General features: G+C 60.7%; 103 protein-coding genes and 7 pseudogenes (2 of these 110 cut by a window edge). 51 read left to right on the top strand and 59 right to left on the bottom strand.

All coding sequences use genetic code 11. The features are described 5' to 3' along the window. A protein-coding gene (locus tag HHL24_RS06620) for a DHA2 family efflux MFS transporter permease subunit (RefSeq protein WP_169484693.1) crosses the window boundary here: on the top strand, positions 1 to 698 show its 3' end. 877 nt of this gene lie to the left of the window's left edge; 698 of the gene's 1575 nt are visible here — the last part of the coding sequence; the start codon falls outside the window, past its left edge; the stop codon is at positions 696 to 698. A gap of 85 nt (positions 699 to 783) precedes the next feature. On the opposite strand, the gene HHL24_RS06615 is transcribed toward HHL24_RS06620, so the two are convergent. Beyond that, complete coding sequence (locus HHL24_RS06615) at positions 784 to 1536, bottom strand: AraC family transcriptional regulator (protein ID WP_169484692.1); 753 nt, start codon at positions 1534 to 1536, stop codon at positions 784 to 786. 146 nt (positions 1537 to 1682) lie between these two features. On the opposite strand from HHL24_RS06615, the gene HHL24_RS06610 reads away from it, so the two are divergent. Next, positions 1683 to 2597 carry a glutaminase gene (locus HHL24_RS06610; RefSeq protein WP_169484691.1) on the top strand — a complete coding sequence of 305 codons (915 nt, stop codon included), beginning with the start codon at positions 1683 to 1685 and terminating at the stop codon, positions 2595 to 2597. 247 nt (positions 2598 to 2844) lie between these two features. Here the strand turns inward: HHL24_RS06610 and HHL24_RS06605 are convergent, their stop codons facing one another. Continuing rightward, the gene (locus tag HHL24_RS06605) at positions 2845 to 3876 is read right to left on the bottom strand and encodes an NAD(P)H-quinone oxidoreductase (protein WP_169484690.1); all 1032 of its coding nucleotides are present in this window, start codon (positions 3874 to 3876) and stop codon (positions 2845 to 2847) included. A gap of 152 nt (positions 3877 to 4028) precedes the next feature. Between HHL24_RS06605 and HHL24_RS06600 the strand changes: the two genes are divergently transcribed. After that, positions 4029 to 4913 (top strand): LysR family transcriptional regulator, encoded by an 885-nt coding sequence (locus HHL24_RS06600; protein ID WP_169484689.1) that lies wholly within the window; start codon positions 4029 to 4031, stop codon positions 4911 to 4913. Between the two features lie 154 nt (positions 4914 to 5067). On the opposite strand, the gene HHL24_RS06595 is transcribed toward HHL24_RS06600, so the two are convergent. Further along, positions 5068 to 5952 (bottom strand): LysR family transcriptional regulator, encoded by an 885-nt coding sequence (locus HHL24_RS06595; RefSeq protein ID WP_169484688.1) that lies wholly within the window; start codon positions 5950 to 5952, stop codon positions 5068 to 5070. A 300-nt stretch (positions 5953 to 6252) separates the two neighbouring features. Here HHL24_RS06595 and HHL24_RS06590 point away from each other — a divergent pair, with 300 nt between their 5' ends. From HHL24_RS06590 to HHL24_RS06560, 7 genes are all read left to right on the top strand, one after another. Continuing rightward, entirely contained in the window at positions 6253 to 7092 is an 840-nt protein-coding gene (locus HHL24_RS06590) for a transporter substrate-binding domain-containing protein (protein WP_407947483.1), read from the top strand. Positions 7093 to 7312: 220 nt separating this feature from the next. Next, positions 7313 to 8041 carry an amino acid ABC transporter permease gene (locus HHL24_RS06585; RefSeq protein WP_169484686.1) on the top strand — a complete coding sequence of 243 codons (729 nt, stop codon included), beginning with the start codon at positions 7313 to 7315 and terminating at the stop codon, positions 8039 to 8041. A 9-nt stretch (positions 8042 to 8050) separates the two neighbouring features. Then, the gene (locus tag HHL24_RS06580) at positions 8051 to 8734 is read left to right on the top strand and encodes an ABC transporter permease subunit (protein WP_169484685.1); all 684 of its coding nucleotides are present in this window, start codon (positions 8051 to 8053) and stop codon (positions 8732 to 8734) included. Further along, positions 8731 to 9465 (top strand): amino acid ABC transporter ATP-binding protein, encoded by a 735-nt coding sequence (locus HHL24_RS06575; RefSeq protein WP_169484684.1) that lies wholly within the window; start codon positions 8731 to 8733, stop codon positions 9463 to 9465. The genes HHL24_RS06580 and HHL24_RS06575 overlap by 4 nt, the downstream gene beginning before the upstream one ends. Before the next feature lie 142 nt (positions 9466 to 9607). After that, complete coding sequence (locus HHL24_RS06570; protein WP_407947482.1) at positions 9608 to 10849, top strand: pyridoxal phosphate-dependent aminotransferase; 1242 nt, start codon at positions 9608 to 9610, stop codon at positions 10847 to 10849. A 101-nt stretch (positions 10850 to 10950) separates the two neighbouring features. Then, positions 10951 to 11736 carry an SDR family oxidoreductase gene (locus HHL24_RS06565; RefSeq protein WP_169484683.1) on the top strand — a complete coding sequence of 262 codons (786 nt, stop codon included), beginning with the start codon at positions 10951 to 10953 and terminating at the stop codon, positions 11734 to 11736. A gap of 21 nt (positions 11737 to 11757) precedes the next feature. After that, complete coding sequence (locus HHL24_RS06560; RefSeq protein ID WP_206002738.1) at positions 11758 to 12456, top strand: RraA family protein; 699 nt, start codon at positions 11758 to 11760, stop codon at positions 12454 to 12456. A gap of 388 nt (positions 12457 to 12844) precedes the next feature. Here HHL24_RS06560 and HHL24_RS45305 read toward each other — a convergent pair. Then, positions 12845 to 12991 (bottom strand): annotated as a pseudogene (locus HHL24_RS45305) (IS110 family transposase); the annotation flags it as partial. Between the two features lie 1596 nt (positions 12992 to 14587). Here HHL24_RS45305 and HHL24_RS06555 point away from each other — a divergent pair. Further along, positions 14588 to 15142 (top strand): arsenate reductase/protein-tyrosine-phosphatase family protein, encoded by a 555-nt coding sequence (locus HHL24_RS06555; RefSeq protein WP_169484682.1) that lies wholly within the window; start codon positions 14588 to 14590, stop codon positions 15140 to 15142. A gap of 453 nt (positions 15143 to 15595) precedes the next feature. On the opposite strand, the gene HHL24_RS06550 is transcribed toward HHL24_RS06555, so the two are convergent. Both HHL24_RS06550 and HHL24_RS06545 read right to left on the bottom strand, forming a co-directional pair. Further along, on the bottom strand, positions 15596 to 16465 hold the full coding sequence (locus HHL24_RS06550) for an NmrA family NAD(P)-binding protein (protein WP_169484681.1): 870 nt from the start codon (positions 16463 to 16465) through the stop codon (positions 15596 to 15598). A gap of 334 nt (positions 16466 to 16799) precedes the next feature. Further along, a complete protein-coding gene (locus HHL24_RS06545; protein ID WP_169484680.1) occupies positions 16800 to 17072 on the bottom strand; it encodes a DUF4148 domain-containing protein in 273 nt (90 codons plus the stop codon). Between the two features lie 864 nt (positions 17073 to 17936). Between HHL24_RS06545 and HHL24_RS06540 the strand changes: the two genes are divergently transcribed. Beyond that, on the top strand, positions 17937 to 19634 hold the full coding sequence (locus tag HHL24_RS06540; protein ID WP_169484679.1) for an adenylate/guanylate cyclase domain-containing protein: 1698 nt from the start codon (positions 17937 to 17939) through the stop codon (positions 19632 to 19634). Between the two features lie 6 nt (positions 19635 to 19640). On the opposite strand, the gene HHL24_RS06535 is transcribed toward HHL24_RS06540, so the two are convergent. Then, the gene (locus HHL24_RS06535) at positions 19641 to 19913 is read right to left on the bottom strand and encodes an anti-sigma factor family protein (protein WP_230417353.1); all 273 of its coding nucleotides are present in this window, start codon (positions 19911 to 19913) and stop codon (positions 19641 to 19643) included. 656 nt (positions 19914 to 20569) lie between these two features. Here HHL24_RS06535 and HHL24_RS06530 point away from each other — a divergent pair. The 3 genes and pseudogenes from HHL24_RS06530 to HHL24_RS06520 all read left to right on the top strand — a co-directional run. Then, entirely contained in the window at positions 20570 to 20815 is a 246-nt protein-coding gene (locus HHL24_RS06530; protein ID WP_169484678.1) for a DUF4148 domain-containing protein, read from the top strand. A gap of 139 nt (positions 20816 to 20954) precedes the next feature. Next, a complete protein-coding gene (locus HHL24_RS06525; RefSeq protein WP_169484677.1) occupies positions 20955 to 21275 on the top strand; it encodes a DUF4148 domain-containing protein in 321 nt (106 codons plus the stop codon). Between the two features lie 124 nt (positions 21276 to 21399). Beyond that, positions 21400 to 21696 (top strand): annotated as a pseudogene (locus tag HHL24_RS06520) (DUF1269 domain-containing protein); the annotation flags it as partial. Here HHL24_RS06520 and HHL24_RS44760 read toward each other — a convergent pair. Further along, positions 21685 to 21822, bottom strand: a pseudogene (locus HHL24_RS44760) (metallophosphoesterase); the annotation flags it as partial. The pseudogenes HHL24_RS06520 and HHL24_RS44760 sit on opposite strands and share 12 nt — an antisense overlap. A 449-nt stretch (positions 21823 to 22271) precedes the next feature. Between HHL24_RS44760 and HHL24_RS06510 the strand changes: the two are divergent. Beyond that, positions 22272 to 22535: a hypothetical protein gene (locus HHL24_RS06510; protein ID WP_169484676.1), complete on the top strand. Its 264-nt coding sequence runs from the start codon at positions 22272 to 22274 to the stop codon at positions 22533 to 22535. Between the two features lie 119 nt (positions 22536 to 22654). Here the strand turns inward: HHL24_RS06510 and HHL24_RS06505 are convergent, their stop codons facing one another. After that, complete coding sequence (locus HHL24_RS06505; protein WP_169484675.1) at positions 22655 to 22885, bottom strand: hypothetical protein; 231 nt, start codon at positions 22883 to 22885, stop codon at positions 22655 to 22657. Positions 22886 to 23015: 130 nt separating this feature from the next. Then, positions 23016 to 23333 (bottom strand): DUF4148 domain-containing protein, encoded by a 318-nt coding sequence (locus HHL24_RS06500; protein ID WP_169484674.1) that lies wholly within the window; start codon positions 23331 to 23333, stop codon positions 23016 to 23018. A gap of 619 nt (positions 23334 to 23952) precedes the next feature. Here HHL24_RS06500 and HHL24_RS06495 point away from each other — a divergent pair. Together HHL24_RS06495 and HHL24_RS06490 are read left to right on the top strand one after the other, a co-directional pair. After that, entirely contained in the window at positions 23953 to 24216 is a 264-nt protein-coding gene (locus HHL24_RS06495; protein WP_169484673.1) for a DUF4148 domain-containing protein, read from the top strand. Positions 24217 to 24224: 8 nt separating this feature from the next. Further along, positions 24225 to 24974, top strand: coding sequence for a hypothetical protein (locus HHL24_RS06490; RefSeq protein WP_206002737.1), 750 nt, complete (start codon positions 24225 to 24227; stop codon positions 24972 to 24974). 261 nt (positions 24975 to 25235) lie between these two features. Here the strand turns inward: HHL24_RS06490 and HHL24_RS45300 are convergent. Next, positions 25236 to 25374: pseudogene (locus HHL24_RS45300) on the bottom strand (transposase); the annotation flags it as partial. 286 nt (positions 25375 to 25660) lie between these two features. Here HHL24_RS45300 and HHL24_RS06485 point away from each other — a divergent pair. The 5 genes and pseudogenes from HHL24_RS06485 to HHL24_RS06465 all read left to right on the top strand — a co-directional run bounded on the left by HHL24_RS06485 (position 25661) and on the right by HHL24_RS06465 (position 31526). Beyond that, on the top strand, positions 25661 to 26506 hold the full coding sequence (locus tag HHL24_RS06485; RefSeq protein ID WP_169484671.1) for an SDR family NAD(P)-dependent oxidoreductase: 846 nt from the start codon (positions 25661 to 25663) through the stop codon (positions 26504 to 26506). Between the two features lie 218 nt (positions 26507 to 26724). Then, positions 26725 to 27547: pseudogene (locus HHL24_RS06480) on the top strand (SDR family NAD(P)-dependent oxidoreductase). Positions 27548 to 27551: 4 nt separating this feature from the next. After that, positions 27552 to 27845: a Rossmann-fold NAD(P)-binding domain-containing protein gene (locus HHL24_RS06475; RefSeq protein WP_169484670.1), complete on the top strand. Its 294-nt coding sequence runs from the start codon at positions 27552 to 27554 to the stop codon at positions 27843 to 27845. A 47-nt stretch (positions 27846 to 27892) separates the two neighbouring features. Next, positions 27893 to 28918 carry an MDR family NADP-dependent oxidoreductase gene (locus tag HHL24_RS06470; RefSeq protein ID WP_169484669.1) on the top strand — a complete coding sequence of 342 codons (1026 nt, stop codon included), beginning with the start codon at positions 27893 to 27895 and terminating at the stop codon, positions 28916 to 28918. Between the two features lie 469 nt (positions 28919 to 29387). Then, on the top strand, positions 29388 to 31526 hold the full coding sequence (locus tag HHL24_RS06465; RefSeq protein ID WP_169484668.1) for a sigma 54-interacting transcriptional regulator: 2139 nt from the start codon (positions 29388 to 29390) through the stop codon (positions 31524 to 31526). Between the two features lie 521 nt (positions 31527 to 32047). Here the strand turns inward: HHL24_RS06465 and HHL24_RS06460 are convergent. The 6 genes from HHL24_RS06460 to HHL24_RS06435 form a co-directional block, all read right to left on the bottom strand. After that, positions 32048 to 33217, bottom strand: a complete 1170-nt coding sequence (locus tag HHL24_RS06460) for a porin (RefSeq protein WP_169484667.1) — start codon at positions 33215 to 33217, stop codon at positions 32048 to 32050. A 399-nt stretch (positions 33218 to 33616) separates the two neighbouring features. Next, positions 33617 to 35053 carry an amidase gene (locus HHL24_RS06455; RefSeq protein WP_169484666.1) on the bottom strand — a complete coding sequence of 479 codons (1437 nt, stop codon included), beginning with the start codon at positions 35051 to 35053 and terminating at the stop codon, positions 33617 to 33619. A gap of 155 nt (positions 35054 to 35208) precedes the next feature. After that, positions 35209 to 36246, bottom strand: coding sequence for an extracellular solute-binding protein (locus HHL24_RS06450; protein ID WP_169484665.1), 1038 nt, complete (start codon positions 36244 to 36246; stop codon positions 35209 to 35211). Between the two features lie 50 nt (positions 36247 to 36296). Continuing rightward, a complete protein-coding gene (locus HHL24_RS06445) occupies positions 36297 to 37112 on the bottom strand; it encodes an ABC transporter permease (RefSeq protein ID WP_169484664.1) in 816 nt (271 codons plus the stop codon). Next, a complete protein-coding gene (locus tag HHL24_RS06440; RefSeq protein ID WP_169484663.1) occupies positions 37109 to 38062 on the bottom strand; it encodes an ABC transporter permease in 954 nt (317 codons plus the stop codon). The genes HHL24_RS06445 and HHL24_RS06440 overlap by 4 nt, the downstream gene beginning before the upstream one ends. A gap of 1 nt (position 38063) precedes the next feature. Beyond that, the gene (locus HHL24_RS06435) at positions 38064 to 39284 is read right to left on the bottom strand and encodes an ABC transporter ATP-binding protein (protein WP_206002736.1); all 1221 of its coding nucleotides are present in this window, start codon (positions 39282 to 39284) and stop codon (positions 38064 to 38066) included. Between the two features lie 140 nt (positions 39285 to 39424). On the opposite strand from HHL24_RS06435, the gene HHL24_RS06430 reads away from it, so the two are divergent. After that, positions 39425 to 41014 (top strand): IclR family transcriptional regulator, encoded by a 1590-nt coding sequence (locus tag HHL24_RS06430; RefSeq protein WP_169484662.1) that lies wholly within the window; start codon positions 39425 to 39427, stop codon positions 41012 to 41014. Between the two features lie 505 nt (positions 41015 to 41519). Here the strand turns inward: HHL24_RS06430 and HHL24_RS45010 are convergent. Continuing rightward, positions 41520 to 41834 (bottom strand): hypothetical protein, encoded by a 315-nt coding sequence (locus HHL24_RS45010; protein WP_407947484.1) that lies wholly within the window; start codon positions 41832 to 41834, stop codon positions 41520 to 41522. On the opposite strand from HHL24_RS45010, the gene HHL24_RS45005 reads away from it, so the two are divergent. The 4 genes from HHL24_RS45005 to HHL24_RS06410 all read left to right on the top strand — a co-directional run bounded on the left by HHL24_RS45005 (position 41724) and on the right by HHL24_RS06410 (position 45630). Beyond that, positions 41724 to 41981, top strand: coding sequence for a hypothetical protein (locus HHL24_RS45005; protein WP_407947480.1), 258 nt, complete (start codon positions 41724 to 41726; stop codon positions 41979 to 41981). The two genes, HHL24_RS45010 and HHL24_RS45005, sit on opposite strands and share 111 nt — an antisense overlap. A 760-nt stretch (positions 41982 to 42741) precedes the next feature. Continuing rightward, on the top strand, positions 42742 to 43389 hold the full coding sequence (locus HHL24_RS45000; protein WP_407947479.1) for a PadR family transcriptional regulator: 648 nt from the start codon (positions 42742 to 42744) through the stop codon (positions 43387 to 43389). A gap of 82 nt (positions 43390 to 43471) precedes the next feature. Beyond that, entirely contained in the window at positions 43472 to 44296 is an 825-nt protein-coding gene (locus HHL24_RS06415; protein WP_169484659.1) for a siderophore-interacting protein, read from the top strand. Between the two features lie 77 nt (positions 44297 to 44373). Next, entirely contained in the window at positions 44374 to 45630 is a 1257-nt protein-coding gene (locus HHL24_RS06410; protein ID WP_169484658.1) for an MFS transporter, read from the top strand. Between the two features lie 316 nt (positions 45631 to 45946). Here HHL24_RS06410 and HHL24_RS06405 read toward each other — a convergent pair whose 3' ends face one another. The 6 genes from HHL24_RS06405 to HHL24_RS06380 form a co-directional block, all read right to left on the bottom strand. Further along, positions 45947 to 47086, bottom strand: coding sequence for an enoyl-CoA hydratase/isomerase family protein (locus HHL24_RS06405; RefSeq protein ID WP_169484657.1), 1140 nt, complete (start codon positions 47084 to 47086; stop codon positions 45947 to 45949). Further along, positions 47083 to 47919 carry an enoyl-CoA hydratase gene (locus tag HHL24_RS06400; RefSeq protein ID WP_169484656.1) on the bottom strand — a complete coding sequence of 279 codons (837 nt, stop codon included), beginning with the start codon at positions 47917 to 47919 and terminating at the stop codon, positions 47083 to 47085. The genes HHL24_RS06405 and HHL24_RS06400 overlap by 4 nt, the downstream gene beginning before the upstream one ends. Then, positions 47916 to 48821, bottom strand: coding sequence for a 3-hydroxyisobutyrate dehydrogenase (gene mmsB, locus HHL24_RS06395; protein WP_169484655.1), 906 nt, complete (start codon positions 48819 to 48821; stop codon positions 47916 to 47918). Before mmsB ends, HHL24_RS06400 begins: the two co-directional genes overlap by 4 nt. A 125-nt stretch (positions 48822 to 48946) precedes the next feature. Continuing rightward, the gene (locus HHL24_RS06390) at positions 48947 to 50464 is read right to left on the bottom strand and encodes a CoA-acylating methylmalonate-semialdehyde dehydrogenase (protein WP_169484654.1); all 1518 of its coding nucleotides are present in this window, start codon (positions 50462 to 50464) and stop codon (positions 48947 to 48949) included. A gap of 59 nt (positions 50465 to 50523) precedes the next feature. After that, on the bottom strand, positions 50524 to 52215 hold the full coding sequence (locus tag HHL24_RS06385; protein ID WP_169484653.1) for an AMP-binding protein: 1692 nt from the start codon (positions 52213 to 52215) through the stop codon (positions 50524 to 50526). 340 nt (positions 52216 to 52555) lie between these two features. Then, positions 52556 to 53689, bottom strand: coding sequence for an acyl-CoA dehydrogenase (locus HHL24_RS06380; RefSeq protein ID WP_169484652.1), 1134 nt, complete (start codon positions 53687 to 53689; stop codon positions 52556 to 52558). Positions 53690 to 53986: 297 nt separating this feature from the next. Between HHL24_RS06380 and HHL24_RS06375 the strand changes: the two genes are divergently transcribed. From HHL24_RS06375 to HHL24_RS06355, 5 genes are all read left to right on the top strand, one after another. Beyond that, a complete protein-coding gene (locus tag HHL24_RS06375; RefSeq protein WP_169484651.1) occupies positions 53987 to 55033 on the top strand; it encodes an AraC family transcriptional regulator in 1047 nt (348 codons plus the stop codon). A gap of 82 nt (positions 55034 to 55115) precedes the next feature. Further along, on the top strand, positions 55116 to 56759 hold the full coding sequence (locus HHL24_RS06370) for an NfeD family protein (protein ID WP_169484650.1): 1644 nt from the start codon (positions 55116 to 55118) through the stop codon (positions 56757 to 56759). Next, positions 56756 to 57529 (top strand): slipin family protein, encoded by a 774-nt coding sequence (locus HHL24_RS06365; RefSeq protein ID WP_169484649.1) that lies wholly within the window; start codon positions 56756 to 56758, stop codon positions 57527 to 57529. The genes HHL24_RS06370 and HHL24_RS06365 overlap by 4 nt, the downstream gene beginning before the upstream one ends. Positions 57530 to 57668: 139 nt before the next feature. Further along, the gene (locus HHL24_RS06360) at positions 57669 to 57926 is read left to right on the top strand and encodes a DUF4148 domain-containing protein (RefSeq protein ID WP_169484648.1); all 258 of its coding nucleotides are present in this window, start codon (positions 57669 to 57671) and stop codon (positions 57924 to 57926) included. Positions 57927 to 58440: 514 nt separating this feature from the next. After that, entirely contained in the window at positions 58441 to 59742 is a 1302-nt protein-coding gene (locus HHL24_RS06355) for an NCS2 family permease (protein WP_169484647.1), read from the top strand. Positions 59743 to 60183: 441 nt separating this feature from the next. Here HHL24_RS06355 and HHL24_RS06350 read toward each other — a convergent pair whose 3' ends face one another. Next, complete coding sequence (locus tag HHL24_RS06350) at positions 60184 to 60474, bottom strand: DUF1488 family protein (RefSeq protein WP_169484646.1); 291 nt, start codon at positions 60472 to 60474, stop codon at positions 60184 to 60186. 418 nt (positions 60475 to 60892) lie between these two features. On the opposite strand from HHL24_RS06350, the gene HHL24_RS06345 reads away from it, so the two are divergent. Continuing rightward, positions 60893 to 62881 (top strand): sigma-54-dependent Fis family transcriptional regulator, encoded by a 1989-nt coding sequence (locus HHL24_RS06345; RefSeq protein WP_169484645.1) that lies wholly within the window; start codon positions 60893 to 60895, stop codon positions 62879 to 62881. 130 nt (positions 62882 to 63011) lie between these two features. Here HHL24_RS06345 and HHL24_RS06340 read toward each other — a convergent pair whose 3' ends face one another. Further along, positions 63012 to 65033 carry a PIG-L family deacetylase gene (locus HHL24_RS06340; protein ID WP_169484644.1) on the bottom strand — a complete coding sequence of 674 codons (2022 nt, stop codon included), beginning with the start codon at positions 65031 to 65033 and terminating at the stop codon, positions 63012 to 63014. A 133-nt stretch (positions 65034 to 65166) separates the two neighbouring features. Between HHL24_RS06340 and HHL24_RS06335 the strand changes: the two genes are divergently transcribed. Further along, on the top strand, positions 65167 to 65481 hold the full coding sequence (locus tag HHL24_RS06335) for a 2Fe-2S iron-sulfur cluster-binding protein (protein ID WP_169484643.1): 315 nt from the start codon (positions 65167 to 65169) through the stop codon (positions 65479 to 65481). A gap of 14 nt (positions 65482 to 65495) precedes the next feature. Here the strand turns inward: HHL24_RS06335 and HHL24_RS06330 are convergent, their stop codons facing one another. From HHL24_RS06330 to HHL24_RS06310, 5 genes are all read right to left on the bottom strand, one after another. Then, complete coding sequence (locus HHL24_RS06330; RefSeq protein ID WP_012427516.1) at positions 65496 to 65690, bottom strand: YqaE/Pmp3 family membrane protein; 195 nt, start codon at positions 65688 to 65690, stop codon at positions 65496 to 65498. Between the two features lie 80 nt (positions 65691 to 65770). After that, positions 65771 to 65965, bottom strand: coding sequence for a DUF1653 domain-containing protein (locus HHL24_RS06325; protein WP_169484642.1), 195 nt, complete (start codon positions 65963 to 65965; stop codon positions 65771 to 65773). 191 nt (positions 65966 to 66156) lie between these two features. Next, a complete protein-coding gene (locus tag HHL24_RS06320) occupies positions 66157 to 67503 on the bottom strand; it encodes a glutamine synthetase family protein (RefSeq protein WP_169484641.1) in 1347 nt (448 codons plus the stop codon). Positions 67504 to 67705: 202 nt separating this feature from the next. Then, positions 67706 to 68263 (bottom strand): helix-turn-helix domain-containing protein, encoded by a 558-nt coding sequence (locus HHL24_RS06315; RefSeq protein WP_169484640.1) that lies wholly within the window; start codon positions 68261 to 68263, stop codon positions 67706 to 67708. A gap of 15 nt (positions 68264 to 68278) precedes the next feature. Then, positions 68279 to 69568, bottom strand: coding sequence for an NAD(P)/FAD-dependent oxidoreductase (locus HHL24_RS06310; RefSeq protein WP_169484639.1), 1290 nt, complete (start codon positions 69566 to 69568; stop codon positions 68279 to 68281). Positions 69569 to 69962: 394 nt separating this feature from the next. Here HHL24_RS06310 and HHL24_RS06305 point away from each other — a divergent pair, with 394 nt between their 5' ends. Further along, positions 69963 to 70367: an OsmC family protein gene (locus tag HHL24_RS06305; protein ID WP_169484711.1), complete on the top strand. Its 405-nt coding sequence runs from the start codon at positions 69963 to 69965 to the stop codon at positions 70365 to 70367. A gap of 92 nt (positions 70368 to 70459) precedes the next feature. Here HHL24_RS06305 and HHL24_RS06300 read toward each other — a convergent pair whose 3' ends face one another. Continuing rightward, positions 70460 to 71104 (bottom strand): helix-turn-helix transcriptional regulator, encoded by a 645-nt coding sequence (locus HHL24_RS06300; protein ID WP_169484638.1) that lies wholly within the window; start codon positions 71102 to 71104, stop codon positions 70460 to 70462. A 350-nt stretch (positions 71105 to 71454) separates the two neighbouring features. Between HHL24_RS06300 and HHL24_RS06295 the strand changes: the two genes are divergently transcribed. The 3 genes from HHL24_RS06295 to infA all read left to right on the top strand — a co-directional run bounded on the left by HHL24_RS06295 (position 71455) and on the right by infA (position 72917). Beyond that, on the top strand, positions 71455 to 71673 hold the full coding sequence (locus HHL24_RS06295; protein WP_028194708.1) for a hypothetical protein: 219 nt from the start codon (positions 71455 to 71457) through the stop codon (positions 71671 to 71673). Positions 71674 to 72230: 557 nt separating this feature from the next. Further along, a complete protein-coding gene (locus HHL24_RS06290; RefSeq protein ID WP_093635985.1) occupies positions 72231 to 72512 on the top strand; it encodes a hypothetical protein in 282 nt (93 codons plus the stop codon). Between the two features lie 132 nt (positions 72513 to 72644). After that, the gene (gene infA / locus HHL24_RS06285) at positions 72645 to 72917 is read left to right on the top strand and encodes a translation initiation factor IF-1 (protein ID WP_012427521.1); all 273 of its coding nucleotides are present in this window, start codon (positions 72645 to 72647) and stop codon (positions 72915 to 72917) included. A 334-nt stretch (positions 72918 to 73251) separates the two neighbouring features. On the opposite strand, the gene HHL24_RS06280 is transcribed toward infA, so the two are convergent. Continuing rightward, on the bottom strand, positions 73252 to 73995 hold the full coding sequence (locus HHL24_RS06280; RefSeq protein WP_169484637.1) for a GntR family transcriptional regulator: 744 nt from the start codon (positions 73993 to 73995) through the stop codon (positions 73252 to 73254). Positions 73996 to 74254: 259 nt separating this feature from the next. On the opposite strand from HHL24_RS06280, the gene HHL24_RS06275 reads away from it, so the two are divergent. From HHL24_RS06275 to HHL24_RS06265, 3 genes are all read left to right on the top strand, one after another. Next, entirely contained in the window at positions 74255 to 75496 is a 1242-nt protein-coding gene (locus HHL24_RS06275) for a cyanate transporter (protein ID WP_169484636.1), read from the top strand. Between the two features lie 209 nt (positions 75497 to 75705). Further along, a complete protein-coding gene (locus HHL24_RS06270; RefSeq protein ID WP_169484635.1) occupies positions 75706 to 76281 on the top strand; it encodes an ANTAR domain-containing response regulator in 576 nt (191 codons plus the stop codon). A gap of 10 nt (positions 76282 to 76291) precedes the next feature. Then, positions 76292 to 77443 (top strand): CmpA/NrtA family ABC transporter substrate-binding protein, encoded by a 1152-nt coding sequence (locus tag HHL24_RS06265; protein WP_169484634.1) that lies wholly within the window; start codon positions 76292 to 76294, stop codon positions 77441 to 77443. Between the two features lie 313 nt (positions 77444 to 77756). Here HHL24_RS06265 and HHL24_RS06260 read toward each other — a convergent pair whose 3' ends face one another. From HHL24_RS06260 to HHL24_RS06250, 3 genes and pseudogenes are all read right to left on the bottom strand, one after another. Beyond that, positions 77757 to 78197 carry an ester cyclase gene (locus HHL24_RS06260; protein ID WP_169484633.1) on the bottom strand — a complete coding sequence of 147 codons (441 nt, stop codon included), beginning with the start codon at positions 78195 to 78197 and terminating at the stop codon, positions 77757 to 77759. Between the two features lie 157 nt (positions 78198 to 78354). After that, positions 78355 to 78612: pseudogene (locus HHL24_RS44995) on the bottom strand (DUF1269 domain-containing protein); the annotation flags it as partial. Positions 78613 to 78921: 309 nt separating this feature from the next. Beyond that, a pseudogene (locus HHL24_RS06250) lies at positions 78922 to 79824 on the bottom strand (LysR family transcriptional regulator); the annotation flags it as partial. A gap of 653 nt (positions 79825 to 80477) precedes the next feature. On the opposite strand from HHL24_RS06250, the gene HHL24_RS06245 reads away from it, so the two are divergent. Next, complete coding sequence (locus tag HHL24_RS06245; RefSeq protein WP_169484632.1) at positions 80478 to 81536, top strand: Dyp-type peroxidase; 1059 nt, start codon at positions 80478 to 80480, stop codon at positions 81534 to 81536. Beyond that, complete coding sequence (locus HHL24_RS06240; RefSeq protein ID WP_169484631.1) at positions 81529 to 82332, top strand: family 1 encapsulin nanocompartment shell protein; 804 nt, start codon at positions 81529 to 81531, stop codon at positions 82330 to 82332. Before HHL24_RS06245 ends, HHL24_RS06240 begins: the two co-directional genes overlap by 8 nt. 178 nt (positions 82333 to 82510) lie before the next feature. Here HHL24_RS06240 and HHL24_RS06235 read toward each other — a convergent pair whose 3' ends face one another. Next, positions 82511 to 83500 carry a LysR family transcriptional regulator gene (locus HHL24_RS06235; protein WP_169484630.1) on the bottom strand — a complete coding sequence of 330 codons (990 nt, stop codon included), beginning with the start codon at positions 83498 to 83500 and terminating at the stop codon, positions 82511 to 82513. 273 nt (positions 83501 to 83773) lie between these two features. On the opposite strand from HHL24_RS06235, the gene HHL24_RS06230 reads away from it, so the two are divergent. Continuing rightward, positions 83774 to 85201, top strand: a complete 1428-nt coding sequence (locus HHL24_RS06230) for an aminotransferase-like domain-containing protein (RefSeq protein ID WP_169484629.1) — start codon at positions 83774 to 83776, stop codon at positions 85199 to 85201. Positions 85202 to 85302: 101 nt separating this feature from the next. Here the strand turns inward: HHL24_RS06230 and HHL24_RS06225 are convergent, their stop codons facing one another. The 11 genes from HHL24_RS06225 to HHL24_RS06175 all read right to left on the bottom strand — a co-directional run bounded on the left by HHL24_RS06225 (position 85303) and on the right by HHL24_RS06175 (position 98053). After that, on the bottom strand, positions 85303 to 85560 hold the full coding sequence (locus HHL24_RS06225; RefSeq protein ID WP_169484628.1) for a MoaD/ThiS family protein: 258 nt from the start codon (positions 85558 to 85560) through the stop codon (positions 85303 to 85305). A 42-nt stretch (positions 85561 to 85602) separates the two neighbouring features. Then, the gene (locus tag HHL24_RS06220) at positions 85603 to 86154 is read right to left on the bottom strand and encodes a molybdenum cofactor biosynthesis protein MoaE (protein WP_169484627.1); all 552 of its coding nucleotides are present in this window, start codon (positions 86152 to 86154) and stop codon (positions 85603 to 85605) included. Positions 86155 to 86199: 45 nt separating this feature from the next. Further along, positions 86200 to 87303: a GTP 3',8-cyclase MoaA gene (gene moaA / locus HHL24_RS06215; RefSeq protein ID WP_169484626.1), complete on the bottom strand. Its 1104-nt coding sequence runs from the start codon at positions 87301 to 87303 to the stop codon at positions 86200 to 86202. 249 nt (positions 87304 to 87552) lie between these two features. Further along, complete coding sequence (locus tag HHL24_RS06210) at positions 87553 to 88464, bottom strand: bestrophin family protein (RefSeq protein WP_169484625.1); 912 nt, start codon at positions 88462 to 88464, stop codon at positions 87553 to 87555. Between the two features lie 37 nt (positions 88465 to 88501). Then, the gene (gene cydB / locus HHL24_RS06205; protein ID WP_169484624.1) at positions 88502 to 89509 is read right to left on the bottom strand and encodes a cytochrome d ubiquinol oxidase subunit II; all 1008 of its coding nucleotides are present in this window, start codon (positions 89507 to 89509) and stop codon (positions 88502 to 88504) included. Positions 89510 to 89513: 4 nt separating this feature from the next. Continuing rightward, on the bottom strand, positions 89514 to 90902 hold the full coding sequence (locus HHL24_RS06200; RefSeq protein ID WP_169484623.1) for a cytochrome ubiquinol oxidase subunit I: 1389 nt from the start codon (positions 90900 to 90902) through the stop codon (positions 89514 to 89516). 200 nt (positions 90903 to 91102) lie between these two features. Beyond that, positions 91103 to 93376 carry an FdhF/YdeP family oxidoreductase gene (locus tag HHL24_RS06195; RefSeq protein WP_169484622.1) on the bottom strand — a complete coding sequence of 758 codons (2274 nt, stop codon included), beginning with the start codon at positions 93374 to 93376 and terminating at the stop codon, positions 91103 to 91105. Positions 93377 to 93618: 242 nt separating this feature from the next. Beyond that, a complete protein-coding gene (locus HHL24_RS06190; RefSeq protein WP_169484621.1) occupies positions 93619 to 96417 on the bottom strand; it encodes an ATP-dependent Clp protease ATP-binding subunit in 2799 nt (932 codons plus the stop codon). A 489-nt stretch (positions 96418 to 96906) separates the two neighbouring features. Then, positions 96907 to 97287 carry a TraR/DksA family transcriptional regulator gene (locus HHL24_RS06185; protein ID WP_169484620.1) on the bottom strand — a complete coding sequence of 127 codons (381 nt, stop codon included), beginning with the start codon at positions 97285 to 97287 and terminating at the stop codon, positions 96907 to 96909. Positions 97288 to 97574: 287 nt separating this feature from the next. Next, positions 97575 to 97772 (bottom strand): hypothetical protein, encoded by a 198-nt coding sequence (locus tag HHL24_RS06180; protein WP_169484619.1) that lies wholly within the window; start codon positions 97770 to 97772, stop codon positions 97575 to 97577. Positions 97773 to 97801: 29 nt separating this feature from the next. Then, a complete protein-coding gene (locus HHL24_RS06175; RefSeq protein WP_169484618.1) occupies positions 97802 to 98053 on the bottom strand; it encodes a hypothetical protein in 252 nt (83 codons plus the stop codon). 249 nt (positions 98054 to 98302) lie between these two features. Between HHL24_RS06175 and HHL24_RS06170 the strand changes: the two genes are divergently transcribed. Next, entirely contained in the window at positions 98303 to 98617 is a 315-nt protein-coding gene (locus HHL24_RS06170) for a DUF6566 family protein (RefSeq protein ID WP_169484617.1), read from the top strand. A gap of 85 nt (positions 98618 to 98702) precedes the next feature. On the opposite strand, the gene HHL24_RS06165 is transcribed toward HHL24_RS06170, so the two are convergent. From HHL24_RS06165 to rhaM, 7 genes are all read right to left on the bottom strand, one after another. After that, positions 98703 to 99050: a host attachment protein gene (locus HHL24_RS06165; RefSeq protein WP_230417351.1), complete on the bottom strand. Its 348-nt coding sequence runs from the start codon at positions 99048 to 99050 to the stop codon at positions 98703 to 98705. Between the two features lie 470 nt (positions 99051 to 99520). Continuing rightward, positions 99521 to 100528: a rhamnose ABC transporter substrate-binding protein gene (rhaS, locus tag HHL24_RS06160; RefSeq protein WP_169484616.1), complete on the bottom strand. Its 1008-nt coding sequence runs from the start codon at positions 100526 to 100528 to the stop codon at positions 99521 to 99523. 87 nt (positions 100529 to 100615) lie between these two features. After that, entirely contained in the window at positions 100616 to 101632 is a 1017-nt protein-coding gene (locus tag HHL24_RS06155) for an ABC transporter permease (protein WP_169484615.1), read from the bottom strand. Further along, positions 101625 to 102683, bottom strand: coding sequence for an ABC transporter permease (locus tag HHL24_RS06150; protein WP_169484614.1), 1059 nt, complete (start codon positions 102681 to 102683; stop codon positions 101625 to 101627). Before HHL24_RS06150 ends, HHL24_RS06155 begins: the two co-directional genes overlap by 8 nt. Next, the gene (locus HHL24_RS06145; RefSeq protein ID WP_169484613.1) at positions 102680 to 104209 is read right to left on the bottom strand and encodes a sugar ABC transporter ATP-binding protein; all 1530 of its coding nucleotides are present in this window, start codon (positions 104207 to 104209) and stop codon (positions 102680 to 102682) included. The genes HHL24_RS06150 and HHL24_RS06145 overlap by 4 nt, the downstream gene beginning before the upstream one ends. A gap of 53 nt (positions 104210 to 104262) precedes the next feature. Then, positions 104263 to 105156 carry an amidohydrolase family protein gene (locus HHL24_RS06140; RefSeq protein WP_169484612.1) on the bottom strand — a complete coding sequence of 298 codons (894 nt, stop codon included), beginning with the start codon at positions 105154 to 105156 and terminating at the stop codon, positions 104263 to 104265. A gap of 41 nt (positions 105157 to 105197) precedes the next feature. After that, positions 105198 to 105521 (bottom strand): L-rhamnose mutarotase, encoded by a 324-nt coding sequence (gene rhaM, locus HHL24_RS06135; RefSeq protein ID WP_169484611.1) that lies wholly within the window; start codon positions 105519 to 105521, stop codon positions 105198 to 105200. Positions 105522 to 105658: 137 nt separating this feature from the next. On the opposite strand from rhaM, the gene HHL24_RS06130 reads away from it, so the two are divergent. After that, positions 105659 to 106657 (top strand): LysR family transcriptional regulator, encoded by a 999-nt coding sequence (locus HHL24_RS06130; RefSeq protein ID WP_169484610.1) that lies wholly within the window; start codon positions 105659 to 105661, stop codon positions 106655 to 106657. Between the two features lie 29 nt (positions 106658 to 106686). On the opposite strand, the gene HHL24_RS06125 is transcribed toward HHL24_RS06130, so the two are convergent. From HHL24_RS06125 to HHL24_RS06110, 4 genes are all read right to left on the bottom strand, one after another. Continuing rightward, positions 106687 to 107469 (bottom strand): SDR family NAD(P)-dependent oxidoreductase, encoded by a 783-nt coding sequence (locus tag HHL24_RS06125; protein ID WP_169484609.1) that lies wholly within the window; start codon positions 107467 to 107469, stop codon positions 106687 to 106689. A gap of 75 nt (positions 107470 to 107544) precedes the next feature. Beyond that, a complete protein-coding gene (gene rhmD / locus HHL24_RS06120; RefSeq protein ID WP_169484608.1) occupies positions 107545 to 108723 on the bottom strand; it encodes an L-rhamnonate dehydratase in 1179 nt (392 codons plus the stop codon). Between the two features lie 48 nt (positions 108724 to 108771). Beyond that, positions 108772 to 110100: an MFS transporter gene (locus HHL24_RS06115; protein WP_169484607.1), complete on the bottom strand. Its 1329-nt coding sequence runs from the start codon at positions 110098 to 110100 to the stop codon at positions 108772 to 108774. Between the two features lie 126 nt (positions 110101 to 110226). Then, positions 110227 to 110979: an SDR family NAD(P)-dependent oxidoreductase gene (locus tag HHL24_RS06110; RefSeq protein WP_169484606.1), complete on the bottom strand. Its 753-nt coding sequence runs from the start codon at positions 110977 to 110979 to the stop codon at positions 110227 to 110229. A gap of 434 nt (positions 110980 to 111413) precedes the next feature. Here HHL24_RS06110 and HHL24_RS06105 point away from each other — a divergent pair, with 434 nt between their 5' ends. The 4 genes from HHL24_RS06105 to HHL24_RS43590 all read left to right on the top strand — a co-directional run. After that, positions 111414 to 113123 (top strand): hybrid sensor histidine kinase/response regulator, encoded by a 1710-nt coding sequence (locus HHL24_RS06105; RefSeq protein ID WP_169484605.1) that lies wholly within the window; start codon positions 111414 to 111416, stop codon positions 113121 to 113123. 157 nt (positions 113124 to 113280) lie between these two features. Then, entirely contained in the window at positions 113281 to 113577 is a 297-nt protein-coding gene (locus HHL24_RS06100; protein WP_169484604.1) for a CsbD family protein, read from the top strand. A 103-nt stretch (positions 113578 to 113680) separates the two neighbouring features. Continuing rightward, entirely contained in the window at positions 113681 to 114055 is a 375-nt protein-coding gene (locus HHL24_RS06095; RefSeq protein WP_169484603.1) for a phage holin family protein, read from the top strand. Beyond that, on the top strand, positions 114052 to 114396 hold the 5' portion of the coding sequence (locus HHL24_RS43590) for a hypothetical protein (RefSeq protein WP_206002733.1). Its footprint extends 54 nt past the window's final position; 345 of the gene's 399 nt are visible here — the first part of the coding sequence; its start codon is at positions 114052 to 114054; the stop codon falls past the right edge of the window. The genes HHL24_RS06095 and HHL24_RS43590 overlap by 4 nt, the downstream gene beginning before the upstream one ends.

Raw genomic sequence — 114396 nt, 5'->3', positions numbered from 1 at the left:
ACGGCGTGTTCTTCGGCAACCTGGTGCTGCTGCCGCAATGGATGCAGGAGTATCTGAACTACCGCTCCGTGGATGCCGGTCTGGTTACCGCGCCGCTCGGCGTCTTCGCGGTGCTGCTCGCGCCGGTGATGGGCCGCGTGTTGCCGCGCTCGGATGCACGCATCATTGCGACCCTCGCGTTTATCGGCTTTGCGATCGTGTTTTATATGCGCTCGAAGTACGTGATCGAGATCGACACGTGGCACCTCGTGATCCCCACTCTGCTTCAAGGCATTCCGATGGCGCTGTTCTTTGTGCCGCTGACTGCGATCATTCTGTCCGGTCAGCCGCCGAACAAAATTCCGGCAGCCGCAGGTCTGTCGAATTTCGCGCGGGTGTTTTGCGGTGCGGTAGGCACGTCGATCGCCGGCAACGAGTGGAATAACCGCACGGTCCTGCACCATGAACGACTCACCGAGCAGGCCACCATCAACAACCCGTTATTCAACCAGCAGATCGATTCGACCCAGTCGCTGCTGCATCTGAATCCGCAATCGGCGCATGCGCTGTTCGATTTCACAGTGAACACCCAGGCCGCGATGATGGGCCTGAACGACATCTTCTATGTGTCGGCGATCATTTTCATTCTGATCATTCCGCTGATCTGGATTACGAAGCCGGCCAAGGGCGGCGGAGCGGGTGCGGCGGGCGCGCACTGATCGCGACGCCTTTGGTCCTGGCGACGCCAGACGATGACGACGGGTCCCAGCGATTCCAGTGGCTGAAGACGTAAGCGGTGCGGAGTCAGCGGAAATAGCGCGCGGGCGTGTCGCCGAATGCGTCGCGGAACACCGCGATAAACGACGATACGTCGCTATAGCCGACCTCGAGCGCCACCTGCGTGACGCTTGCGCCCGCGCCGAGTCGCTCGAGCGCAACCAGCAGCCGCAGTTGCTGCCGCCACTGGCCGAAAGTCTGCCCGGTCTCCTTGACGAAGAGACGTGCCGCCGTGCGAGCAGTCACACCAGCAGCCGTGGCTAGATCGTCGAGTACCGCAGGTTCCGCCGGGTTGGCGTTCAGCAACTCGGCAATCCGCTGAATGCGCGGATCGCGCGGCCAGTTCAGCGCCAGCGGCGCGGCGGGCAACCCGGACAGGCGGTCCAGCAAGACTTGCAGAAGGCGTTCGGCGGGTTCGTCGAACGGTTGGTCGTGCGGGAGATCGGCCGCGGCGCTCAGCAACGCCGCCGCCAATGGGTTGAGCACCAACGCGCCGCTTTGAGTGGGCAGCGGCGCGGCGTCCGCGTCGGCATACAGCGAATAGAGACGCACCGGCTCGCCTGCGGTCAGGCAATGCAGGGTGTTTGCCGTGAGCCAGAGCGCGTGACCTGGTGGCACGACCCATCGTCCGGATTCGGTGCGCACAGTCAGCACGCCGACGCTCACATAGATCAGCCGCGCGCGACGGTAGGCGCGCCACGACTCATCTATCGCTTCGTGGCGCTCATCAACCACGAATACCGAACGCTCGACGCCGTCCGGATCGAAGGCTTCCCTCATGAATGTCCGTTTTGCCCGGTTGTCGATAGAAAGGCAGCAAGATTAACATAGTCGATGCGAAACGCTGCTCGAACCCGGCAGCGCCTCCGCACGAACAATTCGCGCCAGGTTGCCAGTAGAATCGCGGCTTCAACGGTCCGAGCCCCATGAACTACGCATCCATCCTCGAACAGATTCATCGCGATCTTCAGCCTTATCTGGGCACCGGCAAGGTGGCCGATTACATCCCCGAACTCGCGAATGTCCCCGCCGACAGTTTCGGCATGGCAATCGTCACGGCCTCGGGCGAAGTGTTCCGCACAGGCGCCGCCGACACGCGCTTTTCCATTCAGAGTATTTCCAAGCTGTTCGCCTGCACCATGGCGTTCCGGCTGCTCGGCGACGAACTCTGGCAGCGCGTGGGGCGCGAGCCGTCCGGCAACGCCTTCAATTCGCTGGTCCAGCTCGAAGCCGAACACGGCAAGCCGCGCAATCCGTTCATCAACGCGGGCGCGCTCGTCGTCACCGACGTGTTATGCCGGCGTTTTGTGCAAGCGGAAACTGCGCTGGTTGAATTCATGCGGCGGCTGACGGGTGAAACCAGCATCGACTACGATTCGCGCGTCGCGCTGTCAGAGTTGCAGCACGCCCACCGCAATCGCGCGATGGCGCATTTCATGGCTAGCTTCGGCAACATGGAAATGCCGCCGGAAGTGGTGGTCGACGCTTATTGCCGACAATGCGCAATTTCGATGAGCTGCGTCGAGCTAGCGAAGGCAGCGCTGTTTCTGACCAATCATGGGGTGGTGCCCGCCACTGGCGAGCGGATTCTCGACACGAGTTCCGCCAAACGGCTTTCCGCGCTGATGCTGACCTGCGGCACTTATGACGCGGCGGGCGATTTCGTCTATCGGGTAGGCTTGCCGGCCAAAAGCGGCGTGGGAGGCGGGATCGTTGCGGTGCTGCCGGGCGAGATGGCAGTGTGCGTGTGGTCGCCGGGGCTGGACAGCAATGGCAATTCGCTGGCTGGGGTGCTCGCGCTCGAATGGTTGACGACCTATACGGGGCGGTCGATTTTTTGACGCCGCCGGTGCGGAGAACTTCGCGCTTTGTTTCTATCGAGCAGAAGCGTGGCTGATGCCGAAATTTTCATCCGGCACGAGTCGGCCCGTCTGAGTCATTCAGGCGCGATCAACCTCCGTCCGCTTTCGAACCGACTTCGGCCGATCGTAAGACAGACCGTGACCTTTAGAAGTAACGCTTTTTCTTGACGTCCATCACGAAAGCGGCAAGAGGCTTGCCACCTCCGCTTTGGCGGCAAGCCAGGCTTCAGCCAATGAGTTCGGCACCTGTCGTAAGGACAATCTTTCCAAAGTGTGTGCCCGAATCGATCAGCTCGTGAGCGCCGCGAGCGTCGGCAAGCGCAAAGGTCTTGTAGACAACCGGCTTGATCTGGCCGCTCTCGATGAGCGGCCAGACCTGCCGCTCGAGTTCATTGATGATGGTCGCCTTGTCCGCGGATGTGCGCGATCGCAATGTCGAGCCCATATGCGTCAGACGTTTCGTCAACATCGGCACGAGGTTAAGATCCTTCGCCGGCCCCATGATCACGCCCACCTGGAGGATCCGTCCGTCCATGGCCGCGGCGTCATAGTTTCTAGCCACGTAGTCGCCGGCAATGATGTCCAGGATCACGTCGACGCCTCTTCCATCGGTAGACCGCTTCGTTTCGGCGACGAAATCTTCCTCGCGGTAATTTATCGCGAGGTCTGCGCCTAGCGCCAGGCTGGCCTCCCGATGCGCCTGCGAGCCAACTGTCGTGATGATTTTCGCAGCGCCGAATGCCTTCGCCAGCATGGTCGCCGTGGTACCGATACCTGACGCGCCGCCATGGATCAACACCGATTCGCCGGCAACCAGTTTGCCGCGCTGGAACAGGTTCAGCCATACCGTCATAAACGTTTCAGGCATGGCCCCCGCTTCCACCAACGTCAGGCCTTTGGGGATATGCATCACGTTATCGGCATGCGCGACCGCATATTCTGCGTAGCCACCGCCGGGAATCAATGCACACACCAGTTCGCCGATCTGGAATTGGGACACGTCGGCGCCTACGGCAACCACTTGACCTGCCACTTCCAGCCCTGGAATGTCAGAAGCGCCGGGGGGCGGATCATACAGCCCTTTGCGCTGGAAAACGTCTGGCCCGTTCACGGCAGCCGCGTGGATGCGAATCAGAACCTGATCGGCGGCCGGCGTCGGCACCGGGCGCGTAGTTGGCACGAGGACCTCAGGACCGCCGGGCTGTTTAATCTCAATGGCCGTCATGGACGACGGCACGCGATAAGTTGAAGCAGACATGGATACCACTCCTTCTATGGATGAGGCTCGATTGATCCGGGCGGATCATTGAACGAGGAACTCTTGCGTTCAGTATAGGCATCGACATTGATGAATATGTGCAGCATTATTCACGTGGTTGGATGCAAATTTGCATCATGGAGGGCGGCACGATGAACTGGGATGACGCGCGAGTGTTTCTCGCGGTGGAGCGCGAAAAAACGCTCCGTGGAGCGGCCAGGACGCTCAATCTCGACCAGGCGACGGTCGGCAGACGAATTGCGGCACTAGAGCACGCGCTACGTGCAACGCTCTTTCTACGCACCTCTGAGGGTTACGCGTTGACCGCCGCAGGCGAGGCCGCGCTGAGATCAGCGGAGAAGATGGAACACTCCGCACACGAACTCGTCAGACGAACTCAAGGCACGGATACGCGGCTTGCGGGGGACGTCAGAGTCACCAGCACCGACTCGATCGCGCTCGAATTCCTGCTTCCCGCCATCGAACGCCTGCATGCCGCGCATCCCGAAGTGCGCGTCCTGCTGGACACGTCGACACGCATGCTAAATCTGGCAAAGCGTGAAGCGGATATCGCGGTCCGGTCAGTCAGGCCGGACAATCCCGATCTTGTCGCGCGGCGCCTGGCTCGCTGGCCCATGGCGCTCTTTGCATCGAATGCTTATCTCGAGCAGCACGGCAAGCCCGCCGCTGGCTCCGCATTCGCGGGCCACGATCTTGTCGTCTATCAGGGAACCTGGACCGGTAATCGATCACCAACTCTTGCTGGCGAACCGATACACGCGGGGCGCATCGTATCGACCTTCAATACCAGCCTCATGCTGCGTACCGCGGTAAAGGCCGGCCTCGGCATCGGTGAGCTTCCGATACATCTGGCTGAACACGACGGCCTCGTGCAGATATGGCCGGAACCCGCGCGTGGGGCGGCCTACGAAATCTGGCTCGTCACGCATCAAGACCTTCGGCATACCGCGCGCATCGCAGCAATGATTGAAGGCATCGTCTCCGCGTTCGAAGATCACACAACCCACACAAAATAGTCACGCACGACTTATCTGCGGTTACTGCGTGTCGAGTTACAAATAGTCTTCGGCAGCGTGCCACCGGTCCCGGCCACTGAGATTCAACGATTTGGCCTCTACAATCGGGAGCTACTCGGTGAGTGCGTGTACTGCACCGCAATCTAATATCCCTCTAGTTGGCAGGCGCGCCAGCTTGCGCTTGCGCAGCTTCGAGAATCCGCAACGCCAACAGATTGGCAGCTGGCTGGCGGCTATGTGCAGGACGCTCGACCAAGCCAACTTCCCTGAAGAAGGTGGCTTCGCCAAGACTCAAAGCAACAACCTCATCCGGAAGCGACAACGCAGATGTAGACGGAAGTAGCGCCACTCCTGCACCACGCCGAACGAGTTGAACGATCCCTTGGAGTTCATCAAGCTCGATTGCCTCCTTCACAGAAATTTTCGAGCGACGCAGAAATTGATCGACCAGCCTGCCGTCGAAAGCGTTTCGATCGTAGCGGATGAACGGCTCCGATTCCAGCAATGCTCGCCACGTGAAGCGTTGATGCGTCTTGGGTGCCAGCAGGAAGAAGGGCTCAGATAACAGCACTCTCCACTGTAGATCTGCAGGGAGAGTGAACCGCGGTTTGATTATCACCGCCATGTCGACCTCCCCAGAATCCACCTGTCCCAGCAGATTCAGTGAAACTCCTGGAACCAGCCTCACACGGCATTCCGGATTCTCAGATCGGAAGATTGCAAGTGCGTCCGCAAGGAAAGACGCCTGCGCCGAGGAGATGGCACCGACCCGGATCAGGCCGGCACGGGAGCTTGCCGCGCTACGGCCAAGCTTTGAATAGGCCGCCATGATCTCGTCCGCTACGGCAAGAGCCTCGTAGCCAGCCGAATTTAGCACGGCATGCCGGCCGCTCCGATCAAACAGTGCGAGCCCTAGCTCCTCCTCAAGCCTGTGGATTTGCGCACTAACAGCCGATTGAGTGAGTCCGATATTGGCGCCAGCGCTAGCGAACGATCCGTAGCGCACCACGGCCAAGAAGGTCTGAAGTTCCCGAAGCATTGCGACTCATCAAAAAAAATGTTCACAAGGGCAAAAACATATCGTTTTCGGTGCTTTATTTTTCGCCATAGACTACCTCTAACGATCCATCTTGAGAAGTGAAGAACTGCACCTCGTCACTTTCTAGGTGTGAACCCTATATGACCAACGAACCGTGTTGCGGCCTGGGCGCCCCACCTTCCCGCGCACTTCAGAACACAGCTTTTCATGTCGAGACCAATCTAAAGAGGAGTATTAACCATGCTTAAGAGCTTTAAGGTATTCTCAGGGATCGCTTTGCTGGCAATCGCTTGCAGTGCCATGGCTGACGATCTGGGTCCCACCCTCCAGAAGATCAAGGACACGGGAATCATTTCGCTTGGCGTGAGATATGACTCTCCTCCGTTTAACTACAACCTCGGTGGTAATCAACAGGCTGGATATTCCTACGACATCAGCACGAAGATCGTCGACGCCGTCAAGCAGCAACTGAATATGCCGACGTTGCAAGTGAAGGAGCTAAGCGTCACTTCCCAGAACCGGATCCCGCTGCTGATGAACGGCACAATTGATCTCGAGTGCGGCACGACGACCAACAACCTGGAGCGCGAGAAGCAGGTGGGATTTTCAACCACCATCTTCATCATTGGCACTCGCCTTCTTGTAAAGAAAGACAGTGGCATCAAGGATTGGTCGGACCTGAAGGACCACAACGTGGTTGCTGCAGCGGGATCGACCGGGGAGCGCCTGCTGCGAGACATGAACGACAAGAAAAAACTGGGAATGAACATCATCGGTGCCAAAGACGTCGGGGAGGCATTCTTGATGTTGGAATCTGGCCGCGCGGCCGGCTACATGGACGACGACGCAATCTTGTACGCTGAGCGCGCAAAAGCGAGATCGCCCCAGGACTGGATGATAGTCGCCAAGCCTTTCACCCGGGAAGCTTACGGCTGCATGCTCCGAAAGGATGACGCGCCGTTCAAGAAGTTGGTGGACAACGTCATTTCCAGAATGATGACGGATGGTTCGATCAATAAGCTCTACACAAAATGGTTTATGCAGCCGATCCCGCCAAGAGGATTCAACGTTGATTTCCCGATGTCTGCCGATATGAAAACGCTTATCGCCAACCCGAACGATAAGGCGCTTGACGAGTAGGCAGTGTGCCTCTATCGAATATTGACGAGCGGACGGCAGTCGCTTTCCGGTATGGCAAAGACCGGTACGCACAAACTCGTTACACAATCGGCGCGCAGGCGTGTGGCCATATCCAGTGACCACACGAGGCGCAAGATCCACGCTTTACATTTGGCGAACGCCGAAAGACCGCGAACTAGCCTGAAGAGCTGCGCGGTCGGGACGCGGTCATGCGGATACCATGCCTTACCTCTTCCATTGGGGCGTATTTCTTGAAAGAGCCTCGGCCAGCGAGACGTACCTTGATTGGATAGTATCCGGGCTGAAGGTCACCATCGCAGTCGGGTCGACTTCCTGGATCATCGCCCTTTGCATTGGCTCCGTTCTCGGTGTGATGCGCACACTACCAAACAAATTGGCATCCGGGTTCGCCAGCGCGTACGTTGAACTCTTTAGAAACGTTCCACTGCTGGTGCAGTTGTTTATCTGGTATTTCGTCGTTCCAGAGTTGCTGCCATGGGGAACAGCAATCAAACAGATGAACCCTGTCACCCAGCAATTCCTGGCCGGCGTCATCTGTTTGGGAACATTCACGGCCGCCCGGATTTGCGAGCTGGTCCGCTCCGGGATTGGCAGTCTTTCGCGTGGCCAGGGAAACGCAAGCCTCGCTCTGGGCCTGACATCTCTACAAACATACCGGCACGTCGTGCTACCAATGGCGTTCCGTATTATTGTGCCTCCACTCACAACGGAGTTCGTCAACATCTTTCAGAATTCTGCGGCGGCCTCAACCATCGGCCTTCTGGATCTGGCCGGCCAGGGACGCCAGTTAGTCGACTACACGGCCCGTCCTTATGAGTCGTTTATCGCGGTAACGCTGTTGTACTGCCTCCTGAACGTGGCCGTCATGATGCTAATGCGCTGGATCGAACGACGCGTTCGAGTTCCCGGTTATATCAGCTCAAAATAAGAGATCAATATGGCCTACGCATTCGATTTCAGCCTGATCAATCTCGCCAACCTGAAAGTGCTTGGCGAAGGCATGGTGGTATCCCTCGAGATTACATTGACGGGCGCAATCGTCGGCATTGTCTGGGGCGCCATTCTCGCGATGATGCGTCTATCCTCGATTCGGCCGTTGAGCTGGTTTTCGGAGGGGTACGTAACCGTATGCCGCTCCATTCCACTGGTGATGGTATTGCTGTGGTTCTTTTTGATCGTCCCGCAGTTGCTACAGAAGGTATTAGGCCTGTCGGCCGCATCGGATCTACGGATGACGTCCTCGCTAATCGCGTTCTCGCTGTTCGAGGCCGCGTATTGCTCAGAGATCATCCGCGCGGGTATCCAGGGTGTTCCACGTGGCCAACTATTCGCCGCACAGGCGCTGGGAATGCATTATGGACAGGTCATGCTGTTGGTCATCCTGCCGCAGGCCTTTCGCAATATGGTTCCGCTGCTTTTGATGCAAGGCATCATCCTCTTCCAGGACTCATCTCTCGTCTACGTCAGTGCACTAGCAGACTTCTTCGGCCGAGCCTACGACATCGGTGAGCGCGACGGACGCACAGTCGACATGCTGCTGTTCGCCGGGGTCGTCTATTTCGTAATCTGTTTCTTCGCTTCCCAGTTAGTAAGGCGTCTCCAGAAAAGGGCTTCCATATGATCGAGATAAACAACGTATCCAAGCATTACGGGGCTTTCCAGGTACTAACCGATTGCACCACCCAGGTCGCCAAGGGTGAGGTGGTCGTGGTATGCGGCCCGTCTGGATCGGGCAAATCCACGCTAATCAAGACCATCAATGGCCTGGAGCCAATACAGAAAGGCGACATCCTGGTGAACGGAACGCCCGTATGCAACCCGAAGACGAATCTATCCAGGCTTCGGTCAAAGGTAGGCATGGTGTTCCAGCACTTCGAGCTGTTCCCACACCTGACGATCACCGGGAACCTGACGCTCGGGCAGATCAAGGTGCTGGGCCGCGGAAAGGACGAAGCGACCGAGAAGGGCCTGAAGCTGCTCGACCGCGTTGGCCTCAAGACGCAGGCGAACAAGTACCCCGGTCAGCTATCGGGCGGCCAGCAGCAGCGCGTAGCAATTGCCCGCGCGCTCTCAATGGACCCGATCGCCATGCTGTTCGACGAGCCGACGTCGGCGCTTGATCCCGAGATGATCAACGAGGTGCTCGATGTGATGGTCGAGCTTGCGCGCGAAGGGATGACGATGATGTGTGTGACGCACGAGATGGGCTTCGCGAAGAAGGTTGCACATCGCGTGATCTTCATGGACCAGGGAAGGATACTGGAAGACACTCCGAAGGATGAATTCTTCGGCAACGTTGAGCAGCGAACCGATCGTGCGAAACAGTTCCTTTCGAGAATTCTCCACCACTAACCTGTTTTCGACGAAGGTTTCACGCTGCCGCGGTGATCTGATGACGGTTGAAGATTTGCGTTGATCATTCAACCCATCAAAATATTTGGTGAGTGGCAGGGATATATATTGATTTTCCTCTGAGAGACTTGCCACTACCATGATGATCACGCAGCAGGTTAATTTAGGAAAACGAATGTTATCGCCCATGCTATCCCAACTTCTCGGTGCGGTGAAACCTTCACCGACACTCTCCATTACCAAACGTGCAGCCGACATGCGTCGAAAAGGTATCGACGTTGTCAGCCTTTCTCAGGGAGAGTCGGACTTCCCCACGCCGGACCATATCTGTGATGCAGCGAAACGCGCAATCGACTCTGGAGTCACGCGCTACACCGACGTTGATGGCACCCCCGAGTTGAAGGAAGCTATCGTTCGAAAATTCTGGCGTGACAACAGCCTTTCGTACGATGTCAGCGAAATCAGCGTTGGCACGGGTGGCAAGCAGGTTATTTTCAACGCGCTATTCGCTTCACTCAATCCTGGCGACGAGGTCATTCTCCCCGCGCCATATTACGTCTCGTACCCCGACATGGTCCGGTTGATCGGCGCTGTGCCTGTCGAAGTCCAGTGCGGCGAAGCGCAGGGGTTCAAGATCACCGCAGAGCAGCTTCGCGAAACCATTACGCCTCGCACCAAGTGGTTGATCCTCAACTCCCCAAGCAACCCCACTGGGGCGGGATATTCGCGCGCAGAACTGAGCGCCCTGGCAGCTGAGCTCCTCAGGCATCCGCACGTTATGGTGATGACGGACGACATTTACGAACACATTCGTTATGACGGATGGCAGTTCTCGACCATTGCCTCCGACGCGCCAGAGTTGCGGGAGCGAATTCTTACCGTCAATGGCATGTCAAAGGCTTACTCCATGACCGGATGGCGTATCGGATTCGCCGGTGGCCCAAAGTCGCTAATCGAGGCGATGGCAACCGTCCAGTCGCAAAGCACCAGCAATCCCTGCTCCGTCTCTCAAGCTGCCGCGCAAGCCGCATTGGACAGCCCGATGGATTTCATCAAGGAACGCAATGACGCGTTCCAACGCAGGCGTGACACCGCGTTAGAAAAGTTGAACGCGATCGACGGCATTCGCTGCAGACGTCCGGAGGGCGCGTTCTATCTCTTTCCGTCTTGCGAAGGCCTGATCGGCAGGGCAACGCCAGAAGGCAAGATCCTGCAAAACGACGTTGACCTTTGTGACTACCTGTTCGACTACGCGCGCGTTGCAGTGGTGCCTGGAATCGCGTTCGGCACGGGTGGTCATTTCCGGATTTCGTTTGCTACGTCAGACGAGCGTTTAGCGTTGGGGTGCGATCGAATCAGTCAGGCTTGCGAACTGCTGAGATGAAAATCTGGCGGGTTTGCATCTGCATATAGCTGGAATCTGCACAAGCATGTTTGCCTGAACATCAGGCACCTCCGTATCTATTGAACACTAGTGAGTTCTCCATGGACCTGGGTATCAAGAATCGCGTTGCACTTGTCATGTCAGCTGGCGGCGGACTGGGCTCAGCCATTGCTCTCGCGCTCGCTCGCGAAGGTGCGACCGTTGCAGTATCGGACCAGAACAGTAAAGCGCTGGAAGACACCGTGTCACGCATTCGCGGGGCCGGAGGGAGCGCCCACGGCTTCCAGGCCGACCTCGCCGACCTGGAGAACATTTCGGCCATGGTCGCAGATGTCAGGAGCACGGTGGGCGACCCAGACATCCTCATCAACAATTCCGGCGGACCGCCCCCCTCGCTGGCGGCAGGCGTAGCACCGCAGCAGTGGCGAAACCAGTTTGACTCGATGGTTCTGTCATTGATGCATCTCACGGACCTGCTGTTGCCGGCGATGAAACAGAGAGGCTGGGGCCGCATCATCACGAGCACCTCTTCGGGCGTAGTCGCACCGATACCCAACCTTGGCATATCCAATGCATTACGTCTGGCTCTGGTGGGCTGGTCGAAGACGCTGGCCAATGAAGTCGCTGCCGATGGCATCTGCGTCAACGTCGTTCTGCCAGGACGAATCGCTACCGACCGCATCCGTTCACTGGACGAGGCGCGTGCAAGTCGTGAAGGCAAGACCTACGAGGAAGTCGTAGCCGCAAGCACTTCGTCGATACCGGCAAGGCGCTATGGCAAACCCGAAGAATATGCCGACACAGTGGCCTTCCTCGCCAGCGATCGCGCTGCTTTCATTACGGGCTCAGTCGTACGCGTCGACGGCGGCATGATCCCCAGCATTTAATCAATATTTTTCAAGGAACAGATGATGGACACAATTCCAGCAGTGCGAAGCGCCGAGGATCGCGAGGCTATTCGCCAACGCCTCCTGTTAGTGGACACTTCTAACGTCGCAGACGTGCTTGACACGCTCGGTATGTTTAACCAAGGTCTCTCGTCAGTCCTTACCCCATATCCCGCCTCCAGCGGCAAGCTGGCAGGCTGGGCATACACAATTCGCGGCCAGATGTCACCGTATGAACTCGGAGGCGACCCGGACAAGATGAAAGCCTGCGCAGGGGTCTCGACAGGCGATGTCACGGTCTGGAGCGGCGACGGGGAAGGTGTCTGCTATTTTGGTGAGCTCATCGCCATTGGCATGAAAGAGCGCGGCTGCGTAGGTTCGCTAGTCGACGGCGGCATCCGCGACATTCGCTGGATCGCCGACCAGGATTTTCCGGTGTTCGCGCGTTACCGCACTCCGGTGCAATCGATTGCGCGTTGGAAGGTCAATGGGTGGCAAGTACCCGTAAGCGTGCGTGGCGCCACTTCACAGTGGGTTACGGTGCGCCCCGGCGACTTCGTGCTCGGCGACGAAGATGGTGTCCTGGTTATTCCAACCGAAGTGGTCGATACGGTGCTGGTTGAAGCAGAACGCCTGACGGAGAAGGAACGGCTGATCCGTGTCGATTTGCAACAAGGCCTTAGTCTGGCTGAGGCGCTGGCGAAGTACGGGCATGTCTGATCACGTGGTCCTGGCCGGTTAAATTGGCGAAGTTTTCAGGAATGGCCGATAAGAGCCGAGCTGCGGTCGTTCAGCTCGACTCTACGACGGTCGCTTAATGGTCCGTGTCAATCCCATGTTTGATTCTGTGTTTCGCATATGCATCTAAATTCCCTGAGGACGGCGTAGCAGTAAGGGCGACGGTGGATCATGCTGATATCCGCGGGTTGGCTACCGCATTAGAGTGTTCCGTCTCATGAGCCTGCCGCAGTCTTAACGCGCAAATCGGCTGATATCCGTTGCGGGGTTGTTACGCGGGTTACTCGAGTACCGGGCTACGCCGTCTTCAGGAAACTTGTCGAACGCTGGGTCGTTTGTTGCGATGTCAATTCGCTAGGCTGCCTACGTGCTAACGGGGTATCGCGAGCGGCATTGCCAGTTGACTGATGTCCCAGATGAAACCGGACAGATCACGGGCGATAGCGACGACCGCAATATTCGCGTTCTTGCCACACGCGGAGAACATCCAGTCCCACGTACACCGTGCTATCGTTTTCCATGCTGGCCTCCGTGCCGGAAATCGCCGGGTGTGGCGCTGTCCACACCATGCGGCTCTGGCAGAAATGCTAACCCGCGATTGATCCCTCACGGCGGGCCAGCCACTGCCTCACGGAAAGTCATAGTGTCTTAAACGAACCCGGTCTAATGCCGAACTACAGTAGCCGCCCCCTGACAGATGCCCCCTTAGTCAGCAATCGAACGAATGATCCTCGCCGGATTTCCACCAGCCGCTTCCTGGGTGGACCAGACGTCTGAATGTCCGAGTGCCGGTGCGGGCGTATGACACTTCATGGCCGACACGTGTCCGTTGGAAGCAGTCGTTATGACGCCGTCTCGGCTGGTCGTCACTCACCGAAGAGGATGTGCATGAACTATCATCGGCATGTTGCTGCGGTGCCAACTTGCGCACGCGCTCCTTATAGCTAGATGCCAATTCATCGATTGTATGGGGCCACCCTGCCCCCGCCCTCCTGAGCCACGCCCGCGAAGCAACGGGCAGCACTTATGCCTTTAGAGTAGGATGCCGAATCCCATTTACCTTTTGTGAATCAGCGTATCCGTCCCCCCTTCCCGCCTGAATGGCCCTTTCCGCCTCGTCGCGACGTCGCTGGTCGCACCTTCGGCTACCTTCTCGCGCTTCAATATCGCGGCGCCGATGTGTGGCTCTGGAGGTGCCGTTGCGGCGGCCACGTGACTGCCGAGTTGGAGGCGGTAGAAGGCGGCAGAACGCGTGACTGTGGCTGCCGTGAGCAGCGTCGTGTGTGGCGGTCCCGCCCAGGCTCACCTGCGCTGCGGGGCGGTGAGGTGTTTGGCCAGCTGACGACCGATCGGTACGCTGGCGACGGTTTGTGGGTTTGCCGGTGCGACTGCGGTGGTCAGGCAACAGTGAGCGCCGGGCGCCTGCGACTGGGCAAGGCGCGTTCGTGCGGCCACTGCTTCGGCGTTTCGACAGACTGACTGGCACAGTCTGTTCGGTTTGGTCGTGGCATGCGCGGCGTGTTTGTCCGACGCTCCACACGATGTGTGGCGGCTCGGAAGCGTGAACGACGTTCTTTGGAAGCTGTCGTCGGTGTCCAGGCATTGACCCGGCATGTCAACTCTATCTCGACGTTCCCAATACGACCCGCTGCGGCCTCTCAACTTTCTCCGTAGCGGTCATCCGCCACGCGATGCCCCAGTGGGAAGGTTTCGGCATTGGAACGTACAGCTTCGTTGATGCCAGCGCGACGGAATCTAGCCTGGCGCGATCCCGCGCAACGTGTTGTCTGCGCAGCCACGATATAAAGCCATCGAGGTATTCCGTGGATGCTCCGCTGGCGGGTAACGCCATCAGTCCAAATGGGACTCGGCGCGTAATGCTGTGTCCACGACCGATACCTTCACTAATTCCTGTGCCGGTGGCACAGCCAACGAGGTGAATCCCGTCGTTGACCTGTCGCATCCCGACGCACCCGAGCCCGCTTGCAGCAATGCGACATCGTCTTGCAAAAACCGACTGTTTATTGTTTTCCGTCGCGCGCATTCGGCATGATTTCCCGCACGCGTCGGTCCGAAGCCGCGGCGACAACTACCCCAAATCGGCGGAGATATCATGAAGAAGAACCTTACCCTCAAGACGCTTATCCTGGTCAGTTGCCTGGGTGTCCAGTGCGCGACGTCTGCGTTTGCAGACGAACCGAAGAAGGTCGCTTTCGTCGACACGGGCAATACCGGCCGCAGCGTGATGGCTGAAGCGATCGCCAACCAGCTGATCGAGCGGCGTCATGCCCATGTCGCGGTGATTTCGCGCGCCGTCGACGAAGATCCGTACGACGTGAAGCCCGAGGAAAACGGCGTGATCCTGATGAAGCGGCGCGGCATCGACACGTCCGCACATCGCTCCATACAACTGAGCGCGAACGACGTCAAGCATTCCGACGTGATCCTGACGATGACGGAGAAGCACAAGGACAAGGTGCTCGCGCTTTATCCGTCAGCCGCCGGCAAGGTGTTCACGCTTGCCGAATATGCGACCGAGCAGCACCAAGACGTGCCCGACGCCTGGGGCAAGCCGATCGACTTCTACGAATCGGTGATCGCGCAGCTCGACGCGTTCATCCCGACCGCGCTCGACAAGGTCGCGACGGCCGCACCCGCGAAGCCTTAAAGCGCCCACGCCTGGGCAGTCAGCGCAGGCGGCGCGGCGAACAGCGCCTCGACCTAGGAGTCACCTCAGGCCGCCAACGCAACTGCGCTCACCGCTCGCGTGAGCGGCATCCGGATGACGGCGACGTGCGAACGTTTTGTCTGGAAGTCCGTCCCGAAGTCCTCAAGTGGCCAAACGCTGCGTCAGACGGGTCTCGGGCGGCGACATTCGCCGAAGCCCTGAAATCCTACCTGGTCGACGACATGCCCGGATGAAAATCGTATGATCCGGCGCAACGTAGTTTATTTTGACTGAGCGCAAGCGTGTTGGCGCTGGATTGGTTGGCTACTTATCCCGGGCGGTCGATTTTTTGATTTTGGATGGTGAGTGGGCGGGCGATGGCTGCGGGCTTGCCGGCACCCCCAGTTAAGAGCAACCCGCCCAAGCACAGCCCCGGGACGGAGCCGTTAAGGCTCAGCCCACACGCGCGACCAACTCCGCCAGCACCGTCTGATAGGCGGTGCTGCCGACCACCCGCTCGTTCATGTCGTCTTCGAAATCGATCCACCCTGAATTGAAGCCGTCGATCATCTCGATGCGAGGTGCGGGCCATGCGGTGCCTTGCGACTGAAACAGCGCCTCCCACTGATCGTGCGGCACAGCCTGACTCTTCACCGAACGTCCAAGCACGCCGCCGAGCATCGCGGCGATTTCATCTTGCGTATAGCGCTGCGGCCCTTCGATCTCGATCACACGACGCCCCTGCCACGGCTTAGCAAGCGTTTCGGCGATCACGCGGCCGATATCCGCGGTTGCGATCATCGGATATGCACGATCGAGCGGTTGCAAGAAGCTCGGCATCACACCCGTCTCGCGCGCCAGCGCGATATCCCATAACGAGTTCTCCATAAACCACGCGGGCCGCAAAATCGCCGTCGGAATTGGCAGGTCCGCGAGTGCTTCTTCCAGAATATGCACTTGCGTGATGAGACCGAGACCCGACTCGCGCTGTCCGCCGATCGACGAGAGCGCCGCGACGCGCTCGGGCCCCGCCTTCATTAGTGCCTCTTTCAGCACCGCAACCGCTGCGTGCGCGTTCGGATAACCCGGCTGCGGCGCGAAGTTCGGCGCCACCATTACAAAGACGCCCGCCGTGCCGCTGAACGCCGCGGCAAGCGCGTCCGCATCTTCGAAGGACGCAATCGCCACTTCCGCGCCCCACTCCCTCCACTCGGCCGCCTTGGTTTTGTCGCGTAAAACAGCGCGCACAGCATGCCCCGCGCCTAATGAGGCACGTGCCGCCGCACCGCCCACCTGCCCTGTCACACCGGTAATTGCATACATGCTCGTCGCTCCTTGAATACGGTCAATGCCGCGTTGAGCAATATTCTCGGCGCCCATCCGCTATTTCGCGAGAGCATTAATGTCATTTGTTTAATGATGTTATGGCCTTTATAGACCGCAGCCGGTCACCTGCGAGGTATGGGAACACACCACAGTCTGCGGGACCGCCGGCCAGCAGGGCCTGCAAGGCCTGCAAGGCCTGCAAGGCCTGCAAGGCCAATAATAAAAAGGGACGCATGAAAATCATGCCGCGCCGCATCAAATAGGGACGCACCACTGCGGGTGGTCGTCCTCGACGCTGCGCCAGCCGTTTCTCGCGAACAGCTATCTGCTGCTAGCTTCCTCCGCCATAAAGCAGCGCGTTCAAGCGTGCCATCGTGCCATCCTGCTCCGCCCGGATCATTTCCTGACGAACCTCCTCCCGGGTCTTGCCGGAAGAAACCGTGTTGCCCTTCATTGGCGACACCGGTTGTGCCGATGAGGGATTCGCTTGCGACACGGTGGCCGCATTTTCGTAGGTGCCGGCCGGGACGTCCATGTCGCCAGCGTACGCGTGTGCAGCACCCAGTGCGAGGGTAGCAGCCGCAATCAGACTAAGGCTTTTCATAAAAAGCTCCAATTCGCAGTTTACTTTGCAATCCAAAATATCAGGTCGTAGGGCCGTCGCTTCTGGAACGTCCCGTCGAACGAGTCGCAGAAGATCTTCTCGATCGTTTCAAACCGTCCGGCGTGTACTCGTTAAACCGCAACATTGTCGGTTCTATTCCCGATCAGCAACTTTAAGTGCTCACTTCTTCCAGAGCGTTCGCTCTGCACATATGGCTCTGCCCCGCGGTCTGCCCGAGCGATTCCTCTGAGCCGAACCGTCCTGCACAAGCGGCCGCGCGGCCATTACTTTTGCGCGCTTGCGGGAGGCCTCTGCTTCGCGTCGCCTTTAGCACGGGATCGTCGTCATGACCGGTGCCCGGCTTGCGCGGAGCATCGCCCTGGCAGGTCTCGCAGCCGGTTGAATCCAGGAATAACCGGGCCCACCCGACGGTCTTGCAAGCAGGAAGACACGAAGGAGGTGATCGAAATGGACATCATCGACATGGCCCGTGCATCGGGAATGACAGCCATCCTGGACGCGCGAGGGCGAACGCTTTTCGGCTCATGAAATACTGCTGATCGCGCACCTCAATCCGATTGAGCGCCGCGGACCGGCACGATCCTCGGCGGAAATCCTGAACCGTATAAACTGGATGTTGTTCAACTCGTCGCCAATGCGTGGGTCGCGCGCTCTCAGTTCCGTCAGTCGCCTGATCGGCAATAGTAATATTTCTGAAGGCACGCCTCGAAAGATCCCGCTCCACAACCTTGGCGACAGGGCGATTGATGCATGACTAAACACGCATTGCAACCACATCGAACCGAGCCCCGCCGGTCGATCTCTCAACGAAATGCCTTTGATCGGGCGGGTGGAGAGCAGAGCATGTTGCGCTTCCCCAATATTCAGAAATGGCGACCGGCGGGCGTGCGATCGGTTCGGCTGACCACCGGACTGGTGCTGTTCACCTATGTAGGGGCACACCTCCTTAATCACTCGCTGGGGAATATCTCGCTCGCGTGGCTGGAGCGTGGCCTGCTTGTACAGAAGTTTATCTGGCAGGGATGGCTTGGAACAGGCGTGCTGTACAGCGCGCTCGTGACGCATTTCTTCCTGGGTCTGTGGGCTCTGTATGAGCGGCGCTCGGTACATTGGAATCGGGGTGAGGCGACGCAGCTCGTCCTCGGTCTATGCATTCCGCCCCTGCTAGCCAACCATCTCGCCAATACGCGGGTCGCATTTGCCGCGTTCGGCCTGAACAAGGGGTACGCGCAGTTGTTGTACTCGTTCTGGATCGCCTCGCCGTTCTTCGGCCGGGCGCAGCTGTTACTGCTGGTGATCGCCTGGTCGCATGGGTGCTTTGGCGTCTGGTTCTGGTTGCGATTGAAGCCATGGTTTGGCGCGTGGCGGAGCGTGCTGCTGAGCGTCGCCGTGCTGCTCCCGGTGCTCGCTCTGCTGGGCTTCCTGCAAGGCGGACGGGAAGTGGTCGCGCTTGCGCAGAATCCCGTCTGGCGCGCTGCGGCGACTCGGCCGACGGTCGTCGGGACGGGATTGCAAAATCTCTGGCTCGCCGATCTGCGCAACGACTTTTTGCTCTTCGATGGTGGCGCGCTGCTGTTGGTACTTGGGGCGCGGCTGCTGCGCACGGTCCGGGAGCGCCGGCACGGACGGCTCTGCATCTTGTATCCGGAGGGCCGTAGGGTCTTCGCGCCGCTCGGATTTTCGGTGCTGGAAGCTAGCCGGATGGCCGGAGTTCCCCATGCCAGCACGTGCGGTGGCCGTGCCCGATGCACATTGTGTAGGGTGCGCGTGCTCAGCGATGTGCCGCTGCCCACGCCAGCCGAGGCGGAGCGGCGTGTCCTGGAACAACTGGGAGTTGACTCGCTGTCAGTACGTCTTGCGTGCCAGTTGCGGCCGATCCATGATCTCTCCGTGTGGCCATTGGTGCCGCCGGCCGCATCCACGGCCTTCCTGCAACGGCGTCAGCGGGACGTCATGCCGCAAGAGCGATTCGCGGCGTTCATGTTCGTGGACATGCGGGGTTCCACACAGCTTGCCGCGGCGCAACTACCGTTCGACAGCATATTCGTAGTCAGTCGCTTCCTGAGCGCTGTCTGTGCCGCGGTGGTCCAGGCGGGTGGTATGCCAAACCAGTTCATGGGCGACGCTGTGCTCGCGATCTTTGGCTTACGCAGCGAGCCAGCCATTGCCTGTCGCCAGGCGCTCCGCGCGGTGCCGTTGGTGGCAGCCAACATTGATCAACTCAACGCTGCGCTCGAGCAGCAACTGCAAACGCCCATCAGGTTTGGCATTGGATTGCATTGCGGCCGTGCTGTAATGGGTGAAATTGGCTTTCGCGAGCATGCGACATTCACGGCAATTGGTGACCCACTGAACGTGGCCTCAAGACTTGAGGAACTGACAAAAGAAATCGCTTGCGACGCCATCGTGTCCGAACAGGTGTTCCAGCGTGCCGGCGTTTCGGCCGGAGACCTGCCGCAGCTTGATGCACACCTGAAAGGCCGCCCCGGCCCGGTTCCCGTTCGCGTACTGTCCAAGGCGTCCCAGATGCCTCAGGGCTGACGCCAGCTAGGAAGCGGGATGCGCTCGCAGGTCCGAGATGAAGCCGTTCAGTTCCGTGTCCCCGGCATCGGTAATTGCCCAGTAATTCATTCCTGCAGCATTCCAGTGTGCAAGGTGATAGCCCTGCCGCTGGTAGATGTGAGGCGTGGCGCCCGCGTCGTCGCTTGGCCACACATAAAGATTGATCGGGTGCAGCTTGTACCGATAGACCATCCCGGCGACCGGCCGCCCGTTCAGGTAATCCAGCCTCCCGCCGACCAGGGAGCAATCGCGCAACATTGAAGGCCGAATTCATGTGAGGTAACACGAGCTTCTCAAAGCGCTGCGCGCTGACTGGATCGGCCATTGTGAAATTCCTGCAGTGACAACCGCAATCCATGACCGACAGGTATAAGAGCGCCGGCACATCGTTTTTATTCCTCAACGGTCAAATTCGCTCCGTATTACTCTGGCCTGGCGCGTGGAGGTCATGTGATCGATACGCAAGTGCGGAGAAATCTTGGGGAAAAGCCTCGGCTGACGCAAATTCAGTGAGCTAATCAAAACCCGCCGCCGTGGACTATCTCCGGCTTGAGCCGGCAGTCAAGTGCTCCCCACGCCCGGTCCGATGCACAAACCGACGCCCCCGTTTAATTCTACCCATACCGAGTGGCGGCGCCCTCGAGCGCGACAGACGGATGAGTGATTTCAAAGACATTGTATCCGCGCTGAAGGTCACAACGACACACTCTCTGCCCCGCGAACATGCTCCTGCCCGTAGAAGGGGGAAGCCCACGCGGACGGCCGACATCACCTCGACCGGCCATCCGAAACATGTCGCGACCGCAAGCTGACGTGGACAGTCAGGCCAATGCTTTTATCGCAGACCCGGGAATATCTGATGATGAAGCAGCGTCTACTCATTGCATACCGCACACTACTCTCAGGAGTCTGAAATGAAGAAGCTCGTCATTACCGCCATGTCGCTCGCCGTTCTCACTTCGTCGAGTGCATTTGCCCAGAACAAGACACGCGTCGAGGTCTATCAGGAACTGGTCGAAGCGCAGCAGAACGGCCTGACCTACGTCACCGACGCCTCGTACCCAGACGTCAATCCGATCTTCGCGGCACAAGCCGCCCGCATGCAGCGGGAGCATCTTGCGCAACAGCGCGCAGCCATAACGGACAGCACGACCAATTGAAGACGCGTTTCGTTCCGGCTGGTCTTCCCTGGCGGATTACGGCACGCATGCGTCTCGTCCTTTCACCACCGCTCGCATCATGTGCAGCCCAAGCCAACCTTCGCGCGAATCAGCATCCCATGAAGCAAGGAGCACCATCATGAAATCGGACTCAATGAAACAATTTGTTGACCAGCCATTACGTGCGTTGGTTGTCGCGAGCGCGGTACTGATGGCAACTTCAGCCAGCGTGTATGCGCAAACTTCGTCAACCCCTGCCGCGCATCAGCTCACTCGCGCGGAAGTGCGACATGAGCTCGAAGAACTGGAGGCGGCCGGGTATAACCCGGCCCAGGGCGACGATGTTGACTACCCTGCCGATATTCAGGCCGCGGAAGCAAAGGTTGCAGCCAAACATCAAGCGGAAAGAAATGCGGTAGCAGGGGTAGTCCAGATCGGACCGACAACGCCGACGCCATGATTCGACAGAGGCCGACAATGATAGTCCGGCACATGCGCGGCTGCTAACCTCGCTCGATTTGCGGTACACACACGACACCTTCACGATGCTTCGGGACTGGTGAACCACCGTTCGGGAGAAGGACATGAGACGTATCTATTTTCTGTTACCGAATGTGCATAGTGCACATACGGTCGTCAACGAACTTCTGTTGTTGCGGGTCGAGTGGCGACATATCCACGTGATCGCCAACCATAACGTGCCCCTCAAGGATTTGCCTGAAGCTACCCTGGCGCAACGCAGCGATCTGTTGCCCGCCCTCGCGAGAGGAACGACGATGGGCGGCTTCACGGGGATGCTGGCCGGACTGGTCGCACGGGCGTTCCCACCGGCTGGTCTGACGATCGCAGGCGGTGCGGTCGTGGCGATCACGCTCTGTGGCGGCGAGGGCCAGTTCCACCGGCGTGAGAATACCGCCGGCCAGGACAAACACGGTCCCTACGCCACCGAAGGCGAGACATTTCAACGCGCCGCGACGCGACGGATCGGATGGAAGATCTGACGACACGGTGCCCTCACGATTAGGCTCAGGAGGTAGACCACCAGATTATCCGGCGGGCCTCCCGACTGATTTCAATGCACAGACTGCCGGGTCATCCGTTTTATTCCAGGCCGCCTCACATTTCGAATGTGGTCGTGGGCTCGACGCAACCGGTTCACGCGATGGTTGGCTGAAGTGGCCGCGCGCCAGAGTGACATTGGCGCGCACGTAATGGTGACGTGACCAGAATCGGTGGCAAATATCGCCCCTCCACCTGATGCTCGCGAACCGACAGTGGAGTAATTTCCCAGTCGGTCAAATGTGTTATTTGACGGCGTGGGAATATCCAGCGACGAAACGGCGTCTAGATTGCATAGCGCACATCACGCTCAGGAGTCCGCAGAGAAGAAGTTTGCCGCTGTCACCATCTCTGCATGCCCGTCCCTCGCTCTAACCTGAAGACAGGAGAAGTGCAAATGAACCAATTCGATTTTCGCGAAAACCCGATCCCTGGTGCGTACAGCGCTGACGCGCCCTGCCACCACAAGGCGGCGAACGGCATCCCAGGTTTGCGTAACCAGCCCGTAGGCAAGAAGACTTCGTCACGCATCCGTCGCGCGGTCTGGATCCCCGCAGCGTTCGTGGGACTGATGGCTGCGGGCTGCACGTCCCTGCCCCAGACCAGCAGCAATGAATGCGTAGGTCCAGTCAGCTACTGCCAGCTCTTCTTCGGCTCCTGACTAGCCGTTCTCTTAGCGTCGGGTATCAAGCGCGACGAAGGTGCACGGCAGATGGCTGGTAATCACGACAGGGGTTTCCAGCAGTACGCGTTGAACCTGCGCAAATCTGAACACGGCGTTCAGAGAAAGGTTGCTTTACCCGATATCTTTTGGAGATATCGGATGCGATTCATATCAATCAGTGAAGCGGCAGCGGAACCAGGCGCGGCGGTGGCGACACTGCGGCGCTGGCATCGGCAGGGACGTTTGACGCCGGCCGTACCATTGGCGGACATCGCCGCCACGAAAGGGAATCGGTTCATGCGAGCCTCAGCAGCACGCCGAAACCCGCTGGCAAGATCGTCTGCCATGCCCGCGTCTCGTCGCATGACCAGGCCGGGCAGTTGAAGACGCGGGCTGCCCGGCTGGGAAAATTACTGCATCGAGGCGGGCTTCACCGATATCGAAGTCGTTGCCGACCCGGGCAGCTATTCGTCGCATTCATGGCGTGGGCTTCGTCTGCGCTATCGGGTTCCCGCCGGTCAGCGCATCCTGTTCCGCTTGATGTTTGGCCGCTAGTCTTTGTTCCGCCGCCTGAATGTCATCCGGGTAGTAGAGATCGTTGGGAATAGGGCGATACCCGACCGCCGCCAACTCCTTGAGTTCATGCCGCACTTCTGCACGGGTGATCTGATGCGTGCCGGGCTCCACTGACGTTTGCGCGTACACACTGGCTGACGTTGCCATTAGCGCCGCACTCACGATGAGCGAACCACGCGTGGATTGACCAACAAGCCGATTAAGCGAATTCGATTTCATGTTGCTACTCCTTGGGTTTCGAGCCCGTGATGTCCACAGTCCACTTGACTCCAGCGCACGATGCTCTGAACGTTAAACCGCTGAATCGGCATCCGTATTCCCTACTCTCTTTCGCAAAAAAAGGGCATCTTTGAGATCGACGATAAGAGGACACAGTGGCACGCCCAAACGTGCAGTTGTCCAACGAAGGTCCCCTACCACCTCCGTGCACTGGACCTGCCGGAAAAAAACGTGCGCTACCTTGCGTATATGGCGCACCGACCAGCGGGTGGAGCGTCGCTATTGCGGCCAGCCTCCTCTTCATTGAGTGCATCGAAACTGTCTAAATGAAAACGCATTAAATTCGCAAGCGTGAAACATCAATATCCGCTTCATCTTGCCCCCCATAGCATCCCTGATGACACCTGGACCCGCTCTTCGTGTGTCGCTCCATCCGGCGTGAAGATGTGGACAGTTGACCCGGCCGACGGCATTAAGGTTCGATCACTCACATCGCAATCGATCTCATCTACAGGTGTCTCGGCCACGCAAATTTCCTTTCTTCACAGGCAGCGGGAATATCCTGCGGCGAAGCAGCGTCTACTTGTCGCATATCGCCCCGCACCCACAGGAGTCTGCGATGAAAAAGTTCACCATGGTCGCTATATCGTTGGCCGTTTTCGCAACGTCGAACGCATTTGCCCAGAGTAAGACACGTGCCGAGGTTTATCGGGAACTGATCGAGGCGCAGCAGAACGGCCTGAACTACGTCACCGACACGTCATACCCGGAAGTCGATCCAATCTACACCGCACAGGTCTCCCGCACGAAGCAGGGGAATCTCATTCAACAGAATGCTGCCGGAAAAGTACCGCGTGGCATGTCGGCCACTACCGCCAATTGAAGGTCCAGATGCAATCCGTTCAGCGTTATTTGCAACTTGGGTCGGGCATAGTGTTGCTGATCTATCTTCTTCTCCACCTGATCAATCATGCACTCGGAATCTGGTCGCTCGACCTGGCCGGCCACGGCCTCACGCTGGCGCTGCGGCTCTGGCATAGCGTGCCCGGAACAATGGCGCTCTACGGCGCGACCTGCCTGCATTTCGCATTGGCCTTGCGCACGCTCTACGAACGCCGCCACTGGGCGCTGCCGCCCGCCGAGTGGATACGTTTGTGGGCTGGCCTCAGCCTCCCTCTGTTACTCATCCGGCACGCCGTCGCGACCCGGCTTGCTGCGTCGCTCTATGGCTTCGAGCCGAACTATGAGCGTGTTGTCATCTCCCTTCTCACGAGTGGCACACAAGGCTTGCAGCTTGCTCTGCTCGCGCCCGGGTGGGTGCACGGTTGCCTCGGACTGTGGTTCCGTTTGCGCCACTATCCGTTAGCGCGCCGGATGAAGCCCGCGCTACTGGCAATAGTCGCCCTACTGCCAGTGCTATCCGCGGCCGGCTTTATCCGGATGATGAGAATCATCGCGGCGAAGAGCGTCATACTTCCGGCACTCGATCCGAAACTGGCTGCACATCAACTCGCCCTCGATGCCTGGCGCCACAACCTCGTAATCATCTATGTTTCGCTGGTTGTCAGCGCTTTCATCGCGGGCCAATTGCGCAACGGACTTGAGCGTCGAAGATTGCAGAAAGAATCGCTGAACTCCTAGTGCAAGCACGACGCCAAGCGAGATCGCTGCTATTTGACCGAGAAGGTGTACGGATCCCCAACCGGCCCACCGCTTGATGCCGAATAGTCGACGGCGATACGCCGTTCACGTTTGCGACAGCGGGTCCTCCCGTCGAATCCCGGCCGTTGACCGTCTGATAGACGACCGCTGCATAAACGTCGGTGCGCGACGACAACGTGCAATTCGCTCCGATGGCGAACTGGTTGTAGTTCACACCACCGCCCCTGTCCGTCACATCGCTGCCGCGCGTGCGGGGTAGCGGTAGCTCCTTGCTGCCCAGACGAGCAGCTTTGCAGCTCTTCGTGATGCCGTCCAGACGCCGCCGGTCACCCGAAGAGTGTTCAGATGGTGTCACGCACAGCCATGCCATCAGTTGCCGCACGGCTTTCGGCTTCGGGCCAGGTGTTGGACGACACGCGGGCGGCGGGAATCGAACCGTTCTTGGCGATGGCCCGGATGTTGCATGACGGTATGCGAGACGCGGTGCTGGTCGAAGCGCTGACCAACTTTCTTAAATACGACGTTCGAGCAAGTTGAGAGAGAGCCAGAGGGAGCAGAGCGTCATATGCAACTGGGTTCAGATTCTCTGGCGCGATACCCGTTTAAAAAATTCTCTTTATTAATTAAGTGCGTGGGCACTTACGACTTGCTAGGAGAGCGGCATCATGTCCAGTCAGAAGTGGTTCATCACCGGCGCGTCCGGCGGTTTGGGGCTCGCCCTCGCGGAGAAAGTGCTGGCCCAGGAGCATCCCGTGGTTGCAGCGGTGCGCCGTATCGAGGCGATGCAGGCACTGAAGCAGGCCTATCCGGATCTGCTCCAGGTGGAGTCGGTCGACGTGACGGATCGCGAACAGGTTCAGGCCGCCGCTGCGCGCCATCCCGATGTCGACGTGGTCGTCAACAACGCCGGAGGCGCCGTGATCGGCGCGATGGAGGAAATGAGCGAGACCGATATCGAGCAGCAGATTGCGCTGAATCTGCTGGCGCCTATCCACGTTACGCGAGCCTTCCTCGGCTCGTTGCGCGCGAAGAAACGCGGCACGTTCATCCATGTCAGCAGCGTCGGCGGCCGCGTCGGTTTTCCCGGCGGTTCGCTGTATCACGCCGCGAAGTTCGGACTTGAAGGCTTTGCCGAAGCGGTGAGCCAGGAGGTCGCCGAGTTCGGTATCAAGACCCTCATCATCGAACCAGGCTCGATCAGGACAGGCTTTGTCGCCAATTTCCGCTGGACCCAGCAACTCGACGCCTACAAGGACAGCGCGGTCGGCAAGCTGCGCCGCTGGATCGAGGAAAACGGTGAAGACACCGCTTCGGGCGATCCCGTGAAAATGGCCGCAGCAATCTATTCGATCAGCCAGATGCCGGAGCCCCCGCTGCGCACCGTCCTCGGCGGGGATGCCTATGCGGCGATTGACGGCGGCTATACGCAGAGTCTGACCGCGCTAAAGGCGCAAAAGGACCTCGCCGGGTCCGTGATGTTCGAGGGCAAGACCGGCTTCGTCCCCGGGTGAGCCGTGCCACCACGTCCCTGCGAGCCGACCCGACAGCAATGTATCTGGCTGTCGGCGGCAACGGGAAACGTGTTCAAAGACTGCCGTTCGGCAGACGCAAAACACGCGTCTGGTCTTGACAGACGGCTGGACCCGCGGCGATTCGGAATTGTTCGAGAATCGCCTGCGCTCTCACCACCAGGGCGCCGATGTCGGTGCATCTCAAAGGTTAAAAGATCATGTCTAAAGTCTGGTTGATTACCGGTGCGTCGCGAGGTCTGGGCCGCGCCATTCTGGAAGCCGCGTTGCAGGACGGCGGCAAAGTGCTCGCGACCGCGCGCGACATGGCGCGATTTGCCGATTTGCAGGCGCGTCATGGTGAGCGGCTAGCCACGTTCGAACTGGACGTCACGAACGAACAGCAGGCAAACGAGGCCGTGTCCGAAGCGGCACGCCGATTCGGCCGGCTGGACGTGCTGGTCAACAATGCCGGCTACGGCCACATTCAACCGTTTGAGCACGTGCCAGCCGCAGATTTCCGCACGCAGATCGAGACCAATCTGTTTGGCGTGGTAAATCTCACACGTGCAGCCATTCCGGTGATGCGCGCACAGGGCGGCGGCCACATCTTTCAGGTTTCGTCGGCAGGCGGGCGCATCAGCAGCCGTGGGCGGATTCAGCGACGTGGTGGGCAAGGAAGTCGCGCCCTTCGGGATCCGGGTCTGCACGTTGGAGCCCGGGGGCATGCGCACCGGGTGGGGTCATGAGGCCCGCACGACGCTGGAGCAGCTTCCTCAAGACTACCAGGTATCGATGGGCGACTTCAAGGCGCTGATTGATGCCTACGTGGGTCATGAAGTGGGCGACCCTGAGCGCGTTGCGAAGCTGCTCGTGGCACTCGCCTCACGCGCAACGCTGCCCGCGCGGCTGCTGCTCGGCTCGGACGCCTGGCAGGTCGTCGAAGCCGAGGAGCAGGCACGCCGCGAGGCGATGCAGCGCTGGAAACCAGTGAGCCTCGCTGCCGATTTCGACGCCGCGGCGCCCGAGTGGCCGGCGGACTGACATCATGCGCATTGTTCTGATCGGCGCGACTGGCATGGTGGGTCAGGGCGTATTGCACGCGTGTCTGGATGCCCGTGACGTGACCGAAATCATCGTGGTCGGCCGGCGTGCGCCGCACGATTACGAGGACCCGCAAATCAACATCGTCATCACAGCGGTCCGACGCATTTGGCCGAGCAGTGTGCTGACCACCCGGATCATCGGCGACGCCATGCTAAACGTCGTGCATCGTGGCATGCCGCCGCGAGCCATCCTGAGGCCGACCGACATCTATCGATTGTCCAGTTCGTATTCGTGATCCGCTTGTGCGGAGCGACGCCCCACTATCCAGCAAAGGAACCGGCCATGCCACGGACAACCCATTTTATTACATTCGACACCTATTTACCGACCGGTGACATTCAGCCAACCGACTTCGTTGTGCGGGAGGCGCCGGTGCCGGATCTGAGGGACGGCGAGGTACTGTTGCAAGCGATCGCGTTCTCGCTTGATCCAGTCAACCGCATTCCGATTTCCGGAAAGGCGCCGCCGAGAATGTCACCGCATCCGCTCGGCGAACCGATGCGTGGACCTTCGGTTTGCCGGCTCATCGAATCTCGCAACCGAGACTATCCCGTCGGCTCAGTAGTGACCGGATGGACCCCTTGGTCAAATCTGTCGGTCTGGCCTTTTGCCAATGACTGGATGGGACTCACGCCGTTCAATGACCAATTCGGCAAGCCTTCTCTCGCGCTCGGTGTCTACGGGATCACCGGCATTACAGCGTATCTGGGCATCTCGAAGATCGGCAAGGTTCGCGCCGGCCAGACGGTGCTAGTATCGAGCGCGGCCGGATCCGTAGGGTCTGTGGCAGGTCAGATCGCCAGGATCATGGGAGCGCGAGTGATCGGTATGACGAGTACCAGGGAAAAGAGGGATGTTCTGGTCGGGCAGCTCGGCTTTGATGGAGCATTGGACTATCGTGCTGAAGACTTCGCCCATCAACTGGAGCTCCTGATGCCCAATGGTCCCGATGTCTATTTCGACAACGTCGGCGGCAGAGTAAGCAATATTGTGATGAACCGCATGCGCCGTCCCGCACGCATCGTTGAATGCGGTCAAATCTCGACATACGGAGATGGAGACGGCGCATGGATGATGGACATTACGCCCATACACGCGAACGGCTTGCGCTTCGAAGGATTCAATCCCGCACTGTTCAAGGATGAATGGCCAGCGGCAGTTGCGCAACTGGCGAAGTGGGTGGCTGAGCAAAGGTTGAAGCCGCTGGAGACAGTTCGCACGGGGCTCGAGGCACTGCCCGGTGCACTTGCCGACCTATTCCAAGGCAAGAACATCGGAAAAATGATCGTCGAGATTCCCCAGTCGTAGTGTGGACGATCAATGTCACGTTTCGCATCAACATATCTTTCGGAATGTTGACGACATCTGACTCGGCTCCCTCTCGGGTGGGGCGATGGGGTGCGCCCGGCGATGGTGCGTGACGAGGCGACACCAACCTGCCAGGCTGAAAGGCAATTGGCCTGCCCAGAGCTGTCCAGCTTGGACTGACCCGGCTGACATTCGTCAATCAATCTTCTCTCCGGCGCAGTCCAATTCCGCCACGGGACCTGCTGCATTCCGTTTGCAAACGTAGCGCGTCCTGCTGGAAGCGGCTCGGCGTCCATGGTGTATCGCACCAGACCACATCGTTCGCCTGCTTCTACCGTCTTCGGCGATGCAAGGCAAGATGGCCCTAACAAGTTCCTGCACAGGGATGACTGGCGAAATATCGCCAATGTCGATATGCTGAACAAACTGTGCAGAGAGTCTCGCCGGTTCTTGTGCCTATAGGTGTCTCATGAGTGTTGTCACCCAGGTGCCGCTGCAAGTCGCCCTGAATCTGATTCCGGCGCACACATGGTATGCAGATCGATCCGGCGCCCTCACGTTCATCAACGAACGCTGCGCGGATTACCTAGGCCTTGCACTGGACCACCCTTTACGGTCCGGGATTGAGCCAGGTTCGACGTGGGACTGCCATATCGAGTTTCTTCATCCCGACGATCACGAGGAGGCACGCACAGCCTGGTCAAGGTGCAACAAATCGGGTTCCGCCGACGAGGTGACTTTTCGGGTACGTAGTGCGAAGGGTGGATATCGTTGGTTTCTCAGTCGTGCCGAGCCTCGCCTCGCGGGCGACGGAACGCTGCTGGGCTGGTTCGGGATCAACCTCGATATTGAAGAGCAAAAGCAGTCGGAGTTTTATCTGGCAGAGGGCCAGCGGCTGGCGCGCGCCGGTAGTTGGGCATTCACTGCAGCAGGCTTTGAATACTGGTCTGCCGGATTGTTTAGAATCCACGGCCTCGAACCCGGCCGCAAAGCGCCGGACATTCCGCAATATCTGGCGCTCGTGCATCCCGACGATCGAGATTTCGTGGCGGATGTTATTCAGAAGATGCTGGCCGACCGGTGTGCCTTTGACTTCAAGAAACGGATTGTGCGGCCAGATGGCGTCATTCGTCATATCCGTTGCGTAGCCACACCGATGGCCGACCGTGGTGATTTCGAGCGGTTCGTCGGGATAGAACTGGATGTAACGGAGCACGAAGAGCTCACGGGAACGCTTCGTAAAAGCGAGGAGGAGTTCCGGCAGATCGTCGATCTCGCGCCCCAGCACGTGGGCGTCATGGGTCCGAAAGGGGAGCGCCTCTATGCGAATCGCACGTCGCTTGATTATCTGGGTGTCAGCCTCGACGAATGGCTCCGCGAGCCGTTGGGGTTTTTTATCCACCCCGATGATCGCGAGAGGTTAAAGGCGTTTCAAGATCTACTGTCGAATAGCCGTTCACACGAACTGGAGTTGCGACTGCTCAAAAGGGATGGAAGCTATCGCTGGTTCCTCGCTCGCTATAGCCCATTGCGTGACGACCGTGGACAACTGATTCGATGGTACGTCGCGTGCACGGATATAGATGACCGCAAAAGAGCGGAATACACGCTTCAACGAGAAAATTTCGCGCTCCGTGAGGAAATCGACAAAGCCTCAATGTTCAAGGAGATCGTCGGCGACTCTCCTGCCCTGAAACTCGTCCTCTCACGGGTCTCCAAGGTTGCTGCCAGCGATTCGACCGTTCTGATTCTGGGGGAGACCGGGACGGGCAAAGAACTCGTTGCTCGAGCGGTTCACCGACAGTCGCGTCGCTCCTCCAAAGCTTTCGTGGTCGTGAACTGTGCCGCGATTCCGCGGGATCTCGTCACTTCAGAGCTATTTGGGCATGAGAAAGGGGCTTTCACCGGTGCCACCCAGCGGCGCCTCGGTCGCTTCGAGCTCGCCGATGGGGGGACCATTTTTCTCGACGAGGTTGGCGAGCTGTTGCCAGATATACAGGTCGCGTTGCTTAGGGTGCTGCAAGAGCGGGAGTTTGAGCGCGTTGGCGGCAGAGAGCCGATCCCCGTCAATGCTCGCGTTATCGCGGCTACGAATCGTGATCTGAACAAGGCCGTCGCGGATGGAAGTTTCCGCGAGGATCTTTTCTATCGTCTCAATGTGTTCCCAGTCGATATGCCCCCGTTGCGGGAACGGAGGGAGGATATTCCGCTGCTGGCGCAATATTTTATCGATCGATTTTCGGCCAACGCGGGGAAGAAATTCGAACGCGTCAACGAGCAGACGCTGCAACGTCTGCAATCCTATCCTTGGCCGGGAAACGTACGCGAATTGCAGAACGTCATCGAACGCTCGGTGATCGTATGTGGCGCAGAGGAATTTACGATCGACGATAGCTGGCTTTCTGCGGTACCAGCGGCCAAGAACAGGCTCGCGCTTTCCAGCACGATCGTCGCACATGAGAAGACGATTATCGAGGAAGCGTTGCGTGATTGTAACGGGCGAGTCTATGGGCCCTCCGGGGCGGCGACACGTCTTGGTCTACCACGTTCGACGCTAGAATCGAAGATTCGCGCGCTCAGAATCGACAAACGCCGGTTTCGTCAGTAAACGCAGATGAATCAGCTCAGTCGCCTGTTGTACAGGATTTCATCATTGGCGAAATCTCGCCAACCAATAGCCGTAGACCGACGCAGAAGTGTCACCGTTTCAGCACTAATTGTGTCAATCTGCCTAAACTCCGCGCTGACAGGGGTGGATAGCCAGCGTGGCTCGGCGGCTTCCGACACCCTGCTCTTCTGCGAACGCGCGGGCTGCTGCCAGTACGGCGCGCATCCTAATCCATCAGGATCCCCTTCGGAACACGGAGGGGTCGCCTACCTTTGATAATCTCGAGCGGTGTCAGTCCACCCAGAGAAAACCGCGGCTGCTAAAAAAACACCCAGCGGCTCCCGCCTGGCAGGTGCCTCAGCATGTGCAGTATCGGCTGCATGGCGGCCCGTTCGTAGCACTGATCCGCCAGAAACGCCGGGTAGTACCCTGTCCCATTGCCACCGTCCACAGAAAATAGCTCACCATCACTGAGACGGGTGTCAAATTCCGTCTGGGTGAGTCCCCGTCCCCTGGCTCGCTCAGAACTTGTGACGTATGCCAATGCGAGCCATGAATTGCTTGCTGGTCGATGAAGGGCCAGCAGCGTCCGGATTTTCGGCAAACTCAAGTCCCGTACCGGCTATGCCTGAATCACTCGCCACCTTGACGTACGAACCCTGCGCATAGACGTCGGTCCGCTTCGACAGGTTGTAGTCGGCCATCAAGCCGAACTGGTGATACTTGGCCTTTGCGCTGCCACCGGGCGTGCCGTCGAACGTCGCCTGCGTGTAGGTGTACATGCCGCCGACATAGAACGCCGGCGTGAACTGGTACTTGGCATTCACCTCATAGTTGTCGAACTTGAGCGACGATGCTGCCCCGAGTGTCGGGCTTGCGGCGAAGTTCGCGTATTGGGTCGCTGTCGGCTGGGACAGGTTTGTGTTCGTATACGCGAAGCCCAAAGTTGCGGAGGCGATTGTGTACGCAATGCCCGCACCGAAGACGCGTTGACGATTGGCGGTCCAACTGCCGTCCGGGTTGCCATTCGGGCCAATGGCCACGGCACCGGCTGTGCCCGCATTGGGGCTATCGACGTTCATATAGGCGGCGGCGAGGCTCACCGGGCCATTGCTGTACTGTGTGCCGACGCTGACCGCACGGTTGGCTGCGAAATGGGTCAAGTTGCTGAAAGCATACGCGCCCCCAAACGAGAAACCGCTGTAGTCGACGCTCGTGTACTTGACCGCATTGTTGAGGCGGAAGGTATTGTCAGTGTTGTCGTTATCGTAGGGGTGCGAGAACATTCCACCGCCCCAGTTCCCGTTGGCCGTCATCGGCGCCAGATAGTCGACGACAGAGTCATATTGACGACCGACGGTCACCGTGCCGAGCGTCGCGCTGGACATACCGACATAAGCCTGGCGGCCGAACCCGGCACCCTCTTGAGCCAGCTTGCCGGTGTTGACGTCGAAACCCGATTCCAGCTTGAACACCGCCTTCAGGCCGCCACCCAGGTCTTCCACGCCTTTCAGGCCCCACCGGGTACCCTGCGCATCGCCGCTCGACAGCGCGTAGAGTTTCTTGCCGCCGACATTGTTCGTATAGTCCAGACCTTCGTCGATTAAGCCAAATAGCGTCACACTGCTTTGCGCATGCGCGACGCCGGCAAATGCACTCAACACACCTACTGCAAGAAGCGTCTTTTTCATATCACACCTACTGCAAGAAGCGTCTTTTTCATATCGATCTCCAAAGTTTCACCTGATCCACTCGGATATCGCACAACCGGGTGGACCTCATTTGCGACTTCTGATTTTTATGTACGACCAGGGAGCGCGATTCAACGAACTTACGCACGTCGCCGGCAACGCAACTCATACCGGCTCATCAAGATCGCGTTCGAAAATCCCTCATTATCACTATGCATTCCTAATTATATGAACTGGATGAACATGCAAGCACGAAAAGGCGCGGGAACGGCTCATCGCCGCCGATGGCGCTCCCGCTCCTTTCTAACTCCAGCTAACAGCCGAACATCGACCTGATCATCACGCCATGTGCCAACGTACGCTTTTGAACGTCATGTCGTGCGCCTGTTTTTCGAAAAATCAGGCGTGAGTAAGCATCAGCGAATCCAGTTCGCGCTCGTGGGTGGCCCACTTGCCAATGATCGCTTCGATCGCCGACGCGACCGACAACAACGCCGCTTCGCCGCGTGGCCGGCCTGCAATCTGGATCCCCACCGGCATGCCATCACTGGTCATGCCGCAGGGAATTGCGATCACCGGCAGGCCCAGCAAGGTCAGTCCATAGGTGATCGAGAGCCAATCGATGTACGTGCTGAACTGCCGGCCCGCTGCACTCTTCACGTAGGTCTGCTCGACCGGAAAGGCCGGAACGATCGAGGCCGGGCAAATCACGACCTCGTACTCGTCGAGCAACGCGCTCATCTCGTGGAACAATGCGCCGCGCGTGCGCCGCGCTTCGGCAATCGACGGGCCATCGAGAGACAGACCATACTCGATGTTTCCGATCACATTGGCATTGAGCAAACCGCGATGTTCGGCCAGCACGTCGGCCAGCCCGGTCGCGTAGGACACGCCGCGCAGCACATGAAATGCACGGCCGCCCGACGACAGGTCAACCCGCGGTTGATCGACTGCGATGCCGTCTTGAGCGAGGCGTTCCATAGCGCCAGCACAAATCTCACGGATTTCGGGTTCCGCCTCGGCGATGCCGAGTCCTGGGCTATACGCCACCCGTGCCGGCTTGCGGGGGCGCAGCGCATGATCGAGGAACGGCGTAGCCGGAGTCGACAACGAAAGCGGCGCACGACGATCAGCACCGCACATCGCGTCGAGCAGCAGGGCGGCGTCCGCCACGTTGCGCGCCATCGGCCCCTCGACCGCCAGTGTGTCGAAGGGGTCGCGTGCCGGCCCGGATGCCACGCGGCCGGGTGTCGGCCGTAACCCGACGACGCCGCAGAATGCGGCCGGTGTGCGCAGCGAGCCAGCCAGATCAGAGCCGTGCGCGACCCAGGCGGTGCCCGAGGCCAGCGCAGCCGCGGCGCCACCGGACGAACCGCCGGCCGAGCGAGACAGATTCCACGGATTACGTGTCAATCCCAGAACATCGTTGTACGTATGGCCACCCGCACCGAATTCCGGCGAGTTGGATTTCGCATAGATGATGGCGCCGTTCGCTTCGAGATGCGCGGGGGTCACGTCCGTCGTAGTTGGCACGAAGTTCTCGTACACCCGCGAGCCGTACGTCGTGCGCACTCCTTCGACAGCCGCGAGATCCTTGATCGGTACGGGAAGTCCGCATAACACCCCGCGCTCGGCGACCGGCTTGCGCAGCAGTGCCTCGGCATGCTCATGCGCGCGCTCCCAGCACAGCGTCGGCAATGCGTTGACATGCCGTTCGACACGGCCCACCCGCGCGGCCAGGGTGTCGAGCAGATCGTGCGGACTGACTGCTTCGCGACGCAGCATGTCGACCACCTCGCAGGCAGATCGTTCGAAAAGGGCGGAATCGACGGTCATGGTTGATCACTTGCTCCATAAAATTCGCAAAGAGAGGAAGGCGCCGCTAACGGGCACCGCAGCTTCCGGACAGCGTGCATGCTTGCGGCCTCCGCGCGACAACGCGCACGGAGCCAACGCTGTGCTGTGCTGTGTTGTTGGTAAGACCCAATGTCTTACTTGAGGAGGTCCGTCCAGACGCGGTCGTGCAAGCGGATCGCCGCGGTCGAGCAGGTCTGCTTGAACACCAGCTTGGCGCCTGCCGGCGGCGTCAGTTCCGGGGCCCGCTTCACGTCGTCGGCGACAAATGCATTGGAGCCGTCGACTGCGTTCTGGTACTTCAGGAAGTTCGTATTCGTCGCCGCCGCCTTGGGCGTGAGCAGAAACGCGATGAACTTCTTTGCATTGTCGATATCGGGCGCGCCCTTCGGCACCACGATGTTGTCGACCCATGCAAGCGAACCTTCCTTCGGGTACGCATAGCGGATCGAGTGTTTGAGATCGGACGCACGCTGCGCCGTGCCGCTCCAGATCGCCGACATCGCAATTTCGCCAGAGACCATCGATTCGCGAATCGCACCGGCCTTCGAGCTGTACGTCTTCACGAATGGTTTCTGTTGCTTGAGCACGTCCAGCACTTTCTGCATCTGTTTCGGATCTTCGCTGCACGCCGGCACGCCCGCCTCGATCGCTGCCAGAGAGATGGCATCGTCCGCCGAGTCGAACATATTGATCTTGCCTTGCAGCGGCGCCGGCGGATTGAACAGCAATTTCAGCGTGTTGATGTCACCGCTATATACGCTGGTATCGACGGCAAAGTTCATCGTGCCCCACAGATAAGGAACCGAATATTCGCCGGTCGGATCCCATTGCGGCTTGCGAAAGCGTGCGGTGATGTTGCCGTAGCCGGGGATATTTGCTGCATCGATTTTGTCGATCAGGCCCTCGCGCACGAACACCGGGATCATCGCCTGGTTGGTCACGGCGATGTCATAACCTGCCCCGCCCTGCTTGAGCTTCGCCAGCAGCGTCTCTTCGGAATCGTAGTTGTCGATGTTGACCTTGATGCCGCTCTGTTGCTGGAACTGGGCAATCAGGTCCGGCGCGATATAGCCGGACCAGATATACAGATTCAAGGTGCCTGCTGCATGGGCAGCGATCGACGGGGCAACGCACGCGAGAACGAAGCCGGTGGTGCTCAGGAATTTCTTCATGACTTCTCCGTTGGGTTTGATATCTTGACGTGTGTAAAGTGTGTGAAGGACTACGAACGCTTGCGGCCGCCCTTGCCGATCATGTGCGCAGCAACGACAAGTGCCACCGAGATCACGAGAATAATGGTCGATGCGGCGTTGACATCGGGGGTGACGCCCATGCGCATCAGGCTGAAAATGAAAATCGGCAAGGTCGTCGAACCGGCCTGCGCGACGAGCACTGAAATGATGAAGTTATCGAGTGAGACGACGAAGGCGAGCATCAGACCCGACATGATGCCCGGCATCAACAGCGGCAGCGTCACATAGCGCAACGTGGCCCATTCGCGTGCATAGAGATCCATCGCTGCCTGTTCGAGGCGTGTATCCATCCCTTGAAGACGCGCGCGGATCGGCAGGTATGCGAACGGAATACAGAACACCGTGTGCGCGATGATCAGGTTGCCCGCGCCGAGCGAGAGTCCGATCGCGCTAAAGAATCCCAATGTGGCCACGCCGACAACGATCTCAGGCAGCACGAGCGGCAGCATGATGAGCCGCTCGGACATCGCGGTGGTGCGCGTGCGCTGCCGGCGTGCGATGGCAAGCGCGGCCATGGTCGCGAGCAGCGTCGAGAGCGACGCCGATGACAGCGCGATCACAAGGCTGTTCTGGGCCGTATCGCGCAACGCCGCATTCTGGAACACCACCTCATACCATTTCAGGCTGAACGACTTCCAGACAGTGGCCGACGTACTGCCGTTGAACGACAGGACCACGAGCGCGACGATCGGTGCATACAGGTACAGGTAAAACGCCCCGGTAATCGCGCCAAAGCCGCTGAAATGGTTGGCGCTGAATACGGCTGGCCGTCGAAGGAAACTCATTGCGGCCTCCGTGCACGAGATGCGGTAAGACTGGACCGGACTAGCGTAATCAACGCTGCGGCCGTGACGATGGCAATCAGCAGCACCACGGCGAACACCGAACCGAACGGCCAATCGCGCGCCTCGGTGAACTGCCGGTAGATGAGATTGCCGAGCATCAGCTTCTTGCCGCCGCCTAGCAGTTCGGGAGCGATCATCGCGCCGAGGCAGGGAATGAATGTCAGCATGCAGCCAGCGATGATGCCCGGCGCCGCCGCCGGCAACACGACGCGCAGCAGCGCCTGAGTTTTCGTCGCGTACAGGTCGTGCGCGGCCTCGATCAGGCGTATGTCCATCTTCTCGACGCTCGAGTAGATCGGCAGCACCATGAACGGCGCGTAGGTATAGACAAGGCCCACCAGCACCGCGCCATCGGTGTAGAGCATGGCCATCGGATGGTGAATGATCCCGAGCGCCTGTAGCACGCCATTGACTACACCCGTATCACGCAGCAGCAGGATCCACGCATAGGTGCGCACCAGCAGGTTGGTCCAGAACGGAATGGTGATCCACAGGATCAGCCGGTTACGCCGGGCAGCGGGCTGCAACGCGATATACACCGCGACCGGAAAACCGACCAGCATGGTGATCATCGTCGTCATGCCGGCAACCGCAATCGAACGCAATGCGATCATCAGATACGCGTCGGTAAAGCTCAGGCTATCGTCGAGATTGCGCTCGAATAGCAACTGGACGTACGCGTCGAGGCTGAATTTGTGCAGCACGCCGCCGTAGCCATTCGCCTCCATGAACGAATAGGCGACCACCAGCAGTAGTGGCGCGACGAGAAACAGCGCGATCATCAGCGGCGCCGGCAGCAAACTGGCGAGTTGCAAGCGCCGTTCACGGCGCTCCAGCGGTCCGGGCTCGGCAATCAGCGGGATCGATTGAGGAAGGTCTGATTGCAGCATCTCAGTCCCTCAGCAGGTTGACGGCGTTCACGGCGACGTCGAGCCAGACCGGCTGGCCGACTTGCGGACGATGGGCGACGCGGCCGGCAGTCATATCGCGAACCACGATGCGCTGCCCGTTGCCGAGCCGCACGTGACACGCCGTGTCGGTCCCGAGATAAACCGTCGCGGCAATCTCGCCTTTGATACGCGGACCGACCGATACCGATCCCGTGGCGAACGAAAGCCGCTCTGGCCGGATCGCCACCGTGACCGCATCGCCTACTGCGTAACCGTCCTGCTGATCCGTGACGAAGTCGGCAACCTCCGGCACCGCGACCCGCACAAAACCGGCGCCGCATTCCGCAATACGGCCGGCCAGCATGTTGTTTTCGCCGATGAAGTCGGCGACGAAACGGGTGGCAGGCCGGTCATAAATGTCTTCAGGTGTGCCAATCTGTTGCACGAGGCCTTCCGACATCACCGCAATGCGATCGCTCATCGCCAACGCCTCTTCCTGATCGTGCGTGACAAAGACAAACGTGATGCCGGTCCTTTCCTGCAAGCTCTTGAGCTCGAGCCGCATCGCCTGGCGCAACTTCAGATCGAGCGCGGACAGCGGTTCGTCGAGCAGCAGCACGCGCGGCTGCGGCGCGAGCGCCCGGGCCAGCGCGATGCGTTGCTGTTGCCCGCCCGAAAGCTGGTTGGCGCGACGATCGGCGAACTTTTCCATCTTGACAAGCGCTAGCATGTCGGCGACGCGCTGCCTGACCTCCGCCGAGCTGCGCTTGAGCATGCGCAGGCCGAACGCGATGTTCTGCGCCACCGTCATGTTCGGAAACAGCGCGTAGTGCTGAAACACCGTGTTGATCGGGCGGCGATACGGCGGCAACGCATGAACAGGTTCACCGGCCAGCAGGATTTCGCCCGACGAAGGCTGCTCGAACCCGGCAAGGAGGCGCAACAACGTCGTCTTGCCGCAACCGGACGGCCCCAGCAGCGTAAAGAACTCGTTGTCGTTGATCGACACCGACACACCCTTTAATGCGTGGGCAACGCCCGACGCGTCGCCCGGATAAATCTTGTGAGCGGCGCGCACGTCGATAATGGGCGTGCCATGCAGATTGGACGTGCTTGCCGCACCGGCAGCCGGCGCCGCGTCGCTGCTGGCGTGGGCGCCGCCGATGGTCCGCGCGATTTGTCGCGCGGGCGGTTCGTTGACCCTGTTGATGGACGTCGACACTGTGTTGCTCCTTGGCTTTGCTGTGAACACTTGACGCTTTACCGCAATGCGATTATTGTTACTGATATTCGATTGACGCAATCATTATTCGACCAAAAGTCGATGTCAATCGATTTTTGCCGCCCCTGGAGGAACCCCTAATGAGTGAAGACCATCGTTCTCAGATCGCCGCGCTCGACAAAGCGCTGACGGTGCTTGAGGCGTTTGGCCCTGCGGCGCCGGATCTGCGCATTACCGAAATTGCCGCCCTGACAGGCATGAACCGCAGCAGCGCGCAACGCATCGCGCATACCCTCGTGCGCTGCGGGTATCTGCACCGCGATGAGGTGTCGTCGGCGCTGTCGCTGACGTACCGGAGCGCGTGCATCGCACACACCTTTATCAGCACGAATCACCTGATCGATCTGGCCATGCCCGCGCTGGTCGATCTGAGCGCACGCACGCATCTGCGCGCGGACTTGTGGGTGATGCAGGGAGCGGACATCGTCAACCTCGCGCGCGTGCCGTCCGCAGCCGATTCACGCGAGATGGCGCCGATCGGCGAACGCTTGCCGGCGCTCGCTTCCGCGCCCGGACGCGCGATGCTGTCGCACCTGCCTGCCGAGGTCCAGGTTGAGCGGATCGCGGAGTTGGCGGGGATTTCCGATCCTGGCCTGACGCCCGATGAGCAGGCCGCCTGCGAACGCACGCTGGCAGACGCAACTGCGCGAGGTTATGTCCTCGAAGCCGGCAGCAGCGTCAACGACTTAACGACGATCAGCGCCGCCGTGCTCGACGCGAGCGGTGAGTGTCTTGCCGCCGTATCGGTATCCGGATGGCTCGGCGAAGTGAGCGAGGACGATCTGGCAAGCCAGTTTGTGCAGCCCGTGCTGGCCACCGCACGCGCGCTCTCCAATCTCAGGATCCAGACGTGGTCGCGCACGGTATCGCGCCCTGCCGAGGGCAAGGACGCGCTGGCAGCCCCCAAAGAAGACGAAGACGATCCGTTGCTCATCGCGTCGGTCGCGCGCGGTTTCCGGGTCCTTGAAGCGTTCACGCCCGCCAACTCGGTACCTACGCTGACCGCCCTGCACCGCTTGACCGGACTTCCGATAGCAACCGTCCAGCGAATCGTCGACACGCTGATGGCACGTGGCTACGTCGAGAAAGATGCACGGCACAAAACCTTCCGGCTGACCGTGAAGACGCTCGACATGCTGTTCAATTTTCAGATGAGCAACCGCATCATCAAGACGGTATGGCCACGTCTGGTTCAGCTCCGTGACGATTGTGGGCTGCGTTGCTCGTTCTGTATGTCTGCGGAAGCAGACATCGTGCACTTGCTGCATGTACAGAGCCATCCACACGCCGATTTCCACACCGCCTTCATTGGCGAACGGCTGCCTGTGCTCAGTACATCGGGTGGGCTCGCGATTCTTTCAACGCTGGACGATGATCGACTCGATGCAGTCATTGCGAACAGTGCGCCCAAGGCCATCACCCCGTTCACGATCACCGACAAGAGCGCTCTGCGCCGGATCATCACTACAGCTCGCGAAAAGGGTTATGCCTTCACCGACCAGCAATCGATCATGTTCGAAGTCAATGTCGCCGCGCCGATCGTCAAAGCCGATGGTCAGGTGCTTGGTGCAATGGTGGTGTCCGCTCCGAAGCGGGACTGGACTGTTGCGCGCCTGGAAGACGAGATTGTGCCTCGCTTGATGGCTTACACGCGCTCGATGTTTTCCTGAGAAGCAAAGTTCACCGATTGGCGACACGAGCGGCGAGGCGACGATGAGCCAGCCGTTCGTCGAGCGTACGATGGCGCCCAGTTCGAAGCCGACAGTCCGGCTATGCCTGGTCAACCGGGCTTCGTCGCGAAAGCGCTCGCGCGCGTGCTTCACGTATGCGAGTTCGGGGATTTCTGCCTTTGCAGCCGGGTACCTGCGCAACGGTCACCGGGGTTACTTCAGCGGGCCCGAGATACGGGCATGCGATCAGAATAAGATCAGCGCGTACGTGATTCTCCGTCACTGAGCCTGCGGCTCGTGCAGCAGAAGTAGCTTCGTTTTCAGCTCGTCGAGCACGTGTGGCGCACTTATCCCAAGCACTTCGTCGTGCGGACCAGCTGCTCGCGGCACCACGTCGGCCAGTGCAGGTAGTCGTCATCCAGTGCCAGCCACGCAGCTGGTTTCCTGCGCAAACACCCTGCTTCCCGCGAACGATGCAGCGGCACCCGCCGCAACCGGCGTCTGGTTAGTGACCCTCGAACCGCCGCGCGCCGGCGCCCCCAATGTCAATTGGGCCGCCAGCACCGCCGGCGGATGGCTCGCGCGGGCGGGCCGCTTCGTCAATCCGTAGATGGTCACGAACACCCTCGGGGTGGCCGACGATGCCCATGCGGTGATCCTCTTCCTGCGCGATCGCGCCAGCCGCTCGCCGCACACGCGGCGCGCCTATCTGGCTGACCTGCGACGGCTGATCGCCTGGTGCGAGCGCGAGCGGCTCGGGCCGCTGTCGGACTTGACGCGCCACGACCTGCTCGCGTACCGCCCTAGCGGATGCAAACAATGCAGGCTCCTAAGCGGTCCCCCGACACGACGCTCCCTCTGCATTCGATCAACGTCGATCAAAACTCGACAATCGGCCCCATTGGATCCGCTAGAGCAATCACGCACGAAGGACATCAGGCCGTTCGCTACCTCAGATTCATCCTGATGAAGACGTGGAATCGCAATCGCGCTTCGACCCAGATGCGATCACGCGTGAGCGACAGCGCCCGAGGTTACGCGTTGAAAGACATCCGATTAACCCAAGGCACCGTATCGACTACCACCCCATTAATGGTTTGCCGATGGACTGCCGGGAACCCGCCCTATTTTCAGGCGATAAAGCGCGATTAAGCGTCGGAAAAATGCTGCATCGCAATGCGCTTTTCGGACTTCCCGCAGACCTTGTTGTCGCCGAACGCGGCGGTTTCATAGGCTGCAGACTTTGTTGCGTGCCCATACGAGGCAAAAATAGGTTTGACAAACTATCTTTAGATATATATCTTACGACACATCTTAAGACACAAATGGGAGTACCCAGCATGCGTCATCAACATCGCTTTTCCCGCTCGCGTGGCGCGGACGAAGGTTTCTTCTCTGGGCATGACCGCCCGTCTTTGCATGCGCTTTGGCATGCGTTCGCCCGTCACTATGAGCGCGGCGGCGAGTTCCGCGGCGAGCGCGGCGGCGAACAACGCGGCGAACGCTTCGAACGCCGTCATGGCGGCCGTGGCGACTGGCACGAGTTTCATGGCAACGAACGCGGCCACGGTGGCCGACACGAGTTTCACGGCGACGAGCGCGGCCACGGCGACCGACGCGAGCTTCACGGCAACGAACGCGGCCATGGCAACCGTAGTGAACGCCGCAGCTTCGGCCACGACCACCGCTTTGGCCATCACGGGCACGACCGCTTCTCGCTTCACGCACTGTGGCACGTGATCGGCCGTCATCACGAGCATCGCGGTGGTGGTCGCGGCGGACGCTTCGGCGGCGGTGGCCCGGGCGGCTTCGGTGGCGACGGCGACGGTTTTCCGCGCGGCCGCAAATTCAGCTCTGACGATCTGCAATTGCTGCTGCTCTCGATGATCGACGCACAGCCGAGCCACGGTTACGAGCTAATCAAAGCGCTCGAAACGCGCTCGAATGGCTTCTATAGCCCGAGTCCCGGCATGGTCTATCCGGCGCTCACGTATCTGGAAGAACTCGGCTACGTGACTGTGCAGCTCGAAGGCAACCGCAAGCGTTACGAACTGTCGCAAGCGGGCCGCGAGTACCTGGCCACTAACCGCGACCGCGTCGAACTGATGCTCGCCAAACTGACGCATATCGCCCGCAAGATGGATTCCGTGCGCCGCGCGTTTGCCGGCGAGGAGCCGGCCGACATCAGCGAAGGCGGCTGGCTGCCGGAACTGAGCGAAGCGCGCCGCGCGCTGAAGCATGCGCTCCTGCGCCGTGACAACGTGCCGGCTGCCGAACAGCGCCGCATCGCCGCGATCCTGATGCGCGCGGCAAATGAAATCGAAGGCGAAGGCAATCCCGGTCCCGTCGAAGGCAGCAGCGAACCGACCGCTTGAGATTGCGCTATCCGACACTCGCGTTCGAAGCTGCCCATGCGCACCTTCGAACGCCAATCAAACCAACAGGAGTGACACCCTTATGCTGACAAATGACAACCGGGCCGATCTGGCAGTCCATCGCGTGCGGCATCCGCTGAAGTTCCGTCTGGTGCAGGTCAAACAGGTACACGCGCTGACCCCGCATCTGATTCGCGTCACCTTCACGGGCGACGATCTGTATGACTTCGTCTCCGCTTCGTTCGACGATCACATCAAAGTGTTCTTCCCCGAACCCGGCGCCGACAAACCCGCGTTGCCGGAAGCCGGCCCCGACGGTCCCGTGTTTCCCGCAGGCCAGCGGCCGACGGCTCGCGATTTCACACCACGCCGCTTCGACGCTGACGCGCGCGAACTGGACATCGAGTTCGCCATGCACGAGGCCGGCCCGGCTGCAACGTGGGCAGCGCAAGCCAAAGTGGGCCAGTATCTCGGCATTGGCGGCCCGCGCGGCTCGCTGGTGATACCGACCGGCTTCGACTGGCATCTGCTGATCGGCGACGATACGGCGTTGCCGGCCATTGCCCGCCGCCTTGAAGAATTGCCCGCCGGCACACGCGTCGCGGCGGTGATCGAAGTGGCCGATCTGTCGGCACAGATCGAATTCGCGACGCAGGCCGAACTGCATATCGTCTGGCGCCATCGCAGCGAATCGGGCTATCGCGGCGAGGCCTTGCTGCAAGCGGTACGCGAAATCTACTTGCCTGAAGACGGTGAAGGCTACGTGTGGGCCGCCGGCGAATCCTCGACGATGCGTGCGGTGCGCTACCACCTGTGCACCGAACGTGGCGTCGACAAGTCGCGCATTCGCGCGGCCAGCTACTGGAAACAGGGTGCCGAAGCGGTACACGAATCGCTCGACGATTGACTGTCCGCAGCATTCGCGCAATGAACTGCGCGAGTCCTGCAAACGGCGTGCGTCGAACAAAAACAAGGAATTGACCGATGTATTCAATTAGCACAAAGCACGAGCGCCGATTGCTGTGGCTGCTTGCGCTGACGCAGTTCACCATCATCATGGACTTCATGGTGATGATGCCGCTTGGCCCGCAGATCATGCACTCGTTCAGCATCACACCAGCCGCGTTTGCCACGGCCGTGTCCGCGTATTCGTGGTGTTCGGGGCTGTCGGGGTTATTCGCGGCGACCTATATCGACCGCTTCGACCGGCGTCGTCTGTTGCTGACCGTTTATGCGCTGTTCGCGCTGTCGAACCTGGCGTGCGCATTGGCGAGCAGCTTTCCCCTTCTGCTTGCTGCGCGCGCTTTTGCGGGCATTACGGGTGGCGTGTTGGGCTCGGTGATCATGGCGATCGTCGGCGACGTGATTCCGGTGCAACGCCGCGGCGCCGCGACCGGCACGATCATGACGGCCTTTTCATTGGCCGCGATAGCCGGCGTGCCGGCTGGCGTGATGCTAGGCGCGCACTTCAACTGGGCCGCGCCGTTCTATTTGCTGGTGGTGCTGTCGCTGCTCGTCTGGGTGGCCGGATGGCAACTCGTCCCTTCGCTGGCCGAGCATTTGAGCCGCCGCCAGCCGGCGCTTGGCGACGTGCTACCTGATTTGTGGCGGTTGTTGAGCAACCCGCGGCATATGAATGCGTTTGCGCTGACTTTCATGATGATGGTCGCGCACATGTTGGTGATCCCCTTTATCTCGCCGGTATTGGTCGCCAATCATGGCGTAGCCCCGGCGCAGTTGTCGTGGCTGTATATGGCGGGTGGCGCGGCAACGTTCTTCACATCACGCCGGGTGGGCAGACTTGCCGATCGGTTCGGCACGCGGCGCGTATTCCGGATTTTGGCGGTACTTTCGTTTCTGCCCGTCCTGTTTGTGACGCATCTGCCGGATCTGCCGTTCTACGCACTGGTACTGTTTTTCCCATTTTTCATGGTGTTGTTGTCAGGGCGGATGGTGCCGATGCAGGCCTTGCTGACAACCGTACCCGAGCCTGCCCGCCGCGGCGCTTTTCTCAGCGCGAATAGCGCGCTGCAGGCCTTGGGCACGGGGTGTGGCGCGTGGATTGGCGGCTTGATGCTGAGCAGTTCACCGACCGGACAGATCATGGGATATGGGATGGTCGGATGGGTAGCAGTCGCCATCGCGCTAATCGGAGTGCTCTGGGTTTCCCGGGTTCACGGGGCGCAAAACACGATGCCACCAACAGGCGTATTGCGGGGTGACACAGTCGGAGAAGGTTGATGTCATAAGCACGCCGACGCATCTCCAGAAACACCGCGTCGGCGCGCGCAGCGCCGCCGGAAGTATGACGCCCTTGTCACTAGCGCATGCAGGTGCACGAACACAGACTCTACGGGGCCACTACCACTTGCAAGCCACGATGCCCACTTAGCATGAGCGGTTTGAGCCGCTTTCTTTGCTTATCTTTCTTTGCGGCGGCGGCAAAGAAAGTAAGTGCCGCCCCGCACAGGGGCAACGCTAATAGACCACGAACAAATCAAGGAAACCCCAACACCGCAGACAACCAAAAGAACAAGCACCACCTACATCACCATCCCTAAGCCCCCAAACCAACCAGCGGATGCGCTTCCAACCTCCACGGCGAAGCCAAAAAATGCCGGACTCGTTCCGGCCGCACCTCCGAGAGCGTCGCGGGCGCCCACCGACTCTTGCGATCCTTATCGATCAACTGCGCCCTCACGCCTTCGCAGAAATCACCTTCCTCGATCACCCGCTTGACGATGCCGAGTTCCATCCGGAAACACTCCGCCAAGCTCATCTGCCGCCCGCGCAATAGCGCCTCACGCGTGACATACAGCATCGTAGGCGAGTGCCCAACCATCGCGTCATAAGCAGACTGCAGCCACTGCTTTACCTCACGCGCGGGCTCGCGCTCCAGATCGTGCCGCAAAGTCGCGACGATCCGCTCGATGCTCGAACGCCGATCGAAATGCCTCAGAATCAACTGGGTAAACGACCCCAACGCAGCATGCGGAATAATATTGCACGGTGGCTCGAACACCCCGCGCAATGCGGCCATCAAGTCACCCGCATGCGACATGCGCTGCAGGCGCTCTTCGAAGGTGACAAGCCAGTCCACCGGCACGCACAGATCCGCCAGTTGCAGCCGCAGCGCATCGGCGCCAGATAACGTCACGCCGGTGAGGCCAACATACAGTTCAACCTCCGCCGGCATCACGCTCAGGAAACGCGTCGCGCCGACGTCGGGCAGAAAGCCGATGCGCGTCTCCGGCATCGCGATCTTGCTGCGCTCCGTGACGATGCGCAGCCGCGCCGCCTGGCCGAGCCCCATGCCGCCGCCCATCGAGATACCGTCGAGCAAGGCGACCACCGGTTTGGGAAACGTGTGCAGCGCGTAGTCGAGCCGGTATTCGTCAACGAAAAACGCGAGCCACCGGCTGTCGCCATTCTTCGCGAGCCGGTGCACCTCGCGCACGTCGCCGCCGGCGCAAAACCCCTTCGCGCCCGCGCCTTTCAGCACGAGGGCAACGATGCCGTCATCGGTACGGCAATGCTCGACCAGTACGGCGAGTTCGCGCACCATGGCGTGCGATAACGCATTGAGGGCGGCCGGCCGGTTCAGCGTGATGATCGCCACACGATTGACGACGCGAAACAGAATCTCGCGCTCCACTTCTACGCTTGTATCGAGTGCGACGCTCTGCACGGCGCTCATCGATGGGTCTCCTGCTCGACGTTTGCGACCTGGTCAGCGCTCCCCACGTGTCCAGCCTGCGTCACCTGCCAGCGTGGCGCGCGTTTCTCGAGAAACGCATTGACGCCTTCGCGCTGATCGGCGCCGTCGAACAGATCGATAAAGCGTTCCCGCTCCACCGCCAATGCCGCCGCGCGCGGCACGCCGTTGCGGCCCTGGTGAATTAGCGTCTTGCTAAAGCCGACCGCTTGCGGGCTCAATGTCGCGACACGCGCCGCCATGGTCAGCGCGGCCTCGCGAGCGGCGCCCTTTTCCACCACTTCTTCGACCAGACCGATACGCAATGCGGTCGCCGCATCGACGCGTTCACCGGTCAGGATCATCCGTTTGGCCCAGCCTTCGCCGAGCAGCCACGGCAACGTCTGCGTGCCGCAGCCGCATGGCAGCAAACCCACCGCCGTTTCGGGCAAAGCCATCAACGCGTGCTGCTCGGCGATCCGGATGTCGCAGGCCAGCGCGCATTCGAGTCCGCCGCCCATTGCATAACCGTTGATCGCCGCAATCACCACCGGCCGCGCGTTCTGCAAGGTCTCGAACGCTGCACCGAAACGCGTCGCCGCCGTGCGCGCAACCTCGCGATTGCCGTCGGCGAACGTGTTCAGGTCGGCTCCCGCGCTGAAGAACTTGGGGCCGTCACCCGTGATCACGATGGCCCGCACGCGGGCTTCGCCATTCAGACGCTCGACAGTCTGCTGCAACAGTAGCAAGCCGTCCGGCGTGAACGCGTTCGCAGGCGGCCGCTTGAGCGTCAGCAGCGCGACGGCGCCGTCGTGTGCGTAGTCTAGGTCGATCATGACGCGTCTCCGTCCTTGCCGTCTTTGCGATAGAGCTTGATCACCGCCGAGAAGTCCAGACGTCCCGCGCCCTTCGTGCTCATCGCCTGATAAAGCTGTTGAGCCAATGCGCCGAGATACACCGGTTGACGCGCGAATTTTGCGGCGTCGGTGGCGAGGCCCAGGTCCTTGAGCATCAGATCGGTGCCAAAGCCACCGGTATAACCGCGCGTCGACGGTGCGGTTTCAATCACGCCGGGCATCGGGTTATACGTGTCCGAACTCCAGCAGCGGCCCGTCGAGGTATTGATGATGCCGCCCAGCACTTTGGCGTCGATGCCGAGCGCTTCGCCCAGCGACATCGCCTCGGCCACGCCCGCCATCGTGATGCCGAGCACGAGGTTGTTGCAGATCTTCGCTGCCTGGCCGGTGCCGGTGTCGCCGCAATGCACGATGTTCTTGCCCATCGCCGACAACACCGGCTTGACCTGCTCATACGCGCTCACGCTGCCGCCGACCATGAACGTCAGCGTGCCTGCCGCCGCGCCGCCGGTTCCGCCCGAGACGGGCGCGTCGACGAAAGCATTGCCGTGTTGCGCAGCCAGTTCGGCGAACGCCTTCACGCTTGCCGGGTCGATGGTGCTCGAATCGATGATCGTCACGCCTTTGGAGATGCCGGCGAACACGCCGTCGTCCGCTGTCAGTACGCTGCGCACGTGCGCGGCTGCGGGCAGCATCGTGATCACACATTCGACGTCGGTCACTGCGGCTTTCGGCGAACCTGCCGCTTTCGCCCCCGCATCGACGAGTGTCTGCACAGCTTGCGCGTTGAGGTCGAATACATTGACCGCGTGGCCCGCCTTGAGCAGGTTGAGCGCCATCGGCGCGCCCATGTTGCCGAGTCCGATAAAGCCGATTTTCATGGTGTTGTCTCCTGTCGATGGGAGTTGGCGCTTTAGCGCTTACTCCCATCCCATGCAAAGCTGTCGATGGGAGTTGGCGCTTTAGCGCTTACTCCCATCCCATGCAAAGCAATAGACCTGTGAGCTCAGCGCAGGCTGATGGTCGTGTTGACGCCGTCGTTGACGGTGTCGTCGTCGAACCAGCGGGCAGTGACGGTTTTGGTCTGCGTGTAGAACTGCACAACCTGTTTGCCGTACGGCCCGAGGTCGCCGAGTTTCGAGCCGCGCGAGCCGGTAAAGCTGAAGGACGGCACCGGCACCGGAATCGGAATGTTGATGCCGACCTGGCCGATATCGATCTCGCTCTGGAATTTGCGCGCCGCCGCGCCGCTTTGCGTGAAAAGGCCCACGCCGTTACCGAACGGATTGCGGTTGACGAGCGCGATCGCGTCATCGAGCGTCGCGGCATTCAGCACCACCAGCACCGGGCCGAAGATTTCCTGGCGGTAGATCTCCATCTCGGTGGTGACATCGGTGAAGACCGTCGGGCCGATGAAGTTGCCTTGCTCGTAGCCCGGAACCTTCACGTCGCGGCCGTCGAGCGCCAGCGTTGCGGCCTCTTTCACGCCCGTTTCGATCAGGCCGAGAATGCGTTGCTTCGCGGCGCGTGAGACCACCGGGCCAATATCCGTATTCGGCTCGTTGCCCGCGTTGACCTTCAGCGTCTTCGCCTTTGCGACCAGATCGGGCAACCATTGCTGCGCTGCGCCGACCAGCACGACCACCGAGGTCGCCATGCAACGCTGCCCCGCTGCGCCAAAACCCGCACCCGCCAACGCATTCAAGGTCTGCTCGCGATTCGCATCGGGCAGCACCACCGCATGATTCTTCGCGCCCATCATCGATTGCACGCGCTTGCCGTGTTCGCTGCCGAGGCGATAAACATGCGTGCCGACCGCCGTCGAGCCGACGAACGAAATCGCTTTCACCAGATCGTGTGTGCAGAGCGCATCGACCACGTCCTTGCCGCCGTGCACCACATTCAGCACGCCTTTCGGCACACCGGCTTCGAGCGCCAGTTCGACCAGTTGCATGGTCGACAGCGGATCCTGCTCGGAAGGCTTCAGCACGAATGTATTGCCGCAGACGATCGCCATCGGGAACATCCACAGGGGGATCATCGCGGGGAAGTTGAACGGAGTGATGCCGGCGCATACGCCGATCGGTTGACGCAACGTGTAAGTATCCACGCCGCCCGCCACATTCTCGGCGAATTCGCCCTGCTGCAAGGTGCCGATCGAGCAGGCGTGCTCGACCACTTCGAGCCCGCGGAAGATATCGCCTTCCGCGTCGGGAATCGTCTTGCCCTGCTCGGCGCTCAAGGTCTTGGCGATGCGCGGCGAATGCTCGCGAATCAGCGCCTGGAACTTCAGCATGATGCGCATGCGCGCGCCGATCGGCGTGTTCTTCCAGGTGGCAAAGGCGGCGTGTGCCGAGCGGATCGCTTCATTCACTTCATCGGCGGTGGCGAACGGCACGCGTGCAAGCACCTCTTGCGTAGCCGGGTTGACGATGTCGCGCCATTCGGTGGTTTTGGATTCGACGAACTCGCCGTTGATCAGCAGTTTGACGGTGATGGCATTGTTCGAAGCAATTGCGCTCATGCTGGAACTCCTGTGCAGTGGCCGCGTATCGGCCGGGCAGTGACTGGGAATAAAAATAATCAACGCAGATCCGGGAAGTCCTCTTCCCAATATTCATCCGGCAGACGCGCGGGCTCGGCCTCGCGCTCCATTTCGCGGCGCCGCAATTCGACGCGGCGGATCTTGCCGGAGATGGTTTTCGGCAGCTCGCTGAATTGCAGGCGGCGAATCCGCTTGTACGGTGCGAGCTTTTCGCGCGAGAACGCGAAGACCGCACGTGCGAGTTCGGGACCGGCCTCATAGCCATGACGCACGGTGACGAACGCTTTGGGCACCGACAGGCGCAGCGCGTCGGCACTCGGCACGACGGCTGCTTCGCCGATCGCTTCGTGTTCGATCAGCACGCTTTCGAGTTCGAACGGGCTTAGCCGGTAGTCGGACGATTTGAAAACGTCATCGGCGCGGCCGACGTAGACGTAGTAGCCATCATCACGGCGCAACGCGACGTCGGAGGTGTGGTAGAAACCGTTGCGCATGGCTTGCGCGGTGGCGTTGGCGTTGTTCGCGTAGCCGGTCATCAAACCGAGCGGACGTTCGGCCAAAGGCAGCGAGATTTCCCCTTCGGTAACGGGTTGATCGTCGGCATCGAGAAGCTCAATCTTGTAGCCCGGCAGCGGACGGCCCATCGAACCCGGCACCACCGGTTGCCCCGGCGGGTTGCCGATCTGGCAGGTCGTTTCGGTCTGGCCGAAACCGTCGCGAATCGTGATACCCCACGCATGCTTGACGCGTTCGATGATCTCCGGATTCAGCGGCTCGCCTGCGCCGACGATCTCGCGCAGCTTGACCGGATAGTCGGTGAGATGCTCCTGCACCAGCATGCGCCAGACCGTGGGCGGCGCGCACAGCGTGGTGACGTTGAAACGCACCAGCACGTCGAGCGTGTCTTTCGGCACGAAACGCGGAAAGTTGAAAACGAACACACAGGCCTGCGCATTCCAGGGCGCGTAGAAGCAACTCCACGCGTGCTTGGCCCAGCCCGGCGAGCTGATGTTCCAGTGGATGTCGTTCGGTTGCAAGCCGATCCAGTACATCGTCGACAGATGGCCAACCGGGTAACTCAGGTGGGTATGCTCGACCAGCTTCGGTTTGGACGTCGTGCCTGACGTGAAATACAACAGCAGCGGATCGGTGGCGTGCGTGATGCCTTCCGGCGTGAATTGCGGCGATGCATCATAGGCAGCGGCAAGATCGATCCAGCCGTCGCGCGGCGTGCCGACGGAGATGCGTGTGAGCGGCACGTCGAGTGCATCGAACTTGGCCAGCTCCGCGCTATCGACCACCACGAACTGTGCGCCGCCGATCTGCACACGATCGCGCACGTCGTCGGCGGAAAGCTGGGTGGTGGCCGGCAGCACGATTGCGCCGAGCTTCATGGCCGCGAGCATCACGTCCCACAGTTCGACGCGATTCGGCAGCATCAACAGCAAGCGGTCGCCGCGACCCACGCCAACGCCGCGCAGAAAGTTCGCCATGCGCGACGAGCGCTCCGACATCTGCGCGTAGGAGAGGCGCAAGCCTTCGCTTGCCGGATCGTCGACGATCCATAGCGCCGGGTTGTCATTATCTCGCGCGATCACGTCGAAGTAATCGAGCGCCCAGTTAAACTCGCCTGGCGTCGGCCATACGAATTCGCGGTAGGCGCGGTCGTAGTCGGTGCGATGGCGCAATAACAGGTCGCGCGCTTCGAGAAAGCCCTTCGCTGCAGTCATCGTCGTCTCCTTGTGTCGATCAGAGTTAGTGCTTTAGCGCTTACTCTGATCCCATGCAACGCTGTCGATCAGAGTTAGTGCTTTAGCGCTTACTCTGATCCCATGCAACGCTGTCGATCAGAGTTAGCGCTTTAGCGCTTACTCTGATCCCATGCAACGCTGTCGATCAGAGTTAGCGCTTTAGCGCTTACTCTGATCCCATGCAACGCTGTCGATCAGAGTTAGCGCTTTAGCGCTTACTCTGATCCCATGCTGCGGGCGCGGTATGCGCTCTACTTTTTGCCTCTGCTTTTGCCTGACAGGCAGGCTATTTTGCGCTCAAACGCCGTCTAACCTGCGTTTAAACGTGGCGTGCGATAACCATCCGCTGCACTTCACTGGTTCCTTCGTAAATCTGCGTGATGCGGGCATCGCGATAGTGGCGTTCCACCGCGTAGTCCTCGAGATAGCCGTAGCCGCCGTGAATCTGGATCGCATTCGAGCAGACTTCCTCGGCGAGTTCCGACGCAAACAGCTTGGCCTGCGATGCCTCGGACAAACACGGCTTACCCGCCGTGCGCAGCCGCGCCGCGTGATGCACGAGCAGACGCGCGGCGTTCAGACGGGTCGCCATGTCAGCGAGCATGTTGGCGATGGTCTGGTGGTCCTTCAGCGCCTTGCCGAACTGGATGCGTTCGTTCGCGTAGAGACGCGCGGCATCGAATGCGGCTCGCGCGATACCAACCGCCTGCGCTGCAATACCGATGCGGCCGCCTTCGAGATTCGACAACGCGATGCGCAGGCCTTCGCCCGGTTCGCCGAGCAGATTGGCTTCGGGCACCGCGCAATCATCGAGCGAGATCGGGCACGTGTCCGAGGCGCGAATGCCGAGTTTGTGCTCGGGCTTGCCGACGTTGAAGCCCGGCGTATCGGTCGGCACGATAAAGGCTGACAGGCCACGCTTGCCGCGGTCAGGATCGGTGACGGCAAACACGATCGCGATGTTGGCGCGCGACCCGTTGGTGACGAACTGCTTGTTGCCGTTAAGAATCCATTTGCCGTCGCGTAGCACCGCACGGGTGCGCAGATTGTTCGCCTCGGAGCCGGCTTGCGGCTCGGTCAGGCAGAACGCGCCGATGCGGCGTCCCGTGGCGAGGTCTTGGAGATAGCGGTCCTTTTGCGCGTCCGTGCCGAAGTTCAGGATCGGCCCGCAGCCGACCGAATTGTGCACGCTCATCAGCGTGGCGCAGGCGGCGCAGCCCGCAGCGATCTCTTCGAGCGCGAGCGCATAGGCCACGTAGTCGGTATAGGAGCCGCCCCATTCGGACGGCACGATCATGCCGAGAAAACCCAGCTCGCCCATTTGCGTCACGACTTCCGTCGGCAGCTTCGCGTCGCGATCCCACTGGCCGGCATGCGGCGCGAGGCGCTCAGTGGCGAAATCGCGGGCGGCGTCGCGGATCATCCGCTGTTCGTCGGTGTAGAAGCTGTCCATGGCTCGATCCTGTTATGTGCATCGAGTCGAGGCGGCGAGGCGCGGCCTCGTCATCTGCGACTCATCGCGGGAGGTGGTCAGCCTCGCCGTAGTGTCTCCGGGCGATGCGTCCCGCGATCGGTTCAGGCCAAGTGTAGGGAAGCTGCTGGACAGGTTCGATGCTCAGCCCGATCATTCTGGTTGAGCGCATTTGCCATACCGGTATCATTCAAGGCGGATTCAGGCCACGTTTTCAAAGGCTTAGCGAATCGCCACAAGGAAAATGTTGAGCGCGTTTGCCAGACACTCGTTAAAAATATGAAGAACCTCAAGAACGATAGAGGCACGATTTCCGTCAGTCTGGTCGAGGAGGCCCTGGCGTTGGCACGGGCACGCGGTGTCGAGGCGCTGCCGCTCGCCGAAGCCGCCGGCATCGCGGCAACGATGCTGGCGTCGCCGAAAAGCCGGGTCTCGTCGGCGCAGTACGGCGCGCTGTGGGCCGGCATTGCCCGCGCGCTGGACGACGAATTCTTCGGCCAGGACTCGCACCGTATGAAAAGCGGTAGCTTCATCGCGATGACACAGATGGCGTTGACCGCGCGGAACGGCGCGCAAGCGCTCGCGCGGGCGGTAGGCTTCATGCGGCTCGTGCTGGACGATTTTGGCGCGCAGATCGAAACGGATGCGCAGCGCGTGCGGTTGCGGTATATCGAACGCGAAGGCGCGCGGCCGCCCGCCATGTTCGCTTATGCGACCTACTTCATCGTCGTCTACGGCCTGTTGTGCTGGCTGGTCGGGCGGCGCATTCCGCTGCTCGAGGCGCGCTTTCGCTGCGCCGAGCCGCCTGCCGCGCATGAATACCGATTGATGTTCTGCGACGACATGGCGTTCGATCAGGCCGAGTCGTATGTCGACCTGTCGCCTGCGTTTCTCGACCTGCCGGTGATCCAGACTACCAAGTCGGTCAAACCGTTCCTGCGCGATGCGCCCGGCAGCTTCATCGTCAAGTACCGCAATCCCGGTTCGCTCGCCGCGCGCGTGCGCAAGATGCTGCGCGCGCTGCCGATGGCCAACTGGCCCGCCGCCGACCAGATGGCGCTGCGCCTGCACGTCGCTGAAGCGACGATGCGGCGACGCCTGAAGCAGGAAGGCTATACGTATCAGTCGATCAAGGATGACTTGCGGCGCGACATCGCGATCGGCGAACTGCAGGACACCGATCGCACGATCGCCGACATCGCCACCGCCGTGGGTTTTGCCGAGCCGAGCGCGTTTCATCGCGCGTTTCGCAAATGGACCGGCATGCGGCCGACCGATTACCGGCCGGCGCGTGCGGATTTCACGCGTCGCACGGAATCGGACTAAGCTGTAAGGAGCAGGCCACCCTTCTTGGGGTATCGGCCCGCGCCGGTCGATACCCATCGGCATGGCGCGGTAGCCATCAGCGATGAGCACGTATCCGCGTCTCCCGTTCCGGCAGTCTGGTCCGCGCCCTGCGCTTACCCGTGGCCCAGGCGTGGGCTGGTTGATGCGCGGCATGACCGCGTTTGGCGTGCTTTTGGCATTTGGATTCGCGTTGTGCGAAAACGCACCGCGGGGTTGGGTCGCCGAGGCCGCCGTCGCACCGAATAGCGTTATCGTGATTCCGGTGAACGGCGCGATCAGTCCGGCCAGCGCTGACTTCATCGTGCGCAGCCTGCAGCGCGCCGCCGACGATCGCGCACAACTCGCCGTGCTGCAACTCGATACGCCCGGTGGGCTGGATACGTCGATGCGGCAGATCATCAAGGCGATTCTCGGCTCGCCGGTGCCGGTCGCCACCTTTATCGCCCCGAGTGGCGCGCGAGCGGCGAGCGCCGGCACCTATATCGTCTACGCCAGCCATATTGCGGCGATGGCGCCGGGCACCAATCTCGGCGCGGCGACGCCGATCCAGATGGGCATCGGCGGTGCGGAGCCGCCCGCGGGCGGCGGCGGTATGCCGGGACTGCCGGGCACGGGAGGCGGCGCTGGCGCCCAAAAGAACGAGCCCGCCGTGCCTGCCTCAGCCGGTTCGGTGAACTCGGCCAGCTCGACCAGCTCAGCCAACTCGTCCGTCCCCGCGAGCGCGCCCAGCGCCGCCCTTCCCCTCGACAGCCAATCAACCGAACTGCGCAAGCAGGTCCACGACGCGGCCGCCTACATCCGCGGCCTCGCGCAAATGCGCGGCCGCAACGCCGACTGGGCCGAGCGCGCGGTGCGCGAGGCCGTCAGCCTCTCAGCCAGCGAAGCGCTCGCGCAGCACGTGGTCGATCTGAACGCGCGCGACATTCCCGACCTGTTGCGCCAGCTGGACGGCCGCACGATCAGCACGAGCCGAGGCGACGTCAAGCTCAGCACCGCCAATGCACCGGTCGTCACGCTCGAAGCCGATTGGCGCAGCCAGTTCCTCGCGGTCATCACCGATCCGAACGTCGCGCTGGTTCTGCTGATGATCGGCATGTACGGCCTGTTCTTCGAGTTCGCCAATCCGGGGTTCGTGCTGCCGGGCGTAGTCGGCGCCATCAGCCTGCTGATGGGGCTCTTCGCGATGCAGATGCTGCCGGTCAATTACGTCGGGCTCGGCCTGATCTTTCTCGGCATTGCGTTCCTGATCGGCGAGGCGTTTCTGCCGACCTTCGGCTCGCTCGGTTTCGGCGGTGTGGTCGCGTTCGTGATCGGCGCGCTGATGCTGATCGATACCGACGTGCCCGGCTACGGCATTCCGCTGCCCCTGATCGCGGCCGTGGTCGTGTTCAGCGTCGCGTTCATATTCGGGGTGTCGAGGCTGGCCTTGCGGGCCCGACGCCGGCCCGTGGTAACCGGCTCGGAAGGGCTGATCGGCAGTCTCGGCGTCGTGCTCGACGGTGGCCTGTCGCCGGACGGTGGCCTGCTGCCAGGGGACGCAGCGGGCGGCACGCTGGCCGGCTGGGCGCAGGTGCATGGTGAACGCTGGCGGGTGTCCAGCACGGCCCCGGTCGCGGCCGGTCACGCGGTGCGCGTCACTGCGCGGCGCGGACTGACGCTGACCGTGGTGCCCGCGGAAGCACTAAAACAAGGAGAACGCTCATGATCGGTTTCACATTCGGCTTCAGCAGCATTCTGATTCTGCTGGTGGCCGCACTGATTGCCTCATCGATACGGATTTTTCGCGAATACGAGCGCGGCGTGGTGTTCATGCTGGGGCGCTTCTGGAAGGTCAAGGGGCCTGGTCTCGTCCTGATCATCCCGATCGTGCAGCAGGCCGTGCGGATGGATTTGCGCACAGTCGTGTTCGACGTGCCGCCGCAAGACGTGATTACGCGCGACAACGTTTCGGTGAAGGTCAACGCGGTGGTGTATTTCCGTGTCGTCGATCCGGAGAAAGCGGTGATACAGGTGGCGCGTTATTTCGATGCGACCAGCCAGTTGTCGCAAACCACGTTGCGCTCGGTGCTCGGCAAGCACGAACTCGACGAACTGCTCGCCGACCGCGAGCAACTGAACGCCGATATCCAGAAAGTACTCGATTCACAGACCGACGCGTGGGGCATCAAGGTGTCGATCGTCGAGATCAAGCACGTTGACATCAACGAAACGATGATCCGGGCGATTGCGCGCCAGGCCGAGGCCGAGCGCGAACGGCGCGCCAAGGTGATTCACGCGGAAGGCGAATTGCAGGCCTCGCAGCATCTGCTGGAAGCGGCCCAGACGCTCTCGAAGCAGCCGCAGGCGATGCAGTTGCGCTACCTGCAAACGCTCACGACGATTGCCGCCGACAAAAACTCAACGATCGTATTTCCGCTGCCGATCGATCTGTTGAGCGCGGTGCTGGATCGGATCAGCAAGCCGTCGGCCTCCTGATCCGAGGGTCGCGCGGGTTCAACTGGGGCCACTTTGGATCGCTGGATGAAACAGTGCATTACCTTCAATCGACTTACTCCAAATGCTTACGAAAATTAACATGGAGGAGTCGTTTTTAACCGCTCCATAGGAGCTCATCATGAAAGTCGCTTCTTTAGTTGGACTCGGCGCGCTGTTAGCCGCCGTGAGTATGAGCACCGCGTTTGCGCAGAGCGCGCGGCCTTACGACCCGTCGGCACCGCTAACGCGTGCCCAGGTGAAAGCCGATCTGGCCGATTGGCGCGCTGCCGGCTACGATCCGCTCGACTGGATCGACTATCCGGAAAACGCGCAACGCGCGGGCCGCATCGTCGCCGCACGACGGGCGCAGCAGATGGGTGGCAGCATGGGGCAGTAATCAGTCTCGCCCTCGCCTTGAAGCGGCATGCAGGCCGCCTGCGACTGCAACGGTCGCGGGCGACGTGGGCCTCGCATGCCTTATACCTGCGCATCTCCGCGCATTAACCGCCGGCCTCTCCCGCCGCCTGCCCCTTTTTTCCACCTGTATTGTCTGCCCGCCTTTTCGAGGCTAGGCTCTGCCCGAATCTGTTCAATCCAGGCTGCGCCGCGAGGCTCCGCCTTGCCCCGCCTCCCCGAAAGTCCACCGTTTGCCCCACCGTTTGCCGCCGCAACATCGCAAATTCGCTTGCCGCTCCGCCCCGCGCGCTGGCAAGGTATCATCTCGCCCCTTCGGCTAAGCCCGCAGTCACACAATCCGGTTCGCCGCCGCCAATCATGATTACAATCCGCCCGTAGGCTTGGGCGCATGGCGCATCGGTGCCGCGTCGGACGGCACACTCGCCCGTTTATTTGCTGCGCATAGCCCGTATCAACCACAAGAAGCGCTTTTTGAACAACGAGAGACCCGCCTCATGGACTCCATAAAACGATACTTCGGCTTCGAAGCCGCCGGCACCAACCTGCGCACGGAAGTGCTCGCTGGGCTGACCACCTTCCTGACGATGGCCTACATCATCTTCGTCAACCCCGCGATTCTCGGCGACGCCGGCATGCCGAAGGACGCAGTGTTTGTCGCGACCTGCATCGTGGCCGCGCTGGCCTCGCTGATCATGGGTCTCTACGCGAACTATCCGATCGCGCTCGCGCCCGGCATGGGCCTGAACGCGTACTTCGCGTACACCGTCGTGAAGGGCATGGGCTTCACGTGGCAAGCCGCGCTCGGCGCGGTGTTCATCTCCGGTTGCCTGTTCCTGATCGTCACGCTGTTTCGCGTGCGTGAGGTGATCGTCAACGGCATTCCACATTCGATACGTATTGCCATCACCGGCGGTATCGGGCTGTTTCTCGCGATCATTTCGCTGAAGTCAGCCGGTGTGGTGGTCGGCAATCCGGCCACGCTCGTCACGCTCGGCGATCTGCACAATCCGCATGTGATTCTCGCGGTAATCGGCTTCTTCGCGATCGTCACGCTCGACTATCTGCGGGTGCGCGGCGCGATCCTGATCGGCATTGTCGGCGTGACCGTGCTGAGCTTTTTCTTCGGTGGCAATCAGTTCCACGGCATCGTCTCCGCGCCGCCGTCGATTGCACCGACGCTGTTCCAGCTCGACATTCGCGGCGCGCTCTCCGGCGGCGTGCTGAACGTGATTCTGGTGTTCTTCCTCGTCGAACTGTTCGATGCGACCGGCACGCTGATGGGCGTGGCCAATCGCGCCGGGCTGCTGGTCGAAGGCAAGATGTTTCGACTGAACCGCGCTCTGCTCGCTGACAGCACCGCGATTCTGGCCGGCTCGATGCTGGGCACGTCGTCGACCACGGCGTATATCGAAAGCGCGTCGGGCGTGCAGGCCGGCGGCCGCACGGGTGTGACCGCGATCACCGTCGCCGTGCTGTTCCTCGCAGCGCTGTTTTTCGCGCCGCTGGCGGGCGTGGTGCCCGGCTACGCGACGGCGCCGGCCCTGCTGTACGTGTCGTGCCTGATGCTGCGCGAAATGCTCGACCTGCCGTGGGACGACGCCACCGAAGTCGTGCCGGCCGCGCTCACCGCCCTGCTGATGCCGTTCACCTACTCGATCGCCAATGGCGTCGCATTCGGTTTCATCTCGTATGCCGGCCTGAAATTGCTGACCGGGCAGGCGCGCAAAGTGAAACTGGTGGTGTGGATCATCGCGGCGATTTTCCTGTTCCGGTATTTCTACCTCGGCAGCGAATAAGAGCGCGCCGGCTCCTGACGCGAAACACGGAACTAGATGTGACGCGGCGCGGCGGTGTGCAATGCAACACCGCACAACGCATCGCTACCTGAGTGAAAGCAGCGCGGCATCGTCGCGGTGTTTGGCCACGGTTCGGTCTGGATCGACAATCGTTTTGTTGAGTTAGTTGTTGAAGGCGCCCGTTCTGGTCGGGCACCCTTTATCAATCCGATGATTGATAAAAACCAACGAACGGGTCACAGGAACATACAGCGGCGCGTACTGAACCGAACGGCGCGAGTGGCCGCGGCCCGTTGAGAACCTGTTGTCGTGCGAACGCCGCGCCTGGGTTTGCGTCTCGTGTTGCTCTTGCGCGGCTTGTTCTGATTTTTTGCCCTGCCTGCTCGCTGGGCTTATTTTGGGGTCCATTTTCGGGTGGACACCCAGCAGGCGCAAAATCGCTCAGTTGCGCCAGTTCGCTTCGTAGAAACGCACGTAGCCGCTTCTCAGCACCAGACATTGCGCCCGCGTTTCCGATAGCAGACGTCGCGTTGCTGCTTCGATCCGCGCCCGGTGCGCGTCGAATGCGCCGACCATGTCCTCCAGACGCGGCGAGGCGGCGCCGAAGTGATCTTCCAGCGCCTCAGCCGTGATCATGCACTCCACCCTTTCCCCATCAACCATTGCCGGGAACGCCAAGGTAAGTTCGCGACCTGAATATTCAGGAGTTTCGTTCGGAAATAGGATCTGCATGGGTATTCACCTAAAAGGTTGGGTGCTGCGCATGGGTCGATTGGTACTGCGCACGCTGGTTGAGTCTGGTCGCACTTGCAGCGCTTTTCCTCCTTGTCGGATCCTGTTGGTGCGGGTCCGTCACTCTGCGGTTGCGACAGCGTTGTACTTCGCGCCCCGCGGAGGTGATTGGATTCACTGTAGACGAGTTCGGGCGCTGCGCAAGTTTTCCTTTTTGTTTGCTTGATTTTGGTGCTTGACGTGGTGTTTTGAGGCGCAGATTTTCTACCGCGCGATCCGGTTTTTCCCTGCCGCGCGGCTTTCGCCTACGTTCTGTTTCGTCCTGTAATATCGGTGTTCAGCCGCGGATGCGTATGTTGCACTGCGCAATGCAACGGCGGGCAACGCACCCGCCGTGTCCGACAACCGGAGACATGCTTTGATCCATCGTCCTGCCACGCCGCCCACCATTGGTCGACCAGATGTCATCGCGCAAGCTCATGCCCGCTCGCTCGAAGTCGGCCTGCGTGCGTCGGAAACGCCGGACTTTCAGCCGCTGCGCCGCCCCGCGCTGCGTGAGCTTGTCGATCGCAATCAGTCGCTCTATACGCACGCGCTGCCCGTCATGGAGACGCTGCACGCGCAGATCGTCGACACGCAAAGCATGGTGCTGCTCACCGACAATCACGGCGTGATTCTCCACAGTCTCGGCGACAGCGACTTCGTCGAAAAAGCCAATCGTGTCGCGTTGTGCCCGGGCGTGTCATGGGCCGAAGCGGATCGTGGTACGAACGCGATCGGCACCGCCCTGATCGACGGGCAGCCGACCGTCGTGCACGCCGGCGAGCACTTCCTGCACGCGAACCGGATCCTGACCTGTTCGTGCGCGCCGATCGCGGATCCGTTCGGGCGCACCATCGGCGCGCTCGATGTCAGCGGCGACACGCGCGGCTTCCACAAACACACGCTCGCGCTCGTGCGGATGTCAGCGCAGATGATCGAAAATCATCTGTTCTCCAATCAATTCGTCGACGCCATTCGCGTCCACTTTCACGCGCGCGCGGAATTCATCGGCACGCTCTACGAAGGACTCGCCGCGTTTGCGCCGGACGGCACGTTCCTGTCCGCGAATCGCAGCGCGCTGTTTCAATTCGGGCAGCCGCTCGCCGACCTGCAAAGGCAAACCTTCGATGCGCTGTTCGGTATCGCATTCGCCCGGCTGCTGCAACAGATCGCCCGCGCACCAGGCGAAAACATCGTGCTGACGTTGCCGAGCGGCGTGCGCGTGGTCGCACGCGGTGAGTTTGCGGTGCCGCGCTATGTGGCTACGGCAGAAGCCTTGCCCGACGCGGCGCGTACGGCCACTTCCAACGGCACGCGCACTGCGGCTCGGCCCTGCGAAGCTGCGCAACTCGCCACACTCGAAACGCTCGATACAGGCGACGCGCACGTCTCCGCGATCCTGCGAAGAGTCGCCAAGCTGCGCGGACGCGATATCCCCATTCTCGTACTCGGCAAAACCGGCACCGGCAAGGAATGGCTCGCCCGCGCGATCCATCACGATTCGCCGCGGCGAGCCGCGCCCTTCGTCGCGCTGAATTGCGCATCGTTGCCCGATACGCTAATCGAGGCAGAGTTGTTCGGCTACGAGGACGGCGCGTTCACCGGCGCAAAAAAACGCGGCAGCGTCGGCAAGATCGTGCAGGCCGACGGCGGCACGCTTTTTCTCGACGAAATCGGCGATATGCCGCTCGCCCAGCAAGTGCGCCTGATGCGCGTGCTGCAGGAGCGTACCGTCGTGCCGCTCGGTGGCACGCGGGCGATTCCGGTCGATCTGCGCATCGTCTGCGCGACCCACCGCAATCTGCGCGCGATGATCGAAGCCGGCACCTTCCGCGAAGACCTGTATTACCGGATCAACGGCCTCGTCGTCACCTTGCCGGCGCTGCGCGAGCGTAGCGATCTGGCGGTGCTCGTCGAGCGCATGCTCGCATTGCAGCCGGACGGCGAGCGTTTGCCGCGTCGTGTGTCCGATGAGGTGCTGGAACGGTTCGCGCAATGCCGCTGGCCCGGCAATCTGCGGCAATTGGCTAACGTGCTGCGCACCGCAGGCATCATGGCCGAAGGCGCGGAGCAGATCGAACTCGAGGATTTGCCGGAGGACTTTCTGCAGGATTGCGAAGCGGTTCCTGATCGGCAAGCGCCTGTTGGCACAAACTCGAAGCCGGCCAGTTACGCGGAGAGCCGCCAGGCTGCGGCGGTTGCAAGCGACCCCGCTGCGCTGCCCGGCCGTATGGACGAGTGGCAATCGGTCCTGATCGAGCAAACGCTGGCGCGTCATACCGGGAATGTGTCCGCGGCAGCGCGAGAGTTGGGCCTGGCGCGCAATACGGTGTATCGCTATCTACGCCAGAGGCAAGGCCGTTGAGCGTTCATGCGTGAAATGCAAGGACACTGAGACTGCCGGGATCGGCAGTCTCAGTGTCCTTGCAGTATAGCTAGCCAGGATGCGGCGGGTTACCGCGCAGCACGATGCGCGACGCGCGCGGCGGCCCGTATTAAAGCGCACCCAGTGCCGACCACACGCCATCCTTGAACCTCGAGGCCAACACCGATTCATCGTTCTCGCTGCGCACGACGAGCATTGGCTCGGCGCCATCACCACTGACGAATTGCGGAGCGCCGTCCACAGGGCCCAGGTCGGTGGACACGCCGTCCTTCCAAACACAGAGATTGGGATAGGCGACTCGGGCATTGCCGATAGCATAGAAATATTTATCAGCTCCACAGTTTCCCGCCATGATCACCTTGTCGTTCCTGATTGCAGCGGTCGCATTGACCCAGTTCTCCTTAACGCCAAGCCCCGATTTGACCCAGGTTGTACTCTCCGACAACGCGCCCGGCGACGACTGCCGATAAACCGTAAAGTCGCCGACGCCCCGCCCCCCGAATCTGCCATCTGTCTCTTTGGTGATGACGATCACACTGCCGTTTGCCCCGTTCAACATGATGGGGTCCATGTACGTCGCGGCCCAGGGGAAATTCACCTTCCGGAACGTCGATTGCCCGGGCAGCACCTGCGACTGGATCACGACCGGACCGTACGACGGTTCCTCCCGCACCGCAACGGCTAGCGCGCCCGACGCATCTTTCACAACGACCACGTCGCCCACTCCTTTAAGACCCGTGGGTTGCCAGGGCCCCCAGGCACCGCCAACGCTGGTTTCCGCGCGATAGAGCACACTGGAGTCGACCGCCCGGGCTACAACGGCAGAACGGCCATCGTGGTTGGCAATGGCCCGTGGCGAAGACACGATCACGCTGTCCTGCCAGGTGATCGCCGGCAGCCACTCGCCGGCTGCGTTGGTCGCCAGATGGACAAGATCGTGTTGCGCCGTGCGCGCGAAGACAGATACCCGAGCGTCCTGACCGATCAGGACCGCCGGAACGCTCGCAAACCGTCCCTCGACTGGCACGCGCCTGCGTGATGCCGTATCACGCACATGCAGTTTGTTGTCCTTGTTGCCTACGTAGGCAATGATCGGGCCGCCTTTACCTTCCGGGGTGCCCACCGGCGCAATCTGCGAGCGGGCCTGGTCCCCATTGCGCACAAGGACGTACTGTGATTGAAGCCATTTGGCTTGCGCGTCGGCGGGCCAGACACACGTGGGGGACGCCGCAGCCGACGCGCGGGCGCAAGTGTATTTGCTGTCATACGTGCCATACCATGCTGCCACGCGAGTTTTCGCATCGGACTCCGCCGGCGTCAGATTTGCAGGCCTTACGGCGCCTGGATCACCCGTATAGAACTGAACCGTACGGCGGCTTTCAAGAATTTCACTCCCCCTGATTGCCATTTTTGCGCCTGAAGGGTGATCCGGATGATCGTGGTTCTCACCACATGCGCGACACAACCTGTCAACTGGAGTGGTAATAGACGGATCCTGCAGATAGATGAGGTCTGGGTCGTAGTCAAATGCCAGGTTCGCGATCATCCTCGCAAGACCACCGCTCGTATAGCGCTCGGCGCTGCTCCCAGCCGCATCGGCGGGTGGAGGGCCGTCCGGATAAGCAGGCGCAGCGTATTGCAAGTCCGCTACCATGTGACTCAGTGGCGTGTGAGAGCCCCAGCCAGCGCCCTCCCAAGGGTCGTCAATGCCGAGGTGGATATGCGTCACGCGACCGCTGGGGTCGGTATAGCGAACCGGCTTTCGCGACAACAGGTCCAGTCGGTCACGGGTCCATGGGACAGCATCCGGAGCATGCGCGCCCAGCATGGACGACCACGCGGTCATCGCACCGAGGTCGCGCTTCGCTGAGTATTCCCAGGTATCGGAGGCAATCTTTCCGTTCGTCAGATACACAATCTGCACGCAAGCGCCCCGCGCAATGTCGCGCTGCAAATCGGTTTGCATGAAAAACAGATCGTCGTCCTGATGCGCGACAAATGCCTGAACCTTGTATGTGCATGCTGGCGTGACCGGGGTACTTGCCACCGCCTCGCGACATAAAGCAGTACCAACTATTAATGCGATCAATGTGTAGCGCATAGCCGACCTCACTTTGTGGAAGGAAGTCAAAAGCTAACATCGCCCACGATTAATTACATATGCCTTACTGTCGCAGGCCATCGGTTAAGATCACGTCTGCTGCGGCCCTGTACAGTCGAAGTCCGACCTTTCGCCCATTCGCATCGCATTCATTCATTCATTCATGATTGACAGTCCACGCCCTTTTTCCGTTCGCGTCGAGCCGCTCGGTCAAAGCTTCGAAGCGCCCGATTCGCTCACGATCCTCGAAGCCGCCGGCTTTGCGAATCTGCGTCTGCCGCGCTCGTGCCGCAACGGTACGTGCCGGACCTGCATGTGCAAAATGACGGCGGGACGCGTGCGCTACACAATCGAATGGCCGGGTTTGAGTCGCGAAGAAAGAGCCGAGGGCTACATCCTGCCGTGCGTGGCGATCGCGGAAACCGACGTGGTGCTCGAAGCGCCGGATGCGGTTGAATTACAACCGCACGGCAAATGACATTGCATCCGGCTTTAACGGCCGCTGCCCATCGCGCGGGCGATTTTCTTGTCGGTGTTGTACTGGCTCAACGCATACACCGACCAGATCGCGGCCGGAATCCAGCCGATCAGCGTGATCTGCAAGATCAGGCAGATGATGCCGGCAAACGGCCGGCCAATCGTGAAGAACTGAAACCACGGCAGAATGATGGCAAGCAATAAACGCATTCAGATTTCCTGTTTGTATTGAACTGACGGCACGCGTCCTTCGGGTGCGATCGCGCTGGCGATCGCCTGAACGAGCCCGCCTAGTTGATCGGCGCGAAGCGCGGCACCTCGGCGCCGTCGACTTCGACCAACTCGAAAAACACCGCAGCTGGACGCGTCCAGATCGTACCATTGCCGGCTTTGTAGACGATCATTGTGACCGTTGGATCGGACTCCAGCGTGGCCTCGCAAACCAGCTCGTAAATACCGCCTTTGTAGTGTCGATAACGCACCATTCAACTGCTCCTGTTCCGGTCAACGGCATTCTTGGAAACGGACCGACGTCCTCCGAAACGGAGCACGTGGTTTTGTCGCGACCGTTATTTTAAACCGTTGCCGGCACGTGAAAGATCCCTAATGCAGGCTTGCGCGGTTGCGATCGACAATCGCGGTGCATGCCGGCCCGAGCGGTGAAACACGTCAGCGTTCAAAGGAACCAGCGGTATTCCCGCGCGTTCACCTCGTTCATGAAATCCAGATGGTCCTGCCGTTTGTTCTCGCAGTAGACCATGACGAACTCTTCGCCCATTCCCTCGCGCACCACCGGATGATTCTGCATCGCGGCGACGGCGGTGAGCATGTCTTTCGGAAAATCGATCCCGCTCGCGCGGTCCTCGTTGAGCGGCGCGATGGGCTCGCGACCGGCGGCCAGCCCGTGTTCCATGCCAGTGAGGATAGCGGCCAGCACAAGGTACGGGTTCGCATCGGCGCCCGCCACACGATGTTCAATGCGCAGGTTGCGATCATCCGATTCGGGAATGCGAATGCAGGCGTCGCGGTCTTCGAAGCCCCAACTGCCACGGCTGGCGGCGTTCGCTTTCCAGCCATAGCGGCGAAACGCGTTGTGATTGGCCGCGAAGACCGGCATGCAATGCGGCAGCAGCGCAAGGCACCCGGCCACCGCGTGGCGCAACGGCCGCTGGCCGTCTGCAGCCAGCAGGTTGTTGCCAGCCTCACCATAGAGACTCACGTGCACGTGCATGCCGCTGCCCGGCGCATGCAGATAAGGCTTGCTCATGAAGCTGGCGCGGTAGCCGTGTTTCATCGCCACGCCGCGCGTGCTGCGGCAGAACAAGGCGGCCCAGTCCGCCGCGCGCAGACCGTCGTCGTTGTGGCCAAAGTTGATCTCGAACTGCCCCGGTCCCAGTTCAGCCGTGATCACCGTGGCCTCCACGCCCTGCTCGCGCGTGGCTTCGACCATCTCGCCGAGCACGCCGGAGAACCGCGATAGCCGCTCGATATGCATGTTCGGCTGGTCGTCCCTGTCGCCGCAGAATGGGTCGCGTGGAAACTGCGGCAGACCGTCCGCGAGTCCGGCGTCGAACAGGTAGAACTCCAGTTCGAAGGCCACGACCGGGCGGATGCCGCGCCGCTCGAAGCGTTTCAGCACGCGCGCCAGTACCTCGCGCGGTTCGAACTCGATCGGCGCCTCGGTGCCGTCCGAGCTGATCAGCATCTGCCCCAACGGCTGACTTTCCCAGCGCACCGGCTTGAGCGTGCCGGCGATCAGGCGGCGCACAGCATCCGGGTCGCCGTCGTTGAAGCAATAGTCGCCGATCGGGTACAGCCCGCCCTGCGCCCCTAGCAGGATGCAGTTCTGCGGCAGTTTCAGGAGACTGCCGGCCGCGACTTTCTCCAGCATGTCCACGGGATATCGCTTGCCATAGAAGTGTCCGGGAATATCCAGGCAAATGAGGTCGACGTAACGCACCTCGGGATAGGCCGCGCGGAAGGCCCTCACTTCGCTAGGCAGGTCGGCGCTGGGGGAAGTCATGGTGTTGTCCTTCTCACGCAAGAGGTGATGATTGAGATTAAATTCAAAGTTGCCATGGGCCGGGGCAGGCAATCCGATGGCATGAGGCGATATGGCATCCACGACAGCCGTTTATCACATTCATTTACGGCGCCATTAGTTAGCGATCCGAATTTTTCGTTCCGCGCCGCGTTCCCTGCTGTATTCGGGTTCGGCTGGAACGCTAGGTGAACACCCAAAGCACCCGCGTCGGTTGATCGGAGAGGTTGGCGTAGCGGAAGCGGGCGTGCGCCGGCACCTGGAAGCCGTCGTTAGGGCCAAGGGTCACCGGCTGCGCCTCGTCGTCCAGCCAGATGGTCAACTCGCCTTCGAGGACGAAGCCGCCCTGCTCGTCGCTGTCGTTCAAAGGTCTATCGCCACTGCTGGCGCCGGGAGCCAGGTGGCTTTCCAGCATCGAAAAGCCTGCCGACATGTTCGGCGACACCAACACGTCGGTCACGCCCTCGGCGTAATAGAGGGTGCGGCGTTCATCCGGCCGGGTCACCCAAGGCAGCGCGCGTGGCTTGCTCAGGTTATAAAAATACGTGGTGGGCACGCCCAGCGCTTCACCGATGGCGGTCAGATCGCCCACGGTCGGACGCGAGAGGCCGCGCTCGATCTGCGAGAGGAAACCCACCGAGCGGCCGATCTTTTCCGCCAATGCGCCCAACGTCACTTTCTTATGCTTGCGCAGGTCCCGAATCAGTATCGCGAGACCTTCAATTTCTTCCTGCTTGTTCATCTTCCGCCCCTTCTCTCAGACTCTGTCGCGCAGACGATACCAGGTCTTGCCCATGACCTCCAGCGGCGCCGCCAGCAACGCGCCGCCGGGAAACGGCGGATTGTCGATGGACTGATACACGCTCAGCAATTCGTCGTCGCCGAGGATCGCGTCGGCGACGGCCCGGGCGGCGGCCAGCGTGGGAAGCACGCCGTGCCCCGAGTAGCCTTGCAGCCAGTAGCGCTCGCCTTGCCGGCCGATATCGGGCGTGCGTTTCATGCTGATATCGATATGCCCGCCCCAGGCAAACTCCAGTTCCACCCCGCGCAGTTGCGGGAACGCCCGCTCCAGGTAGGGCCGGGTGGCGGCCGCAATATCCTTTGGAATACCGCCCGCATAGGTGCAGCCGCCGCCGAACAGCAGACGGTTGTCAGGGCTGAGGCGGAAGTAGTCGGGAACGAACTGGTTGTCGATCACGCAACTGTTGCGCGGCAACAGCGAACGGGCCACGTCCGGCTGCAACGGCGAGGTGGCCACCTGATATGTGCCGACCGGCAGCATGCGCCTGGAAAGTTTTCGGTCGAGGCGGTCGATATATGCGTTGCAGGCGAGCACTAACGCGTCCGCACGCACCTTCCCCTTGTCGGTACGCGCCACAAAACCGTCGGGCGTTTCGCGGTAGTCCAGCACCTGGCTCTGCTCGAAGATCCGTCCGCCGGCCTGTTCAATCGCCGCCGCCATGCCTTGGGCCAGCTTCAACGGATTCAGGTGGCCCGCCTCGGGATCGTAGAGCGCCGCATGATAGCGCTCGCTTGCAATCCACTCAGGCATCTCCTCGCGGGGAATGAACCGCATCCGGTCGTAGCCCCACTTTTCCTCGGCCTCCCGCTGGGCCTGCTGCAGCAGAGCAACGCGGCGCGGCAGCACCGCCGCCCACAGACTGCCGGCGCGGTAGTCAGCATCAAAGCCATGCCGCTGTGGCAGCTCACGTATCTCCGCTGCGGCCCAGCGCATGCTGTCCCATAGCTGGCGGGTCCGCTCCAGCCCCAACGCTGCCTCCAGCGGCGGCATATCGCAGGACCAGCCGAGCAGTGCCTGGCCGCCATTGCGCCCGGACGCCGCCCAGGCCACCCGGCTGGCCTCGAGCAAGGTGACGCGCTTGCCTGCGAGAGCGAGCCGCAGCGCTGTGTGCAAGCCGCTGAAACCCCCGCCGACGATTAACACGTCGGTGTCCAAGCGCTCTTCCAAAGTCGGGCGCAGTGGAATCTGGCCTGGATAGGTGCGCGCGTAATAGCTCGCGACATGCTCGGCGGACTGATGGAACATCGGCGCTGCTCCGTGAAAAATTCAATCATTAATTTCATGAAAAAATAACATCTATTTTTCACGAAAGCAAGCAAGAGCTAAAAGCGCCTTCGCGTCGACCGATACGGGACGACGATGACGCGCATAACGCGGTGTAGATTTCAGTATTCCGGTTCGTTGTAGATGTAAGAGCCGCACATCGATCCGCATTCGACTTCGAGGCCGCGCTGATGAGGAGCGTGGGGGCGCATACACAACACCGGACATGGCGATCGCGCCTGTGTCATCCACTTTGGCGCCCGCGGCGAGCCGCCGGAATGCGATACTGCCAATCGCCTTCCTGTCTCATCGATCTGTTCAAATCACATCACGCATCAAACGACGTCACGCCCTCGTGACACCAGTGAGGACAATGATGACTCTCGCGATCGCAACCGCCATCTCGGACGCAGATGCGCCCAACTATCTCGTCAAAGTCGATGCGGGTACACACAGCCTGCTCGGCGATGAAGGGCCGCACGAAGGGGGGCAGGATAGCGGCCCGGCCCCCTTCGAATTCGTGCTCTCGGGTCTCGCGGCATGCACCGCCGCCACGCTCAGGATGTACATGCAGAAGAAAGCATGGACGGGCGGCCGGATCAAAGTGGAGACGGAATTGCACGTCGGGCGCGACGGCGGTCAATACATTCGGCGTACCGTATCCGTCAATGGGCCCCTCGACGATAGCCAGCGGACCCGCCTTGCCGAAATCTGCGAGAAAACACCTGTCACCCTGTTCATCAAACGGGGAGCACAGATCGACACGACAATGCAATGGTGAGACGAAGCGCCTCGTTACGTCAGTATCGAGCGCTGCTCGCGGTCAGCAGCGCCGTGAAAACCACCGCGCTATCCCCTGCGATTTGAGGACCGTCAGCCACCCTCTTTCATCTGCTTCAGAATCTTATAGACGGTGGCGCGCCCCATCGTCAGCACGGCGGCTACATAGTTCGCGGAACTGCGGCCGCGAAACGCCCCCTGCGCATGCAGCGCCTCGACGATTTCCCGCTTATGTTCGCGCGTGAGCGCATTGATGCCGATTTGCCGTTCGCGCAGCCAGGTGTGCAGGAACGTGTTGATGCGGTCCTGCCAGTCGTCGCGGAACAGTTCCTCCGCGGGCGCATCCGTCAGATTGCCGCCTTTGATGAACAGATCCAGCGTGGAGCGCACATCTTCGAACACCGCGATGTTGAAGTTGACGCACAGCATGCCGGCCGGCTTGCCGTCGTCGTCGAACAGGATGTTGCTCACGCAGCGCATGCGACGGCCGTCCCAATTGAGCTTCTCGTACGGCCCGATCGTCCGGCCGCGTGCCGCATAGTGGACTTCGTCGAGCACCGAGGGTCCGCCGACTTCAAGCTTCGACAGGTTGTTCACGAGATACGCGATGGTCTGATCGCGCAGGTCGTGAATCACGACTTCGGCACACGGATAGAACAGCGCCGCGATGCCGTCTGCAATGGGTGCGTAGCGGTCCAGCAGCAGGTCTTTCACAGGAGAGACAGTTGTCTTGCGCATTGAGCAATCGCAGTGTTCGAGAGATGCGGCGCCGCTTTTCGTCCAAATGAGCCAACAAGGGCGCCGAGGTTATGGCCGGCAGGCAAGGTAAGCACAACAATGCCGGGCAGCCACGCGCTGCAACTCGCCATTGTAACGACCCCAATCGGCAGCGGCGACCGCAACGCCACGGCGACGGACCAGCGGCGATTTTATTGCGGGGCCACATGGCGCGCAGGGCTTTGATGGGCGCTCCACGGCATGCTGCCCGCACATTCCGGTTGTTGCATCCGCACCCAGCGATTTTTGTCCGCTTGGCGAGCGATTTTTTTTCGTGCGATAAATGGACCATCTATTTCACGGAGCAAGAGATGGCCACGCTCGAAGCGTTTCGCGCCGTGCTCGATGACGAAGGCACGCCGGAAATCATCCGCAATCACATCATCGATTCGTTGCAATACACGCTGCGCAATCACGGGCAGATTTTTACGTCGAAGGAAGTCGAATGGCTGGCCGGCTGGGACGACGCGCGCATTCCGCTCGCCGCTTCACGCGAGCTCCAGAAGCGCGTCGCCGAAACCACCCGCTGACGCCCGTTCGCCTGCGCCTTCACCTGCGCCATTACGGCGCCGCCGCACACACGGCGTGCCGGTCCTACCCCGGCGCGCCGTCCACGGCAGCCTTTTCTTGCCCAATGCCCCGCCGGCTGGGCGGTTTGCCCCCGCACGGAACTTTTTGCTATCCAATTAGACCCATTTAGTGCATCATATTGGAATAGCTGTATTCCGCATTCGTAGCACCGGCAGTATCAAGCACAGTTTCAATCGGCGTCTCCGCACCACCCCCGACTGTTCGACCGCTGCGTGTCAGCGATCCCGTCACTCCGGCAATGCGCCGCCTGCATTCGCCGTCGCGAGTTGTGCAGCTGAGTGGTTCAGCTTTTACGCGCCCGATGTCTGCGCGACATCAGCGTGTTTCTTCTCCATCGAATCCGCGATTTTGCGCGGCCGCGCTCATGCCCTTGCCATCGGGCCTGTGCCAACCTTTTTTCCATGGCGGCGCGCCCTAAGGTGCTGCGCTGCCGGGCCTGTTGTGCCGCGCGTAACACGCGTGACACGCGGGCCACGTAATACAGGACACGTGCTTCATGAATTCAGTTGTCAAGACGTACAAGGGTTACGAAATTCACCCGCTCGTCTATCCGCGCCGCCCGGCGGACGGTCAGACGGGCCGCAATCCGGACGCAGGCTACGACGCGTCGGTGCGCATTTGCCGCGTGGGCGCCAATCCGGCTGCCGACGGGCGTGTATTCCGTCTGCAGTATCTGTTTCCGTTCGACGGCACGGGCAAGGCGCGCATTGCGTGCATGGCTCACGCCGAACAATTGATCGACGGCCGTGTAGACGGCCAGTCCGTTGCCGATCTTTGAGCGGTACTATCAGCAAATCAGCTGGTGCCGCAGCGCAGTTGGCCTGAAAGCCAACTGTCAACCGTATCAGATGTTGTGCCAGGCTTAGCTGCTCGGCCAACACCCACTTATCCCATCGACCAGGAGTTATGCATGGCGAAAGAAGAACTGCTTGAACTTGACGGTATCGTCGACGAAGTACTTCCGGATAGCCGTTACCGTGTGACGCTCGACAACGGCGTCGTGGTTGGCGCTTACGCGTCCGGGCGCATGCGCAAGAACCACATCCGTATTCTCGCGGGCGACCGCGTGACGCTGGAACTGTCGGTTTACGATCTGACCAAAGGCCGGATCAATTTCCGTCACAAAGACGAGCGCGCCACCGGTGGCGGCGGCGCACGCAATACGCAATTCCGTCGCCGTTAAGGCTGGCGGCACGCTGACCGCTCATTGATCTGCTGATTCAGCTGCTGATTTGGCTAATTCCTGATCGGTCTTTGTGTGACCCATTGCTGGTTTGTTGTTCGCGAAGCCTTTCGCGCGCCTTCCTCCGGCTTGATTCGTTGACTCGAGCCTGAGCGGCGCGCTGCGGCGTCGCACGAATTGCATCCGCTGTTCCCGTTGCACGTTGTGCCTGGCCAATTGCTTTGCTGAATCGCCTTGGCGCATAGCCTCAACTATCGCCGGCCTCAGCGCCTCGCGCCGCGCGCTCCCGCAGTCGGGTGTCCCGCACCCTTGCACACTGCGCAGCTTCCTTTATTTACGCCCCGAACACGGCAGCGAGATCCTCTCCTGCTGCGCTCTTGCGCACCTGCTCGACCACCCGCTCCTCCAGTTCCGACAAATGCTCACGCATGGCCGCTAAGGCAGTATGCAGGTCGCCCGCATCGAGCGCTTCGATGATTTGCGTATGCTCGTCCGCGGAACAGGTCGAACCCTTCGACGGGTCGAACAACGCTTTGTACAACTCGGTCTTCGCCACGAGTTGCCCAACCAGGCCAAGCAATTCCGTACCGCCCGCCAGTTCCGTCAACAACACGTGAAACTGGCCCGCCAGCCGGACGGATTCCTCGATCGCGCCCGCGCGCAAAGCCTTTTCCTCGCTGCGCACGTGCTCGCGCAGGCGGCGCTTGTGCGTCGCGCCCAACGTCCCGCACAAGGCCGCGACGATGCCCGCCTCGACAATCTGCCGGGCGCGATACACCTGACGAATGTCTTCTTCCGATGGCGACGGCACGAACGCGCCGCGATTCGCCTCGAGCACCAGCTTGCCCTCGAAACCCAACCGCGCGAGCACTTTGCGCAACGCGCCGCGCGTGCAGCCGAACGCGGCAGCGAGATCGCGCTCGACCAGTTGCGCGCCCGGACGCAAACGGCCTTGCAACAACGCCGCGGTGATCGACGCGTAAATGCGCTCTTCGACGCTGATCGAGTCGTCGCCGATCACGGTGTGAAGAGGCGTTTCTGCATTGGCGGACGGCGTACGCGAGGAACGGGAGGCCATGAATTCAGTGATGGAGAACAGAGCGATATCGCACGGCATTGTAGCGACGCGAGGTGGCAGGCGCCATCCGCGGGTGCTCGGACTTATACCGGACATCAGAAAAATGGTTAACCATTCCAGGTTATTATGGTTGACCAAAATAGTCTCGGGCGATTTTTTCTACCCTGCTCGAGCCTAGTTACCCGTCTTGCCGCCACCGGTCGCGCAGCTTCCTCTTCCCGCTCGCAAGGCGTCGCCCACTCTCACATTCAGGTCCATTGTGAATTCGCACTCCAGCGCCAGCCCGACCCAAACCCGTGCAAACGACGACGCATCCCACGCGCTCACGTGGCGGGACGCGTTATGGCTGTGCGCGGTTGTCGTGATCGGCGTCAATCTGCGGCCCCTGCTGACGTCAATCAGCCCGTTGACGACAACGATCCGGGACGCAACCGGGTTGAGCTTTTACGGCGCGTCGTTACTGACCAGCCTGCCGGTCGTCGCGATGGGCATCGGCGCATTCGGCGCCGGCGCGCTAACCCGGTCGATCGGTGAAACGCGCGGCGTCGCGCTCGGTTTGCTCGCGATCGCGTTTGCCTGCGGCGCACGCTGGGCGGCCACCAGCGGCACAGCGCTTCTCGCGACGGCGGCGCTCGCGGGCGTCGGTGTCGCGGCGATTCAGGCGCTCCTGCCAGCCGTCATGAAGCAGCGCTTCCCTGCACGCGTGCCGCTGGCGATGGGGGTGTTCTCGGCATCGATCATGGGGGGTGGCGGCCTCGGGGCGCGCATGAGTCCGTGGGTGAGCGCAGCGATGGGGTCGTGGCATGCGGGGCTCGCTATGTGGGCACTTCCTGCTTGTGTCGCGCTGATTTGCTGGTTGAGTTTGAATTTCCGTGCTTCGCGCAAGATCGCGCCGCGGATCGCTCCGGGCAATGCGGTGACCGTTCCGCTGTGGCGCAAGCGGCGCGCGTGGACGCTTGGCCTCTACTTCGGAATCGTCAACGGCGGATATACAACGCTCGTCGCATGGCTGCCTGCGTTCTACCAGCAGCGAGGCGTGAGCGTTGCGGATAGCGGTTCGTTGCTCGCCTGGATGACGGTGTTTCAGGCTGCATCGGCGTTGCTGCTGCCTCTCGCTGCGGCACCGTTTCGCGATCGACGGCCGTGGTTGGCGCTAGGTTTGTCGGCCCAATTCGCCGGGTTGCTCGGCTTGATCTTGTGGCCTGACGCAGCACCGTTGGTCTGGGTCGGCGTTGCCGGAGCCGGGCTTGGCGGGACGTTCTCGTTGACGCTCGTGACAGCTATGGATCATTCGGCCGATCACCGCGTCGCGGGTAGGCTGGTCGCGTTTACTCAGGGTGTCGGCTTTGCAGTGGCAGCAATCGCGCCGACGTTAGCCGGCGGTCTTCGGGCAATGAGTGGCTCATTTACGACCACGTGGGTGATGCTCCTCACCGGTGTGGCCGCCATGATTCTGGTGAGCTTTCTGTTTTCGCCGCGCAGCTATGAGAGATGGCGCTGACAGCCTCGGCAACTGCCGCCGCATCGCGCTCACGACGCGCGCCACTTCGGTGCATCACCCCTGCATGCCCCGTGCGGGTGCAGCCCCTATTGCCTGACTGTTCCTAAGTCCGTGATTGCGCTACCGTGATTGCACCACCTCACCGCAATCGTCGCGCACTGGCATACAGGTTGCTTTATTAGTAGCCAGCCGTCGATAAACCACACTCCATGCTGCGCGTTCTCCTCGTAACCGATACCGATAAGCCGATAGGCGATCTGCGCGATGCCCTCGCACGACTCGGCTACGAGATGCTGGCCAGCACGGCGACGCCGCAAGCACTGCATCGCGTGGTTCAGAGCGAACGGCCGGACGTCATCATCATCGATACCGAATCGCCGTCGCGCGACACGCTCGAACAACTCGCGGTGATGAATGCCACGGCACCGCGTCCTGTGCTCATGTTCAGTCACGACGCGAACCAGCAATTGATTCGCGACGCGGTGGGTGCGGGAGTCACGGCCTACCTCGTCGAAGGTCTCGCCACGGAGCGGCTTGCGCCGATCCTCGAGGTCGCGCTCGCGCGGTTTGCACAAGAGTCTCAGTTGCGCGAACGCCTCGCGCAAGTCGAAAACGAACTCGCCGAGCGCAAGCTGATCGATCGCGCCAAACGCCTCCTGATGGATCAGCAGAAACTCACCGAACATGCCGCGTACGCCACCCTGCGCAAGCGCGCGATGAACCAGGGCGTCAAACTCGCCGAAGTCGCGCGCGCCGTCGTCGCGTCCGCAGACTCGCTCAAATGAAGCGCCGCTCATGAACTCTTCCGCCCCGCTCACCTCATCGTCCGCGCCCACGTCGCTCGAGAAAACCCATCTGAGGCTCGGCTTCGTGGCGCTGTCCGATGTCGCGCCGCTCGTCGCCGCGAAGCTGCTCGAATTCGGCCACGCACATGGTTTGACGCTGGAACTGTGCCGGCAGCCTTCATGGGCCGCCGTGCGTGACAAGCTCCTGTCGGGCGAACTCGATGCGGCGCATGTACTCTACGGTCTCGTCTACGGCGTGCAGTTGGGCCTCGGCGGTCCGCAAACCGATATGGCCGTGCTGATGGTGCTCAATCGCAACGGCCAGGCGATCACGCTGTCGAACCGTCTCGCCGATGCATTGGCCGAACATGGCACCCTGCCCAAAGCTCTGGCTACGCTTGGCCGCAAGCCGGTGTTCGCGCAGACCTTCCCCACCGGCACGCATGCGATGTGGCTGTACTACTGGCTTGCGTCGCAAGGCGTGCATCCGTTGTGCGATATCGAGAGCGTCGCGATTCCGCCGCCGCAAATGGTCGCCGCGCTCGCGGAAGAAAGGCTCGATGGCTTCTGTGTCGGCGAGCCGTGGAATGCAATGGCCGAAGCGGACGGCGTCGGCTGCACCGTCGCTTATACGAGCGAGGTGTGGCCCGATCATCCGGAGAAAGTGCTGGCGTGCCAGCGTGATTTCGTCAGTGCCAACCCGAATGCTGCGCAAGCGTTGGTGCAAACGATGCTGGAAGCCTGCCGCTGGCTCGATGGTGCAGGACATCGCGAGGAGATTGCGCGCTGGCTCGCGCGGCCCGAATTCATCGGCATCGATGAAGCATTAATTGCGGCGCGACTCGGCAATGAAATCGCGGCCTCGGCACCGCGGGGCCTGCCCATGCGGTTCTTCGACAACGGCGCAGTGAATTATCCGCGCGCATCCGACGGTGCGTGGTTTCTCACGCAGTTCGAACGCTGGGGCATGATCGACGCACGCGCGGATTACGCGGAAATCGCGGCGCAAATCAATCAGACGCAGTTGTATCGCGAGGCGGCCGCACGCGTCGGCGTAGCGGTGCCGGGCGATGACATTTCGCAGGTGCTGGTCGACGGCAAAGTGTGGGGCAGCAGCACGCCATCCGCCACGTATGCGCAGAGCTTCACCATTCGCAGCTAAGGCACTTCGCGGCGCCTCGCTCGTTTGCTTTTAGATAGCGCCAGGAAATCCAATCGCCTAGAATCAATCAAACAACCAGAACTACCAGAACAACCGCAGATCACTAGCTGACAGGAGAAATGCCATGTCACAACAGGTAAGCCGTGATACCCGGAAGACGTTTCCCCAGGGCCTGTTATGGTTCGTTGGATTGTGGCTGCTCGGCGTCACCGGGACAGCACTACTTGTGCTGCCGTTTCATCTTCTAGTCGCAGCAGCCATGCATCACTAGCATTGACACCTCTGCCCCGGCGCCCATGCGTCCGGGCGCAACTCAAGGCCGCTCAAGCGTGGTCGGTAACTGTCCAAGTTGACGAAACACCGATAGCCAGTCCTCAAGGTGCCATGTCTTCGCAATTGAACTTCCGCGCATCTCGTGGAAAGAGTGAATCGCAAAACTAATGTGTTTCGAACTTGCAGCAATGCCAAGTAGTTTTCCGGTTTGAGTGCCACTGATCTCCGCGCGAACGCCCACCCGGTCCCCGTGGACCAGCAAGTCGAGAATGGTGACTTTCATATCAGGCAGTGCAGTCGTGATGTCGGCGAACACTTGAACCATCTGATCAGGTCCCGGCGCAGCCCCTGGGGGCTCGGGAATATATTCCCAATCAGGGGTAACGACCTTTCGTAACAACGCGACGCTTTTCTGCTCGAAGGCGCGATAGAACCCTTCAATCGCTTCACGGGTGATATCTTCGTTGGTAGGTAGGGTCATGTCCGGTTACTCCTGAAGAACGCTCACGGCAAAGCCTGGACTGAACCAAACTGCACGGATGCCGGCATCACTGTTGTCAACGGACATCTGACGCGGCATCCATCTGGTTTGTTTTGAAGTCTACATCGATGCGCATCCGCGCGCTCCGCGCTCGTGATCACGCAAGCGGTTTGCGAAACACGCTCCCACCATAGCCGAGCACGATATTGTCGACTTCGAACGGTGATGCTTCCTGCGCCTCGAGGATGAATGCAACGTGGTTGGGAGTCAGTTTGCTGGATATCGATGCGACCAGTTCGTTATCGAGCGTGTCCTTGATCGCATGCTCAGCCAGTCCACCGCTCGCCCCTATCGTGAAGCCAAGTGCCGCCCCTGCCGGTCCGCCAAGCATCCCGATCAAACCGCCCGTTAGCGCGCCGATCACTGCCCCCCAGAACGGCCGGGTTTGCTCGTCGAGCAAGACCAGTTTGCCGGTGGCGTCCTTTTGAACCAGCACGCCGCTCTCGATTTTGAAACCCAGGTCTTTTTCCTCAAAATTCCTGAAATCTCGACCCGCTCTTTCGGCGACGTCAACGCTGTCGAAAATCGCGACGATCAACTGTTGTGCCATTTGATAGCTCCTCGTATCGCTAACGTTATCTATCAAAGATAGTGATTTTCGCAGCGTGCGCCATTTTTTTACTTCCGATTCATGGTATCGGGCGAAGTGAGCGTTGACCTCCGCGCGCACCCTGCCGAGAATTTCCGGCGTGCAATTGTTTAGCACCGTCAAAATCAGCCGTACCCGTGTGGGTGCCTGGTGCTGTGCCTGACTCAAGAGATTCAGTTCGAATGGCGGCAGGTCGAAACCCGGCAGTATGCGGACCAGCCTGCCGTCTGCGAGCGCTTCGACACACGCCGGTTCTTCCAGCACCCCAATGCCGGCACCCGAGAGGATCATTTCATACAGGGGCCGCCAATGACTGGTCTTGATTGCGGTACGAATCGGCGCGTTCTCCACGACCTTCGCTACGTGCCTGAGCGGCAACTGGTCCGCGCCAAACATACCCTGGACCCGGATGAACGGGTGTTTGACCAGGTCAGACGGCTCGGTAATCGGACCGTGCTGGCTCAGATAGCCTGGTGCGGCCACAAGAACGCGCCCAACCTGGCCCAGTTGCCGGGCAATGAATGCCCCTTCTCCGAGTTGCCCAAGACGAAATGAAATGTCTACCCCCTCCGTCACAAGGTCGACGATCCTGTCGTTCAGGACCAACTCCAGATTCAGTTGTGGATAGGTTGCGCGCACCAGCGTCAACGCCTCCGGCACGACCGTGTCGCCAAAGCAATGGGGTGCCGCGATGCGAATTGTTCCCCTGAGGACCTGCCCATCGTTCGACACTTCAGCGACCGCCTGCTCCACGGCGTGCAGAATCTTCTTGCTACATTCGTAGAAGGTGACGCCTTCGGGCGTGCGATTGAAAGCGCGAGCACTACGGAACAGGAGCCGGCAGCCAAGGTATTTCTCAAGCCGCTCAATGCGTTCGCTTGCGGCCGGCTGCCCAATATTGAGGTCCCTTGCCGCGCTGGAGATACTCCCACGCTCAACCACCCTGACGTAGATGCGCATGGCTTCGAGCAGATTCACAGTACCCAACCTCCATTCGCATTGCGAATTATTTGACACCGCCTTTCTTTGCGAACAGCGAGGCCTGAACGGAAGGACTTTTTGGTCTACCGGCTGCGACGAGCCGCTGAGTACCACGGCGTGTGAAAAATCCGGGAGTGAAGAAAATCAGATCAGTGCCGCCGGATAACCGGATGGTAACGATATGACGGGAGAATAAAAGGCCGCCAGGTCCGATATGAAGTATCGAACGAGAGGCAGAGATTTGCGACAAAATAATGTCGAGTTTTATCGGCACACGATCTCGCCCGATGTCGCTTCACACGTTGTCGGCCAGTGAGCATGCGAAACACAATCTGGTCGTCAATCTGGCTTCGGGATACTGCATTCGAGCGTACCCAAAGCCTTTGCACTGTTTCCATAAAGTGCCCGGGCGGTATAACATCTCTGGACTTATAGCTGAACGTCAACAATGTCACGAATATCTGCGCACCTCTTGATGGCGAGGCAACGCGTCACGGGTGCCCGCGGCGACCGCTGCAGCAAACGTGCTTCAGTCATTCGGACGAAAAATTTGCGCGCGCCTACGGTAGGTAATCACGCAGGTGATCACGAAGGCGGAAAACATTCGTCCCACTCCCGAAATCAATAACGGTTCATCAATATTCAAACCGATGCCCAAAGACATCCCAGAATCGCAAGCCGTCTGTAATAGCGTCACTCGTAGCGCGATCTTCATCGTCGCGACCGTCAAGGGTGGCCAGGAGCCCGCTGAACAAGTGCGCGCGTGGTGCGGCGACGTTGCCGCGCTGGTGCGCTCGGTCGGCAAGCGCGTCCCGTCCGGCAACCTCACGTGCGTTGTCGGTTTCGGCTCCGACGTGTGGGACACGCTGTTCGGCGCCCCGCGCCCGGCGCGCCTGCACCCGTTTCGCGAATTCGGTGAGGGCGAACGCCTTGCCGTGAGCACGCCGGGCGATATCCTGCTGCATATCCGCGCGGACCAGATGGATCTCTGCTTCGAGCTCGCTACGCAGCTGACAGGACGGCTCGGCGATGCGATCTCGGTGGTCGACGAAGTACACGGTTTTCGCAACTTCGATCTGCGCGCCATGGTGGGCTTCGTCGACGGCACCGAGAATCCGGAAGGCCGCAAGGCCGTCGATTCCACCCTCATCGGTGACGAGGATCCGGAGTTCGAGGCCGGCAGCTATGTCATCGTGCAGAAGTACCTGCACGACATGACCGGCTGGAACGCGCTTTCCGTCGAGACTCAGGAGCGCATTATCGGTCGCACGAAATTGTCCGACATCGAGCTCGACGATGCGGTCAAACCGTCGTATTCGCATAGTTCGCTCACGACGATCACCGAGAATGGCGAGGAGGTGAAAATCCTCCGCGACAACATGCCATTCGGCCGCCCGGGTATGGGCGAGTTCGGCACCTACTTCATCGGTTATGCCCGTTCGCCTGAGCCGATCGAGCAGATGATGGAGAACATGTTCGTGGGGCGGCCACCGGGCAACTACGACCGGCTGCTCGACTACAGCCGCGCGGTCACGGGCGGCCTCTTCTTTGTCCCGTCGGCCACCTTGCTCGAGGCGCTCGCAGATCGCGATCCGCAAGCTGCTGACACCGCTATCGAGCAACGGGCCGAACCGTCTTCGTCCACCGAGCCGCGTTATGACGGCTCGCTGAATATTGGCTCTCTCAAAGGAATCTCTCAATATGAATAACCTGCATCGCGAGCTTGCCCCCATCTCCCACGCCGCCTGGTCGCAGATCGAGGACGAAGTGGCGCGCACCTTCAAGCGCAGCGTCGCCGGCCGTCGTGTGGTCGACGTCAAAGGCCCGGGCGGGACAGAACTGTCCGGCGTCGGCACAGGGCACCAGATTGCGATCGCCGCGCCGCAGCAAGGCGTCGTAGCAAAGCTGTCCGAGGTAAAGCGCCTCGTCCAGTTGACCGTGCCGTTCGAGTTGCAGCGTGAAGCGATTGACAGCGTCCTGCGCGGCGCGAAAGATGCAGACTGGCAGCCCGCGAAGGAGGCAGCAAAAGAGCTCGCCTTTGTCGAAGATCGCGCGATCTTCGATGGATACCAGGCTGCGGACATAGAAGGGATTCGCGAAGGCTCGTCGAATCCGCCGCTCGCGCTGCCGGCCGACATCGCCGATTATCCGACCGCGATTAGCAACGCGCTCGAACAGTTGCGGCTTGCCGGTGTCGACGGGCCCTATTCCGTACTGCTTGGCGCCGACGCGTACACGGCGCTCGTCGAGGCGCGCGATCAGGGTTATCCGGTGATCGAGCACATCAAGCGGATCGTGAATGGCGACAGCATCTGGGCGCCCGCGCTCGCAGGCGGCAGCGTGGTATCCATGCGCGGCGGCGACTTCGAGTTACACCTGGGCGAAGAGCTGTCGATCGGTTACGTGAGCCATACCGACACGGTAGTGCGCCTTTATCTGAGCGAGACGCTCACGTTCCTGATGCTGACGAGCGAAGCGTCGGTGTCGCTAACGCAGGCAGAATAAGGCAAGCAGAATGAGGCAAGCACAATAAGCGCCTGCACAAGCCCGGATTGACTTCATTGTCCGGGATAGCACGCTAAACCGGGAGAAAGCGCAAACCGATATTTAGAATCGGAATGCATCGGGATGCATCAGGTTGGGGAATTGTCGATAATCAAATTGAAGTGGACTTGTTGCGGGCTCAAGCCCGCAACGACGGCTTTAGAAGTGCGGACATCTCATCGTCGGGAAGGACTTCAAAGCCGCTTGTCACTTCGCCGCAGTCGGCGTGCACTCTTTCCAGGATTTCCGACGTGCACTTTCTTAACATCGCCACCATCATCCGTACCCGTGGCGGCACCGGACGTTGCGCCTGGATCAGTACATTCAGATCGAAAGGCAGCACCTCGAATTCCGGCAGTATGCGGACCAGCCGGCCGTCTGCGAGCGCATCGACGCAAGCCGGCTCTTCCAGCACCCCGATGCCGGCACCCGAGAGGATCATTTCATACATGGGTCGCCAATGACTCGTCTTGATTGCGGTACGGATCGGCGCGCTCTCCACGACGGTCGCTACGTGTCTGAGCGGCAACTGGTCCGTGCCGAACATGCCCTGGACCCGGATGAACGGGTGTTTGACCAGATCAGACGGCTCGGCGATTGGACCGTGCTGGCTCAAATAGCCTGGCGCGGCCACGAGAACGCGCCCAACCTGCCCCAGCTGACGGGCAATGAATGCCCCTTCTCCGAGTTGCCCAAGACGAAATGAAATGTCTACCCCCTCCGTCACAAGGTCGACGATCCTGTCGTTCAGGACCAGTTCCAGATTCAGTTGTGGATAGGTTGCGCGCACCAGCGTCAACGCCTCCGGCACGATCGTCTCGCCAAAGCAATGGGGTGCCGCGATGCGAATCGTTCCCTTGAGATCCTGCTCGTCGTTCGACACTTCGGCGACCGCCTGTTCCACGGCGTGCAGAATCCTCTTGCTACGCTCGTAGAAGGTGACGCCTTCCGGCGTGCAATTGAAAGCACGCGCGCTACGGAGCAGGAGCCGGCAGCCAAGGTACTTCTCAAGCCGTTCGATGCGCTCGCTTGCGGCCGGCTGCCCAATGTTGAGGTCCCTTGCCGCGCCGGAGATACTCTCTCGTTCAACCACCCTGACGTAAATCCGCATGGCTTCTAGCAGATTCATAGCACCCACCCTCCCTTTGCACCGATTTCGCACGATTCGAATCAATCCTTACGCATCGGAAGGCCCCGCCGTGGGGGCCTGGCAATGCGCATTCAATGGAAAACAGAGTAAGGCCGGGCCATCAGTCGCAGAGTGCACAAATCGCACCGACTCGCGTCAGTACAGTTCTGCTACGATCTGCGCACCAAGCCGCGACATGGCGGTGCGAGCGCGTGTAAGCGGGGGGAGAGGCCGGTACAGCTTGCCGCAGCGAAACGCTAAGGGAATCGTCCGATGAATCTCTATGAGAAGCTTGCAGACGATATCGAGAAACTGATCCGGCAAGGCGTGTACGGTCATGGCGAACGCCTCCCGTCGGTACGGCAGACCAGCCAGCAGCATCGGCTCAGTGTCACGACCGTCATCCGCGCCTATTTGCTGCTCGAAAGCCGTGGCTTGCTAACGGCCCGGCCCCAGTCGGGCTATTTCGTCAACTTCCGGGGCGACGGGGGCGAACGCAAGGCGCTCGAACTCCGGCCATCGAAACCGATTCCGATTTCGTCGCCGGTCGACGTCAGCCGGTTGGTGCTTTCCACCTTGCGCTCGATCGGTGTCGACGACGCCGTGCCACTCGGTTCGCCCTATCCCGACCCTGGTCTGTTTCCATTCGAAAAGCTCAACCGCTACGCTTACGACGCAGGACGGGGCAAAACGCGGTGGGGTGTGACGGATGCGCTACCTCCCGGCAATGCGGCACTCGTGCGCCAGATCGCGCGCCGCTACCTCGAGAACGGCATGGCCGTCGATCCGAACGAGATCATCATCACGGTCGGCGCAACTGAGGCAATCAATTTATGCCTTCAGGCGGTCGCGAAGCCCGGCGACGTGATCGCCGTCGAGTCACCGACGTTCTACGCGATGCTCCATGCCATCGAACGGATGGGCATGAAAGCGATCGAGGTGTCGACTCATCCGGAGCACGGTATCGATATCGAGGCGCTTGCCGCGATTGTGGAGTCGCAGACCATCGCGGCCTGTATGGTCATGCCGAACTTCCAGAATCCGCTGGGTTTTCTGATGCCCGACGACCGCAAGCGCGAACTCGTGCAATTCCTGACGAAACGCGACATCCCGGTCATCGAGAACGGTGTCTACAATGAGTTGCACTATGACAGCACGCACCCGAGCACGTTGAAGTCCTTCGACACGAAGGGGTTGGTACTTCACTGCGGTTCGTTCTCGAAGACCCTCACGGCAGCCTACCGGATTGGTTGGGCGCTGCCGGGCCGATATCGCGATCGGGTCGAGAAGCTCAAGTTTCTCAACACGCTGACCTCTCCGGCGATTCCACAAATGGCGATTGCGGAATTCCTTGAGCGCGATGGCTACGAGCATCACCTGCGAAGGGTTCGGCGCACGTATGCGCAGCAGGCCAATTTGATGAAGGCGACCGTCTCGCGTTTCTTTCCTGAAGGTACGCGCATGTCCAACCCCGCGGGCGGCTACGTGCTGTGGATCGAACTGCCGCCCAAGGTCGACGCGATGCGGCTCTATAACCTCGCTCTCGACCAGGGCATCACCATCGGTCCAGGCTATATGTTCTCGGTCTCGGAGACAACCTATCGGAACTTCATCCGCCTCAATTACAGCAGCCCCTGGTCGAGCGAAATCGAACAGGCGGTGATTACCGTCGGCAAGCTCGTCGCGATGTGCGCCCGTTAGTGGCACAGTCGTACAGTGGCGCGGCGCCACGGTTGCCGCTGCCTGAGCGCGCGTGGGCACGGTGAACCCCGTGCGGCGCGACCGGGATCTTCAGGGCGGCCTCAGCCCCCCGTGACGGGCGGAAAGAATGCGATTTCGCTGTCCTCGCGCACGACGAACGTGTCGGTGACCATCTCGTGATTCACGGCTGTACGGAGTGGTCGTCCAGCGCGCAGCGCCTCGGCCATCCGCTCGTCCCTCGAGGCGAGCCTGCCCCGCAGGCAGTCAACGGGGAGTTCGGGCGCGTTAATGTGCACAATCTCCTGCGAGATGCCGAGTTGTTCACGAACGCTAGCGAAATATCTGATGGTGAGTTTCATTCGTCTGTTCCAGTTGCCGGCACGATGTGGGCGAATGGCGCATCAGCCCCACCGCAGCATCGATTGTTCGTCGCGCGTCTTGGCTTCGACCCATCTGAGCGCGCCGTCGCGCCGAATTTCCTTCTTCCAGAGCGGCGCATGGGCCTTCAGGAAGTCCATTAGAAATTCGCACGCGTCGAATGCCGCCCGTCGATGCGGCGCGGCGACCACGACAAGTACCACCGCATCGCCGAGCGCGACACGGCCGACCCGATGCACGATCTTCACCGCCTCCAGGCGCCATCGTGCGATCGCCTCTTCGACGATGCTGCTGAACGACTGCTCGGTCATCCCCGGGTAGTGCTCAAGCTCGAGCGCGACCACGTCGTCGAAATCGCCGCAATGACGCACCACGCCGAGGAAGTTCACGATGGCACCCACGTTGGGATTGCGCGTGACCGGCATGATCTCCGACTGGATATCGATCGGCTGGTGCTGGACGCGCACTTCGAAGCCCGCCGCGATGGTGGCCTCCAGAAGCGCTGGATCGCCTGCACACTCGCTGGGATGCGGTGTGGCAAGCTGTGCGCGATCACTGTGCGACGGTGCTGTCATGGCGGCTCTCCGGTCTGTGTCTGCTTCGCAAGGAATCGCCAGGCGTCAACCGCCGACCAGCGACATGCGGACTGTGGGATAGGCTTTTCCCGATGCTGGCCGGCGCGGTGTCGAACGAAGCTCGGAGTAGCGGTCGTCGCGCTGGATCCACCGGCTGCGGACGGCGCCGGCCAGTTGCTCGACTGAGGCGGTCTCAGCGAGCCAGGGCCTGAGGTCCGTGCCATGGGTGGCGAAAAGGCAGGAAAAAAGTTGGCCGTCGGCTGATACACGAGCGCGCGAGCACGACCCGCAGAACGGTTGCGATACGCTCGCGATAAAGCCGACTTCGCCTGCGCCGTCGGCATGGCGATAGTTGACGGCGGTGCCCATCTGTTCGTGAACGACGACGGGCACCAGCGGGAACGCCGATGCGACGATGTCGCGCGTCTCGCGAGCCGTGATCACCTTCGTATTCGACCATCCGCCCGCGCCGCCAACGTCCATATATTCGATGAAACGCACGGTGACGCCGGTGCCCTTGAACAGCCGCACGAGTGGCAGGATCTGGCTATCGTTGACGCCTCGCTCGATCACTGCGTTCACCTTGATCGGCGCCAGCCCCACCTCGCGCGCCGCCTCGATCCCGTCCAGGATCCGCGACACGGGCATGTCGACGTCGCTCATCCGGCGGAACACGGCATCGTCCACGGCGTCGAGGCTCACCGTCACGCGGCCGAGGCCGGCGTCGCGCAGTGAACGTGCCTTCGCGGCGAGCAGGGAGCCGTTTGTCGTCAGCGCGAGCTCCATCGGTTTGCCGCTTGCTGTGGTCAGTTTCGCGAGCTGTTCGATCAGGGATTCGAGCCCACGCCGCAGGAGCGGCTCGCCGCCGGTGATGCGTATTTTCTCCACCCCGAGCAGAGCGAACGCTTTCGCGAGCTTAACGATCTGTTCGAACGACAGGCGTTCCGAGGACGGCAGGAACCGGTAGTCTGCGCCGAAGGTGTCACGCGGCATGCAGTACGTACAGCGGAAATTGCATTGATCGATGACGGACAGACGTAAATCCCGCAGGGGACGATTGAGCTTGTCCAGCGTGGACGTGGCACCGCCGGCGAATACGCTATGGCGCGATGCCGTATCGGCGGGGTTGGGCTGGTCGATGATGTTCACGATCTATCCGAAGGTGGGCAGCGTGCGGCGGCAAACGGAGGAAGGCAGCGACGGCAGTCGAACTTTCTGATCGGAAGAGCCGCCGGCCTGTGCATGACCTGCTGACAGGATAGTGCGTCGGCCCTGCGTAGGGGACGCACAGTCTGTGCCGAATTCCAGGAGTACAGTTTGTGCGCCGTACCGGATGTCACGGCGAAGCAGACGCGCGTACTGCCAGGCAAGCCGGCCGGATGCGTCGAACAACGCACGCTAGGTCAGTTGGTACTCGCGCACCGGTACGACCTCGTCGGGAAGCTCACACCCACACAGTTCGAGAATCGATCGTTCGATGTTGCGGGTCATGGCGTCAAGCGCCAGCGCATTCGGCGCAATCGTAAAAGGCTCGGCGACTTCGCTGGCGATCGCTTCCAGCGCAATGAGCGTATAAGAAATAAAAACGCAGAGAAGAGGCGTGAAGAACTCCGTTGAATCGACCAGACCGAACGGCAGCAAAACGCAATAGGCATAGACCGTGCGGTGAAGCAACACACTGTAGGCAAACGGAATGGGCGTGGATGCGATCCGTTCACACCCTCCCACGGTTCTTCCCAATTCGTCGATCTGCGCGTCTAACATCCAGAGCTTGGTATCCGATATCACTGCCCGGACTTGCAGGTCGGCGAAGTCGCGACGAATGTCATTGAGCAGCGCAGTCGGTTTGTAGCACGTATGCTGCAACGCCTCGGTTCGCGTGCGTCCAAGAAAGCGAATGAGATCGGGAGTCGGGTCGGTCCCGCGCAGTTGGTGCTTCAACGCGTACACCGTTGCAATCAGTGTATGGGCCATTTGAACGTTGTGATCGCCCCGTGGCACGTAACACAGCATCTGCGACGTCAGCGCGCGCGCCGAGATCAGGATGCTGCCCCAGAGATGGCGCGCCTCATTGAAGCGCTCGTAACTTGCGTTATTGCGGAACGCAAGGAAGATCGCAAGCGCGAGGCCGAACAATGTGAAAGGCGCCGTATTGAGCGGGATCTTCTCGCCAAAAATGCGCCCTTGCGTCACCACGGCAAGACTGCTGACAGCCGCCATGAAAGCCAGTTGGGGAATAATCGACTGCAACACGGAACCGTTCCAGACAAACAGCAGCCGGAACCAGTTCTGCCCTGGTCTAACAATCATAATGTGCTCTTGTAATGGTCTGACTGCGCCGTCACCCTCAGTGGTAGCCGGCGTCCCCTTCCCGCACCTTGCCCCGGAATACGCGGTATTGCATGACGTTGTAGACGAGGATGATCGGCAGCACGATCACCGTGCCGACCAGCGCGAACAGTTGGCTCGAGTGGCTCGACGAGGCTTCCCAGATCGTCAGGGAAGGCGGAACGATGTTCGGCCAGATGCTAATGAGCAAGCCGCTATAGCCGAGAAAGGACAGCGCGAGCGTGAGAAGGAACGGGGTCGCTTCGTGCTTCGACCGAAGCGAACGGAAGATGCCCCACACGCAGGCGATGACAAGGATCGGCACTGGCAGGAACCAGACGAGATTGCCGCTTCCGAACCAGCGATGTGCAACCGCCGGCAGCCCGACCACGGTCCAGAGACTCACAACGACCATCGCCCCGAGCAGGACGCTCACGAGCGGCCGCATCACCTCGCGCATCTTGCGCTGCAATTCGCCGTCCGTCTTCAGGATGAGCCAGCCGCAGCCGAGCGTCGCATACGTGGTGAGCACGCCGATTCCGCAGAACAGGCTGAACGGCGAGAGCCAGTCGAACGGGCCGCCCGCGAAACGGCCATCGACGATCTTGATGCCTTGCAGCAGCGACCCCAGCACGATGCCCTGGCAGAGCCCTGCGAGCGCGGAACCGCCAATGAAGGCGAGGTCCCACGCGTGCTGGGTCCTGACCGCCTTTGCACGCAGTTCGAAGGCCGCCCCGCGGAAGATCAGGCCCACGACCATCAGGATCAGCGGCAGATAGTTCGCCGGCAGCAGCGTCGAATAGACCACCGGGAACGCCCCATAAAGCCCGGCGCCGCCGAGCACGAGGAACGTCTCGTTACCGTCCCAGACCGGGGCGATGGTATTGAGCATCACTTCCCGATCGCTTTTCCCCTCGAAAAACGGAAACAGCAGGCCAATGCCGAGATCGAATCCGTCCAGCATCACGTAGATAAAAACGCCGAGTCCGATGATCGCGGCCCACACAACAGGAAGATCGATTTGCATGGTGTCACTCTCCTTCCAGGGCGTCGAGCGGGCGATTACGCAAGACAGGATGCCTGCGGGACTCGCGGCGATCGATACGCTCCTCCGGTCCGCGCTTCATCATCTTCATCATGTAATAGAAACCCATACCGAACACCAGGAAATACACCAGCACAAAAATCAACAATGACACGCCGACTTGCTGGGAACTGACCGGCGAGACGGAGTCCGCTGTACGCAAGACACCGTAGACCGTCCAGGGTTGGCGGCCGACCTCCGTCGTGATCCACCCCGCCAATAGCGCCACAATTCCAGAAGGCCCCATGCACAGGACGAAACCCTGATACCACCGCGTCTCGTAGAGACGGCCGCGCACTCTGAGCAGTAAACCAAGCAGCGCCGTCAATAGCATCAGCATGCCAAGACCCGCCATGACCCGGAAGGTCCAGAACACGATCGGCGAATACGGACGGTCCTCGGGCGGAAACTCTTTCAGGCCGCGAATCTCGCCATCCCAACTGTGAGTCAGGATCAGGCTGCCCAGATGCGGTATCTGGATCGTGTATCGCGTCACTTCTGCATTCATGTCGGGCAGGCCGACCAGGTTGAGTGCGGTGCCACCGTGCTCGGTTTCCCACAGGCCTTCGATTGCCGCGATCTTGGCCGGCTGATATTTGCGCGTGTTGAGTCCGTGCGCATCGCCAATGAAAATCTGTATCGGCGTGAGGAAGAGCAGGATCCACAGCGCCATCGAAAAACTACGCTTGACAGGTTTGTCGCGCCGTCCCTGCAACAGATGCCACGCGCCGCAAGCAGCAACGATGAAGCCCGCGACGATGAACGCGGCGATGGTCATATGCGCGAGGCGATACGGAAACGACGGGTTGAAAATTATTTTCATCCAGTCGACCGGTACGATCCGACCATTCTCGATGGCGAATCCCTGCGGTGTCTGCATGAAGCTATTCGACGCGAGAATCCAGAACGTGGAGATAAGCGTGCCCACCGCCACCATCAGCGTTGCGAAGAAGTGCGCGCGTGGACTGACGCGTTGCCAGCCGAACAGCATGACGCCGAGAAAGCCGGCCTCGAGAAAGAACGCCGTCAGCACTTCATAGGTCAGGAGCGGCCCCGTAATGTTGCCGGCGACGCTGGAAAATCCACTCCAGTTGGTGCCGAACTCATAGGCCATCACCACACCCGAGACCACCCCCATTCCGAAGCCGACCGCGAAGATCTTCGACCAGAACAGAAACATGTCTTTGTAGGCAACGTCGCCGGTCAGCAGCCAGCGCCATTCCAGCACGGCGAGGAAGCTGGCCATGCCGATGCTGATCGCGGGGAAAATAATATGAAACGAAACGGTGAACGCAAACTGCAACCTGGCAAGGTGGAATGCATCGAAGATTTCCATGATTGATCAATGGCTCCAGGTGATAACGGCATTTGCGTAAAAACGGACGCCATGTGGCGACGGAACGGCTGCGCGATTCATCGAGCGCGGTGAGCAAGGTGCTTATACCGGCCCAAAGACAGTGCTCGTGCTCGACCTCCGGTAGGTCCTGCAGGCTGGACGCACGCACCCAGCCTACAGACTAGCGCTCGCTGACAAAATCAAACGACCACTGAGCGGACCACACGAACTGGCGCGGACTTGTATGACGGCGTGCCGCTTTCCTTGTCAATGTAGTCGAGCGGCACCAGCACGTTGGCTTCCGGGTAATAGGCGCCCACCGAACCTGGCGCGATATCGTAGGCAATCGCCGTGATCTTCTCCAGGCGAAGTTGCCTGCCCGGCACGGCTGTCTCGATGTCGACCAGATCGCCATGTTCGAGTCCACGTTCGGCAAGATCGTCTTCGTTCATGAACAGCACGTCACGCCGGCCGAACACGCCTCGGTAACGATCGTCCAGCGCATAGATGGTCGTGTTGTACTGGTCGTGGCTGCGCAGCGTCACGAGGCGCAGTACATCGTCGCCCTCCACGTGCGCGTCTTCCTTCACACCGTGGTACACCGAGAACATCGCCTTGCCGGTCGGCGTCGGGAAAACGCGCTCGGTCGGCGGCAGCGGCATGCGAAAGCCGCCCGGCACGCGGATGCGCGCGTTGTAGTCCTCGAAACCCGGAATCGTCTTTTCGATCAGGTCGCGTATCTTGTCGTAATCGGCGACCAACTCCATCCAGTTGACCTTGCTGTCCGGGAGCGTCGCCTTGGCGATGCCGGCCACAATGGCGGGCTCGGAGCGCAGGAACTCGGACGCGGGCGTGAGCTTGCCGGCCGACGCATGGACCATCGACATCGAATCCTCGACGGTGATCGATTGGCCCATGCCGTCCTGCACGTCGAGTTCGGTGCGGCCGATCACCGGCAGGATGTACGTTTCCTTCGCGACCAGCAGGTGCGAGCGGTTGAGCTTGGTGCCGAGATGCACACTCAGATCGAGCGCGTTCATCGCCGGAAAGCACTGCTCCGAATCCGGCAGCGCGACCGCGAAGTTTCCACCCAGGCAAATCAGCGCCTTCGACTTGCCCGCAATCATCGCCTGCATGGCCGCGACTGCGTCGTGGCCATGCTCCGCGGGTGGCTTGAAGCCGAATACCGCCTCGATCTTCGCGAGGAATTGCGCCGACGGTTTCTCGGTGATGCCGACCGTGCGGTTGCCTTGCACGTTCGAGTGGCCGCGCAGCGGGCAGATACCGCCGCCTTCTCTGCCCATGTTGCCGCGCATCAGCAGCAGGTCGCAGATCAGGCGCACGTTTGCGGTGCCCTTGTTATGCTGCGTGACGCCCATTCCGTAAGTGATGATCGTCGACTTCGCTTTCGCGTACGCGTCGGCGACGTCCGCGAGCTCTTCGCGGGTCAGGCCGCTTTCCGTTTCGATGTCTTCCCAGGACGTGGCCTCGATATCCGCGACGAGCGCGTCAAAGCCTTCCGTGTAGGTGTCGATGAACTCGCGGTCGAGCACGTCGCCGCGCTCGGCGTCGAGCGCGAGTACTGCCTTGATAACGCCCTTGAGCGCGGCCGCGTCGCCGCCAGCTCTCACCTGATGATAGGTCGACGCGATTCGGGTTGAGCCGAACGTCGCCATCTGCAGCATGGACTGCGGATCCTGGAAGCGTTCCAGCGCGCGCTCGCGAAGCGGATTGAACACGATGATCGGGACGCCTCGACGCGAAGCTTCCCACAGCGTGCCCATCATCCGCGGGTGGTTGGTGCCCGGGTTGTGGCCGATCGAGATGATCAGGTCGGTCTTCTCGAAGTCGTCGAGCGACACGGTGCCCTTGCCGATGCCGATCGATTGCGGCAAGCCGACGCTGGTCGGTTCGTGGCACATGTTCGAGCAATCCGGGAAATTGTTCGTGCCATATTCCCGTGCGAACAGCTGATAGAGGTACGCGGCCTCATTGGATGCCCGGCCGGACGTATAGAACTCGACCTGGTCGGGCGACAAGCCACGCAGAACCTCGCCGATCCGGCCAAACGCCGTCTCCCATTCGACGGCCTGGAAAGTGTCGGTGGCGCGGTCGTAGACGAGCGGATGCGTGAGCCGGCCCATGTCCTCCAGTTCGAAATCCGATCGTTCCAGCAGTGACGACACCGTGTTGGCCGCGAAGAACTCCGGGCGTACCCGCTTGGTCGTTGCTTCCCAGGTGACCGCTTTGGCGCCGTTTTCGCAGAACTGGAACGTGGACTTGTGCTCCTTGTCGGGCCATGCGCACCCAGGACAATCAAAACCGTCAGGCTGATTGGTCCGAAGCAACGTGAGCGGAGCCTTGAAGCTCTCCATTTGCAGTCGGATGGCTTGCGATGTCGCTTTGAGCGCCCCCCAACCACCGGCTGGGCCGTCATATTCCCGGATACCGGGCACTTCGCGTCGCGTTGTCATATGAGACTCCATGAGCTGCCTCAGGGGACCTGGAGGCAGTTTTGCTTGGGGTTACGCCGCATCAGCGCGTAGGGCTTGGATGGGATTCAGTCTAGTTGGGCTGATGCGCCGCGAAAGGTACAGATCGACCGGCGGCGGACAGGCACAGTTCAAGTACAGTGACGCCGCCTGTCTCGACCACGCTGGGAGCCCGCACGCCGTCAGCAATGACGCCGCGGCTTCTCCCAGCGGGTCACGGCACCTCATTGCTTCGAGCCGGCGCTTTCAGTGGGTTCGGGGCTGCTGGCCTCTTTAGACGGCTTTTTCTTCGCACGTCCGTTCCCGCCCTTCCCGACCGTCGCCTTAGGAGCAGGAGGCGCCTCGCTCTTGCTGAATTTCACTTCGCCGCTTTCCTTGTCATAACTGGCCTCAACGCTGTCGCCAGACTTCAGGGCACCGCCGAGAATCTCTTTCGCAAGCCGCGTTTCCAGTTCCTGGCGAATCTGGCGCTTCAGCTCGCGTGCACCGAACTCCGGCCGATAGCCGGCCTCAGCGAGGTGATCAACGACCGACTCGCCTATCTTGAGGGTAATGTCCTGCGCGTCCGCGGTGCGCACGACCCGTTCGAGCTGGATCTGCACGATCGAGCGGATGTTGTCGCGTGAGAGCCCATGGAACACGATGATCTCGTCGATCCGGTTCAGGAATTCGGGACGGAAGTGGCGCTTGAGCACCCCCATCAACTCCTCGCGGATCGCTTTCTCAGCCAGGCGATCCGCCTCGGGCTTCTCGAGGTTGTCCATGATGATCGATGCGCCGAGATTGCTCGTCGCAATGATGATCGTGTTGCTGAAGTCCACCACGCGGCCCTTGCCGTCGGTCAGCCGCCCGTCGTCGAACACCTGCAGCAGCACGTTGTACACGTCGGGGTGGGCCTTCTCGATCTCATCGAGCAGGATCACGCTGTACGGCCGCCGCCGGACGCGCTCGGTCAGTTGGCCGCCCTCGTCGTAACCGACGTAGCCCGGAGGGGCGCCGATCAGCCGTGCGACCGCATGCCGTTCCATATACTCGGACATGTCGATACGGATAACCGCCTGCTCGTCGCCGAACACCGTTTCTGCCAGCGCCTTCGCAAGTTCGGTCTTGCCGACACCGGTCGGCCCGAGGAACAGGAAGGTCGCGATTGGCCGGTTCGCCTCGCCCAGTCCCGCACGCGACAGGCGCACGGCATCGCTCACGGCAATTACCGCGTCGTCCTGGCCGACCACGCGCTCGCGCAGCTTGTTCTCCATATCCAGCAGCTTCTGGCGCTCCTCCTGCGTGAGCTCCGTGACCGGAATGCCGGTGAGACGCGACACCACTTCGGCGATTGACTCCACGGTCACTTCGAGCGTTTCCGAGCCGGTCTTGCGCTGCCATGCCTCCATCTGCTCGTCGAGCTTCTCCTGCTTTTCGCCGATACGTGCCTCGAAAGCTTTCGCCTCATCGAAGCGCTTGCGCGAAGACGCATAATCCTGCTCGCGCTTGAGCTGGACGATCTCGGCTTCGAGCTCCTGAATGGCCGCCGGACGCGAGGTCGCGCCGATGCGCACGCGTGCCGCCGCCTGGTCAATCAGGTCGATGGCCTTGTCGGGCAAAAAACGCGATGTAATGTAGCGATCCGCAAGCTCGGCGGCGGCAACGAACGCGTCGTCGGCAAAGGTCACCTGGTGGTGCGCCTCGAGCTTGTCGCGAAGGCCACGCAGGATGACGATGGTCTGCTCCACTGTCGGTTCCGGCACCAATACCGGCTGGAAGCGCCGTTCGAGCGCAGCATCCTTTTCGATGTACTTCTGATATTCGTTGAGTGTCGTGGCGCCAATCAGACTGAGCTCGCCGCGCGCAAGCGCGGGCTTAAGCACGTTCGCGATGTCGAGGCCGCCTTCTCCCCCGCCTTGCCCCGCGCCCACGATGGTGTGCAGTTCGTCGATGAACAGGATCAGTTCGTCCTTCTTGGCCGTCACTTCATCGATCAGCTGCTTTGCGCGCTCCTCGAATTCGCCACGGTACTTCGCGCCCGCCACCATCGAGTTGATGTTGACCTCGACGAGCCGCTTGCCGCGCAGAACTTCAGGCACGTCGCCGTTGATGATGCGCTGCGCCAGACCTTCCACGATTGCAGTCTTGCCGACACCCGGCTCGCCGATCAGCACGGGATTGTTCTTCTTGCGCCGTGCGAGCACCTCGATCGTGCTCTCGATTTCCTGCGCGCGGCCGAGCACCGGGTCGAGCTGGCCCTGACGCGCCATGGCTGTGAGGTCGCGCCCGAACTTGTCAAGCGTGGGCGTGCCGGTCGGCGTGTCGACGCGGCCGTCCTCTGCGCCTTTACCCACGACTTTCACGACCTTCTGCCGCAACGCCTCCGGCGTCACGCCATATTTCTTCAGCAGTGTGCCCGCGATACTGTCCGGCACGGCCGCGAGGCCAATGAGCAAATGCTCCGGGCCGACGTATGAATGCCCCAGATCGCGCGACGCCTGGAACGCGTATTGGAACGCCTTTTTTAAACGCGGCGAGACGGTCATCTTATCGATCGGCGCGTCGGGATCGACGGTTCCCGTTTGCGCATGCTGATCGATATATCCCTTGATGTCCTCAGGCGAAAGCTTGAGCTCCTTTAGCAGCGCCGCGCACACGTCGGCGTCCGCAAGTACGTAAAGCAGGTGCTCGGTATCGAGTTCGTTGCGGCGAAGCTCGTGTGCCTTCTCCGCGGCGCGCTGCAGCAATTCGAGTGTCTGTTCGCTGAAGGCGTCGGTTGCGTCGACCGATTCGCGCGGCACCTCGGCGGCGAACCCGGCGTCTTCGTCTTCGTCCTCGGCCCCATTCTCCAGGCCGCCGAAGAAGCGCGACAGGCCGCCGCCCCCCAGCAGTGAGTCGAACGGGTTGAGCATGCTTTGATGCCGCATCAGTTGACGATAGTCGTAGTCGCAGATCGACATGGATTTCCGCTCGCCGTTTTGCACAACGGTCACACGGGCAACAGCGGGCCGGGAATGACAGATTTCACAGAGGGCTGGCATCGTAGAGTCACCTTTTCAGTTAAAGCATCCGACTATGCAAAGGTTAAGGACGCGTTCATGTGATTGCGAATACTCGAGAACTCGGAGTCGCCGTCCGCGGCCCGTTTGTTTTGATCAATAACTGGAGCGCCGTGATAGCGCTGACTCAGCGAGCGCGGCGTATGGGATACGCTCGCGATGCACGATTTTCATGTTGCGAGGTTCCTTACATCCCGTCTGTTTTAGACAAGTGCCGTCCGACCAATACGGACCCCTTACGACTTCCAGGATCAACATAATGGAACCCTGAATCCGTCATTGGATTCTATGAGTGGCTCGTAAATAAGGGAATATTGGTTTTTCCGATGATAGGCATTGGGGGGGCATCTCCCCAAGTCTTTCAGCCAGCAAATCTGATTGCTGGAACATGCTCGCCACCCAGCAATGTCATGCGCCGGGCGTTGGATTGCTTTAATCCTTTTGCCGATGTCGCAAAGGCGTTAGAACACGTTATTTTCCGCCCTCGCGGCGACTCTGCTCTTCAACGGTGAAGATAGCCTCCGGGACGGATTCGAGCCGCGCTTTCGGTATCGGATCACCGCTTTCATCGGAGAGACCGTAGGTGCCCTCCTCAATCTTCTGCAGCGCGCGCTCGATATCGCTGACGCGCTGGTCGTTCACATCATGCAACGCCTGGTTGACCTCATTCTGCGCCATTCCCTGCGCCACATCCTCGAACTCTTCTGCCTCGTCGCCGTGCTGCTCCTGGGCCGTCCGCTCGTCTGCGATCGTGTTCTCCTCTCCGCCCAACACTTGCCGGCGCAGCGCCTCGAGGCGCGCGCGCTGCTGCGCGATGAACTCGGCACTCAATGCGCCCTGCTGCTCCGACATGGTTCTCTCCCTCGCTATAGCCGACGTGTGATTCGACAAAGCAGTGAAACGCAGAGGCCCAAGGCCCAACTCGCGACCTGTCCGTTCAGGTTTCCACGATCGGTCGGCGTGGGTCATCATGCGCCTTCGCGCAAGACAAAGCAGCAACTTGTGTCCGCCGGGTGACGATCAGGCGACAGTGCACATTCATCCAGCCTGAGGTTAGGATAGTACGTATTTGTAGAGATCAAAGTGCTATCTCGACCGATACGTCAGACTGCCGCGCTCAACTCGCCGTAGCACCAAAATCACCCACCCAACTCCTGAAATGCGTGGCCATTGGCCTCGAGCCCCTTCAGGATGTCTGGCGTGAGTTCGCTTTGCCACACATGCCCTTCGAATTGCCACTGACTTGTGTCAACGAGGTCGGGGAGGCCCGCTCCCTTGCGCACATAGAGCCCGAGTGTCGGCTTTTTCAGGTTGATGTAGAAATCGAATTCCTGCATTGCAACACCTCATGCGAGAGTCGGCAGAATCAACTATCGTCAACGTTGTCCACGTAATGGTCGATAGTGACCTTACATTCGTCCACAACGACTTGCAGGAAAGCGGGATCATTTCTTTCAACCCACCGCTCAACATGGAGAAAGCGTTCCGTTCCGAGATCGGCAATGCGCTCCGGATCTGAGGTTGTGACATCCACTGTGGCGATCCCCCGGTTACCTTGCAGAGGTGAGATCGTTGCAGCGATCAGAAACCGCCGATATGAAAGTTCATTCTGTGCCATGAAATCTCCCGTCAAACGAAAAGTTCGAGCCTCACGATTTCTGTGTACTCGAAGTCTATGAGCAAGTCACGCCTAGGTGAACATGGATTTCTCCGATGCTAGATATTGGTGAAACGTCCACCGTTGACCGTTTAACCTCGATATCCGCGTGTCGGACTGCCGTAGTTACGGCATGATGAGGCTTGAAGAGAAACACGCACGCTGCATTGCGGGCGAATATCAATCATGAACGCTGCAAAGGAGAGAACGATGCCTGCAAGCACTGTTTCTTACGGCGAATTCGAAATCGCCGTGAACCCTGAGCGCAACAAGCTCGGCGCCTGGATCGCAAGTGTGAGCGTGACTCACGGCGCCCGGACAGTCGTCGACGTCGTTCCGAGGACCGTTCAGCCCGAGTGGCTTACCGAAGAAGAGGCGATAAGAGACGGGGTTGAATGGGGACGCCGGTTCATCGATCGTGAGTTCAACACGCCGCAGTCTCGCTCCTGGGTTGCCGAGCGGGCTCATGCGGAAACCTGGTTCCGTGATACTGAGGAGCCGGGCAGCTCGGAAACTAGCGCGTAAGCAACGCACAAGCCTGTGCGGCCACGATCCGTGGCCGGGTCGCATTCACCGTGTGACGGCTATATGGATCACCCAAGGCCACCGATCAGTGGCGCCGCAGGTGTGCCTCAATTTCCCGGGCATTGAGCGTCGACAGATCCTCGCTCACTTGCTCGAATATCAATCGACGGGTTTCCTCACTGAGATCCGCTTTGACCATACCTAGAAATTTCGGCTCGATGGCGAGTCTCAGCCGATTGTAGAGTCGATGAAGACGCCCTGCCTCCAGATATTCGGCAACGCGCTTTGCGAATTTTTCGCGGTCCTTTTCGGTCAGCATCGTGCCGGTGTATTCAGTGTTGACGAGACTTTCTTTTTCTTGCAAGTCGAGCGTGAGACCCGGCGTCTGGAAAACACGCGCACGGCCTCCGTCAGCCACAACAAGCCACGTCATTCCGATCATCATGCACCTCTGAGCAGGGATTTGTCTGCGTGTACGGCATCCGTTCTAACTGTTCGCCTTCACCTTCGCCCTCGCCGAAAACCGCGACCGTCAACGGCTGTGTCAATGATCACCCCATGTCCGAACGGCTCTTAACCCAAGATAGCAGTTCGGACCGGCTACGCCCAAGGTCGATTTACCGATTCAAAGTATAGGTCTTAAAGTTCGCGCCGGAGCCTTCTGCACGTATCGGCAGCGGCTTCCGGTGTGGCCGGCATGCATATCCCGTACCCGAATTTCAACGATCAGCAGAGATCAGGCAAGGAACGCTGATGTCACGCATGAGGTGGGAGCGGCGCCGTCGCCGATTGACCGGACGGCGTCGCTGTAGTCGAGTTGCAGACAGAACATTTCAACGGGGTCCAACACGCAGCTTACTGCCGCACGCCGCGCGCCTTGCGCGGCGGCGCCGGGCTCGCTACCTAGAAATTGAAGTTATCGATATTGCTGGCATCGAACGTGGTCGGCGGTCCGAGAATGATTTCGCCTTGCGGTCCAATCGTGCGCTTGCCGAGCTTGCCGGCATCAAACGATTCGCCTTCCTTGCCGGCAATTGTCCCCGAGGACAGCGCTGCCGCCGCATAGGCTGCCAGATAGCCAAGCTGATTCGGGTCCCACAGCTGGAACGCCTTGACCGTCCCGTTCTTCACGAACGCGCGCATCTGATTCGGCGTGCCCAGCCCGGTCACCTGCACCTTGCCCTTGCTTGACGACGACGAGATATAACGCGCCGCCGCCGCAATGCCCACCGTAGTCGGCGCGACGATCGCCTTCAGATTCGGATACGCCTGCAGCAAACCTTGCGTTTCGACGAACGACTTCTGGTCGTCATCGTTGCCGTACGCAATCTTCACGAGCTTGATCTTCGAGTACTCGGGCTTTTTCAACTCCTCCTGCATCCACTTGATCCACGTGTTCTGATTGGTCGCGTTAGGCGTGGCCGACAGCACGGCGAACTCGCCCTCACCGCCCATCAGCTTCGCGACCAGCTGGATCTGGCCCCGCCCGATGCCCTCTGCGTTCGCCTGGTTGACGAAGAGTTGACGGCCTTCAGGCGCCGTGTCGGAGTCGAAGGTCACGACCTTGATGCCTTGCGACATCGCTTTCTTCAGATAGGGCACGACCGCGTTCGCGTCGTTGGCCGCGATCACGATCGCGTCCTGCCGCTGCGTGATCAACGTGTTGATATATTGCACTTGCGACGATGCGCCCGCGTCCGACGGCCCCACTACCTTGCCCACGCCGCCGAATTCCTTGATCGCGGCCATGCCGCCGTCGTCGGCAATCACTTCATAGGGGTTATTGATCTGCTTCGGCACGAAGGCAATTTTCAGACCGCTTTTCAGGCCCGCTGCGGACGCGGCACAACTGAGCGCGACTAAAGCAATGCAGAGCGCAGTCTTGCCGGTGTGACGTAGAGGATTGAACATGAGGCGTCTCCTGCTTTGTTGTTGGACGACATGCTGTCCGGGTTGTCGGTATTTGGTATTTCTTTTGGAGCCGGTTTTAAGAGAACGTTATAAAGAAGAAGCGGACTTCGCGATGAAACGCCGGTCACGCGCCGCACGCCAGCGGGCAACCAGATTGGGAATCAGTACCGATGCCAGCAGCAGAACGCCGGTGACGATCGTCAGCGTTTCGCTCGACACATCATCGAGCGTCAGGGCGTTTTTCAGCACCCCGATAATCAGCAGCGACAACAGGACGCCGAACATCGAGCCGCGTCCGCCGAAAATACTCACGCCGCCGAACAGCACCGCCGCGATCACCGACAATTCGAAACCTTCGCCGTTGTCGCCCCGTGCGCTGGTGAACCGCAGCGTATAGACGACGCCTGCCAGCGCGCTCATCGCGCCGGACAGCACGAATAGACGCAGCCTGATCTTCGCGACTTCGATACCGGAGAAAGCCGCGGCGGTCGGATTGGCACCGATTGCATAGAGGCTGCGGCCGAACGCGGTGGACTGCAGCAGCACGGTAAATAGCACCGCGCCGACGATCACGATCGCAAAGGGCAACGGAATGAAGGTCGAGCCGACCGTATCCATACCGAACGCTGTATAAGCCGCCGGGAAGTCCGCGACCGCCTGATCGCCGAGCAACACGTATGCCAGGCCGCGAAACAGCGCCAGCGTGCCGATGGTGACCGCGAGCGAAGGCAGATTGAGCTTGACGATCACGAGACCGTTCAGCAAGCCCGCCAGCGCACCGGCAATCAATACCAGCACGATCACGACCGGCATCGGCAAGCCCATGTGCCACAGCACGCCCATCAGCGCACTGGACGCACCCAACACCGATGCCACCGAAAGATCGATTTCAGCGGCGACGATAATCAACGTCATGGGCAGCGCCATCAACGCGATCTCGGTCAGATCGGCGAGGATGTTGCTGACATTCGCACCGGTGAGAAACACCGGCGACAACACGCGCCCGAGTGCGAGCGACAGCGCCAGTACGACGACCAGCAGCACTTCCCATTGCAACGGCGTTTCGCGTTTGCGCGTGAGCAGCGCGGAATCGGGTTTAGCCATGATCGCGTTTCCTCATCATGCGTTTGGCGACGGAGCGGGCCAGCAAGGTATCGGCGGCAATCGCGGCGACGATCAGCGCGCCCTGGATAGCCTGTTCCCAGAATGGCGAGACGTGCAGCACGACGAGCGCGATGCTGATCACACCCAGCACGAGCGCGCCTAGCGTAGCGCCGAGAATGGTGCCCACACCCCCGGTGATCGCGACGCTGCCTACCACCGCGGCGGCAACAACCTGCAATTCGATGCCCTTCGCGGTGCTTGCGTCGACCGTGCCGAAGCGCGCGAGCCACAACGCGCCCGCGAAACCGGCAATCGCGCCGGACAGCAGGAAGCCCGCCATGACGCGACGCTCGACGTTCACGCCGGCAAGCCGTGCCGCCTCCGGATTCGAGCCGATCGCGTAGTGTTCGCGTCCGCCGCGAAACTGCTTCAGATAGACGGCCAGACCGGCCAGCACGACGATCGCGATCAGCGCGAGCGTCGGTATGCCGAAGAATGTGCCGGTTGCGAGACGGGAAAACGCATCGGGCAAACTGGTCGCATTGATCTGCCCACCGTGTACCCACGCATAGTCCGCGCCGCGAAAGATGTAGAGCGTGGAGAGTGTCGCCACCAGCGACGGCACGCGCCCCACGGCAACCAGCAACGCGTTGATACCGCCCGCCACCAGACCGATCGCGAGTCCGGCCAGCAAGGCAACGATCACCGGCATATGCGGAAATGCAACGTACAGGCTGCCGACCGCATAGGCGCTGATGCCGACCGTCGACCCCACCGACAGATCGATATGCCGCATCAGGATCACCACCGTCATGCCGGCTGTCAGCAGGCTGATAATCGACACATTCAGCAGCACGTCACGCAGATTTTGCAGATTCAGAAACTGCGGTTTCGCGAGCCCCGTGCCCACAATCAGCAGAATCAGCACGACAAAGAGCGTCGTCTCGCGGCGCTTCGCGATGCTAGCGATGAAGCCGCCAGGCGCGCTGCCTGAGCGCTTGGGGACCGGCGCCTGAACCGGCGCGGGATGGGTCGAAGAATGGCGCATCATGCTGCATGCCCCAACGGTGGAACCGGCTGGCCCAGTGCGGCGCCCATGATGCACTCTTCGTCGGCTTCGGCACGCGCGATATCCGCGCTGATACGACCCTCGTGCATGACCAGTACGCGATCGGCCATGCCGAGTACTTCCGGCAATTCGCTCGAAATCATCAGTACGGCCATGCCGTCGCGCACCAGGTCCGCCAGCGCGCCATACACCTCGGCCTTCGCGCCGACGTCGATACCGCGCGTGGGTTCGTCGATGATCAGGACCTTCGGGTTGGTGGCGAGCCACTTGCCCAGCACGACCTTTTGCTGATTGCCGCCGGACAGCGTGCGGACCGGCGCATTGGGGTCGCCCGCTTTGAGGTGCAAACGCGTGCCCCACTGATTGGCCAGCTGCGTTTCGCTGCGGGTGGAAATCAGGCCATGTTTGACGAGACGTCCGAGCACCGTCATCGAGGCATTGCGCGCAATGCTCAATTCCAGTGCCAGCCCTTGCTGGCGGCGATCCTCCGGCACCAGCGCAAGGCCGGCACGCACCGCAGCGGCCGGACTGCCTGCGGCGAGGCGCTTGCCGCTAATCGAAATCTCGCCCGAGTCGAGGGGGTCGATGCCGAAGATCGCGCGCGCCACTTCGCTGCGGCCCGCGCCTACTAGCCCCGCCAGCGCGACGATCTCGCCGGCGCGGACGTCGAATGAAATGTCCTTGAAAACGCCCACCCGCGTGAGTCCACGCACTGACAATCGCACTTCGCCAGGTGGCCGGTCGGCTTTCGGATAGAACGTCTCCAGATCACGGCCCACCATTTTCGCGACGATGGATTCGGTGGTGAGATCGGCGGTGAGCCCGTCGAATACCTTCGCGCCGTCGCGCATGATCGTCACACGTTGCGTCAGCGTGAACACCTCATCCAGCCGATGTGTAATGAACAGAATCGCCACGTCGCGCTCGCGCAGCTTGCGCACGATCGCAAAGAGCCGCTCCACTTCGGGTAGCGACAAGGCGGCGGTCGGCTCGTCCATGATCAGCACGTTCGCGTTCAACGACAACGCCTTCGCAATTTCGATCACCTGCTGATCGGCAATCGACAAACCACGCACCAGTTGATCCGCACGCAGATCGACCCCGAGCGAGGCCAGCAAGCCATCCACCTCGCGGCGCATGGCGTCATACTGAATGCGGCCGATCCGGTCCACCGGCTGCCGTCCCATGAAAATGTTCTCCGCGATCGATAGATCGAAGAACAGCGTCGGCTCCTGATAGATCACCGCGAGACCCGCGTCGCGCGCTTCAGCAGGCGTCGCGAAGCGGCGCGCCACGCCGTCGACCAGCAACTCGCCGGTGTCCGGCTGATGCACACCCGCGAGAATCTTCACGACCGTCGATTTGCCCGCGCCGTTTTCGCCGAGCAACGCATGCACTTCGCCCGGCCACAACGCGAGATCGCCGTCGAATAACGCACGGACCCGGCCGAATGATTTGCTCGCGTGCCGTAGTTCGAGCCTGGGCACGGCGGTTGGGGATTGCTGCACGACTTGTCTCCTTCCTTTTCGACTTCGGGAATGCGTCAGACGCGGCAGGTACATCAGATACGATAAAAACGCTCCGCGTTACGGCAAAACAGCGCTTCTTTTTCAGCAACGCTCGCGCCGTCGACGATCGACGCGTACGCGTGCCACAAATCCGCGTAAGAGCCGAACAACCGATCGACCGGAAAATTCGACGCGAACATCGCGCGCTCGACGCCGAACGTATCGATCGTTTCGAGCACATAAGGCCGCAGGCTTTCCACGGTCCACTGATGATCGAACATGGCGAGTCCGCTGATCTTCACCGCGACATTCCGGCAACCCGCGAGCAGTCGCATTCCGTCACGCCATGCGCGATAACCGGCGACACTGCTGCGGTCTACGAACATGCCCGCATGGTTGATGATAAGAACCGTATCGCCATGCGCGCGCGCCAACTCAGCCGCCGCTTCCATCTGCGACGGATACAGTTGCAGATCGAACGACATGTCGTAACGGCGCAGCAGCGCAAAATGGGCGCGCCACTGCGGCTCGCGCATGAAATGACGGCCCACGTAATCGAACAACTTGTTCTCGTGTACGTTCAGGATCTGCCTGATGCCACGCGTGTTGGCGAACGACGCGTGCGCCTCGAGCAGTTCCGGTGCGTTCGCCGCGGACAGATCGACGGCGGCGACAATCGCATTCGGCATGCCGCGCGACGCCGGACGATCCGCAATGGATTGCAACCAGCGGGTTTCCTCGACCGGGTCGGCGGGGTCGTGATTCGCTTCCACGTGCACCAGTTTCAGCACCTCAATATCGCCCGCCTCGCCGAGCAAATCGTCGAGCAGATAGTCGTGCTTCAGGTCGCGTGCGTCACCCACAAACGACACGCCGGGGTTTTCCAGCCACGGATAACGATGCGTCTTCAGATCCCACAAATGGATATGCGAATCGACAACCTGCATGCGACACCCTCCGCCCAATAGGCCAAGCACAGTCAGCAACGTCAGCTAAGTGAATTCAGATGAAAGACCGGCTCGAGCGGTTGCTGAAGCGGCGTATGGTCAGGGGCCGTCTGCATGATGTCGGCCATGTAATCCCACCATTTGCGCATCACCTCGAGTTGCGGCAGCGCATTCATGGTGTGATTTGTAGTGCGCGTCAGAATGGCGAAAAGATGGTCCGAGCCTGCGTCGAAGAAGATCCGATAGTCACGCACGCCGGCGTTGTGCAATGCATCAACCAGTTCGGGCCAGATCTGCGCGTGACGTCGTTCGTATTCCTCGCGCATGCCGGGGTTGAGCACCATCCGGAAAGCGATTGTTTCCATTGCGGCCTGTCTCCCGTCGTATCCGGGCGCTTTCCCAGAGAAGCGTAAGCGTCTAATACGACTATAATTCCTGCGTCGATAGCATCTCAATCCGTTGTTGGGATTGGGCGATCCACAAATCGAATCGCACCGGAACCATGAGCCAACACTCAGCTGCCATCGCACTCGTCAATCGGCTCAAGTTCAAGCACCTCGCACTGCTCGTCGCACTCGACGACGCGCGCAATCTCCATCAAGCCGCCGAGGCGATCAACGTCGCGCAACCCAGCGCGAGCCGCATGCTCGGCGACATCGAGGAAGCGTTCGGCTTCCTGCTGTTCGAACGCAACGCACGCGGCATGACGCCCACGCCGCTCGGTGTGGTCACGCTGGCGTATGCGCGACGGGCACTCGCCGAGTTGACCCGTTTTGCCGAAGACCTCGACGTCAAACGCCGCGGCGGGCATGGACAGTTGACCGTCGGCGCCATCATGGGCGCCGCGCCCGATCTGCTGGCCATGGCGGTCGCCGCCCTGAAAACCGAAAGCCCTCTGCTGAACGTGCGCATTCTTGGCGAAACCAGCGACCAGGTCGTGCAATTGCTGCATCGCCGCGAAGTCGATCTGGCGCTGGGGCGCCTGACCAGTCCGTTGCAACACAACGATTTCAGTTTCGAGCCGCTCGCCCGCGAAACTTTGTTGCTGGTGGTGCGTGCTGTGCATCCGCTGGCGCAACGCTCGCGCATCACGTTGCAGGAGCTGATCGACTGGCCGTGGGTGGCGCAACCCGTTACCAGTCCGGCGCGCGTGCTGTTCGAAGAGGAACTCGCGCGTGCGGGCCTTGCGACGCCAGTCAATCTGACCGAATGCGCGTCGATCTTCGCGACCCTGCAATTGCTTGAGAACTACGACGCCGTGGCCATGCTGCCCGAGTCGGTCGTGCGCGATCATGTGCGCGGCAAGCTGCTGGTCGCGCTGCCGCTCGAAATCGGCAAGAGCCTCTCCGGGTTCGGCATTCTCACGCGCAAGGAAGAAGCCCTCGCCGCTCCGGCGCTGCGCTTTATCGATTTGCTGCGCGGTTTCTCGCATAAGCTCGCGCGCGACGATTCCGCCTCCGCAGCGACCACGCCCGTGATCGTATCCGCACCGGTTAGTTAATGTCACCATCGTGACGCCGCCATCGCGCATTACTGCAGGTTGACGAACAGGCCGCCGTCCACCAGCAGCGCGGCGCCTGTTACATAACGCGCGCGGTCGGAGGCAAGGAATACCACGCAATCGGCAACATCTTCCGGGCGGCCCAGTCTGCCCAGCGGAATGCGCTTTTCGAAGTAGGCTTTTTTCGCTTCGTCGGCGAGATCTTCCGCGTTCAGGTCGGTCGCGATCGTGCCGGGCATCACCGAATTGCAGCGAATGCCGTATGGCCCCAACGCCACCGCGCATGACTGCATCAGCGAATGCACGCCCGCTTTGGTCGGCGTGTAGTGCGTTTGCATGCCGCCGCCTACCAGGGCGCTGATCGAACTCGTCGCCACGATCGCGCCACCCGTGCCCTGCGCTTTCATCTGCTGCGCGGCAGCCTGCGTGACGTAGAACGCGCCGTTCAGATTGACTGCCACCGTCGTTTCCAATACGTCGGGCGGCATGTCGAGAAAGGCGTGGAACGGGCAGATGCCGGCATTGCTCGCGAGCACGTCGACTTTGCCGAACGCCTCGACGGTCTGGCGAACGAGTTCCTGACCGGTTTCGCGCGCAGCGACGTTGCCTTCGATCGCGATCACGCGCCGCCCCAACGCTTCGATTTCGCCGACCACTTCCGCGACGGCCGAACGGCGCCCATAAGATGCGTCGTTATCGCCCCAGTAGTTGATCGCCACATCCGCGCCTTCGGTTGCGCACGCAACCGCTATCGCGCGGCCGATGCCACGCGAACCACCGGTGACGATCACGACCTTGTCCTTGAGCAACACATCATTCTCCTGTTGGCTGGATCAATACGATGTCTTGCGGCTTGAAAGCGAGCCCAACCCGCCTCCAATACGCATTCAACGCGGATAAGGCCGCTCCAGCGCGCATTCCGGATTAAGCCGCACACCGAAACCCGGCGTGTCCGGCACTTTCATCCGTCCATTCACGGGCACAGGTTCATCGAGCAGCAGTGGCGTAAACATCGGCACCACTTCATCCGCTTTGGGCGCCATCATCAGAAACTCGGCAAATGGCGAGTTATGCCGCGTGACGACAAAGTGATAGCTATACACCGACGAACCGTGCGGCACCACCATCACATTGTGGGCATCGGCGAGCGCGGAGATCTTGATGAGTTCGGTAATGCCGCCGCACCAGCCCACATCCGGCTGAATCAGATCGCAGCACTGCATCTCCAGCAGCATGCGAAACCCCCAACGCGTCGCTTCGTGCTCGCCGGTCGACACCATCATGCCGCGCGGCACGTTGCGCCGCAGTTCGGCGTAACCCCAGTAGTCGTCCGGCGGCAGGCACTCTTCGATCCATTTCAAACCGTATTCGTGCGCCGCCTGCGCGAGCCGTGTTGCATACGGTACGTCGAGGCTCATCCAGCAGTCGTACATCAGCCAGAAATCGTCGCCGACACGGCTACGCATCTCGGCGAGCTTCTCCAGATTCTTCCTGAGACCCGCCTCACCTTCCGCGGGACCATGCTGCAAAGGCAATTTGCCGCCGATGAAACCCATCTCCTTCGCGAGGTCCGGACGCGCACCGGTCGCGTAAAACACGAGTTCGTCGCGCACCGGGCCGCCCAATAGTTGGTACACCGGCTCCTTGCGGACTTTCGCGAGCAAATCCCACAACGCGAGATCGACGCCCGAGATCGTGTTCAGCACCACGCCTTTGCGGCCGTAGTACAGCGTCGAGAAATACATCTGATCCCACATCTTCTCGATGTCGGTGACGAGTTGGCCTTCGAGAAAGCGCGCGAGATGTTTTTCAACGATAAATGCGCCGATCTCACCACCCGTCGTCACCGCGAAACCGACCGTGCCGTCGCTCGCTTCGATCTCCACTACCAGCGTGCCGAGCACATTGATACCGAACGACTGGCGGCTCTGGCGATACTCCGGATAACGCGCCATCGGCGTGGAAATATGGTCGTCGATCCAGTGTCCGTCAGGTTGGTCGTGATAGTCCGCACCGCCGCCGCGGACGATGAAGGCACGCACGTGCCGGATAGTAGGCATGGCCATGAAAAGGGCTCCGTTGTTGGTGCGTCGAACGTGCAGCCGAAAATGCGCCTAGCGGGCGCGGTGCAGTAGGTGTTGGAAAGACCAGCTTGAATGTGCGCCGTCACGACGCAGCAGCGTGCCGATCATGAGCGCCGCCAGCAGACTCGACACGCCCAATGCGATCAGCCCTGCCGAGGTCGACGAAAAGGCCCGTTCCGCAGCGGTGCGCAGACTCGGCGCAATAAATCCACCCAGGCTGCCGAGCGAATTGATCAGCGCGATCCCGCCCGCCGCCGCCGCACCCGTGAGATAGCGCGTCGGAAACGTCCAGAACAGCGGTTGTGCCGCGATGAAACCACTGGCCGCGCAGCACAGCGCGATCAAACCGATCGAGGGGTTATGCGCCAGCCCCGAGGCGCCGATGCCGAGACCTGCGAGCACCAGCAGCGCGACCGCCCAGCGCCGGTGTCCACCCGTGCGGTCCGCACGGCGCGGAACGTACCACGTCACGGCCAACGCACACAGCCACGGCAGCGCGGCGACGAGGCCCACGCGCAAGCCAACCGTTGTGCCGAGCAAAGCCGCCACCTGCTGCGGCAGATAGAAGATCACGCCGTAGACACTCATCTGAATCAGCAGATAGATCGCCGACAGCAGCAACACGCGGCGGTCCACCAGCGCGGCGAGAATATGACGCGGTCCATGAGCAGAGGCGGCACGCGCATCGTCGTCGAGCGCGCTGCGCAAGGTGCTGCGCTCTTGCGCGTCGAGCCAACGCGCGTCTTCAGGGCGGTTGTCGAGATACCAGAACGCCCATACGCCGACCAATGAGGCCAACGTCCCCTCGATCAGAAACAGCCACTGCCAGCCGGCCAAACCCATTGCGCCATGCAGTTCGAGCAAGGAACCCGACAACGGACTGCCGAAGATGAACGCCAGCGGCGCACCGAAATAAAACACGCCTACCGCGCGCGCTCGCGCCGCTTGCGGAAACCAGTGGGTCAGGTAATAGATCACGCCGGGGAAGAAACCTGCTTCGGCAACACCCAGCAGAAAACGCAGCGAGTAGAAAGCCGTTGGCGAATGCGCAAGACACATCGCCGCCGAGACGAGCCCCCACGTCACCATGATCCGGCACATCCACACACGCGCGCCGACCTTATGCAGCAGAAGATTGCTCGGCACTTCGAACAATGCATAACCGATGAAGAATACGCCCGCGCCGAAGGCGAAGGCCGCATTGGACAAACCCGTATCGTGCTGCAACGCCTTCTGCGCGAAGCCGATATTGGCGCGATCGAGAAACGCCAGCACATACATCAGCAACAGAAACGGCAGCAGCCGGCGCATGACCTTGCTGTTGATCGCCTCCAGCGAAGCGGGCGAATGCGGATTCATGTCGTCTCCTTCGCAGAGCATGCGGGTCGCGCTCTGCGTTTTTTACCTTTTGCACTGCTACGGCTACTGCTACTGCTACCGCTGCTGCTACTGCTACTGCTACTGCTTAGGTCGTGCGGTGACGACTCAGTAAGTGGCGCGACCGCCTGACAGGTCGAATACCGAGCCGGTGCTGAACGCGCAGTCTTCGGAAGAGAGCCAGAGAATCAGCGACGCCGCTTCTTCCGGCAACAGGAACCGGTTCATTGGAATCTTCGAGAGCATGTAGTCGATATGCTGCTGCGACATCGAATCGAAGATCTCCGTTTTGGCCGCTGCGGGTGTGACCGCATTGACGAGAATGTTCTTCGTCGCAAGCTCTTTGCCGAGAGATTTGGTCAAGCCGATGAGCCCGGCTTTGGAGGCGCTGTAATGCGAGGCGTTCGGGTTGCCCTCTTTGCCGGCCACCGACGCGATATTGACGATCCGGCCGTAGCCCTGCTTGAGCATTTGCGGCACGACCGCGCGGCAGGTGAGATACGGGCCGATCAGATTCACGTCGATCACGCGGCGCCAGACCTCGGGGTCGAGCTCCCAGGTCGTGCCGTTGCCGCCGGTGATGCCCGCGCAGTTGATCAGCACGTCAATCGCGCCATGGGCCGCGACCGTTTGTGCCACCGCTTGGACAACTGAGGCTTCCTCGGTGAGTTCGACCGTGACGGCCGTTACCTTGCCCAGTTCGCTGAGCTCGCGCTCGCTGCGCGCGAGGCGCTCGCCGTCGATGTCCCATAGCGCGACTGACGCGCCCGAGTTCAGCGCCCGTTGAGCCACTGCGTAGCCAATGCCGCGCGCGCCGCCGGTAATGGCGACAACACGCCCCTCCAGATCGATTCGATTCATCGCTGTGCTCCTGTGGCAGACCTAGGCGGCTTGCCTTTCAATTGTTGTATTTCTGCTGTTCGTGCCGTCTCTGCTTTCGTTCAGCAAATATACGAGCGGTGCGATGCACTAACAATCCGTGTATTGGAGAGGGCGATAACAAAAGTGGATCGGCGGGCGTGGGGCCTTGAGGGCTGGCATTCACCAGGCACGACCAGCATCTGATCGCGGTCGCGAGGCTGAAAGCAATTTCAAGTCGCTGCCCTTTGTGGCCCGAGCCCGCGTTTGCCAGCAGGCAAGCAGGTACGAACCCTCATTGACGTTGCGCCGCCTCTCCCGTAATGTGAAATTCGCCGTTGTGAAGAACGCCGCTCTGGCGCCCGTCTGTCGAGCTAGCAGCATCCCGGCATCCCAACTTTCGAACTTTCTCTATTTCTCCAGCCGCTCTATCAGCCATGGAAAGCAATCGCGCGCCCAGTCAAATTGATGAGCTCGCTGGCAGGCCTGTTCGTGCCGCGGATTATGCGGCCGAGAACCGAGCGCTTGTGGCACTCGCGCGAGTTCAGCCCGGCCCACGCTCCGAATTCCTCCAGGCCATCGCGGATACGGCTCTGTCACTTTGCCATGCTGGTAGCGCTGGAATCAGTCTTGTCGAAGGACCCGACGACGATCGGGTCTTTCGATGGTTCGCAGCGGCTGGACTTTGCGCCGACCTGCGCGGCAAAACAACCACTTGGGACGAGTGTCCGTGCGGAGTGACACTTGAGTCGGGGGCCCCGCAACTTTTCATCAACCCGCAGATCCAGTTCCCTACCCTCCAGTTTCCCGGCGTCAATGTGCCTGAAGGCATTGTCGTTCCAATTCCGGCTGATAACGGAGAGCTTGGGGCCATCTGGGTCATGTCGCATACAGAGGATTGCAGATTCGACCTCGAAGACGTCAGACTGCTCTCGAATCTCGCCGTTTTCGCGGGTTCCGGCCTGACAATTGTCAATGCACGCGACAGCGGTGAAGAAAGCGACCGACGGCACAACGAATTCATCGCCATGCTTAGTCACGAGCTGCGAAATCCAATGACGCCGATCGATGGCGCCATAAGCGCAGCAAAAAGGCTTTGTACCGAGGACGAAAGAGCCGTCGAAGTGCTGACTATCGCGCAACGCCAGATGAGGCATTTGCGCACGCTGGTCGATGACCTGCTCGACGCCGCCCGTCTGAAATATGGCAAGCTCGCTATCAAGCACAGCGACACGTTACTCAGCGACATTGCGTTTGATGCCGTAACAGCCATCAGACATCACGTCGTATCCCGCAGGCACACACTCAAAATCACTGGGCTGGACGAGCCCATCCCCGTGCGTGCCGACCATGTCCGCTTGAGCCAGGTGCTGGGCAACCTCCTTTCGAACGCGGCGAAATACACACCTGCCGGAGGCACCATCGAGCTCAACGTCCGCGTCGAGCCAAACAACTCGCGCGAAGGAGCGCCCGGGCTGATTGTTATTGACGTCACTGACAATGGCATGGGCATCGATAGCGCGGTCCAGCCGCACGTCTTCGAGCTATTCGCGCAGTCTGCCCGCGACCAGGCGCGCTCCGAAGGAGGCTTGGGAATAGGGCTCGCTGTGGCAAAGCGGATGGTCGAGCTTCACTATGGAACCATCTCCATCAAAAGTGAAGGCTCGGGCAAAGGCACGGTTGTGACACTCCGCTTGCCGATAGGCCGGATGACAGCGGATACGGACGTGGGCGCTCCGAGCGCGACCGCTGCGTCTCCCGAGCCGGCACGTCTCCTGCTCGTTGACGACAATCAAGATGCACTCAGCGCGCTGAGCATTTTGCTCGAGCTTGAGGGTCACGAGGTAACAACGTCGGACAACGGGCGCGATGCCATACGGCTGATGTACGAAAAGCGCCCTGAGGTCGCAATTATCGATGTCGGCATGCCGGAGATGGATGGCTTTGAGGTTGCGCGAACCGTTCGGCTTGAACGAGGACTCGACGACATCCTGCTCGTGGCGCTTACCGGCTATGCATCCGAATCCGACAAATCAAGGGCTCTGGCTGCCGGTTTCGATTTTCATCTGACCAAACCCCTTTCGCTAGATAAGCTTCAGTACATCCTGGCGAATCGCGCCGACGGCAAGTTGCGGGGCATTGTCTAAAGCACGATTCTCTAAAGAGTTGGGCCCAACTCTTGCGCAACTTTTGACACGACGCCCGCTTGCGATTCGGCGCTTTGCAAAAGAAGCGCGATTCTCGACCTCCACGCCGGCGCAATTTTCCCGTGCGGTCTGATCGCACGTACTTGAGGAGCAGACAATGGAACCGACGAAAGGGGAAGGAACGCTACGGGAAGTCGCCGGCGACGTGCAGCAAGCCGCGGGGGATCTGCTGCACGATGCCAGTGCGCAAGTTAGCGGAACGGCGAAGGAATTGAGTGGCAAAGCGCAGCAACTCTATGCCGACTTTGCAGAGGTCGTACGCGAATCTACGGTAGAGCGGCCGTTCACGGCGCTGGCGATTGCCGCCGGCGTGGGCTTCGTTCTCGGCGTGTTACGCACAGTAATTCGCTCCAGGCCCGACAACGTCCGCCGCGATTGGAGAGATCGGGAGTAAGGCTCTTCGCGTCTCGCCTTCGACGAGACCGAAGAGGTGCAGACGGCAAGCACCCGGGCCGCCACGGCATTTCCGCAACAAGCAAGCCCAGAGGAGTCCCGGAATGTCCATGCGTTCGAAAGTCACGAAGTGGAGAAACGTCGGCAGGTTCTGCCTCGAGCGAGCGACCGATTACGGCGAACTCTTCGGTGTCGAACTTGAGCAGACCAGGAAATGTCTGGTCCGCGAGTTAAGCGCACTCGTCGCCCTAGCCGTCGCTAGCCTTTTCACACTTTCGTTTGTGTGCATTGCAATCATCGCAACGGCCTGGCGGACGCCTTATTTTCTTCAGGTGGTTTGGGGCGTTGCCGCGATGTGGCTGGTAGTGTCCGTTGCCTCCCTGCTCATCGTGCGCTCCCAGAAGCCAGGACGATCGCTTCATGTTCTGCAGAGAGAGATTCGGAGCGACCTCGACACCTTGAAGGAGGCACTCAAATGAACCGGGCACTGAACGATAAGGAAGCCGAGCTCGCTATTTTGCAGCGCATGGCCACATCACGCGCAGCGTTGCTCGCAGCGAACAGCACGCCACCATCGGTCCGGGCCGTACATGGGCAGACGTGGTCTCCCGCAGCCAACCTGATCGCGTTGCTGGCAGATGCACCGCGCGTCACGCTGATGCTAGCGTTATGCGTCGGCGCAATCGTGCTCGGACCTCGTCGGACGATTGTCATTGCCAGCCGCTCCGGAATGGCAGCGTGGCTAGGTGGCACTGTTCGGAAAGTGATCACGAGCACTACGACTCAGTCGACCGGTGACGTCGAAATTACCGCTCCGGTG

The organism is Paraburkholderia polaris (assembly GCF_012927345.1).
GTDB classification, from domain to species: Bacteria; Pseudomonadota; Gammaproteobacteria; order Burkholderiales; family Burkholderiaceae; genus Paraburkholderia; species Paraburkholderia polaris.
The sequence above is the reverse complement of the archived record's forward strand: the minus strand, read 5'-3'. Positions and strand labels throughout refer to the sequence as shown.

What these genes read in the sequence shown, in the direction of transcription:
- HHL24_RS06220 (WP_169484627.1), bottom strand. Translation starts at nt 86,154, where the DNA reads ATGACAGCACCGTCGCACAGTGATCGCGCACAGCTTGCCACACCGCAT.
- HHL24_RS06240 (WP_169484631.1), top strand. Translation starts at nt 81,529, where the DNA reads ATGAATAACCTGCATCGCGAGCTTGCCCCCATCTCCCACGCCGCCTGG.
- HHL24_RS06410 (WP_169484658.1), top strand. Translation starts at nt 44,374, where the DNA reads ATGTATTCAATTAGCACAAAGCACGAGCGCCGATTGCTGTGGCTGCTT.
- HHL24_RS06320 (WP_169484641.1), bottom strand. Translation starts at nt 67,503, where the DNA reads ATGACTTCCCCCAGCGCCGACCTGCCTAGCGAAGTGAGGGCCTTCCGC.
- HHL24_RS06130 (WP_169484610.1), top strand. Translation starts at nt 105,659, where the DNA reads ATGAGCCAACACTCAGCTGCCATCGCACTCGTCAATCGGCTCAAGTTC.
- HHL24_RS06615 (WP_169484692.1), bottom strand. Translation starts at nt 1,536, where the DNA reads ATGAGGGAAGCCTTCGATCCGGACGGCGTCGAGCGTTCGGTATTCGTG.
- HHL24_RS06500 (WP_169484674.1), bottom strand. Translation starts at nt 23,333, where the DNA reads ATGAAATCGAATTCGCTTAATCGGCTTGTTGGTCAATCCACGCGTGGT.
- HHL24_RS06525 (WP_169484677.1), top strand. Translation starts at nt 20,955, where the DNA reads ATGAAATCGGACTCAATGAAACAATTTGTTGACCAGCCATTACGTGCG.
- HHL24_RS06540 (WP_169484679.1), top strand. Translation starts at nt 17,937, where the DNA reads ATGTTGCGCTTCCCCAATATTCAGAAATGGCGACCGGCGGGCGTGCGA.
- HHL24_RS06450 (WP_169484665.1), bottom strand. Translation starts at nt 36,246, where the DNA reads ATGAAGAAATTCCTGAGCACCACCGGCTTCGTTCTCGCGTGCGTTGCC.
- HHL24_RS06585 (WP_169484686.1), top strand. Translation starts at nt 7,313, where the DNA reads ATGCCTTACCTCTTCCATTGGGGCGTATTTCTTGAAAGAGCCTCGGCC.
- HHL24_RS06385 (WP_169484653.1), bottom strand. Translation starts at nt 52,215, where the DNA reads ATGACTGCAGCGAAGGGCTTTCTCGAAGCGCGCGACCTGTTATTGCGC.
- HHL24_RS06365 (WP_169484649.1), top strand. Translation starts at nt 56,756, where the DNA reads ATGATCGGTTTCACATTCGGCTTCAGCAGCATTCTGATTCTGCTGGTG.
- HHL24_RS06375 (WP_169484651.1), top strand. Translation starts at nt 53,987, where the DNA reads ATGAAGAACCTCAAGAACGATAGAGGCACGATTTCCGTCAGTCTGGTC.
- HHL24_RS06325 (WP_169484642.1), bottom strand. Translation starts at nt 65,965, where the DNA reads ATGGTGCGTTATCGACACTACAAAGGCGGTATTTACGAGCTGGTTTGC.
- rhaS (WP_169484616.1), bottom strand. Translation starts at nt 100,528, where the DNA reads ATGTTCAATCCTCTACGTCACACCGGCAAGACTGCGCTCTGCATTGCT.
- HHL24_RS06280 (WP_169484637.1), bottom strand. Translation starts at nt 73,995, where the DNA reads ATGGCCTCCCGTTCCTCGCGTACGCCGTCCGCCAATGCAGAAACGCCT.
- HHL24_RS06300 (WP_169484638.1), bottom strand. Translation starts at nt 71,104, where the DNA reads ATGCGCAAGACAACTGTCTCTCCTGTGAAAGACCTGCTGCTGGACCGC.
- HHL24_RS06225 (WP_169484628.1), bottom strand. Translation starts at nt 85,560, where the DNA reads ATGAAACTCACCATCAGATATTTCGCTAGCGTTCGTGAACAACTCGGC.
- HHL24_RS06430 (WP_169484662.1), top strand. Translation starts at nt 39,425, where the DNA reads ATGAGTGAAGACCATCGTTCTCAGATCGCCGCGCTCGACAAAGCGCTG.
- HHL24_RS06455 (WP_169484666.1), bottom strand. Translation starts at nt 35,053, where the DNA reads ATGACCGTCGATTCCGCCCTTTTCGAACGATCTGCCTGCGAGGTGGTC.
- HHL24_RS06510 (WP_169484676.1), top strand. Translation starts at nt 22,272, where the DNA reads ATGAACCAATTCGATTTTCGCGAAAACCCGATCCCTGGTGCGTACAGC.
- HHL24_RS06195 (WP_169484622.1), bottom strand. Translation starts at nt 93,376, where the DNA reads ATGACAACGCGACGCGAAGTGCCCGGTATCCGGGAATATGACGGCCCA.
- HHL24_RS06415 (WP_169484659.1), top strand. Translation starts at nt 43,472, where the DNA reads ATGCTGACAAATGACAACCGGGCCGATCTGGCAGTCCATCGCGTGCGG.
- HHL24_RS06445 (WP_169484664.1), bottom strand. Translation starts at nt 37,112, where the DNA reads ATGAGTTTCCTTCGACGGCCAGCCGTATTCAGCGCCAACCATTTCAGC.
- HHL24_RS06610 (WP_169484691.1), top strand. Translation starts at nt 1,683, where the DNA reads ATGAACTACGCATCCATCCTCGAACAGATTCATCGCGATCTTCAGCCT.
- HHL24_RS06260 (WP_169484633.1), bottom strand. Translation starts at nt 78,197, where the DNA reads ATGACCCTACCTACCAACGAAGATATCACCCGTGAAGCGATTGAAGGG.
- HHL24_RS06140 (WP_169484612.1), bottom strand. Translation starts at nt 105,156, where the DNA reads ATGCAGGTTGTCGATTCGCATATCCATTTGTGGGATCTGAAGACGCAT.
- HHL24_RS06405 (WP_169484657.1), bottom strand. Translation starts at nt 47,086, where the DNA reads ATGAGCGCCGTGCAGAGCGTCGCACTCGATACAAGCGTAGAAGTGGAG.
- HHL24_RS06490 (WP_206002737.1), top strand. Translation starts at nt 24,225, where the DNA reads ATGCAATCCGTTCAGCGTTATTTGCAACTTGGGTCGGGCATAGTGTTG.
- HHL24_RS06605 (WP_169484690.1), bottom strand. Translation starts at nt 3,876, where the DNA reads ATGTCTGCTTCAACTTATCGCGTGCCGTCGTCCATGACGGCCATTGAG.
- HHL24_RS06115 (WP_169484607.1), bottom strand. Translation starts at nt 110,100, where the DNA reads ATGAATCCGCATTCGCCCGCTTCGCTGGAGGCGATCAACAGCAAGGTC.
- HHL24_RS06595 (WP_169484688.1), bottom strand. Translation starts at nt 5,952, where the DNA reads ATGCTTCGGGAACTTCAGACCTTCTTGGCCGTGGTGCGCTACGGATCG.
- HHL24_RS06150 (WP_169484614.1), bottom strand. Translation starts at nt 102,683, where the DNA reads ATGATGCGCCATTCTTCGACCCATCCCGCGCCGGTTCAGGCGCCGGTC.
- HHL24_RS06235 (WP_169484630.1), bottom strand. Translation starts at nt 83,500, where the DNA reads ATGAATCTGCTAGAAGCCATGCGGATTTACGTCAGGGTGGTTGAACGA.
- HHL24_RS06580 (WP_169484685.1), top strand. Translation starts at nt 8,051, where the DNA reads ATGGCCTACGCATTCGATTTCAGCCTGATCAATCTCGCCAACCTGAAA.
- HHL24_RS06550 (WP_169484681.1), bottom strand. Translation starts at nt 16,465, where the DNA reads ATGTATGCAATTACCGGTGTGACAGGGCAGGTGGGCGGTGCGGCGGCA.
- HHL24_RS06350 (WP_169484646.1), bottom strand. Translation starts at nt 60,474, where the DNA reads ATGCAGATCCTATTTCCGAACGAAACTCCTGAATATTCAGGTCGCGAA.
- HHL24_RS06390 (WP_169484654.1), bottom strand. Translation starts at nt 50,464, where the DNA reads ATGAGCGCAATTGCTTCGAACAATGCCATCACCGTCAAACTGCTGATC.
- HHL24_RS06565 (WP_169484683.1), top strand. Translation starts at nt 10,951, where the DNA reads ATGGACCTGGGTATCAAGAATCGCGTTGCACTTGTCATGTCAGCTGGC.
- HHL24_RS06465 (WP_169484668.1), top strand. Translation starts at nt 29,388, where the DNA reads ATGAGTGTTGTCACCCAGGTGCCGCTGCAAGTCGCCCTGAATCTGATT.
- HHL24_RS06545 (WP_169484680.1), bottom strand. Translation starts at nt 17,072, where the DNA reads ATGAAAAGCCTTAGTCTGATTGCGGCTGCTACCCTCGCACTGGGTGCT.
- HHL24_RS06270 (WP_169484635.1), top strand. Translation starts at nt 75,706, where the DNA reads ATGCTGCGCGTTCTCCTCGTAACCGATACCGATAAGCCGATAGGCGAT.
- HHL24_RS06245 (WP_169484632.1), top strand. Translation starts at nt 80,478, where the DNA reads ATGCCCAAAGACATCCCAGAATCGCAAGCCGTCTGTAATAGCGTCACT.
- HHL24_RS06495 (WP_169484673.1), top strand. Translation starts at nt 23,953, where the DNA reads ATGAAAAAGTTCACCATGGTCGCTATATCGTTGGCCGTTTTCGCAACG.
- HHL24_RS06180 (WP_169484619.1), bottom strand. Translation starts at nt 97,772, where the DNA reads ATGCAGGAATTCGATTTCTACATCAACCTGAAAAAGCCGACACTCGGG.
- cydB (WP_169484624.1), bottom strand. Translation starts at nt 89,509, where the DNA reads ATGCAAATCGATCTTCCTGTTGTGTGGGCCGCGATCATCGGACTCGGC.
- HHL24_RS06315 (WP_169484640.1), bottom strand. Translation starts at nt 68,263, where the DNA reads ATGAACAAGCAGGAAGAAATTGAAGGTCTCGCGATACTGATTCGGGAC.
- HHL24_RS06440 (WP_169484663.1), bottom strand. Translation starts at nt 38,062, where the DNA reads ATGCTGCAATCAGACCTTCCTCAATCGATCCCGCTGATTGCCGAGCCC.
- HHL24_RS06355 (WP_169484647.1), top strand. Translation starts at nt 58,441, where the DNA reads ATGGACTCCATAAAACGATACTTCGGCTTCGAAGCCGCCGGCACCAAC.
- HHL24_RS06210 (WP_169484625.1), bottom strand. Translation starts at nt 88,464, where the DNA reads ATGATTGTTAGACCAGGGCAGAACTGGTTCCGGCTGCTGTTTGTCTGG.
- HHL24_RS06555 (WP_169484682.1), top strand. Translation starts at nt 14,588, where the DNA reads ATGAAGAAGAACCTTACCCTCAAGACGCTTATCCTGGTCAGTTGCCTG.
- HHL24_RS06105 (WP_169484605.1), top strand. Translation starts at nt 111,414, where the DNA reads ATGGAAAGCAATCGCGCGCCCAGTCAAATTGATGAGCTCGCTGGCAGG.
- HHL24_RS06600 (WP_169484689.1), top strand. Translation starts at nt 4,029, where the DNA reads ATGAACTGGGATGACGCGCGAGTGTTTCTCGCGGTGGAGCGCGAAAAA.
- HHL24_RS06575 (WP_169484684.1), top strand. Translation starts at nt 8,731, where the DNA reads ATGATCGAGATAAACAACGTATCCAAGCATTACGGGGCTTTCCAGGTA.
- HHL24_RS06175 (WP_169484618.1), bottom strand. Translation starts at nt 98,053, where the DNA reads ATGGCACAGAATGAACTTTCATATCGGCGGTTTCTGATCGCTGCAACG.
- HHL24_RS06230 (WP_169484629.1), top strand. Translation starts at nt 83,774, where the DNA reads ATGAATCTCTATGAGAAGCTTGCAGACGATATCGAGAAACTGATCCGG.
- HHL24_RS06200 (WP_169484623.1), bottom strand. Translation starts at nt 90,902, where the DNA reads ATGGAAATCTTCGATGCATTCCACCTTGCCAGGTTGCAGTTTGCGTTC.
- HHL24_RS06370 (WP_169484650.1), top strand. Translation starts at nt 55,116, where the DNA reads ATGAGCACGTATCCGCGTCTCCCGTTCCGGCAGTCTGGTCCGCGCCCT.
- HHL24_RS06100 (WP_169484604.1), top strand. Translation starts at nt 113,281, where the DNA reads ATGGAACCGACGAAAGGGGAAGGAACGCTACGGGAAGTCGCCGGCGAC.
- HHL24_RS06460 (WP_169484667.1), bottom strand. Translation starts at nt 33,217, where the DNA reads ATGAAAAAGACGCTTCTTGCAGTAGGTGTGTTGAGTGCATTTGCCGGC.
- HHL24_RS06190 (WP_169484621.1), bottom strand. Translation starts at nt 96,417, where the DNA reads ATGCCAGCCCTCTGTGAAATCTGTCATTCCCGGCCCGCTGTTGCCCGT.
- HHL24_RS06290 (WP_093635985.1), top strand. Translation starts at nt 72,231, where the DNA reads ATGAATTCAGTTGTCAAGACGTACAAGGGTTACGAAATTCACCCGCTC.
- HHL24_RS06155 (WP_169484615.1), bottom strand. Translation starts at nt 101,632, where the DNA reads ATGGCTAAACCCGATTCCGCGCTGCTCACGCGCAAACGCGAAACGCCG.
- HHL24_RS06475 (WP_169484670.1), top strand. Translation starts at nt 27,552, where the DNA reads ATGCGCATTGTTCTGATCGGCGCGACTGGCATGGTGGGTCAGGGCGTA.
- HHL24_RS06305 (WP_169484711.1), top strand. Translation starts at nt 69,963, where the DNA reads ATGACTCTCGCGATCGCAACCGCCATCTCGGACGCAGATGCGCCCAAC.
- HHL24_RS06335 (WP_169484643.1), top strand. Translation starts at nt 65,167, where the DNA reads ATGATTGACAGTCCACGCCCTTTTTCCGTTCGCGTCGAGCCGCTCGGT.
- HHL24_RS06590 (WP_407947483.1), top strand. Translation starts at nt 6,253, where the DNA reads ATGGCTGACGATCTGGGTCCCACCCTCCAGAAGATCAAGGACACGGGA.
- HHL24_RS06185 (WP_169484620.1), bottom strand. Translation starts at nt 97,287, where the DNA reads ATGTCGGAGCAGCAGGGCGCATTGAGTGCCGAGTTCATCGCGCAGCAG.
- HHL24_RS06505 (WP_169484675.1), bottom strand. Translation starts at nt 22,885, where the DNA reads ATGGCAGACGATCTTGCCAGCGGGTTTCGGCGTGCTGCTGAGGCTCGC.
- infA (WP_012427521.1), top strand. Translation starts at nt 72,645, where the DNA reads ATGGCGAAAGAAGAACTGCTTGAACTTGACGGTATCGTCGACGAAGTA.
- HHL24_RS06400 (WP_169484656.1), bottom strand. Translation starts at nt 47,919, where the DNA reads ATGATCGACCTAGACTACGCACACGACGGCGCCGTCGCGCTGCTGACG.
- HHL24_RS06165 (WP_230417351.1), bottom strand. Translation starts at nt 99,050, where the DNA reads ATGACGTGGCTTGTTGTGGCTGACGGAGGCCGTGCGCGTGTTTTCCAG.
- HHL24_RS06265 (WP_169484634.1), top strand. Translation starts at nt 76,292, where the DNA reads ATGAACTCTTCCGCCCCGCTCACCTCATCGTCCGCGCCCACGTCGCTC.
- HHL24_RS06170 (WP_169484617.1), top strand. Translation starts at nt 98,303, where the DNA reads ATGCCTGCAAGCACTGTTTCTTACGGCGAATTCGAAATCGCCGTGAAC.
- mmsB (WP_169484655.1), bottom strand. Translation starts at nt 48,821, where the DNA reads ATGAAAATCGGCTTTATCGGACTCGGCAACATGGGCGCGCCGATGGCG.
- HHL24_RS06295 (WP_028194708.1), top strand. Translation starts at nt 71,455, where the DNA reads ATGGCCACGCTCGAAGCGTTTCGCGCCGTGCTCGATGACGAAGGCACG.
- HHL24_RS06530 (WP_169484678.1), top strand. Translation starts at nt 20,570, where the DNA reads ATGAAGAAGCTCGTCATTACCGCCATGTCGCTCGCCGTTCTCACTTCG.
- HHL24_RS06535 (WP_230417353.1), bottom strand. Translation starts at nt 19,913, where the DNA reads ATGTTGCGCGATTGCTCCCTGGTCGGCGGGAGGCTGGATTACCTGAAC.
- HHL24_RS06360 (WP_169484648.1), top strand. Translation starts at nt 57,669, where the DNA reads ATGAAAGTCGCTTCTTTAGTTGGACTCGGCGCGCTGTTAGCCGCCGTG.
- rhaM (WP_169484611.1), bottom strand. Translation starts at nt 105,521, where the DNA reads ATGGAAACAATCGCTTTCCGGATGGTGCTCAACCCCGGCATGCGCGAG.
- HHL24_RS06380 (WP_169484652.1), bottom strand. Translation starts at nt 53,689, where the DNA reads ATGGACAGCTTCTACACCGACGAACAGCGGATGATCCGCGACGCCGCC.
- HHL24_RS06470 (WP_169484669.1), top strand. Translation starts at nt 27,893, where the DNA reads ATGCCACGGACAACCCATTTTATTACATTCGACACCTATTTACCGACC.
- HHL24_RS06485 (WP_169484671.1), top strand. Translation starts at nt 25,661, where the DNA reads ATGTCCAGTCAGAAGTGGTTCATCACCGGCGCGTCCGGCGGTTTGGGG.
- HHL24_RS06310 (WP_169484639.1), bottom strand. Translation starts at nt 69,568, where the DNA reads ATGTTCCATCAGTCCGCCGAGCATGTCGCGAGCTATTACGCGCGCACC.
- HHL24_RS06570 (WP_407947482.1), top strand. Translation starts at nt 9,608, where the DNA reads ATGATCACGCAGCAGGTTAATTTAGGAAAACGAATGTTATCGCCCATG.
- HHL24_RS06110 (WP_169484606.1), bottom strand. Translation starts at nt 110,979, where the DNA reads ATGAATCGAATCGATCTGGAGGGGCGTGTTGTCGCCATTACCGGCGGC.
- rhmD (WP_169484608.1), bottom strand. Translation starts at nt 108,723, where the DNA reads ATGGCCATGCCTACTATCCGGCACGTGCGTGCCTTCATCGTCCGCGGC.
- HHL24_RS06330 (WP_012427516.1), bottom strand. Translation starts at nt 65,690, where the DNA reads ATGCGTTTATTGCTTGCCATCATTCTGCCGTGGTTTCAGTTCTTCACG.
- HHL24_RS06095 (WP_169484603.1), top strand. Translation starts at nt 113,681, where the DNA reads ATGTCCATGCGTTCGAAAGTCACGAAGTGGAGAAACGTCGGCAGGTTC.
- HHL24_RS06560 (WP_206002738.1), top strand. Translation starts at nt 11,758, where the DNA reads ATGATGGACACAATTCCAGCAGTGCGAAGCGCCGAGGATCGCGAGGCT.